The 115,343-nt window shown below is 46.8% G+C and carries 110 protein-coding genes, 2 tRNA genes and 1 pseudogene (1 of these 113 running past the window's edge); 36 read left to right on the forward strand and 77 right to left on the reverse strand.

Annotated features, from left to right (window positions below; translation table 11 throughout):
* The 5 genes from LU290_RS09100 to LU290_RS09120 form a co-directional block, all read right to left on the reverse strand.
* A protein-coding gene (locus LU290_RS09100; protein ID WP_277808271.1) for an electron transfer flavoprotein subunit beta/FixA family protein crosses the window boundary here: on the reverse strand, positions 1-609 show its 5' portion. The gene continues 141 nt to the left of window position 1, outside the view; 609 of the gene's 750 nt are visible here — the first part of the coding sequence; it begins with the start codon at positions 607-609; its stop codon lies off the left edge, out of view.
* A 144-nt stretch (positions 610-753) separates the two neighbouring features.
* Positions 754-948: a hypothetical protein gene (locus LU290_RS09105; RefSeq protein ID WP_277808272.1), complete on the reverse strand. Its 195-nt coding sequence runs from the start codon at positions 946-948 to the stop codon at positions 754-756.
* A gap of 74 nt (positions 949-1,022) precedes the next feature.
* On the reverse strand, positions 1,023-1,235 hold the full coding sequence (locus LU290_RS09110; RefSeq protein WP_277808273.1) for a cold-shock protein: 213 nt from the start codon (positions 1,233-1,235) through the stop codon (positions 1,023-1,025).
* A 291-nt stretch (positions 1,236-1,526) separates the two neighbouring features.
* Positions 1,527-1,958 (reverse strand): hypothetical protein, encoded by a 432-nt coding sequence (locus tag LU290_RS09115; protein WP_277808274.1) that lies wholly within the window; start codon positions 1,956-1,958, stop codon positions 1,527-1,529.
* A 110-nt stretch (positions 1,959-2,068) separates the two neighbouring features.
* Positions 2,069-3,112 carry an enoyl-CoA hydratase/isomerase family protein gene (locus tag LU290_RS09120; RefSeq protein ID WP_277808275.1) on the reverse strand — a complete coding sequence of 348 codons (1,044 nt, stop codon included), beginning with the start codon at positions 3,110-3,112 and terminating at the stop codon, positions 2,069-2,071.
* A 257-nt stretch (positions 3,113-3,369) separates the two neighbouring features.
* Here LU290_RS09120 and yaaA point away from each other — a divergent pair, with 257 nt between their 5' ends.
* Both yaaA and LU290_RS09130 read left to right on the forward strand, forming a co-directional pair.
* Positions 3,370-4,152 (forward strand): peroxide stress protein YaaA, encoded by a 783-nt coding sequence (yaaA, locus tag LU290_RS09125; protein WP_277808276.1) that lies wholly within the window; start codon positions 3,370-3,372, stop codon positions 4,150-4,152.
* A gap of 203 nt (positions 4,153-4,355) precedes the next feature.
* Positions 4,356-5,180: a putative RNA methyltransferase gene (locus tag LU290_RS09130; protein ID WP_277808277.1), complete on the forward strand. Its 825-nt coding sequence runs from the start codon at positions 4,356-4,358 to the stop codon at positions 5,178-5,180.
* 80 nt (positions 5,181-5,260) lie between these two features.
* Here the strand turns inward: LU290_RS09130 and LU290_RS09135 are convergent, their stop codons facing one another.
* From LU290_RS09135 to LU290_RS09150, 4 genes are all read right to left on the reverse strand, one after another.
* Complete coding sequence (locus LU290_RS09135) at positions 5,261-5,803, reverse strand: lipocalin family protein (protein ID WP_277808278.1); 543 nt, start codon at positions 5,801-5,803, stop codon at positions 5,261-5,263.
* Positions 5,804-5,839: 36 nt separating this feature from the next.
* Positions 5,840-8,467, reverse strand: coding sequence for a type I DNA topoisomerase (gene topA / locus LU290_RS09140; protein ID WP_277808279.1), 2,628 nt, complete (start codon positions 8,465-8,467; stop codon positions 5,840-5,842).
* 125 nt (positions 8,468-8,592) lie between these two features.
* Positions 8,593-9,126, reverse strand: coding sequence for a hypothetical protein (locus LU290_RS09145; RefSeq protein ID WP_277808280.1), 534 nt, complete (start codon positions 9,124-9,126; stop codon positions 8,593-8,595).
* A gap of 24 nt (positions 9,127-9,150) precedes the next feature.
* Positions 9,151-12,018, reverse strand: a complete 2,868-nt coding sequence (locus LU290_RS09150; protein ID WP_277808281.1) for a DNA translocase FtsK — start codon at positions 12,016-12,018, stop codon at positions 9,151-9,153.
* A 237-nt stretch (positions 12,019-12,255) separates the two neighbouring features.
* Here LU290_RS09150 and trxB point away from each other — a divergent pair, with 237 nt between their 5' ends.
* From trxB to aat, 7 genes and pseudogenes are all read left to right on the forward strand, one after another.
* Positions 12,256-13,194, forward strand: coding sequence for a thioredoxin-disulfide reductase (trxB, locus tag LU290_RS09155; protein WP_277808282.1), 939 nt, complete (start codon positions 12,256-12,258; stop codon positions 13,192-13,194).
* Positions 13,195-13,294: 100 nt separating this feature from the next.
* Positions 13,295-13,711: a helix-turn-helix domain-containing protein gene (locus LU290_RS09160; RefSeq protein ID WP_277808283.1), complete on the forward strand. Its 417-nt coding sequence runs from the start codon at positions 13,295-13,297 to the stop codon at positions 13,709-13,711.
* 231 nt (positions 13,712-13,942) lie between these two features.
* Positions 13,943-14,047, forward strand: a pseudogene (locus LU290_RS10655) (IS3 family transposase); the annotation flags it as partial.
* Positions 14,044-14,190, forward strand: coding sequence for a hypothetical protein (locus LU290_RS09165; protein WP_277808284.1), 147 nt, complete (start codon positions 14,044-14,046; stop codon positions 14,188-14,190). The pseudogene LU290_RS10655 and the gene LU290_RS09165, both read left to right, overlap by 4 nt.
* Before the next feature lie 15 nt (positions 14,191-14,205).
* Positions 14,206-14,655, forward strand: coding sequence for an IS3 family transposase (locus tag LU290_RS09170; RefSeq protein WP_277809599.1), 450 nt, complete (start codon positions 14,206-14,208; stop codon positions 14,653-14,655).
* Between the two features lie 75 nt (positions 14,656-14,730).
* Positions 14,731-15,012, forward strand: a complete 282-nt coding sequence (locus LU290_RS09175) for a nucleotidyltransferase family protein (protein WP_277808285.1) — start codon at positions 14,731-14,733, stop codon at positions 15,010-15,012.
* A 149-nt stretch (positions 15,013-15,161) separates the two neighbouring features.
* Positions 15,162-15,899, forward strand: a complete 738-nt coding sequence (aat, locus tag LU290_RS09180) for a leucyl/phenylalanyl-tRNA--protein transferase (RefSeq protein ID WP_277808286.1) — start codon at positions 15,162-15,164, stop codon at positions 15,897-15,899.
* A gap of 134 nt (positions 15,900-16,033) precedes the next feature.
* Here the strand turns inward: aat and LU290_RS09185 are convergent, their stop codons facing one another.
* Positions 16,034-17,260 carry a BaiN/RdsA family NAD(P)/FAD-dependent oxidoreductase gene (locus LU290_RS09185; protein WP_277809600.1) on the reverse strand — a complete coding sequence of 409 codons (1,227 nt, stop codon included), beginning with the start codon at positions 17,258-17,260 and terminating at the stop codon, positions 16,034-16,036.
* A 7-nt stretch (positions 17,261-17,267) separates the two neighbouring features.
* On the reverse strand, positions 17,268-17,429 hold the full coding sequence (locus LU290_RS09190) for an oxidoreductase-like domain-containing protein (protein WP_277808287.1): 162 nt from the start codon (positions 17,427-17,429) through the stop codon (positions 17,268-17,270).
* Positions 17,430-17,698: 269 nt separating this feature from the next.
* Between LU290_RS09190 and LU290_RS09195 the strand changes: the two genes are divergently transcribed.
* The 5 genes from LU290_RS09195 to LU290_RS09215 all read left to right on the forward strand — a co-directional run bounded on the left by LU290_RS09195 (position 17,699) and on the right by LU290_RS09215 (position 21,985).
* Complete coding sequence (locus LU290_RS09195) at positions 17,699-18,523, forward strand: M48 family metallopeptidase (protein WP_277808288.1); 825 nt, start codon at positions 17,699-17,701, stop codon at positions 18,521-18,523.
* A gap of 29 nt (positions 18,524-18,552) precedes the next feature.
* Complete coding sequence (locus tag LU290_RS09200; RefSeq protein ID WP_277808289.1) at positions 18,553-18,879, forward strand: BolA family protein; 327 nt, start codon at positions 18,553-18,555, stop codon at positions 18,877-18,879.
* A gap of 218 nt (positions 18,880-19,097) precedes the next feature.
* The gene (locus LU290_RS09205) at positions 19,098-19,496 is read left to right on the forward strand and encodes a hypothetical protein (protein ID WP_277808290.1); all 399 of its coding nucleotides are present in this window, start codon (positions 19,098-19,100) and stop codon (positions 19,494-19,496) included.
* A 90-nt stretch (positions 19,497-19,586) separates the two neighbouring features.
* Positions 19,587-21,296: a SulP family inorganic anion transporter gene (locus LU290_RS09210; RefSeq protein WP_277808291.1), complete on the forward strand. Its 1,710-nt coding sequence runs from the start codon at positions 19,587-19,589 to the stop codon at positions 21,294-21,296.
* Between the two features lie 359 nt (positions 21,297-21,655).
* Complete coding sequence (locus LU290_RS09215) at positions 21,656-21,985, forward strand: protein tyrosine phosphatase family protein (protein WP_277808292.1); 330 nt, start codon at positions 21,656-21,658, stop codon at positions 21,983-21,985.
* Between the two features lie 242 nt (positions 21,986-22,227).
* Here the strand turns inward: LU290_RS09215 and LU290_RS09220 are convergent, their stop codons facing one another.
* The 3 genes from LU290_RS09220 to LU290_RS09230 all read right to left on the reverse strand — a co-directional run bounded on the left by LU290_RS09220 (position 22,228) and on the right by LU290_RS09230 (position 24,168).
* The gene (locus LU290_RS09220) at positions 22,228-22,923 is read right to left on the reverse strand and encodes an NYN domain-containing protein (RefSeq protein ID WP_277808293.1); all 696 of its coding nucleotides are present in this window, start codon (positions 22,921-22,923) and stop codon (positions 22,228-22,230) included.
* A gap of 191 nt (positions 22,924-23,114) precedes the next feature.
* Positions 23,115-23,399, reverse strand: a complete 285-nt coding sequence (locus tag LU290_RS09225) for a hypothetical protein (RefSeq protein ID WP_277808294.1) — start codon at positions 23,397-23,399, stop codon at positions 23,115-23,117.
* A gap of 19 nt (positions 23,400-23,418) precedes the next feature.
* Entirely contained in the window at positions 23,419-24,168 is a 750-nt protein-coding gene (locus tag LU290_RS09230; RefSeq protein WP_277808295.1) for an RluA family pseudouridine synthase, read from the reverse strand.
* A 322-nt stretch (positions 24,169-24,490) separates the two neighbouring features.
* Here LU290_RS09230 and trxA point away from each other — a divergent pair, with 322 nt between their 5' ends.
* The 3 genes from trxA to LU290_RS09245 all read left to right on the forward strand — a co-directional run bounded on the left by trxA (position 24,491) and on the right by LU290_RS09245 (position 27,090).
* A complete protein-coding gene (gene trxA / locus LU290_RS09235) occupies positions 24,491-24,811 on the forward strand; it encodes a thioredoxin (RefSeq protein ID WP_277808296.1) in 321 nt (106 codons plus the stop codon).
* A 202-nt stretch (positions 24,812-25,013) separates the two neighbouring features.
* Positions 25,014-26,282, forward strand: a complete 1,269-nt coding sequence (gene rho / locus LU290_RS09240; protein ID WP_277808297.1) for a transcription termination factor Rho — start codon at positions 25,014-25,016, stop codon at positions 26,280-26,282.
* A gap of 391 nt (positions 26,283-26,673) precedes the next feature.
* Entirely contained in the window at positions 26,674-27,090 is a 417-nt protein-coding gene (locus tag LU290_RS09245; RefSeq protein ID WP_277808298.1) for a hypothetical protein, read from the forward strand.
* A gap of 191 nt (positions 27,091-27,281) precedes the next feature.
* Here LU290_RS09245 and LU290_RS09250 read toward each other — a convergent pair whose 3' ends face one another.
* The 7 genes from LU290_RS09250 to LU290_RS09280 form a co-directional block, all read right to left on the reverse strand.
* Positions 27,282-27,572 (reverse strand): hypothetical protein, encoded by a 291-nt coding sequence (locus LU290_RS09250; RefSeq protein ID WP_277808299.1) that lies wholly within the window; start codon positions 27,570-27,572, stop codon positions 27,282-27,284.
* Between the two features lie 93 nt (positions 27,573-27,665).
* Positions 27,666-30,446 (reverse strand): preprotein translocase subunit SecA, encoded by a 2,781-nt coding sequence (gene secA / locus LU290_RS09255; RefSeq protein ID WP_277808300.1) that lies wholly within the window; start codon positions 30,444-30,446, stop codon positions 27,666-27,668.
* 139 nt (positions 30,447-30,585) lie between these two features.
* A complete protein-coding gene (locus LU290_RS09260) occupies positions 30,586-30,984 on the reverse strand; it encodes a hypothetical protein (RefSeq protein ID WP_277808301.1) in 399 nt (132 codons plus the stop codon).
* Between the two features lie 85 nt (positions 30,985-31,069).
* On the reverse strand, positions 31,070-32,359 hold the full coding sequence (hemL, locus tag LU290_RS09265; RefSeq protein ID WP_277808302.1) for a glutamate-1-semialdehyde 2,1-aminomutase: 1,290 nt from the start codon (positions 32,357-32,359) through the stop codon (positions 31,070-31,072).
* A gap of 10 nt (positions 32,360-32,369) precedes the next feature.
* Positions 32,370-32,810 (reverse strand): PIN domain-containing protein, encoded by a 441-nt coding sequence (locus tag LU290_RS09270; RefSeq protein WP_277808303.1) that lies wholly within the window; start codon positions 32,808-32,810, stop codon positions 32,370-32,372.
* Positions 32,807-33,052 (reverse strand): hypothetical protein, encoded by a 246-nt coding sequence (locus LU290_RS09275; RefSeq protein ID WP_277808304.1) that lies wholly within the window; start codon positions 33,050-33,052, stop codon positions 32,807-32,809. The genes LU290_RS09270 and LU290_RS09275 overlap by 4 nt, the downstream gene beginning before the upstream one ends.
* 28 nt (positions 33,053-33,080) lie before the next feature.
* Positions 33,081-33,419: a zinc ribbon domain-containing protein YjdM gene (locus LU290_RS09280; RefSeq protein ID WP_277808305.1), complete on the reverse strand. Its 339-nt coding sequence runs from the start codon at positions 33,417-33,419 to the stop codon at positions 33,081-33,083.
* A gap of 166 nt (positions 33,420-33,585) precedes the next feature.
* Here LU290_RS09280 and ygfZ point away from each other — a divergent pair, with 166 nt between their 5' ends.
* Both ygfZ and LU290_RS09290 read left to right on the forward strand, forming a co-directional pair.
* Complete coding sequence (gene ygfZ, locus LU290_RS09285; protein WP_277808306.1) at positions 33,586-34,299, forward strand: CAF17-like 4Fe-4S cluster assembly/insertion protein YgfZ; 714 nt, start codon at positions 33,586-33,588, stop codon at positions 34,297-34,299.
* Positions 34,283-35,620 (forward strand): D-amino acid dehydrogenase, encoded by a 1,338-nt coding sequence (locus tag LU290_RS09290; protein WP_277808307.1) that lies wholly within the window; start codon positions 34,283-34,285, stop codon positions 35,618-35,620. The genes ygfZ and LU290_RS09290 overlap by 17 nt, the downstream gene beginning before the upstream one ends.
* A 142-nt stretch (positions 35,621-35,762) precedes the next feature.
* On the opposite strand, the gene dtd is transcribed toward LU290_RS09290, so the two are convergent.
* Positions 35,763-36,215 (reverse strand): D-aminoacyl-tRNA deacylase, encoded by a 453-nt coding sequence (dtd, locus tag LU290_RS09295; RefSeq protein ID WP_277808308.1) that lies wholly within the window; start codon positions 36,213-36,215, stop codon positions 35,763-35,765.
* 101 nt (positions 36,216-36,316) lie between these two features.
* Entirely contained in the window at positions 36,317-36,664 is a 348-nt protein-coding gene (locus LU290_RS09300; RefSeq protein ID WP_277808309.1) for a hypothetical protein, read from the reverse strand.
* A gap of 88 nt (positions 36,665-36,752) precedes the next feature.
* Between LU290_RS09300 and asd the strand changes: the two genes are divergently transcribed.
* Positions 36,753-37,586: an archaetidylserine decarboxylase gene (gene asd / locus LU290_RS09305; protein ID WP_277808310.1), complete on the forward strand. Its 834-nt coding sequence runs from the start codon at positions 36,753-36,755 to the stop codon at positions 37,584-37,586.
* A 96-nt stretch (positions 37,587-37,682) separates the two neighbouring features.
* Here asd and uvrA read toward each other — a convergent pair whose 3' ends face one another.
* The 8 genes from uvrA to LU290_RS09345 form a co-directional block, all read right to left on the reverse strand.
* Complete coding sequence (uvrA, locus tag LU290_RS09310; protein WP_277808311.1) at positions 37,683-40,547, reverse strand: excinuclease ABC subunit UvrA; 2,865 nt, start codon at positions 40,545-40,547, stop codon at positions 37,683-37,685.
* An 80-nt stretch (positions 40,548-40,627) separates the two neighbouring features.
* Positions 40,628-42,712, reverse strand: a complete 2,085-nt coding sequence (locus tag LU290_RS09315) for a peptidase domain-containing ABC transporter (RefSeq protein ID WP_277808312.1) — start codon at positions 42,710-42,712, stop codon at positions 40,628-40,630.
* Between the two features lie 62 nt (positions 42,713-42,774).
* The gene (locus tag LU290_RS09320) at positions 42,775-43,449 is read right to left on the reverse strand and encodes an HlyD family secretion protein (protein WP_370688530.1); all 675 of its coding nucleotides are present in this window, start codon (positions 43,447-43,449) and stop codon (positions 42,775-42,777) included.
* Between the two features lie 87 nt (positions 43,450-43,536).
* Positions 43,537-44,037, reverse strand: a complete 501-nt coding sequence (locus tag LU290_RS09325) for an HlyD family secretion protein (protein ID WP_277808313.1) — start codon at positions 44,035-44,037, stop codon at positions 43,537-43,539.
* Between the two features lie 10 nt (positions 44,038-44,047).
* Positions 44,048-44,404: a hypothetical protein gene (locus LU290_RS09330; protein ID WP_277808314.1), complete on the reverse strand. Its 357-nt coding sequence runs from the start codon at positions 44,402-44,404 to the stop codon at positions 44,048-44,050.
* A gap of 291 nt (positions 44,405-44,695) precedes the next feature.
* A complete protein-coding gene (locus LU290_RS09335; RefSeq protein WP_277808315.1) occupies positions 44,696-45,841 on the reverse strand; it encodes a cupin domain-containing protein in 1,146 nt (381 codons plus the stop codon).
* 260 nt (positions 45,842-46,101) lie between these two features.
* Entirely contained in the window at positions 46,102-47,250 is a 1,149-nt protein-coding gene (locus LU290_RS09340) for a JmjC domain-containing protein (RefSeq protein WP_277808316.1), read from the reverse strand.
* 309 nt (positions 47,251-47,559) lie between these two features.
* On the reverse strand, positions 47,560-47,931 hold the full coding sequence (locus LU290_RS09345) for a class IIb bacteriocin, lactobin A/cerein 7B family (protein ID WP_277808317.1): 372 nt from the start codon (positions 47,929-47,931) through the stop codon (positions 47,560-47,562).
* 209 nt (positions 47,932-48,140) lie between these two features.
* On the opposite strand from LU290_RS09345, the gene nadD reads away from it, so the two are divergent.
* Positions 48,141-48,788, forward strand: coding sequence for a nicotinate (nicotinamide) nucleotide adenylyltransferase (gene nadD / locus LU290_RS09350; protein ID WP_277808318.1), 648 nt, complete (start codon positions 48,141-48,143; stop codon positions 48,786-48,788).
* A gap of 34 nt (positions 48,789-48,822) precedes the next feature.
* Complete coding sequence (gene rsfS, locus LU290_RS09355; protein WP_277808319.1) at positions 48,823-49,206, forward strand: ribosome silencing factor; 384 nt, start codon at positions 48,823-48,825, stop codon at positions 49,204-49,206.
* A gap of 117 nt (positions 49,207-49,323) precedes the next feature.
* Here the strand turns inward: rsfS and LU290_RS09360 are convergent, their stop codons facing one another.
* Complete coding sequence (locus LU290_RS09360) at positions 49,324-49,983, reverse strand: NUDIX hydrolase (protein ID WP_277808320.1); 660 nt, start codon at positions 49,981-49,983, stop codon at positions 49,324-49,326.
* A gap of 239 nt (positions 49,984-50,222) precedes the next feature.
* Here LU290_RS09360 and LU290_RS09365 point away from each other — a divergent pair, with 239 nt between their 5' ends.
* A complete protein-coding gene (locus LU290_RS09365) occupies positions 50,223-50,789 on the forward strand; it encodes an NUDIX hydrolase (protein WP_277809602.1) in 567 nt (188 codons plus the stop codon).
* Positions 50,790-50,903: 114 nt separating this feature from the next.
* Here the strand turns inward: LU290_RS09365 and LU290_RS09370 are convergent, their stop codons facing one another.
* The 6 genes from LU290_RS09370 to LU290_RS09395 all read right to left on the reverse strand — a co-directional run bounded on the left by LU290_RS09370 (position 50,904) and on the right by LU290_RS09395 (position 60,030).
* Positions 50,904-53,054 (reverse strand): M3 family metallopeptidase, encoded by a 2,151-nt coding sequence (locus LU290_RS09370; RefSeq protein ID WP_277808321.1) that lies wholly within the window; start codon positions 53,052-53,054, stop codon positions 50,904-50,906.
* A gap of 259 nt (positions 53,055-53,313) precedes the next feature.
* A complete protein-coding gene (gene tuf / locus LU290_RS09375; protein ID WP_277808322.1) occupies positions 53,314-54,504 on the reverse strand; it encodes an elongation factor Tu in 1,191 nt (396 codons plus the stop codon).
* Between the two features lie 108 nt (positions 54,505-54,612).
* Complete coding sequence (fusA, locus tag LU290_RS09380) at positions 54,613-56,742, reverse strand: elongation factor G (protein WP_277808323.1); 2,130 nt, start codon at positions 56,740-56,742, stop codon at positions 54,613-54,615.
* A 169-nt stretch (positions 56,743-56,911) separates the two neighbouring features.
* On the reverse strand, positions 56,912-57,385 hold the full coding sequence (gene rpsG / locus LU290_RS09385; protein ID WP_036364066.1) for a 30S ribosomal protein S7: 474 nt from the start codon (positions 57,383-57,385) through the stop codon (positions 56,912-56,914).
* Between the two features lie 113 nt (positions 57,386-57,498).
* Positions 57,499-57,873: a 30S ribosomal protein S12 gene (gene rpsL / locus LU290_RS09390; RefSeq protein WP_029102685.1), complete on the reverse strand. Its 375-nt coding sequence runs from the start codon at positions 57,871-57,873 to the stop codon at positions 57,499-57,501.
* Positions 57,874-58,104: 231 nt separating this feature from the next.
* Complete coding sequence (locus LU290_RS09395) at positions 58,105-60,030, reverse strand: EcsC family protein (protein ID WP_277808324.1); 1,926 nt, start codon at positions 60,028-60,030, stop codon at positions 58,105-58,107.
* A 321-nt stretch (positions 60,031-60,351) separates the two neighbouring features.
* Here LU290_RS09395 and LU290_RS09400 point away from each other — a divergent pair, with 321 nt between their 5' ends.
* The 3 genes from LU290_RS09400 to LU290_RS09410 all read left to right on the forward strand — a co-directional run bounded on the left by LU290_RS09400 (position 60,352) and on the right by LU290_RS09410 (position 63,781).
* Positions 60,352-61,584: a beta-ketoacyl-ACP synthase II gene (locus LU290_RS09400; protein WP_277808325.1), complete on the forward strand. Its 1,233-nt coding sequence runs from the start codon at positions 60,352-60,354 to the stop codon at positions 61,582-61,584.
* A 292-nt stretch (positions 61,585-61,876) separates the two neighbouring features.
* The gene (locus LU290_RS09405) at positions 61,877-62,344 is read left to right on the forward strand and encodes a hypothetical protein (protein ID WP_277808326.1); all 468 of its coding nucleotides are present in this window, start codon (positions 61,877-61,879) and stop codon (positions 62,342-62,344) included.
* A gap of 81 nt (positions 62,345-62,425) precedes the next feature.
* Entirely contained in the window at positions 62,426-63,781 is a 1,356-nt protein-coding gene (locus LU290_RS09410) for an anthranilate synthase component I family protein (RefSeq protein ID WP_277808327.1), read from the forward strand.
* Between the two features lie 15 nt (positions 63,782-63,796).
* On the opposite strand, the gene LU290_RS09415 is transcribed toward LU290_RS09410, so the two are convergent.
* The gene (locus tag LU290_RS09415) at positions 63,797-65,593 is read right to left on the reverse strand and encodes an aminopeptidase P family protein (RefSeq protein WP_277808328.1); all 1,797 of its coding nucleotides are present in this window, start codon (positions 65,591-65,593) and stop codon (positions 63,797-63,799) included.
* Between the two features lie 225 nt (positions 65,594-65,818).
* On the opposite strand from LU290_RS09415, the gene LU290_RS09420 reads away from it, so the two are divergent.
* Positions 65,819-66,988, forward strand: coding sequence for a sugar transporter (locus LU290_RS09420; protein ID WP_277808329.1), 1,170 nt, complete (start codon positions 65,819-65,821; stop codon positions 66,986-66,988).
* Positions 66,989-67,025: 37 nt separating this feature from the next.
* Here LU290_RS09420 and LU290_RS09425 read toward each other — a convergent pair whose 3' ends face one another.
* The 9 genes from LU290_RS09425 to LU290_RS09465 all read right to left on the reverse strand — a co-directional run bounded on the left by LU290_RS09425 (position 67,026) and on the right by LU290_RS09465 (position 76,662).
* A complete protein-coding gene (locus LU290_RS09425) occupies positions 67,026-67,331 on the reverse strand; it encodes a hypothetical protein (protein WP_277808330.1) in 306 nt (101 codons plus the stop codon).
* Positions 67,332-67,359: 28 nt separating this feature from the next.
* A complete protein-coding gene (locus LU290_RS09430; protein WP_277808331.1) occupies positions 67,360-67,776 on the reverse strand; it encodes a hypothetical protein in 417 nt (138 codons plus the stop codon).
* 157 nt (positions 67,777-67,933) lie between these two features.
* A complete protein-coding gene (lnt, locus tag LU290_RS09435) occupies positions 67,934-69,544 on the reverse strand; it encodes an apolipoprotein N-acyltransferase (protein ID WP_277808332.1) in 1,611 nt (536 codons plus the stop codon).
* Positions 69,545-69,597: 53 nt separating this feature from the next.
* The gene (locus tag LU290_RS09440) at positions 69,598-70,167 is read right to left on the reverse strand and encodes a YggT family protein (protein WP_277808333.1); all 570 of its coding nucleotides are present in this window, start codon (positions 70,165-70,167) and stop codon (positions 69,598-69,600) included.
* A gap of 56 nt (positions 70,168-70,223) precedes the next feature.
* The gene (gene proC, locus LU290_RS09445) at positions 70,224-71,063 is read right to left on the reverse strand and encodes a pyrroline-5-carboxylate reductase (RefSeq protein WP_277808334.1); all 840 of its coding nucleotides are present in this window, start codon (positions 71,061-71,063) and stop codon (positions 70,224-70,226) included.
* 261 nt (positions 71,064-71,324) lie between these two features.
* Positions 71,325-72,743, reverse strand: a complete 1,419-nt coding sequence (tilS, locus tag LU290_RS09450) for a tRNA lysidine(34) synthetase TilS (RefSeq protein ID WP_277808335.1) — start codon at positions 72,741-72,743, stop codon at positions 71,325-71,327.
* A 264-nt stretch (positions 72,744-73,007) separates the two neighbouring features.
* Positions 73,008-73,805, reverse strand: a complete 798-nt coding sequence (locus LU290_RS09455; protein WP_277808336.1) for an acetyl-CoA carboxylase carboxyltransferase subunit alpha — start codon at positions 73,803-73,805, stop codon at positions 73,008-73,010.
* Between the two features lie 99 nt (positions 73,806-73,904).
* A complete protein-coding gene (ppx, locus tag LU290_RS09460; RefSeq protein ID WP_277808337.1) occupies positions 73,905-75,458 on the reverse strand; it encodes an exopolyphosphatase in 1,554 nt (517 codons plus the stop codon).
* 148 nt (positions 75,459-75,606) lie between these two features.
* Complete coding sequence (locus tag LU290_RS09465; RefSeq protein WP_277808338.1) at positions 75,607-76,662, reverse strand: RluA family pseudouridine synthase; 1,056 nt, start codon at positions 76,660-76,662, stop codon at positions 75,607-75,609.
* A 674-nt stretch (positions 76,663-77,336) separates the two neighbouring features.
* Here LU290_RS09465 and LU290_RS09470 point away from each other — a divergent pair.
* Positions 77,337-81,017, forward strand: a complete 3,681-nt coding sequence (locus LU290_RS09470; protein ID WP_277808339.1) for an Rne/Rng family ribonuclease — start codon at positions 77,337-77,339, stop codon at positions 81,015-81,017.
* A gap of 368 nt (positions 81,018-81,385) precedes the next feature.
* Here LU290_RS09470 and LU290_RS09475 read toward each other — a convergent pair whose 3' ends face one another.
* The 10 genes from LU290_RS09475 to LU290_RS09520 all read right to left on the reverse strand — a co-directional run bounded on the left by LU290_RS09475 (position 81,386) and on the right by LU290_RS09520 (position 90,141).
* A complete protein-coding gene (locus LU290_RS09475; protein ID WP_277808340.1) occupies positions 81,386-82,912 on the reverse strand; it encodes a fumarate hydratase in 1,527 nt (508 codons plus the stop codon).
* Between the two features lie 131 nt (positions 82,913-83,043).
* Positions 83,044-84,144: a histidinol-phosphate transaminase gene (gene hisC, locus LU290_RS09480; RefSeq protein WP_277808341.1), complete on the reverse strand. Its 1,101-nt coding sequence runs from the start codon at positions 84,142-84,144 to the stop codon at positions 83,044-83,046.
* Positions 84,145-84,180: 36 nt separating this feature from the next.
* Entirely contained in the window at positions 84,181-85,500 is a 1,320-nt protein-coding gene (gene hisD / locus LU290_RS09485) for a histidinol dehydrogenase (protein WP_277808342.1), read from the reverse strand.
* Positions 85,501-85,534: 34 nt separating this feature from the next.
* Positions 85,535-85,882, reverse strand: coding sequence for a gamma-glutamylcyclotransferase family protein (locus tag LU290_RS09490; RefSeq protein WP_277808343.1), 348 nt, complete (start codon positions 85,880-85,882; stop codon positions 85,535-85,537).
* An 11-nt stretch (positions 85,883-85,893) separates the two neighbouring features.
* Positions 85,894-86,523, reverse strand: a complete 630-nt coding sequence (hisG, locus tag LU290_RS09495) for an ATP phosphoribosyltransferase (RefSeq protein ID WP_277808344.1) — start codon at positions 86,521-86,523, stop codon at positions 85,894-85,896.
* A gap of 170 nt (positions 86,524-86,693) precedes the next feature.
* On the reverse strand, positions 86,694-87,956 hold the full coding sequence (gene murA / locus LU290_RS09500; RefSeq protein ID WP_277808345.1) for a UDP-N-acetylglucosamine 1-carboxyvinyltransferase: 1,263 nt from the start codon (positions 87,954-87,956) through the stop codon (positions 86,694-86,696).
* A 13-nt stretch (positions 87,957-87,969) separates the two neighbouring features.
* On the reverse strand, positions 87,970-88,215 hold the full coding sequence (locus LU290_RS09505) for a BolA family protein (protein WP_277808346.1): 246 nt from the start codon (positions 88,213-88,215) through the stop codon (positions 87,970-87,972).
* 144 nt (positions 88,216-88,359) lie between these two features.
* Positions 88,360-89,160, reverse strand: coding sequence for a BON domain-containing protein (locus tag LU290_RS09510; protein WP_277808347.1), 801 nt, complete (start codon positions 89,158-89,160; stop codon positions 88,360-88,362).
* 76 nt (positions 89,161-89,236) lie between these two features.
* On the reverse strand, positions 89,237-89,662 hold the full coding sequence (locus LU290_RS09515; RefSeq protein WP_277808348.1) for a YraN family protein: 426 nt from the start codon (positions 89,660-89,662) through the stop codon (positions 89,237-89,239).
* Positions 89,662-90,141, reverse strand: coding sequence for an RDD family protein (locus LU290_RS09520; protein ID WP_277808349.1), 480 nt, complete (start codon positions 90,139-90,141; stop codon positions 89,662-89,664). The genes LU290_RS09515 and LU290_RS09520 overlap by 1 nt, the downstream gene beginning before the upstream one ends.
* 137 nt (positions 90,142-90,278) lie before the next feature.
* On the opposite strand from LU290_RS09520, the gene rlmH reads away from it, so the two are divergent.
* Positions 90,279-90,761, forward strand: coding sequence for a 23S rRNA (pseudouridine(1915)-N(3))-methyltransferase RlmH (gene rlmH / locus LU290_RS09525; protein WP_277808350.1), 483 nt, complete (start codon positions 90,279-90,281; stop codon positions 90,759-90,761).
* Here rlmH and LU290_RS09530 read toward each other — a convergent pair whose 3' ends face one another.
* From LU290_RS09530 to LU290_RS09540, 3 genes are all read right to left on the reverse strand, one after another.
* Positions 90,762-91,994: a multidrug effflux MFS transporter gene (locus LU290_RS09530; RefSeq protein WP_277808351.1), complete on the reverse strand. Its 1,233-nt coding sequence runs from the start codon at positions 91,992-91,994 to the stop codon at positions 90,762-90,764. It abuts the gene before it with no gap.
* Positions 91,995-92,178: 184 nt separating this feature from the next.
* Positions 92,179-93,276, reverse strand: a complete 1,098-nt coding sequence (mraY, locus tag LU290_RS09535) for a phospho-N-acetylmuramoyl-pentapeptide-transferase (RefSeq protein WP_277808352.1) — start codon at positions 93,274-93,276, stop codon at positions 92,179-92,181.
* A gap of 76 nt (positions 93,277-93,352) precedes the next feature.
* Positions 93,353-94,825 (reverse strand): UDP-N-acetylmuramoyl-tripeptide--D-alanyl-D-alanine ligase, encoded by a 1,473-nt coding sequence (locus LU290_RS09540; RefSeq protein ID WP_277808353.1) that lies wholly within the window; start codon positions 94,823-94,825, stop codon positions 93,353-93,355.
* Positions 94,826-94,947: 122 nt separating this feature from the next.
* Here LU290_RS09540 and LU290_RS09545 point away from each other — a divergent pair, with 122 nt between their 5' ends.
* Genes LU290_RS09545 through LU290_RS10695 form a run of 3 tightly spaced genes read left to right on the forward strand, consistent with a single transcriptional unit; the run spans position 94,948 to position 95,560 of the window.
* The gene (locus tag LU290_RS09545) at positions 94,948-95,196 is read left to right on the forward strand and encodes a hypothetical protein (RefSeq protein WP_277808354.1); all 249 of its coding nucleotides are present in this window, start codon (positions 94,948-94,950) and stop codon (positions 95,194-95,196) included.
* Complete coding sequence (locus LU290_RS09550) at positions 95,193-95,366, forward strand: PIN domain-containing protein (protein ID WP_277808355.1); 174 nt, start codon at positions 95,193-95,195, stop codon at positions 95,364-95,366. Before LU290_RS09545 ends, LU290_RS09550 begins: the two co-directional genes overlap by 4 nt.
* 38 nt (positions 95,367-95,404) lie before the next feature.
* Positions 95,405-95,560 (forward strand): PIN domain-containing protein, encoded by a 156-nt coding sequence (locus LU290_RS10695; RefSeq protein WP_370688565.1) that lies wholly within the window; start codon positions 95,405-95,407, stop codon positions 95,558-95,560.
* Between the two features lie 48 nt (positions 95,561-95,608).
* On the opposite strand, the gene LU290_RS09555 is transcribed toward LU290_RS10695, so the two are convergent.
* The 5 genes from LU290_RS09555 to rsmH form a co-directional block, all read right to left on the reverse strand.
* Complete coding sequence (locus LU290_RS09555; RefSeq protein WP_277808356.1) at positions 95,609-95,920, reverse strand: hypothetical protein; 312 nt, start codon at positions 95,918-95,920, stop codon at positions 95,609-95,611.
* 13 nt (positions 95,921-95,933) lie between these two features.
* Positions 95,934-97,412, reverse strand: a complete 1,479-nt coding sequence (locus tag LU290_RS09560) for a UDP-N-acetylmuramoyl-L-alanyl-D-glutamate--2,6-diaminopimelate ligase (RefSeq protein ID WP_277809603.1) — start codon at positions 97,410-97,412, stop codon at positions 95,934-95,936.
* 75 nt (positions 97,413-97,487) lie between these two features.
* Positions 97,488-99,524, reverse strand: coding sequence for a peptidoglycan D,D-transpeptidase FtsI family protein (locus LU290_RS09565; RefSeq protein WP_277808357.1), 2,037 nt, complete (start codon positions 99,522-99,524; stop codon positions 97,488-97,490).
* Positions 99,521-99,895: a cell division protein FtsL gene (gene ftsL / locus LU290_RS09570; RefSeq protein WP_277808358.1), complete on the reverse strand. Its 375-nt coding sequence runs from the start codon at positions 99,893-99,895 to the stop codon at positions 99,521-99,523. Before ftsL ends, LU290_RS09565 begins: the two co-directional genes overlap by 4 nt.
* Before the next feature lie 97 nt (positions 99,896-99,992).
* A complete protein-coding gene (gene rsmH / locus LU290_RS09575; RefSeq protein WP_277808359.1) occupies positions 99,993-100,991 on the reverse strand; it encodes a 16S rRNA (cytosine(1402)-N(4))-methyltransferase RsmH in 999 nt (332 codons plus the stop codon).
* Positions 100,992-101,299: 308 nt separating this feature from the next.
* Between rsmH and gltX the strand changes: the two genes are divergently transcribed.
* From gltX to LU290_RS09595, 4 genes are all read left to right on the forward strand, one after another.
* Complete coding sequence (gene gltX / locus LU290_RS09580; protein ID WP_277808360.1) at positions 101,300-102,802, forward strand: glutamate--tRNA ligase; 1,503 nt, start codon at positions 101,300-101,302, stop codon at positions 102,800-102,802.
* 81 nt (positions 102,803-102,883) lie between these two features.
* Positions 102,884-103,345: a hypothetical protein gene (locus LU290_RS09585; RefSeq protein WP_277808361.1), complete on the forward strand. Its 462-nt coding sequence runs from the start codon at positions 102,884-102,886 to the stop codon at positions 103,343-103,345.
* A 189-nt stretch (positions 103,346-103,534) separates the two neighbouring features.
* Positions 103,535-103,610: transfer RNA gene (locus tag LU290_RS09590), tRNA-Ala, on the forward strand.
* A 78-nt stretch (positions 103,611-103,688) separates the two neighbouring features.
* A tRNA-Glu gene (locus LU290_RS09595) sits at positions 103,689-103,764 on the forward strand.
* Between the two features lie 136 nt (positions 103,765-103,900).
* Here LU290_RS09595 and pcaD read toward each other — a convergent pair.
* The 11 genes from pcaD to benA all read right to left on the reverse strand — a co-directional run bounded on the left by pcaD (position 103,901) and on the right by benA (position 115,290).
* Complete coding sequence (pcaD, locus tag LU290_RS09600; RefSeq protein ID WP_277808362.1) at positions 103,901-104,677, reverse strand: 3-oxoadipate enol-lactonase; 777 nt, start codon at positions 104,675-104,677, stop codon at positions 103,901-103,903.
* Positions 104,678-104,687: 10 nt separating this feature from the next.
* Positions 104,688-105,890 (reverse strand): 3-oxoadipyl-CoA thiolase, encoded by a 1,203-nt coding sequence (gene pcaF, locus LU290_RS09605; protein ID WP_277808363.1) that lies wholly within the window; start codon positions 105,888-105,890, stop codon positions 104,688-104,690.
* A gap of 148 nt (positions 105,891-106,038) precedes the next feature.
* Positions 106,039-106,689: a 3-oxoacid CoA-transferase subunit B gene (locus tag LU290_RS09610; protein WP_277808364.1), complete on the reverse strand. Its 651-nt coding sequence runs from the start codon at positions 106,687-106,689 to the stop codon at positions 106,039-106,041.
* A gap of 32 nt (positions 106,690-106,721) precedes the next feature.
* A complete protein-coding gene (locus tag LU290_RS09615; protein WP_277808365.1) occupies positions 106,722-107,411 on the reverse strand; it encodes a 3-oxoacid CoA-transferase subunit A in 690 nt (229 codons plus the stop codon).
* A gap of 9 nt (positions 107,412-107,420) precedes the next feature.
* Positions 107,421-108,626: a benzoate/H(+) symporter BenE family transporter gene (locus LU290_RS09620; protein ID WP_277808366.1), complete on the reverse strand. Its 1,206-nt coding sequence runs from the start codon at positions 108,624-108,626 to the stop codon at positions 107,421-107,423.
* Positions 108,627-108,687: 61 nt separating this feature from the next.
* Positions 108,688-109,488: a 1,6-dihydroxycyclohexa-2,4-diene-1-carboxylate dehydrogenase gene (locus LU290_RS09625; protein ID WP_277808367.1), complete on the reverse strand. Its 801-nt coding sequence runs from the start codon at positions 109,486-109,488 to the stop codon at positions 108,688-108,690.
* A 79-nt stretch (positions 109,489-109,567) separates the two neighbouring features.
* Positions 109,568-110,962, reverse strand: a complete 1,395-nt coding sequence (locus tag LU290_RS09630; RefSeq protein WP_277808368.1) for an MFS transporter — start codon at positions 110,960-110,962, stop codon at positions 109,568-109,570.
* 19 nt (positions 110,963-110,981) lie between these two features.
* Positions 110,982-112,178: a M20 aminoacylase family protein gene (locus LU290_RS09635; protein WP_277808369.1), complete on the reverse strand. Its 1,197-nt coding sequence runs from the start codon at positions 112,176-112,178 to the stop codon at positions 110,982-110,984.
* A gap of 116 nt (positions 112,179-112,294) precedes the next feature.
* Positions 112,295-113,308 carry a benzoate 1,2-dioxygenase electron transfer component BenC gene (gene benC, locus LU290_RS09640; RefSeq protein ID WP_277808370.1) on the reverse strand — a complete coding sequence of 338 codons (1,014 nt, stop codon included), beginning with the start codon at positions 113,306-113,308 and terminating at the stop codon, positions 112,295-112,297.
* A 102-nt stretch (positions 113,309-113,410) separates the two neighbouring features.
* On the reverse strand, positions 113,411-113,911 hold the full coding sequence (gene benB / locus LU290_RS09645; RefSeq protein ID WP_277808371.1) for a benzoate 1,2-dioxygenase small subunit: 501 nt from the start codon (positions 113,909-113,911) through the stop codon (positions 113,411-113,413).
* Entirely contained in the window at positions 113,911-115,290 is a 1,380-nt protein-coding gene (gene benA / locus LU290_RS09650) for a benzoate 1,2-dioxygenase large subunit (protein ID WP_277808372.1), read from the reverse strand. The genes benB and benA overlap by 1 nt, the downstream gene beginning before the upstream one ends.
* Positions 115,291-115,343 lie beyond the last annotated feature (53 nt).

Below are 115,343 nucleotides of genomic sequence, written 5' to 3' on the forward strand. Positions count from 1 at the left end.
CGTCTTGACATCCAGTGGCTTTTTCTTGGCGGCCATGATGTTTGGCAGCTTTGGAAAGCGTGGCTCGTTCAGACGAAGGTCGGTGGTGATGACGGCAGGTAGTGATAGCTCAACAGTTTGCAAGCCGCCATCAATCTCACGAGTTACCTGAACTTTGTCGCCATTAACCACCACTTCAGAGGCAAAAGTGCCTTGCGATGCATTCATCAACGCAGACAACATTTGACCTGTTTGGTTGTTGTCGTCATCGATGGCTTGTTTGCCAAGCAGAATAAGACTTGCGCCCTCAGCTTCTGCCACGCCTTTTAGGATTTTGGCGACTTGTAGCGGATATGGCTTCTCATCAGTCTCAACCAACACACCACGGTCTGCGCCCAAAGCAAGTGCCGAGCGGATTTGCTCTTGGGCTTGGGTTGTGCCAACAGACACAGCGATGATCTCGGTGGCGACGCCTTTTTCTTTTAGGCGCACCGCTTCTTCAATGGCGATTTCACAAAATGGATTGACACTCATTTTGGCGTTCGCCAACTCAACGCCAGACTCGTCAGCCTTGACACGCACCTTGACATTGTGATCGACAACACGCTTGACAGCAACTAATACTTTCATAATGACTCCGTTTTTAGGTTGTTTTTAAAAAGCTTACTTGATGTGAATATATCATATTTATCTGCTTTATGCCAAGCTGATTGTCTAAAATTTAAGAATTTTGGTCAAATATTTATCGTGAATGAGCAGTCATTTTTTATGCTGTCAGACACTGATATTCATCACCGCCCAAATAATCAGCCAACAATAAAGTCCAAGTAAGGCATTCAAAATCACACAAGCACCCATACCCAAGATGCGCCCAAGCACTTTTGATTGAATTGCCTCATAAAAATAATAACAACTAAAAGGTAAGCCAATCATCAAACCAATCGCCATCAACACAACAAAACCGAGCATACTTAGTTTCTCCAATCAATAAAAAAGCACCCGATTGATTTGAGTGCTTTTTTATTGTCATTGAAAAATACTGATTAGATTTTTTCGATTTCTTCGGCTTGTGGACCTTTTTTGCCTTCGCCCAGAATGAACGCTACTTTTTGACCTTCGGCTAGGGTCTTAAAGCCAGAGCCTGTGATGGCACTGTAATGAGCGAACACATCTTGACCGCCATTGTCCTGAGCGATGAAACCAAAACCTTTGGCTTCGTTGAACCATTTTACGGTGCCTTGTACTTTATTTGACATAGCAAATTTTCCTGTATGATTGAAAATATGGCAAAATTACCAAACGAAATATTTATGTTGCCAAAACTGCAAAAAAGTCTCAATGTAAAAAGACGCTTAACTTTCAACCAATACAAAACACTGTTCAAATATTGCTCAAATACGCCCTAAAACCCACTCGTGTGCAAGTTTCAAAGTCGTTTTAACACTCGCCAAAGGCGCCCTGCAAAACCTACTACGGTACATAAATACCAAGCGCCAGTATAGCAGACTTCACAGGCAAAAGGTGAAATATTTTTGGAAAATCGGCATTTATTTGTAACCAAACGCCGAGCCGATGGACAAATGCGGCGAGCACAGCACAAAAACGCACAAAATCGCAAACACCAAAGCAAAAGCACGACCAAAATCCAAATATTTAGGCGGCATCACCAGATCCATCGGATCATCAATGTCGGTGAGTGAAATCAGCTTCGCCCCATAAATCCAGCTCGCCACAAAATACACGCCATAAGAGACGGCGACGCTCATCTGCAAGTTATCAAAATCCAAGAAAAACAATGCCAAGCCAGACACTACCAGCCACGATGAAGTCATCAGGCTGATGATCGCAAAGACGCCCGACTCAGGCAGCTTACCTTGATTGTTGCGTATCCAAGTGGTTTCAATCCACACCAAGACCGCCATCACCAAGCTGGCAAGCACATACATACGCTCCAAATTCAAATCAAAAACACCCAGCATATTTCACAACACTCACTCACAAAAATTTAACAATCACTTTAAACCATGTCTATCATCAGGGCGTATTGTACATGAATTTTTAGGGAAAGTTGGGGTTTATTGTGGCAAATTCACCCAAAAAACCCATCAATCCACCCATCAGGCATGTCCGCCAAAGTATATCGCCACTTAGGATTTTTGTCTTTATCAATCAATAAAGCTCGCACGCCTTCTTTAAAGTCGCCTTGTAGCACGCACTGGGTCGCCACTATTTTTTCAATCTCAAACATCGCACGCACAGATTTTGGCTTGATGTGATGATAAATCCGCCAAGTAATCGCTTTGGTCGTATCCGAGCCTTTGATATAGCTATCAATGGCACTACTGATGAACGCACTGTCGCCTTGATAATTTTTCAGTGCCGAATCCACTTCTTTGAGCGAGCCTTGATTCATGAGCTGATTGATGGTGTGAAAGTCTGCGATGATTTGGCTGGGCCTAACAGGATTTTGATGAAATGCGGATAAAATTTGCGATAATTTGCCATGATGATCGCCCCCTTGCCAGTCAGCACGGACGCACGCATCCAGCACTTTTTCAAAATCATCATGTGCCAAAAACGCATCGCCCAGCCCCAAATACAAAGCATCCACCCCATCAAAGCGACCGCCTGTCAGCCCCAAAAACAGCCCCACCTTACCCATCATGCGATTTAAAAACCACGAACCGCCTGCATCAGGAAACAGCCCAATAGATACCTCAGGCATCGCCATCAGCGTCTCATTCGTGACGACCTTATGACTGCACGCCGACAAAAGTCCCAAACCGCCACCCATGACGACCCCATGCCCCCACGCCAACAAGGGCTTGGGATAATCGTACATCTCTGCCATCAGCCCATATTCTTGCTCAAAAAATGCACGAACATCATCCACCCCAGTCGCTTGGGTAAGCGACTTGATGTCGCCGCCAGCACAAAACGCTCGCTCGCCTGCCCCATGAATGACAACGGCGGCGACTTTCTCCTCATCTCGCCATGTCAGCAATCTCTCCCTCATCGCCCGCACCATGTCTAGATTTTGGGCATTTAGGGCTTTTGGGTTGTTCAATGTCATCACACCAATGACATGATCGTCCTTAGTCTTAATGGTATTAGTAATGATTAAATCTGTCATACCCCCTCCTTTAAAAACTCCATTAACATCATCCGCTCATTCCTAGCATCTGCGCAAAAGCCATGCCCATCAAAAGTGCCTTTGCTGACAAACACAAAATACTCACATCAAGCATAGCAAAATATCTGCATACAGGCAAGCAACAAAAATCAACAAGCAAAATCCAATCATTGGCAATTTTAACTTTGTATTTTGCCTAATTTTACCTATAATAAAGTCATCCAATAGAAAGTCATCAAGCCAATAAGGAACACGCCATGTATTTTTTATTATCTCCTGCCAAAAACCTAGACGAAAAAACGCCCGTACCGCTTGCCTTGGGCGAGCATTACAGCCAGCCTGCCCTCATCAATGAAGCCATTGACCTAATGGCAACCTTAAAAACCAAAGATGTGCTAGACCTGCAAGAACTCATGCACATCTCCGCCAAAATCGCTGAGCTGAATGTCGCACGCAATCAGGCTTGGAGTTATCCGTTTGATGGCACTGCCAAGCCTGCCGCTTATTTGTTTGATGGCGATGTCTATACTGGACTGGACGCTTATTCTTTAAACTCCGAACAAATGATGTATTTAAACAAGCATTTGGGCATTTTATCAGGGCTGTATGGCCTGTTAAAACCACTGGATTTAATGCTGCCTTATCGCCTTGAAATGGGGACAAAATTCAAAACACCCCATGCGGACAATTTGTACGAATACTGGGGCGATACCATCACCAATCTCATCAACGAACGCATCGCTCAAAGCGGCTCGGATGTCCTCATCAACCTAGCGTCTGGCGAATATTATGGTGCGGTCAAGCCCAATAAAATAGACGCCAGCATCATCACACCAAAATTCCTTGATCAAAAAAACGGACAATATAAAATCATCAGTTTTTATGCCAAAAAAGCTCGTGGCCTGATGGTCAATTTCGCTGCCAAAAACGCCATCACAGACGCAGCGACATTGAAGGATTTTGACACCGATGGCTATTATTATGACGAATCATCAAGTAGCGACACAGAGTGGGTATTCAAGCGAGATGAGATGCGATGATTGCCTATAAAACATGGCGCATACAGCTTACTGACTGCCCTTAAAATCATTCAAACGCAAGCCAAATCAACATAAGGCGGTAGGGGCGAATTGCCATTCGCCCTTGCAAATTAAGTTTAAGTTTGGTTAGTGGGTGGCTTGACATGGTAAAAATGCTTTTTTTGCGATAAAATAAGCATTCTGACAATCACCATACCAAGCATATGCTCACCTGCCCCATCTGCCACACTGCCCTAAATCTACAAGGCAAAACCTATACTTGCCAAAACCGCCACAGCTATGATGTCGCCAAAGACGGCTATGTCAATCTGCACATCGTCCAGCACAAAAACAGCCACACCGCAGGCGATACGCCAGAGTCAGTGCAGGCTCGCAGGCGATTTTTAGCCAGCGGGTTTTATCAGCCACTGCGTGATAAAATATCTAGCATTATCAATGAGTTATCGCCAAATACTGTCCTAGACATCGGCTGCGGTGAAGGCTATTATACCAGTAGCCTTGCCCAAAATGACCGCCAAGTCATTGGGCTGGACATCGCAAAAGCCGCCATCATCGCCGCTGCCAAAGCCCACAAAACGAGCCCAAACGGCAACATCTCATGGGTGGTCGGCACAGGGGCGGTACTGCCTGTGGCGGACGGTAGTGTGGATATTTGCACAAGTTTTTTTAGCCCCTTGCCAAAGGCTCAAATGCTAAAAGTTCTGCGGACAGATGGACTATTGCTCGTGGCGACACCAGCGGCAAACCATCTCTACACGATGAGAGAGCGGCTGTTTGACACGGTCAATTTACACAACCCTGCCAAGTTTGTCGCAGAATTATCGCCAGAATTTACGCTGATGGATGAGTGGCAAATTGACGCACCGATGGTATTAGACCGCCAAAATTTGTCCGATTTGATTGACATGACACCTTATACTTATAAGGCAAAACTTGAACGCAAAACTGCCCTAAAAGCGTGCGAGCGGTTTGAAACGGCGGCAAGTTTTTGTGTGTATCTGTTTAAAAAATCATCGCAATCATCGTAAATTGCACGCACCATAATCCACCAACACGCCAAACTTAAAATCATGCAGTTTGGCAGTTGGTAGGCAATTATGATTTACAGTCATTGAGCGGTTTTTTGGAAGGATGCTAAGTCGTAGCCGGACTGCTTGGCGATGCGTAAATACCGCTCATAAGTAGCGTCGTCAAGGGATTTGTCACGAGACAAAATCCAAAGATACTTGCGGTTGGGTGTGCCAACCAACGCAGATTGATAGCGGTCATTCTCGCCATCAAGTGCCAGCACCCAGTAGTCCGCCTGACCAAAGGGAAGTTTTTTAAGAATGGATGGCAAAAACGACACTTTAAGCTTAGCATTAGTATCATCAATGGCATAAGCCTCGCCCTTGGCGGTGCTTAGCTTGCCTGAGCGGGTCAGGCATTCGTTATGCACGCTGATTTTGCCGTTGTTTTTTAAGGCGTAAGTCGCCTTGACATCAGAGACGCACTTGTTTTGAAAGGGCATGGGCAGCCTGCCAATCTCATACCATTCACCCAGATAAGCATCCAGCACCACCTCAGGTACGGTGGCAGGCTTAGCATGTGCTGATACTACGCTCAGCATGGCGCAAAGAATGGCTGATACTGCAAGAAATTTTTTCATCATATTAACCTCAAATCCAGATTCATACCAAGAACAATCTTATTCAGACACCCACGCACCATTTCGCCACACAAGTGCAAATTTGGTTGCTTTGCCGTCTTTTTCAGAGCCGATATATTGCTCGTTATTTTTACGAGACCAACGCAAAATGGTTGGATTACCATTATCATCAACATCGGGAGCGGCGAACAGATATTGAAATTTTTCGTCCAGCTGTTCTTGGATGCTGCGTAATTCAGCAAGTTTTGGCGGACGAGTTTCACGCACTTTGGGGAATTTGCTTGCCGCTAGGAACAAGCCTGCCGCCCCTTCACGCAGCACATAATGATCGTCAAACTTCGCCGAACGCAACTGCGGCATACTGATTGCTGTCATTCGTGGCGGTGCTGCTTGTCCGTTTTTGAGCACCTTGCGGGTGTTATCGCAGCTACGGCAAGCAAAATACGCCCCAAATCGCCCTGTTTTTAGCGCCATTTGTCCATCGCATTTGTCGCAGTCAATGGTCGGTGCGTCATTGTCCACGCCGCCTACCACTTCAAAAACGCCCTTTTCAAGCGTATAACCATCGCAGTCAGGGTTGTTGCCACAGATGTGGAGTTTTAGACCACCATCAACGATGTAGCTGTCCATCGCTGCGTTACATTTTGGACAGCGTTTTTTCTCCATCAGGGCATTGACTTCGGCAGATTCATCATCAGCATCAAAGACGAATGCCGCTGCTGGCATTAAGTTTTTAGTGCCTTTGCAGCGTTCTTTTGGTGGCAGATTATAGCCTGTACAGCCCAAAAACACGCCCGTTGAGCCTGTGCGGATTTGCATTGGGCGGCTGCATTGCTCGCAGTGAATGTCTGGCACATTGGTCGGGTCGTTTGGACGCATACCGTCTTTGCCTTTGGCGGTGTCCAATTTGCCCTTAAAATCGCCATAAAAACTGTCCAGCACACCCTTCCAGTCTTGATGACCGTCAGCGACTTCATCCAGTTTGCCTTCAAGCCCTGCGGTAAATGCATAATCCATCAAATCAGGAAAGCTCTCCACCAAGCGTTCGGTTACGATGTCGCCCATTTTTTCGGCATATAGGCGTTTGTTTTCTAGGCGGACATAGCCACGCTCTTGAATGGTTGAGATGATGGACGCATAAGTTGATGGTCGTCCGATGCCACGACTTTCTAGCTCTTTGACCAAACTTGCCTCCGAATAGCGGGCAGGCGGTTTGGTAAAATGCTGGCTTGGCTCAATGTTAATCAGCGGTAACTGGTCGCCCACTTTAACGCTTGGCAGTAGCACATCATCACTTTTGGCTGGTGGCTGAACTTTGGTGTAACCATCAAAAATCAGCGTACGCCCTTTGGCTTTTAGCTCCACACCGCCAGCATCAACCAGCAAACTCACTGACTGATAGCGAGCTGGCGTCATCTGGCACGCCACAAACTGTCGCCAAATCAGCTCATACAGACGCTGGGCATCTCGCTCCATGGCGGTGAGCTGACCTGATTTGACAGCGACATTAGAAGGACGAATCGCCTCGTGGGCTTCTTGAGCGTTTTGTTTATTGCCGTAGAAATTGGGCTTTTCTGGCAAGTACTTTTCGCCAAAATTCTGCCCAATGTAGCCACGCACCGCCATCAAGGCATCTTGGCTTAAAAAGGTAGAATCCGTACGCATATAAGTGATATGTCCTGCCTCGTATAGGCGTTGGGCTAAAATCATCGTTTTTTTGACGCTAAATCCCAAGCGAGTGCTTGCCGCCTGCTGCAAGGTTGATGTGATGAACGGTGCAGACGCACGAGACTGAGTCGGCTTTTCGTCAATGCTTGAAACGACAAAGGGGCTATTTTGTAGGATGCTGACAATGCCATTTGCCTCATCAGCATTGCCAAGTTTTAAGGTTTTGCCTTGATATTTGGTCGCCTCTAAGCGCAAGGTCTCGTTCAAGGCGGTGTTGTTGGTGTGGATTTCCCAATATTCCACTGGCACAAAAGCACGAATCTCTCGCTCTCGCTCCACCACCAAACGAGTGGCAACCGACTGCACACGCCCTGCCGACAAGCCACGAGCCACTTTCGCCCACAATAATGGCGACACCATAAAGCCCACCACACGATCCAAGAATCGACGAGCTTGCTGAGCATTGACACGATCTAGATTGACTTTGGCAGGCTGCTCAAAGGCGTTTTGCACGGCGGTTTTGGTAATTTCGTTGAACACCACACGGCTGTATTTGGCATCGTCCCCACCGATGACTTCTTGCAAGTGCCACGCAATCGCCTCCCCCTCTCTATCCAAGTCCGTTGCCAGATAGATTTTATCAGCGTCTTTGGCGAGTGCTTTTAGCTCTTTGATGACTTTGGTTTTGTTGGGCAAAATCTCATATACCGCCGCCCAATCATGCTCAGGATCGACGCCCATACGACGCACCAAGGCTCGCTGGGCTTTTTCTTCACGAGACAATCCTGTTTCATCGCCTTTGACTTTGGTCTTATCCGTGCCAGAAACGGGCAAATCACGAATATGCCCCACGCTTGAACGCACGATAAAATCATTACCCAGATATTTATTAATGGTTTTTGCCTTGGCTGGCGACTCCACAATGACCAAAGATTTGCCTTTGGCAGATGGTGTGGTCGTTGATGTTTTGGTTTTTTTGGTGGTTGTCTTTACAGCCATAAAGCTACCTTTTTCTTTATCATCATTATCAATTTTTAAAAAATAAATCAGGCACGAAAAATCGTCCATTTTTATAAAATAGCACACATTGAGCCATCATGACAAGATGGCAATGCGTTTTAAGATCATTTGCGTGCGTTGATGTCATCGCCGATCGCCATCAACGCCTGCTGCAAGGCGGACAAATCTGCTTTGGCGAGCGTCTGGTCTAATTTTTGCACACCTCTATCGCCCTGATAGCGAACATCCAGCCAGTATAGCACCACGCTGTTGGCTTTGTATTGTAAGCCTATGGCATGAGCTTTAATGGGCGTAGGCAAGCAGTCTAGCACCGATAAATCCACAGCAGCATCAACCGCTCGCCACACATTTTCTTGATAAATCAGCCGCCCCATCGGCAGTCGCCAGTCGTCATTGACCACGCCATACACCGCCACAAGGTCGGTTTTGGTGGCGTGATGATTGTGCCTTTGGGCTTTGGCAGGTAGCCAATCTGGGCGTGCGACAAGTTTTGGATTAAAGCCAAATTGACGAGCCAGCAGACGAAAATCTGCCGAACGCACTTCGTAAGCCTTAGGTTTTAGGGCAAAGACATTGCCAAGCAAAAACCCTGCCACGCCCAGCACAACAATGATCGGTAGATAAGTTTGAATGTCCATGCAATCCCTATTACATCAAAACCGTTACATCAGAATTTGGCGTTTGCCGTTATTGTCTGGAGCAGAGACGATGCCTCGTTCTTCCATCATATCCACAATGCGGGCGGCTCGGTTATAGCCAATGCTAAATTTACGCTGTAATGCCGAGATGGAGACTTTACGAGTATCTAGCGTGTGCGACACCGCCAAGTCAAAATACTCATCATCAGAGCCAGCCCCTGTATCGCCACTGCCCTCGCCCTCAAAAGTATAACTTTCGGTCAAATCAATATAATCAGGGCTACCACGCTCACGCCAAGCGTCGGTTACACGATTGACCTCATCGTCCTTGACATACGCCCCATGCACACGCTCGGTCTCAATCGCCCCTGGTGCTAAAAACATCATGTCGCCATGACCCAGCATGTTCTCCGCCCCAGACTCTTCAATGATGATACGGCTGTCGGTGGCTGAATTGACACGCAAAGCCACACGCACAGGAATGTTAGACTTAATCAAGCCTGTAACAACTGTCGCCACGGGTCGCTGAGTCGCCAGTATCAAGTGAATGCCTGCTGCACGAGATTTTTGGGCAAGGCGGACAATCGGCTCTTCGGCAGTCTTACCAAGTTGCATGATCATGTCGGCAAATTCGTCCGCCACGACGACGATTTTTGAAAGTGGCTTTTGGCGTGGCACCATGTCGCTGACATGATCGGACGCACTCCATAGCAAATCTGCGATCGGCTCGCCTGCCTCTTCGGCCTCTTTGACTTTTTGGTTGAAGGCGGCGATATTACGCACACGCAGTTTGCTCATCAGTAGATAGCGGCGTTCCATTTCAGCCACGCACCAGTTGAGTGCGGCGGTCGCCTCCGTCATGTCGGTGATGACTGGCGTTAATAGATGCGGAATGTCGCCATAGTTGGCAAGCTCTAGCTGTTTTGGGTCAATTAAGACCAGTCTTAATTCTTCTGGCGTGTATTTAAGTAGCATGGACACCAAAAATGAATTGACCAGCACCGACTTACCAGAGCCTGTCGTACCAGCCACAAGCATGTGCGGGGCTTTGGCAAGGTCGGCAATGACAGGCTTACCGCTGATGTTCGCACCGATGGCGATACTGATGCCTGCATTTGGGTCTTGATAATCTGGCGTATCCAGCAGTTCAAGTAGGCTGACAATTTGCCGTTTTTTATTTGGCACTTCAATGCCAATATAAGGCTTGCCTGCAATCACAGGAATCACACGCAGTGAAGTCATGCTCAGCGAGCGAGCCAAATCCTGAGCCACCTTAATCACACGGCTCGCCTTAATCCCTGCCGCCAAATCCACTTCAAAGCGAGTCACCACAGGACCAACCAATGCCGAGATGACGCTTGCTTTGATGTTAAATTCTTGTAATTTAATCTCCAAAAGCTCGGACAACTGCTCAAGCTCTTGGGGTGTATAAGTAACGACTTTTTCAGGCTTGGGATCCAAAATATCCAATGTCGGCACAGGGCTTAGGCTCATGCGATATTCAAGCGTACTCATGGCGTGCGATTTTGGTCGCGCCGTGCCACTTGCCATGTGATTGGGCAGATGATCCACGCTTGTCGCCTGAGTTGGTAGAGCCTTGGCGTGTGCTGGCGACAGCTTGGGCGAAACTGGCGTTTGAGCTGACTGATAAGCCTGCTCGTCCTGTTCATCTTTTTGCTCATCCGCTTGGTCATGCCATGCTGATACGGCAGGCTTGGTGTCAGACTGCACAACCATATCATCAAGCCGTGCCTGATTGTTATCCACATCAGCCACTGGACGCTCACTACTCATCAACGCTTGCTCTTGTTGCCAAGCGTTCAAGTCCACGCCAGCAAAGGCAGTCGTCTGGGCGTGAGTATCATCAGAGTAAGCGTCATCGGAGTAGGTATCATCAATGCCATCATACCGCACATCCTCGGCTCTCTTGCCTGCCGTTTCATCAGACCATGCCACACCAGCATCACCGACATCGTGCGCCATGTCGTCAGATGGTGTATTTTGCACTGCCCAAGCCGCACCTGCTAAGCCATCGACTTCGTGACTGTCTGTTTTGGCATTATCCAATGCTTGATCGGCAGACCACTCATCTGCCTGCTCTTGTGCCTGCCAAGATTCTTGGTGATGCTCATCAGCTTGTGCGTCGGCGTGTTTTTTGGCAAGCAAATCTTCACGCAAGCCTGAATTGACCAAAAAACTCTCCAGCGTGCCTTCATGATTGTGCGCTTGATAGACAGGCGTTTTTGGCGTGTTTTGGCTGATGATGAGCGCCTCTTCTTCAAGCTCATGATCTGCCTGCTCATCCTCACTTTCTGCCTCATCTGGCGTGTTTTGCTGACGCTTTCGCCACAATGCCGACCAATGAATGTCAAAGGTCAAAGTCGCCACAATCGTGCCGATGACCACCAAAAACCCCACCGACATCGCCACGCCCAAAACGCCCGCCAATGAAGTCATCAGCTCATGCCCCAGCATGCCACCAAATACCGCCGACTCACCCGACCACCATGCGCCAACCTGCGCAAAAATCGCACTCAAACACAGCAACAAAAACCCATAAGCCAACAGCCTAAGCACCCAAAATACTGGCGTTCGCACCCACCACAGGCGCACCAGCTCATGACTTAGCATCACCACAAAAAACCACGCCCCAAGCCCAAAAAATGCTCGCAAAATGTCCGCCGTCCAAGCACCGAGCTGACCGCCGACATTGGTGATGTTCTGATGGCTGCCGACATGCGACCACGCAGGATCGGCAGGATTATAAGAAAATAATGCAATGAACAAAAAAACCAATAACGCCACGCCAATGACGCTAAAAAACAGGCGTTTGACGATGGGCAGCTGACCGAGCATTTGATTGACAGAATCGTTTTGTAAAAGTTTATTCATGAGCGTGATGGGCTGTATTTTAGATTGAACCCTACATTATATAGGATAACGGCTTGATGTCGCAAAGGTTTTCATTAAAGATTTGCAAAAAAAAGATTTGCAAAATTTTGATGAACTAGGGCGGTTTCGGTATGGTTAATTTTATCAAAGATGGAATTTGGCGGAAATTGGCTTGCAATTTTTGGCGCATTTGCCCTATACTAGCCCCATTTACTGTCTTATTTTTTGGAAATCTGCATGACTCATCACAAGCTCATCATTTTAGGTTCAGGACCAGCAGGCTATTCGGCAGCCGTCTATGCCGCTCGTGCCAATCTAGACCCTGTCATCATCACAGGTCTGCAAGTGGGTGGACAGCTGACCACCACCACCGAGATTGACAACTGGCCAGGTGGTCGCCATGGCTTGACAGGTACGGCATTGGTTGAAGAGATGAAAGAACACGCCGAACGCTTTGGCACACAGTTCATCTATGACCACATTGCCAGTGTGGATTTAAATCAGCGTCCATTTGTCCTAAATGGCGACAAAGACAGCTATACCTGCGATGCACTCATCATCGCCACAGGGGCGACCGCTCAATACTTGGGGCTAGAAAGCGAAAGTAAATTCATGGGACAAGGCGTGTCAGCGTGTGCCACTTGTGATGGATTTTTCTATAAAAATCAAAAAGTTGCGGTCATCGGTGGTGGCAATACCGCCGTAGAAGAAGCATTGTATCTGTCCAACATCGCAAGCCATGTAACGCTTGTTCATCGCCGTGATGCCTTGCGTGCTGAAAAAATCATGCAAGACCAGCTGTTTGAAAAGGTCAAAAATGGCAACATTTCTATTGAATGGAATTCAACCGTCAAAGAAGTGGTCGGCGACGAGATGGGCGTCACTGGCGTTGTCATTGAAAATACAGACGGCACGAGCAAACAGCTTGATGTGATGGGTATGTTTGTTGCCATCGGACACACGCCAAATACCGCCATGTTCCAAGGTCAGCTTGCCATGAAAGACGGCTACATCACGGTCAATAGCGGTCTTGATGGCAATGCCACTGCAACGAGTGTCGCTGGCGTGTTTGCTGCAGGCGATGTCGCCGACCACATCTATCGCCAAGCCATCACATCAGCTGGCACAGGCTGTATGGCGGCATTGGACGCTGAGAAGTATTTGGATGGTTTGTAATCCTTAAAACTGACAAAGTAACCATATCGGTCATCAAATCCGCAAAAACCCATTCAATTTGAACCCCACCCCAAAAGTTAGACACCTTTGGGGTGTTTTTATGACCAAATACACAGATGACCTTGAGCTTTCAGTCATTCATCATTACCTTAATGGATATGGCTATGAGCAAACCGCCAAAGTCTTTGGTATGGATGACAAACAAGTAGAGCTTTGGGTGAAGCTCTATCAAGCCCATGGCATTGATGGTATTCGTACAAGAACAAGCAAAACTGTTTATTCATCAGAATTTAAGCACCATGCCGTATTACAGATATTGGCAGGTAAATCCATCAGACAACTTGCCATAGAGCTTAACATTTCAAACCCTGCTTTATTATCAAGCTGGTTAAAAGCATATCAAAATCATGGTACATGGGACTTAACTCCAAACCCAAAGGCAAAAACCCCATGCATAAAACCAATCAAGCACGCTTTAGTTCTAAACCTGATGATAAAAAGATCCAAGCTGAACTGATTGCTGAATTACAGTACTTACGCATGGAGAATGATGTCTTAAAAAAGTTAAAATCCTTGGAGCGTCAGCAAGCAAAAAACAACGCCTTGCAAACAAAATAACCGTGATTGACGAACTAAGGCACATGCATCCATTAAAACACTTGTTGGTTTATCTTAGTGTTGCCAAAGCAACCTTTTATTATCATCTTAAGCGGTTAAAACAAGCAGACAAACATCAAGCCATCAAGGCAGATATGGTTATCGTAGAATCACCCTTGCCTTAAAGCAATTAGGCTTTGTCATTAACCATAAAAAAGCACAACGCTTGATGCAGCAAATGGGACTAAAAGAGTGATTCGTCGCAAACGCAGATTTAGTACTGACAAGGGCAAAATAGGCAATATTGCTCACAATGTGCTTAAGCGTGATTTTAAAACAGACAAGCCCAATCAAAAATGGGCAACAGACATTCCTGAGTTTAAGATGGTAGATACATAAGGCAATACAAAAAAACTGTACTTATCACCCATCATAGACTTGTTTAATGCAGAGATTGTCAGTTATTGCCTAAAAGACAGACCGGTTTATCCACTGGTTGATGAAATGTTAAAAGATGCTTTGACCAAGCTTAAAGCAGATGAAGCACCAATATTGCATTCAGATCAAGGCTGGCATTATCAAATGCAAAGCTATCAACAAACCTTAAAAGATAATAACATCATTCAAAGCATGTCAAGAAAAGGAAATTGCTTGGACAATGCAGTGATAGAAAGCTTTTTTGGGACATTAAAAGGAGAGATATTCTTTCATGATAAACATCAAAAAAGATTTACTTCCATTGACAAGCTTAAACAAGTGATTGATGAATACATACACTACTACAATCATGATAGAATAAAGAGCAAATTAAAAGGACTAAGTCCTGTACAATACAGACACTTAGTCCTTGGTTCAACCGCTTGACCCAAACTTAAACCCAACCCAACCTTTTAATCTTAACTTTGTCTAAGAATTGGGGGTCGGTTCATTGGCACGCTCATGAGACCATCACAAATCATTCAATCCAAACGCAATGAAATTTACGCCATCGCCAAGCAGTTTTCCATTGATGAATTAAAAGTTTTTGGCTCGGTGGCAAATGGCACGGATACACCAACAAGCGATTTGGATTTGCTCATCACACCCCATGACAAGACCACCTTATTTGATTTATGTGGTTTAAAAATGGAGCTTGAAGAATTGTTGGGCATCTCCATTGACATTGTAACGCCTAGAAATCTGCCTTTTCAAGACGCACTACAAACAGCCAAACCACTATAAGTGGTCGTAGGTTGGGCTGAGTGAAAAAAACCCAATAAATTCAATAATTTACCAAGAAATGTTGGGTTACGCTCAGCTCTCCAACCGACATCGGCAAGCATATAAATCGGTCAGATGTATTGTAAAAAATAGCTTTAATACCACACCACATGAACCCACTTAACCTAACCGACCTGCACGCCATCGCCGACCGCTCTGCTTTTGATTTTGGCTCGGTCATTGAACTTGCCGATGAAGACGGATTTATCGGCGCTGGGGCGGATTTATCCACCGCCACCTTGCTCAACGCCTATCGCACAGGCGTGTTTCCTTGGTTTAGTGCTGGCGATCCGATTTGTTGGTGGTGTCCGCCCATTCGCTGTGTCATCAATCCAAACGACTTTCGCCCTGCCAAATCACTGATTCGCACCGCCAAAAAATCAAACTGGCAAATCAGCACCAATTTGGCATTTGATGAAGTCATGCGAGCGTGTGCCGAACCTAGAGCCTATACCGATGAGACTTGGATTGTTGATGAGATGATTGACGCTTATACACGCCTGCATGAGCTTGGCGTGGCGTTTAGCGTAGAAGTGTGGGCAGACACACCCAAAGACAGCGAGCTGCTGGGCGGACTGTATGGCTTACAGCTCGGCTCGCTGGTATGTGGCGAGAGCATGTTTCACAGACGCACGGACGCCTCAAAAATCGCTTTTTGGGCGATGACAGCATTGGCAAAACACGCAGGCGTTCAGCTGATAGATTGTCAATTAGAAAATCCGCACCTGATGAGCCTTGGGGCAAGCCTACTTCCAAAAGACGATTTTCTTGCCCAAATTCACACCCTAAATCGCACCGACACACCGCACATTCACGGACGAATGGCAGTGCAAGACTTGGCTTTGTGATGGTTTTTGATACCAGCCCATTGATACCGCCGAGTCAAAAACTCCACCAAAATCATCAGGGCGAAAGATTTTTCGCCCCTACTTGATGAAAATTTTGCATCATTTTTTAGATTTTAATCCCTTTTGCCACCCCATCACCAATCCATGCCCACCGCTTCACTGCACGCATAGGCACTTGCCCACGCCCACATGAAGTTAAAACCGCCCAAATGCCCTGCCACATCCAGCACTTCTCCAATAAAATACAGACCAGAACAGCATTTGCTCTCCATCGTCTTACCTTTGATTTCATCGGTATTGACACCGCCACGAGTCACTTCCGCCACCCGATAGCCTTCCGTGCCAGACGGCTTGATTTGCCATGCGTTAATGAGTCGTCCGATGTCTTTAAGCTGTTTATCCTTGATGTTGGCAAGCTCCAATTCCGCCACAGCTTGCCAAAACAACTCTTGCAATGCCATCAGTAGTTTCTTTGGAAAATATGGCGACAGCACCGTACGAATCAGCTGTTTGGGGTGTGATTTTTTGGCAGTCACGAGCAATGTCGCCACATCATGCGTGGGCAATAAATTCACGCCAATCGTCTCGCCCAACTGCCAATAATTAGACAACTGCAACATCGCAGGCCCTGATAGCCCACGATGCGTAAATAACATTGGCAAGGCAAAGCTCGCCTTATCATTAAAAGCAATCACATCAAGGCTAACCCCTGCCAACTGCCGTGCCAACTCGCCCACCTTATCAGTAAAAGTAAAAGGCACTAAGGACGCTTCGGTCGGCACGATGGTATGCCCAAATTGTGTGGCGACTTGGTAGCCAAAGCCACTCGCCCCCAAAGTCGGAATGGAAAGCCCGCCTGTGGCAATAATCAAATGACGGCACCCCAAGCGATACGGCTTGGCATTTTTTGGACAAACGGACAACACAAAACGATCTGCCTGCTCGTCTTTGACCACGCCATCAATGCTGGTATTTAGCCGAATCTCCACGCCTGCGTCCGCACATTCGTCCAGTAGCATGTTTAAAATGTCTTTCGACGATTCATCACAAAACAGCTCGCCATGCGACTTTTCATGGTAAGCAATGCCGTGCTTTTGCACCAGTTTAATAAAATCTTCGCTACCGTAACGACTTAGGGCAGACTTGACAAAATGGCGATTTTGACCGACAAATTCGTTCGGTGTGATGTGCAAATTGACAAAATTACAACGACCACCGCCTGACATTAGGATTTTTTTGCCCGCTTTATTGGCATGGTCCAGCACTAATACCTGCTTGCCGTACAAAGCGGTATGAAATGCACAAAACAGCCCAGACGCCCCAGCACCAATGATGATGGCATCAAACTCTTGCGATGACAATGACACATCACTCATCGGCTTTCTCAATCAAATGCTGATATTTGGCGTCATAGTCGGCTTTTTGCATGCGGTAGATTTCAAACACGCACAGCTCATCACAGCCGTTATCACAGCATTCGTAGTCTTCTGGTGGCTCTGGCGGCGGGGGAATTTGGGTAATGTCGGTCATGATGGTCTTATGATTTGGGATAAATTGGATATGGTTGTCGGTTGGGGTAATTAAAAAACATAACAAATTCAATGGCTTACAAAATACTTAGGCTGGGCTTAGCTCGCCAAGCCCACACAAGCTGTATGACTTTATCAATTCGGTGGGTGTAAATCAGCACGAACGGACAGTTTTGTGCATTTTTTGTAGCAATGACTTGTATTTATTTTGGCATTTATTATAATTGAATTGGTCAAAAATTACACGCTTTTGCTGAGCAATAGGACAATATGATGAACGCACTCAAAAAATCACTGATGGTCGCCGCTTTGAGCGCAAGCACCGTCGTCGCCGTGACGGGCTGTTCTAGCACTACCGATGCAGGTGCGGTGGGCGCTGACCGCAAACAGCTCATGCTTGTTTCTAGCGATCAAGTGATGCAGCTGTCCAGTCAGGCATATCAGCAGACCATCGCCCAAGCTCGGGCGCAAGGCAAACTTGACACCAACAGAGCCCAAGTCGCTCGCCTAAAATCCATCGCCAACAACCTGATTCCGCACACGGCTGTCTATCGCCCTGATGCGACAAGTTGGAACTGGCAAGTACACGCCATCACCGCCAACGACATCAATGCCTATGTCATGCCTGGTGGCAAAATCGTCTTTTATAGTGGCATCATCGAACGCCTAAAACTCACCGATGCCGAGATTGCCGCCATCATGGGGCACGAGATGGCACACGCCCTGCGTGAGCACAGCCGTGAAAAAATGAGCCGCAGCGTGGCAACTTCTGGCGTGCTTTCCATCGCCACCGCCGCACTAGGCTTATCATCAGGTCAGCAGGAATTGGCAGGCATCGCCAGTCAATTAGGTCTAAACCTACCACACTCACGCACCCAAGAAGCCGAAGCGGACAGAATCGGGCTTGAACTCATGGCTCGCGCTGGCTACGACCCAAATGCCGCCATCACGCTTTGGCAAAAAATGCAAGCAGCAGGCGGTGGCAGCGCCCCTCAGTTTTTAAGCACTCACCCAAGCAGCAGTAGCCGCATCGCCGCCATGCAAGCGCTTATCCCAACAGTCATGCCGCTGTACCAAGCCTCAAATAAGCGCTAAGCTGGGTTTGAAAAGTTTTAGGAAATGCGATGAACACACCCACCGCCGACGCCATCATGACAGCCATGCAAAGCTTGGATCCTACGCATTTGTCGTTGGACAATGAAAGCCATAAACACGCAGGTTATTTTGAAGGTAAAGAAAGCCATTTTAAACTGGTGGTCGTAAGCCAAGCTTTCACCACCAAAAGACTGGTGGCACGCCATCAGATGATCTACGCCTTGGCGCAGCCTTTGATGACGGCAAATGGCGGTACGGTTCATGCGCTCGCCATTCATGCCTACACGCCTGATGAGTGGGCGGCACAGTCACAAGCGCCAGACAGCCCAAACTGCGCCGGTCAAAACAAAGCCTAGCCTGATAGGAGCGACCGCCAAACATGATGGTCATCATGCGAGCAGTCGTCATGGCTCAGCCCTGATTCGACTCTGATTTGATTAGCCATTTTTATCGTTTCTTCTTATTATTTTTATCGTTTCTTCTTTATTATTGTTTTATTGATTTTATCATTATTGATGATTTTATAATGAACAATTTTACAATCATTTTTTTCCTCAACCACACAGAGATACTCATGAAAAAAATCCTTTCTCTTGGTGCAATTTTTGCTCTTACCCTGACAGGCTGTGCCACCACAGGCAACATCACCCCACAGTACATCAACCCAAACGACTACGCCACTTATGACTGCTCATTTTTGCAAAGTGAAGTGGCGCGCATCACCAAGCTTGCCGAAAAGACCCAAAACGAGCAGACACCTTTGTCAGCGACAGGCATTGGCATTGGCATCGCAGGTGGTCGTCATGGCATCTATCCAAATATCAGCTTTGGCGTGGGCTCTGGCAGCTCAGCCCGTGCCAACCGCACCAACAAGCTGGCTCGCCTCTACGGAGAGCATGATGCGATGATCATCGCCGCTCGCCAAAAAGGCTGTGCTTTCGCCCAAAATGTCAGCATCTATGGCGAAAAATAACACAAAAAATTTTGACAACTGCGTCAAAATCCCCCAAAATAAGCCGTCTTTTGATGGCTTATTTTTTTTATTTTTTGTATTGAGCTTACAATGTTCATTTTTCCAGCTTGGATAAACACCCTAAAACAGCAGCCCAAACTCATCACCAACGACCTAAGCGCAGGCTTGATGATGGCGGTATTGGTCATTCCTCAAAGCCTAGGCTATGCAGCACTGGCAGGTCTGCCGCCCATCATGGGGCTGTACGCCTCCATCGTGCCGACTTTGGTGTATGCCTACATCGGATCTAGCAGCGTGAGCGCCTTAGGTCCTGTGGCGGTGACCGCCATCATGACCGCCAGCGCCTTATCCGACTATGCCACAGGCAGCATTCAGTACATCTCACTGTCCATTACGCTTGCGCTCATGGTCGGGGTGATTTTGTGCTTATCCAGCGTACTAAGGCTTGGCTGGATCATGCAGTTTGTCAGTCGGGGGGTGTCCAGCGGCTTTGTCAGCGCAGCAGCTGTGATGATCATCATCTCTCAGCTCAAAAATCTCATCGGCGCACCCATCACTGGTGGCAGTCTCACCGACATCATCAAAAACCTCTCTCACGGCGGCTTTTATATCCACACAAGCACCGCCATGCTCGGGCTTGGCGCTTTTGCCATCTTACTTGCAAATCGCTACATCAAGTCTTTGTGGTCGTGGCTGCCCAAGTCGAGTGCCGATTTTGCCAAGCGTCTGGTCGTCATCGTCATCACGGTCATCGCCATCATCTTGGCAAATCATCTTAATTGGCAAGCGCTTGGCATTCGTCTGCTCGAACCTTTGCCCACAGGGTTTCCAAGCCTAAGCCTGCACCTGCCCTCCATCAGCACGATCATCGCCATGCTACCATCGGCACTGCTCATCGCACTCATCGCTTTTATTTCAAGCTCAGCCGTGGCGAGCAACTATGCACGCACCCATAAAGAGCCGTTTGACAACAACAAAGAGCTTTTAGGCTTAGGCTTTGCCAACATCGCCAGCAGCATGTCTGGCAGCTTTGCGGTCACAGGCGGTATCTCTCGCACCAGCCTAAACATCGGACTTGGCGCAAAGACCCCTTTTGCATCCGTGGTGTGTGCACTGGGCATTTTACTCATCTTGCTGTTTTTTGGTCAGTATTTGACAGGCCTGCCCTATGCGGTGCTATCCGCCATCATCGTCATCTCAGCGGTGCAGATGGTGGATACCGACACCCTAAAAAGCGCCATCAAACACGATACTGCCGATGCATGGTGCTGGGGCATCAGCTTTGCCGTGGCGATCGGCTTTGGGCTTAATGTCGGTCTGATCGCTGGCATCTTAGCAAGCTTTGCACTCATGGTGTACCGCTCACACCGTGTGAACATCGCCACCATCGGACAGATTGGCGACAGTGGTCACTTTCGTGACATCACCCGCCACAAGGCGACCACTTTTGACAGCCTACTCATGCTGCGTATCGATGAGAGCCTGTATTTTGGCAACGCCACGACCATCCACGACACCCTGCGTCGTCGCTACTATGAACACCCAAATGCTCGTGAAATCATTCTCATCATGACGGCCGTCAACCACCTTGATCTTACCGCCCAAGAAATGCTCATCGATTTCAACCAAGAAGTCAAATCCCAAGGCAAGCGTCTGCACCTGACCGAAGTCAAAGGACCCATCATGGACATCTTAAAAGACGGCGAACTGCTCAACCAGCTGACAGGCGAAGTGTTTTTAAGCACCAAGCAAGCGGTGGATAAGCTCAAATATCAAGGTGGCGACTGGTGTGGTCTGTGATGGGCATGGCGGATTGCTTGGCATAAATTATTCCTAATTTTGAAAATTTTTTAAAATTTTTCATATTTTGGAATATGCTTATGTAGATGTCGTGGGTTGGGTTGAGCAAAGCGAAACCAAACAAATTCAATAACTTACGCTAAAAATGGTGGGCATCGCCCATCCTACACGACTGTGATGGGTATGGTGAAATGCTTGGCAAAACTTATTCCTATTTGTGCAAATTTTTTAAATTTTTTCATATTTTGGAATATGCTTATGCAGCAATCAGCATTGAAGTGCCGATAAAATTTCGCTAAGATAATGGGACAAAATCAACTTGTCCCATTATTTTTTTACGATCAAAATTAGGAAAAATCATGAATACAAACGCCATCACACTCTACAAACAAATCTACCCACACCAATGCCAAACCCTATCAAATCTAGGCTTTAAAAGCCTGATTAACCTGCGTTTTGATGACGAATGCGACAACCAGCCCACCGCAGACGCCATCAACCAAAGCGCCAGCAAAACAGGACTTGAATATCGCCACCTGCCTGTTGATGGCGACAGTCTGCACCTAGATGTGGTAGAAAAATTCGCCAAACTGCTGCGTGAATTACCAAGCCCTGTGATGGTGTTTTGCGGTACAGGCAATCGTGCCAAACGCCTATATCAAAGTGCGGTGGTTAGCGGTTTGATTTGATGATAAAATATCAACCATGGATTAATCATGTTAAAAGACAGCAAGCCAACATCACAGCAAGGTGGTTTTGGTAGATGGAGAATTTAAGGTAGATTTTAAGGCGTGATGATATGGGTAAATTTTTTGGAGATTAGTATCTACTCTGGGTGCTGTTTTGGGTCGGTCAAGGTATAACGAATGCAAAATAAGCCACTATCAACATAGTGGCTTATTTTTTATCAACATTGGTTACAATGCAACTTTTAATATTTTTGCGCAGTGCCATTTTTCCTTTGATTAGCATGATAGGTTGTCCATAGACCATCAATATGCTCAAATAAATCATCAGAAATTGGCTGATGCATCGCGTCTAGGATAAAATCTACGCCTTCACGCCGAGCAAGTTTGGCGGCTGGTACAAAATCAGCATCGCCAGCGATAAGGACAATGCGACTGGCTTGCATCTTTAAGCTGACAGTGGCGATATCTACGCCAATTCGCATGTCTACACCTTTTTGTGTAACATTGAGAGAAAAGTCGTCGTCCTTGAGTGTCTGCCATTGTTTCTTGCCTTTTAAAAGTGCTTTTTGAACTTCTGGCTTTAATTTCCAATCGCTACCATAGTCCGCCAAGCGTCCGAGCCGCAGAGCGAATTTGCGTTTTTTAATCAGCTCTTTATGTAGCTCTTTGCGAAAAATCGCTTCATCTGATTTGGATAAATCTAAGGCTTTACCGCTGACGGGTCGATGCATTTTCTTTTCAAGGGGTGGGCAATCATAAAAGAAAACACGATATAAATCGTCTGTTTCTTTGCTTTGGTTACGTAGTTTTAGGTGTTCCAATGCCATGCCCATGGCAATATCCGCCATCTTTTTGGCGTTGTAGTGGTCAGCATCGGATAGATAATGGCGTAAGCGTTTAACAAAAAACGCACCGTCAATAAATACAGCAGTCGTCATCTTTTTTTTCCCAAAAAATAAAAAAGCCCAAAGGCTTGGCACTTTGAATATGTACATCAAAGGCGTACTGCTAAGGGCTAGATGTCTGTTATTATAGAGGCATCTATATTTTTTGTCAAGCTTGTAACACACAATCTACTATTGAGAATCAAAGTCTATTATCAAATAAAAATTGGTTACAATGCAACTTCTTAACCTGGACTCAGACCCAGGTCGTTATCGACATCTCTTGAACGCTCAATATCCGCCCAAGCTTTGTTTCTTTCTTGTAGGTTTTGCTCTGGAGTAGGTACATAAACTTTATCTAAACCTTCTCGATACAATCCTAGCTGGTAATTAACCGCCGCCAATTTGTCGTTGATGTGCTGTTTGATGTTTGATATACCATTTAACAAATCATTTACTCGCTCTGCGTCTGTCCCAAAAAAGTACCGAGACACCTCTCTAACAGCATCTGTGGTGTTATTAACGGGCATTTTTGCAGGCGAGCTGGCATCAAAACGGCACTTCACTTTCCCAATTCATCCACACGCCGTGCGTTGGGTGTTTTAGGCGCAGCTTATGGGCGTGCAAATTTAGCCGTGGAGCAAGCTGCAGTGCCACGCCTTCGGCATAAATCGGATCGCCAATCATCACATGACCGATATGCACCATATGCACTCGCAGCTGATGACTGCGCCCTGTAATGGGTTTTAGGGCGACACGAGTGACAGGGTGTGATTTGCCCGCATGATCGCACCTAAGCTCATGGTGTAGCACTTCATAATGCGTCAAGGCTCGCTTATTCCAATCCATATCCACGATGTGTCGTGGCTTGGTGGCAGGTTCATAACGCACAGGCACATCAATCACGCCTTTTTTGTCGTCAAGAGCGATCGTCCCTACCACCACCGCCTGATATTCTTTGGACGGAATGCGTTCAATGAACTGCTTAGAAATGTGCGTCTGAGCGTGTTCATTTTTGGCAAAAATAATCAAACCCGATGTGTCCATATCCAACCGATGAATGAGCTTGATGTTTGGATATACTTTTAATAGCCGAGATTGTAGGCTCACCTTAAGTGTGCGTCCATCAACGCTAAGCAGTCCTGCTGGCTTATCGCCCACCCAAATGTCATCGTCTTCATAGACGGTGATGGCTTTGATGAATTGCTCAAAAAATGCAGAATCTCTCGCCAATTCTTCGGCGTTCATTTGTGCAATTTTGTCTTCAGACAGGCGGTCGTGACGGCTGGTTTGATTCATAGGATTTTTAAAAGTGAAATGTTTGGTGTAATTAATCTGGATTATTGACAAATTTAATGGCATAAAATCTGTCTTTTTGACAAAATTTTGCTATTATAGCACATCTGACTTGGCATTTTTCACGCTCATTGCTTAGGATTTGTCGGCACGCCCCGAGCGGTGTCACTTGCCTGATGCATCAGCCGTGGCGAGAGTAAGCCAAGCTTCATTTACCTTGGCATTTTTGAGAATATTCCTTGTCAATCTCACCCAATCATCTTGAAAAATCATCCGCCAAGTCCCATAATTTAAAACACACAAACCAACCAAAAGGCAGAAAATTATGTCACTAATCAACACCACCGACGCAACCTTTGAACAAGATGTCCTACAATCTGATAAGCCTGTGCTTGTGGACTTTTGGGCAGCTTGGTGCGGTCCTTGCAAAGCCATCGCTCCAACCCTAGAAGAGCTGGCGGCAGACTATGAAGGTCGTGCCAACATCGTCAAAATAAATGTCGATGACAACCCTGAGACCGCTGCACGCTTTGGCATTCGTAGCATTCCGACGCTGTTTGTCTTTAAAAATGGCGAAAAAGTGGACACCATCGTCGGCAGCCGTCCGAAGTCAGAATTTGCCGAGCTTTTGGACAAGCACCTATAAGATTTGCTTGTTTACAAAAAAAGACTTGTTTTTTGCAAGTCTTTTTGTTTTTTGCTTGATTTTACACCCAAAAACTCGTATCATTACGCACCGTTGCATCCTTTGTTCAATTCGCAACACATCTTTTCCAAATTCTTTTCCACAATCTGTCTGCGCAAGTCGCCGATAGCTTTCTCATGACCAATCTTTGCAAGACCTATCCATGAATCTGACCGAACTCAAAAGAAAGTCCGTTGCCGAGCTACTTTATATCGCCGAGCAAATGGGGCTTGAAAACATGGCACGCAGCCGCAAGCAAGACATCATTTTCGCCATCTTAAAAACGCACGCACGCAATGGCGAACCCATTTATGGCGATGGCGTTTTAGAAATCCTGCCTGACGGCTTTGGTTTTTTGCGTTCATCGGAAGGTTCGTATTTGGCAGGTCCTGACGACATCTATGTCAGCCCAAGCCAAATCCGCCGTTTTAACCTACAAACTGGCGACTCCATCGCAGGGCAAATCCGCCCACCCAAAGAACAAGAGCGATATTTTGCCCTGTTAAAGGTCAGCGAAATCAACTTTGACACGCCAGACCGCTCACGCCATAAGCTGATTTTTGAAAACCTAACACCACTTTTCCCAACCCAGCAGCTTATCCTAGAACAAGGTAACGGCACGACCGAAGACTTGACGGGGCGTGTGATTGACCTTATCGCACCGATTGGTAAGGGTCAGCGCTCCATCATCGTCGCTCCTCCAAAAGCAGGTAAAACCGTCCTACTACAAAACATCGCCCAAGCCATCGCCAAAAACCACCCTGAATGCCATCTGATCGTTCTACTTATTGACGAACGCCCAGAAGAAGTGACCGAAATGCAGCGTACGGTGCGTGGCGAAGTGGTGGCATCCACCTTTGATGAACCGCCGCAGCGCCACATTCAAGTCGCCGAGATGGTCATCGAAAAAGCCAAACGCCTTGTGGAGCATAAACAAGATGTGGTGATTTTGCTAGACAGCATCACCCGCCTTGCCCGTGCGTACAACACTGTGATTCCATCAAGCGGTAAAGTTTTGACAGGCGGTGTCGATGCCAATGCACTTGAGCGTCCAAAACGCTTTTTTGGTGCGGCACGAAATGTCGAAGAAGGTGGCAGCCTGACCATCATCTCAACCGCCCTGATTGACACAGGCTCGAAGATGGACAGCGTGATTTTTGAAGAATTTAAAGGCACAGGCAACCAAGAAATCACCTTAGAGCGAGACCTTGCCGAGCGCCGTATTTTCCCTGCGATCAACATCAAAAAATCATCCACTCGCCGTGAAGAGCGCCTGCTCGATGAAGAGACTTTAAGAAGAGTGTGGGTACTTCGTAAACTGCTACAACCGATGGATGATTCACAAGCGACCGAATTTTTGCTTGACCGCCTAAAAGACTCAAAAACCAACGACGAGTTTTTTAGCAACATGACCAAAAAAGCGACCAACTAAGCCATTTGGAACCAAGTGCAAACTTGCAAATCATCGCCATGTGTGATAGCATGGGATGGTTTGCTGATAAAGATTTTGAGCATTAAGCCAAGCAAACCATGCATCAACGGGTATTAAATAAGTATTAAAATCGCTCTTTTGAGTGCGATTAGCAAGTCAAAAGCCGAATCAGCGTCATGCTGAATAAAAAGACAAAATTCTGAAATATTTTGTTACAATTTTTTATTAAAATTTGATAAATTTACCTTTTCATTTAGCAAATTTTAGGTATAATGCGCTTGCAGTAAAGTATGATAAGGATTTTGTCTAAAGGTAGGGCAACAAATGCACTTGCCTAGATTTTCTAATTCTGACATACGATTGCTAACCTACTATCCTATGGAGATTTACCATGAAAACTAAACTAGTTCTATCTGCTCTTATCGCTTCTGTAGCACTAACTGCTTGCTCAAAGCCAGAAGAAAAAGCTGCTGACGCTGCTGCAAACGCTAACGCTGCTGCTGTTGAAGCTAAACAAGAAGCTGCTACTGCTCCTGCTGACGCTGCTGCTCAAGAAGCTGCTGCTACTGCTGAAGCCGCTGCTGCTACTGCTGAAACTGCTGCTGCAAACGCACAAGCTACTACTGGCGCTACTGCTGAAGCCGCTGCTGATGCTGCACAAAACGCAGAAGCTGCTGCTGAAGAAGCTGCTGATGCTGCTAAAGACGCTGCTGCTGGTGCAAACACTGCAACTGCTACTGCGACCGCACCTGCTGCTGACGCTACCACTACTACCACTACTACTGTTGTTACTGAAGAGAAAAAATAATCTCTACTCAGACAATAGTACCTTTGGTACAAAAAAGAGCTCTTATTTGGGCTCTTTTTTTTGTTGGTGGTTTAGACTTTGCTTACAAAGCTTATAAATTGCAAAATCCAGCAGATTTAAATGACGCCTGACAGTGAGCAGGCTTGCTCTGTAGACATTTAAAAAGCGCCTTATCTTAAAGGCGCTTTTTATTATTGATTTGGCTGACCGTCATCATCGACAGACTCGATGATTTCCCCCTCGATGATCTCACCACCTGTCTGCTCAGCATTCGCAGGTGCAGCCTCACCTTCGATGGGCTCTAGCACCACAGGGTCTTGGGTGGTGGCAGCATCATTGATGGCGGTATTTGGGTCGGCAGGCTCTGCTGACATCGGCACAGTCTCAGGCTCAGTGATTGTAGGCTCAGCAGGCGCCTCTTTCTTTGAGCAGGCAGCTGTCATGACAGCAAATGCCATCAGTAGGTATAAAGGCTTTTTCATCATTTCATCCATTGGGATATGTTGTTATTACATAGTATAGCACAAAACACCAGAAAAAATAGACAGATTTTCATCTGTCTATTTTGATTGCATTTAGCTGATTTTGCCGTGGCACTGCTTGTATTTCAGCCCTGAGCCACAAGGGCATGGCGCATTGCGATTGATGTTCTGTGGAATCACCACCTCATCATCTGCCCTACGCTCAACTTGTCCAGCACTTGCGGCAGCACCCAAGGTCAGGCTGATGTTCTGACTTGGTACCGAACGACGCTCTGCTTGCGCCTCCATTTCTGCCAAATCATGATGTTCAAATTGCATGCGCATGGATTCCACTTGACGGCGACGCTCCTCTTCAAGCGCTGCAAGCTCCTCTGGCGTCGGCACATGCACTCGTGCCAAGTCCTGTACGATGTCGGACTTGACGGCGCCAAGCATGGACACAAACAGCTCAAACGACTCACGCTTATATTCCTGCTCAGGGTTTTTCTGTGCATAGCTGCGCAAATGGATGCCCTTTCTTAGCTGATCCATCTGGGTCAGATGCTCTTTCCAGTGGCGATCAAGGCTTTGTAGCATGAAATGACGCTCAAGCGATGCGGCACTTTCCTCACCCATCTGTGCCCGTCTGTCTTCATAGCGCGCGATGGCAGTATCAATGATCTTGGCACGCAAGCCCTCCTCGTCCAGACGGCGGTCGGCATCTAGCCAGTCGTTGATCGGCATATAAAAACGGAACGCCTCTTCAATCTCATCTTCAAGACCATCAATATTCCACTGATCATCTACCGATCCAGGCGGTACAAACTGACTGATCAGCACATTATACACCTCATGGTGCATTTGCTTGATTGATTCTTGCAAATCAGCCTGCCCCAAAAGATCATCACGCTGAGCATAGATGACCTTACGCTGGTCGTTCGCCACATCGTCATATTTGAGCAGGTTTTTGCGTGCGTCAAAATCTCGAGCCTCGACCTTGCCTTGGGCGTTTTCAATAGAGCGAGAGACCATCTTATGCTCAATCGCCTCATCTTCTTTAAGCCCCATCGCACGGAACATGTTCGTCACACGGTCGCCTGCAAAGATGCGCATCAGATCATCTTCCAAAGATAAGAAAAATCTCGATTGCCCTGGGTCGCCTTGTCGCCCTGCTCGCCCACGCAGCTGGTTGTCAATACGGCGAGACTCATGGCGCTCTGAGCCGATGATGTGCAAGCCACCCGCCTGCTTGACCGCCTCGTTACGAGCTTGCCACTCAGCTTGCAAGGCTGCCTTTTGTTCTTCTGTCAATTCATGCAGATTTTCCACTTGGGCTTGCCAATTACCTCCCAAAATGATGTCCGTACCACGACCTGCCATGTTGGTGGCGATGGTGACTGCCTTTGGGCGACCTGCCTGAGCGATGATCTCGGCTTCTCGTTCGTGCTGTTTGGCGTTTAGCACATTGTGGCTGATGCCTTCTTGGTCAAGCAAATACGACAGCTCCTCACTCGCCTCAATCGTCGCCGTACCGACAAGCACAGGCGCACCTTTGGCGGTGATTTGTTTGATTTCACGGATGATGCCTTGATATTTGCCCAATTTGGTCAAGAAAATCTGGTCATCCATGTCAATACGAGCGATCGGACGGTGCGTTGGAATGATGACCACTTCAAGCTCATAAGTGGATTTAAATTCTGCCGCCTCAGTGTCAGCCGTACCTGTCATGCCAGACAGCTTGTCATACAGACGGAAATAGTTTTGGAAAGTGGTGGTCGCCATCGTTTGGTTTTCAGCTTGGATTTCCACACCTTCTTTTGCCTCGACCGCTTGGTGCAGACCTTCCGACCAGCGGCGACCCGGCATGGTACGCCCTGTGTTTTCATCAACGATAACCACCTCGCCATCTTGAACGATGTAATGAATGTTTTTGACAAAAATATGATGCGCACGAATCGCCGCTTGCACATGGGCAAGTAGTGGCAGACGAGCTGGACTGTACAGGCTTTCGTTTTCGCCAAGCTGTCCCACCTCTACCAAAAATCCTTCAATTTTCTCGTAGCCTTTCTCGCTGATTTCAATGGCGCGGTTTTTCTCATCAATCCAAAAATCACCATCTTTATTGTCTTTATTCAGCTCTTCATCTTCTGAGCGAGTCAGGCGTGGCACGATGTTATTGATCAGCGCATACAGCTCGGCTGAGTCCTCAGCTTGCCCCGAGATGATGAGTGGCGTACGAGCCTCGTCAATCAAAATACTGTCAATCTCGTCAATGATGCAGTAGTTGAGCGGACGCTGTTTTTTCTCCGACAGGCTAAAGACCATGTTGTCTCGCAGATAGTCAAAGCCGTACTCGTTATTCGTGCCATAAGTGATGTCGGCACGATACGCCTCAAACTTCTCTTGTGGGGGCTGTTGGCTATAAATCACGCCCACCGTCAGCCCCAAAAAGCCAAACAACGGACGGTTGAGCTCAGCATCACGCCCTGCCAGATAGTCATTGACTGTAACGACATGCACACCCTTACCACTGATGGCATTCAGATAGATGGCAAGGGTCGCCATGAGCGTCTTACCCTCGCCTGTTTTCATCTCGGCAATCTTGCCCTCGTGTAGGGTCATACCGCCAATGAGCTGAACATCATAATGTCTCATGCCATTGACACGAATGGACGCCTCACGACACACCGCAAAGGCCTCAGGCAAAATACTGTCCAAGCTCTCGCCCTGCTCGTAGCGGTTTTTAAACTCAAAGGTTTTTTGACGCAGTTCTTCATCGGTCAGCGTCTGAATGGTCGGCTCGTAGGCGTTGATTTTCGCCACGACCTTACGCATACGCTTGAGTTCTCGTTCGTTTTTTGTGCCAATGACACTGCCGATAATTTTACTTAACATGGTTGTTCCCAAATTGCCGACTGGCAAAGATTTTTGATAATTTAGGTTAAATGGTTGTGAATTGGGAAAAATCAAGGGATTTTGTGGGGATTTTTACCAAAAAAGGTTTGCATTGTTCGTAACTGAATTCTTGATGATGTCATATAAAACCTAATTGCGTCTTCATTGGGGGATTTTTGTAAAAATTATTGGAAATCATTGAATTGTCTATGTATTTTTTACTGTCCGTCCAATAATATTCGCCGTGTAAAAGCATAAAAAATCCCAAATGCAAAACGCTTAATGCTGCAATCATCGTTGCTATTTTAAAATGGCGTTTTGTAATGTTTTTAACTCTTATCAACAGCAGTAAAGTTAAGGGGGCATAAATCAAAAACACCGCACCAATATTGATGAGCAAATTTTTAACAAACACATACTCTGCCAAACTTTCAACCACCAAAACCCACGGCTTGATAAGATAAAATATTGCAAAGTCACAATATACATCTATTTTTGAAACGGACAATACTGTTGTGATTGAAAATAATAACGACAAAAGTAGCTTTTTAAATAGCAACATCACTTAAAATTATGATTGAATTGGTGCACCATATACCCTGACACACCAATTCGGTTAATGATTATTTAAGTTCAGCAAACGCCTTATCTGCACAGTCAATCGTCTTATCCAAATCTTCATAAGTGTGAGCGGACGACATAAATGACGCCTCAAACGCAGATGGGGCAAGATATACGCCTTGTTTGAGCATGGCATGGAAAAACTGGTTGAAGCGTGCGGTGTCAGCATTTGCCACATCGCCAAAATTCCTCGGCAAAGTCTCGCTAAAGAACAAACCAAACATACCGCCCACAAAGCACGCACTAAAAGCAATGCCGTGTTTTTGGGCTTTTTCGGTCAAGCCATTCACCAAATATTCGGTTTTGTCAGTTAATTCTTTGTAAAAATCAGGCTTGGTTAATTCTTCGAACATCGCCTTACCCGCTCGCATGGCTAGGGGGTTGCCAGAGAGTGTCCCTGCTTGGTACACACCGCCCAAAGGAGCGATACATTCCATAATCTCACGCTTACCGCCAAATGCTCCCACGGGCAAGCCCGCCCCAATAATCTTACCAAAAGTCGTCAAATCAGGCGTAATGCCAAAATGCTCGCTCGCCCCTTTTAGCCCAACACGAAAGCCCGTCATCACTTCATCAAAAATCAGCACCGTGCCGTATCGGGTGCAAAGCTCTCGTAGCGTGGCGTGAAATTCCTGTGTCGGAATAATCATATTCATATTGCCTGCAATCGGCTCAACAATCACGCAGGCAAGCTCGCTCCCAAACTTTTCAAAAGCCGACTTCAACGCCCCCACATCATTATAAGGTAAAGTCAGCGTATGCTTAGCAAAATCAGCAGGCACGCCCTTACTTGTTGGCTCGCCAATGTCCAGCATGCCAGAGCCAGCCTTGACAAGCAGGCTGTCAGAATGACCGTGATAACAGCCTTCAAATTTGACGATTTTATCTCGCCCTGTGTAGCCACGAGCCAGACGAATGGCACTCATTGTCGCCTCTGTGCCACTTGACACCATACGAATGAGTTCAATGTGTGGGAGCAAATCGCAAATCAAATCCGCCATTGTCGTCTCAAAGGGTGTGGGCGCACCAAAAGACAAGCCGTCATCAGCCGCTAATTTTACGGCATCAATGACCTTATCGTGAGCGTGTCCCAAAATCATCGGTCCCCACGAGCCGACATAGTCAATGTAGGGGCGGTTTTCGGTATCATAAATGTACGCACCTTTGGCACGGCTCACGAACACAGGCGTACCGCCCACCCCTGCAAAGGCACGCACGGGCGAGTTTACACCCCCAGGGATATGGCGTTTGGCTTTTTCAAATAAGACTTGGTCGGCGGTTAGGGTTGTCATTTTTAAATCTCTATAATAAAGTAATTAAATTTTGGCTATCAAAGCCTTTGATAACAATAGGGCTAATTTTGGCATCCAATGACACAAAACTGGCATTATGTAATTTTGCCAATGCCAATAAATAAACATCGGTTAATTGTTTATTGCCTTGAATGTGTTGCCAATTTATCAAATCATTATTGCTTAAATCAATATCCGACAAGATAAATTGGTGATTGGTGTTATTAATCAATCCCGTCAAAACTTTTTGAATTTCTTGGATTTTAAATGGATTACTATAAGTGGGTGTGGATAAAATGCGAATACAGCCCATTTGTGTTGTGGCACAACTTAACCAAATATTATTAGGATTTTCAGCAAAATCCAAAAACCATTCTTTGACAATATGATGATTTTTATGTCCACTATCTAATAAAATAATTAGAAAGTTGACATCCAATAAGGCTTTCATACTCCTTCTTGCTCTCGTATTTGGTTAATTAATTCATTCGTTCCCATTGTGCCACGAGCAGGCAATACTTCAAAAGGCAATTTTCTCTCATTACCTTTTTTAATATCGCTTGTTTCTATTTTCTTTTTAAAAGACAGATGGCTTGCCAATAGCTCACTTACATAAAAACTGCGTTTTTTTTCTGGCACAAGACTAAAAAACTCTTGGGCAAGTTTGTCGTCAATTTCAATGGTTAATTGCATTACTCTCTCCCAATTTAAATGATTTAAATCACGCCTTTTTCACCACACTAGACTTCAACTTCATCGCCCCAAAGCCGTCAATCTTGCAATCAATATCATGGTCGTCTGGTGCGTCATAAATCAGGCGAATGGATTTGGCTTTTGTGCCGACTTTGATGGTCGTGCTTGAGCCTTTGACCTTCAAATCCTTAATCACGGTAACGCTGTCGCCATCTGACAGCACATTACCCACCGCATCTTTGATGACAGGCACATCGTCTGCCATCTCGTCTGCCGTCCATTCGTGGCTACACATGGGGCAAATGAGCAAATCGCCATCGGCATAAGTGTAGCTTTCATCGCATTTTGGGCAGTTTGGTAAGGTCATAATCATTCCTAAGTGCAGTCAAATCGTTAAAAATACAGCTAAAATTTTTTGCCTAGTATAACAGATTTTGGCGATTTTTTGTTGCTACAAAATGTTAATCTTGGCTTGAAAATGCTACAATGGCAACCATAAATTCATTGTTTTTCTTAATTTTGGGCATATCGCCATGACAGACATCACTTTTTATCAATTAAAACTGACAGGCAAAGACGCCGCCAAATTTTTACAAGGTCAATTAACCGTCAATGTGGATAAATTGTCCGACACCTTCACGCCTTGTGCCATCAGCGATTTGAAGGGGCGTGTGCAATTTGGCTTGTGGGTCGCTCGCACGGCTGATGATGCTTTTACACTCATCACTTCTGCCGATTGTATGAATGACTTGACCACTCACATCAAAAAATACGGAGCATTTTCAAAATTTGGCACCAGCGAACCTGGTGTCATTTATCCTGCCATCCAAGATGATTTGCCAACTTTTAGTGAGCAAGCAGACGAATCAGACTTTGCAAACTGGGCAAAATTAAGCATTGAATCTGGCAATTATTGGATAACAAAAGCCACGCAAGGACTGTTTCAGCCCCAAGAGCTACGCCTGCATCAGCGAGGGGGCGTGGATTATGACAAGGGGTGCTATTTGGGGCAAGAAATCATCGCTCGCCTATGGTTTAAGGCAAGCCCAAAAGCCTATCTGCACCGTGTTTTACTGGATAAGGCAGTGCAAGCTGGCGACAAATTGGACAAAATCCAAATCGTCAATGGCATCATGACTGCCGATGGGTTTGACGCTTTGGTCATCGGCTCGCCAGACCAAGTCACCCAAGCAGGGCAAATCCTACGCCTACCCCAAGCACTGACAGGCGATGTGGCTCGTGGCTAATCCCAAGCCAAAAAGCGTAACCGTCATGGGTGCTGGCGTAACGGGCGTTGCCAGTGCGTGGTATCTGTCACAAGCAGGTTTTGAAGTGACCGTCATTGACCGCCAAAGTCTGCCTGCGATGGAGACCAGCTTTGCCAATGGCGGGCAGATTTCGGTATGCCACGCAACCCCTTGGGCAAATCCTGCCACACCCAAAAAAGCCTTGGCGTGGCTTGCCAAGCCTGACGCACCCTTATTGTATCGGCTCAATGCCAATGCCGAACAATGGCGGTTTATTTGGCGGTTTTTAAGAGAATGCACCGCCAAGCGTGCCGATGACAATCTTAAACAAATGGTCAATCTGGGGCTGTATTCTCGAGCGACTTTTAAGGCTTTGATGGACGAGCTGCCGATGAATTTTGAGCAGCGTTTGCAAGGAATCATGCACTTTTATACCAGTCCTGATGAATATCAAGCCGCCGTCGCCCCCACCCAGCGTATGCAAACGCTTGGCTGTCATCGCACACTCATCACGCCTGCCACAGCACGCACGATAGAGCCTGCATTGTCGGTGCTGGGCGATGCTTTGGTTGGGGCGACGCATACAGATGCTGATTTTTCTGCCAATGCCCATTTATTCACCAACGAACTTGCCAAACACTGCCAAGAACATGGCGTTCGCTTTGTCTATGACACGCACATTGACCGCATTGGCTTTGATGGCACGCACATCACGCATTTAGAACTTAGCAAAAACAACCACTCATTCACACACACAAGCGAGCATTATGTCGTCTGTCTGGCAAGTTTTGGCAAAAGATTGCTTGATCCTTTGGGCGTGCATTTGCCCATTTTCCCTGCCAAAGGCTACTCGGCGACTTATGCCGTGCGTGATGGCAAACGAGTGCCACAAGTCAGCCTGATTGATGATGAATACAAGCTGGTCATGAGCCGATTTAGCAGTGAAAAGCGAGATGTCCTGCGAGTGGCAGGGACAGCAGAATTTAACGGCTATAACACACAACTTGACCAGACTCGCTGTCAGGCGATCACACACCGAGTGCAGACGCTGTTTGGCGATGCTTTGGATTATGACGAGCCAAACTACTGGACAGGACTTCGCCCCATGACGCCGTCCAATGTACCACTCATTGGGCGAGCGTATCTGGGCAAGATTTGGCACGGTCAGACCGCCACGCCCAACCGTAAATTTGACAATTTATGGCTCAATACAGGGCATGGCACGCTGGGACTGACCCATTCGTGTGGTTCGGCAAAGGCATTATCCTTGCTCATGGCAGGGCAGACACCGCCCATTGATTTTGCGTTTATTGGTGCTTAAATTGTGTTTATGGGCTTGTATTACACTCACCAAATTGATAAAGTCATGTAGTCGTGCAGGGTGGGCAAAGCCTGCCGTTTTTATTTCAACTTATTGAATTTGTTGGGTTTTCTCAAGCTCCAGCCCACCCTACGCCACTCTTTTATACTTCCAATAAAAAATTGATTGGACCGTCATTGACTGCCGTTACCGCCATACTCGCCCCAAATTCGCCTGTCGCCACATCATCATGCACCGATTTGGCATAATTCACCAATTTGTCAAACAAAATGCGTGCGTCAGATGGGGGCATGGCAGGGGCAAAGTCAGGGCGGCGACCCTTGTCGGTTTTTGCCATCAGGGTAAATTGCGACACCAATAGCAGTCCGCCATCAACATCAGACACCGATTTGTCCATTTTGCCAAGTTTGTCTGCATCGGTGGTGTTTTCAAAAATACGGTAAGTCAGAATTTTGTCAATCAACTTGCACGCCTTGTCAAAATCATCATCTTTACCAATGCCAATATAGGCAAGCACGCCTGACTGGATTTGCCCGATGATTTGACCGTCCACAGCGACATGGGCGGACTTGACTCGTTGGATTAGAGCTTTCATGGATTTCCTTTTGTGCTGGCAATGCCAATGCACACTTAGTTAGACCTTAGATTTGCAATACTTCATTTATTGATAAGTCAAATAACAAGACTCATCGCCATCTAGCCAGAGGATGAAGCAGTAAGCCACACTTCATCATCACCATAATAAAACTCATTATTGATAAAAATCTGACACGCCACGCCCGTGCCTTGTGCGTTATTGCCGAGCTTGACGGTGATCTTGGTGTCATTGACATAAAAATCATGAGCTGCGCCAAATATCGCCCGAGAGCTGAACGGATTTTTAAAGGTCAGCAGTTTTTTAAAGGAAAAAACCAACCCTTGATAAAAATACACTCGCTCGCCATTGATAAAAATCGCCTCTTTCGTTCCCCCAAAGACACTCCATGCATTATCCACCTTGATGTCAATGCCCTCATAACTGGTATGCCATGTTTTTTTGAACATTTTTTAGCCTTTCTTTTTAAATACACCGCCATTTTAACAAAAAATAGGGTACAATAAAGTTATCTTTTAGTAATCGCATGAGAGCGACATGAACCTATTCACCACCCTACAAAACATCGTCCCACAGCAAGCCCTATCCGAAGCGGCAGGCGCACTTGCCAAAAGCCAAAATCCTTATGTCAAAAAAGCCTTTGTGCATACTTTTGCCAAAGCCTATGGCATTGAGCTTTCGGAATATGAGCGTGGGAGCTTGGACGATTATGCAAGTTTTAACGACTTTTTTACTCGTGAATTAAAAAGTGGCGTGCGTCCGATTGATGAGACGGCGGGCGGCATTGCAAGCCCAGCAGACGGCAAAATCAGTCAAATCGGAGCCATCACGCACGGTCAGCTCATTCAAGCCAAAGGGCGAGATTATGAAGTTGGGCAACTGCTTGCCGACTATGAGCTGGGTAAGACATTCGCGGACGGCTCATTTGCCACCATCTACCTCGCCCCCACCAACTACCACCGTGTGCATATGCCCTTTGACGGTGTGCTTACCGCCACTCGCTATGTACCGGGAACGCTGTTTTCAGTCAATAACACCACCGCTGAGCATGTCCCAGATTTATTTGCTCGCAACGAACGCTTGGTGTGCGAATTTGATACCCAGTGGGGCAAAGCGTGCGTGGTCTTGGTTGGGGCGATGATTGTTGCTGGCATTGAGTGCGTGGCGACAGGGGCAATCAAACGCACGCCTTATATCCAAGAGCGAACGCATGATTTACCGCTTAAAAAAGGCGATGAATTGGGGCGATTTTATTTGGGTTCAACGGCGATTATTGTTTTGCCAAAATCCGCCAATGCCATTTGGGGCGATGAGTTTGTGCATGGTAAAGTGGTAAAAATGGGCGAAAAAATCGGTCAAGCGCAATCTTAAAAGTACAGCAAAGCCAAAAAACCCAGACCTAAACAAGGTCTGGGTTTTCATCAGTCGGCACATCTTGGACATGCCAAAAGCCAATATTTGCTTGGCTTATATTTTTAGCATCGGCTTTAAAAATCTGCCTGTATGCGACCTCTCATCCTTCGCCACCTCCTCTGGCGTGCCGACAGCGACGATCTCACCACCACCAGCACCCCCTTCATAGCCCAAATCAACGATGTGGTCGGCGGTTTTGATGACATCAAGATTATGCTCGATCACCACCACTGTATTACCCTTGTCTCGTAGGGCGTGCAAAATGTCTAACAGCTTTTTGATGTCCTCAAAATGCAGTCCTGTGGTCGGCTCATCTAGGATATACAGAGTCTGCCCTGTGTCTCTTTTGGCAAGCTCTTTGGCGAGTTTGACCCGTTGAGCCTCACCCCCTGATAAGGTCGTGGCGGATTGCCCAAGCGTGATATAACCCAAGCCTACTTGCATGAGAGCCTCTAATTTGCGATGAATGGCAGGAATCGCCTCAAAAAACGCCATCGATTCCTCCACCGTCATGCCCAGCACATCGGAGATGGATTTGCCTTTGTATTTGACTTCTAGGGTTTCACGATTATAGCGACTGCCATGACAGACATCGCACGGCACATACATGTCAGGCAAAAAGTGCATTTCCACCTTAATCATGCCATCGCCTTGACACGCCTCACAGCGACCACCCTTGACATTAAAGCTAAATCGCCCTGCCTTATAGCCCCTCGCCCTCGCCTCAGGTGTCTGAGTGAATAGATCTCGTATCAGCGTAAACACCCCCGTATAAGTGGCAGGATTGGAGCGTGGCGTACGACCGATGGGGCTTTGGTCGATGTCCACCATCTTATCAAGGTGTTCTAGCCCTGTGATCTTGTCGTACGCCTCTGGCACGAGCGTGGTGGCATTGTTAAGCTTGGTGGCGGCAAGCGGCATGAGCGTGCGATTGATCAGCGTCGATTTGCCAGAGCCTGACACGCCTGTGATACAGGTCATCACGCCAATCGGAATGGACAAATTGACATTTTTTAGGTTATTGCCTTTTGCCCCTTCTAAGTGGATATGCAAAGGCTCGCTGACCACTTTTTTGCCCTTTTTGACCTCGCCGACTTTGGCAGTATGACGAACAGTAGGAATCTCAATACGTTTTTTGCCTGACAAATACTGCCCTGTCAATGAGTGCTCGTTTTTGGCAATCTCGTCCGCCGTCCCCGCAGCGATCACTCGTCCGCCATGCACGCCTGCCCCCACGCCAATGTCGATGATGTGGTCTGCCATGCGGATGGCGTCCTCGTCATGCTCCACGACGATGACCGTGTTTCCCAAATCTCTTAGATGAGTCAAGGTGGAGAGTAGGCGGTCGTTGTCTCGTTGGTGCAAGCCAATGGACGGCTCATCCAGCACATACATCACGCCCATAAGACCAGCTCCGATTTGGCTTGCTAGGCGAATGCGCTGCGCCTCGCCCCCTGACAAAGTCTCTGCCGAGCGAGCCAAAGTCAAATATTCTAAGCCCACCTTTGTCAAAAAGCCCAAGCGTTCTCGGATTTCTTTAAAAATCTTATCCGCCACCTCGCCTTTTGCTCCGCCGATGTGCAAGTTTTCATAATACTGCCATGCCTCGCCGATGGGCAGATGGATGATGTCGCCCACGCCACGACCGTCCACTTTCACGCTGCGAGCGATTTCGTTCAGTCGCACGCCATCGCAGACATTACAGGTGGTGTCGGAGAGATATTGCGCCAGCTCGTCTCGCACGATGTTACTGGTGGTGGTGCGGTAACGACGCTCCAAATACGGCAAAATCCCTTCAAACGGCACGGTTTTATTCGTCTTTCGCCCTCGCTCATCGGTGAAGTTGAAAGTCAGCTTTTCTTTACCAGAGCCGTTTAAGATGATGCTTTGTTCTTTTTTTGGCAAATCCTGCCAAGGGCTGTCCATGTCGATGCCAAAATGCTGGCAGACAGTGGTCAAAAGCCCAAAATAATAAGCATGGCGCTTATCCCAGCCGTGAATCGCCCCTTGATTGATGGATTTGGCAGGCTCGGTGACGATTCGCTCAGCGGCAAAATACTGGCGCTTACCCAAGCCATCACAAGACGGGCACGCCCCAGCAGGGTTGTTAAAACTGAACAATCTCGGTTCAAGCTCGCTCACCGCACGGTCGCAGGCAGGACAAGAATGCTTGGCAGAGAGTATCGTCTCCGCCCCATCGTCCATGTCATGCAAAATGGCGATGTCACTGCCCAGCCTTAATGCCGTCTCCAAGCTCTCCGCCACACGATTGCCCAGATCATCACGCACTTTAAATCTGTCCACCACTACTTCAATGGTGTGTTTGTGCGTCTTGGCAAGCGTGGGCAACTCATCCATGTCATAGATCACGCCATCGATGCGCACCTTAGTAAATCCTTGCGCCTGCACACTCTCCAAAAGCGCCGTATGCTCACCCTTTCGCTCACGCACGATGGGGGCTAGGAGCATGAGTTTTGCACCCTCAGGCTTGGCAAGAATGTCGTCCACCATCTCACTCACCGTCTGGGCGACCATCGGCAAATCATGCTCAGGGCAGTAAGGCGTACCAACTCGGGCAAAGAGCAGACGCAAATAATCATACACTTCGGTAATCGTGCCGACCGTAGAGCGTGGGTTGTGGTTGGTGGATTTTTGTTCGATGGCGATGGCAGGCGACAGCCCTTCAATGCTGTCCACTTCTGGCTTGTCCATCTGGCTTAAAAACTGGCGAGCATAAGCCGACAGACTCTCCACATAGCGTCTTTGACCTTCGGCATAAAGCGTGTCAAAGGCGAGCGATGATTTGCCCGAGCCTGACAAGCCTGTGATGACCACAAGCTTATCTCGTGGAATGTCCACATCGATGTCTTTTAGGTTGTGCGTGCGTGCGCCTTTGATGCTGATAAATTCGTGTGCCATAGCTGCCTTGTTGTTCGTCTTTTGGTCTGAGTAATATGATAAAACATAATGGGGCAAATAGCACGCTTTTTAAAGTACCCTTAGGTTTTATTTAGGCAAATTACTCTATCAGCACTCGCTATCGTTTCTGGGCGGTGGGCAATCATCACACGAGTGATGTTCAAGGATTTTATCATCTCGTTAATTTCTCGTTCTTTTTCAATATTTAAATGGCTGGTGGCTTCGTCCAAAAATAAAATCTTGGGTTTTTTATACAACGCACGAGCAATCAATATCCGCTGTTTTTGCCCACCTGACAATACACTGCCCATATCGCCCACCAATGTTTGAAATCCCATAGGCATTGCCATGATTTCATCATAAATGCCCACCATTTTGGCACAAGTTTCCGCCCATTCTCTATCCAATTTATCATCAAAAAAGCTGATATTTTCTAATAAACTTCCTGCAAATAATACATCATCTTGACTGACACACGCCACACAGTTTAAGGCACTGACATCATTCATTGTTTTGATTAATTTCCCTGCAATTTTTATTTCGCCACTATTGGCGGTGAGTTCCCCTAATAACAAACTCATTAAGGTGCTTTTACCGCAACCAGTTGTTCCAACAATCGCAACCGATGAATTTTCTTTGATATAAAAACTTAAATTTTCAATAATATTCGGCTCATCATCACTGTATGTAAATGATAAATTTTTTACTTCGATGTCATATTTGTCTATATGAGGTGGCGACAATAAAAACTCTTGTTTTTCTTTTTCTGTTAAAACAATATCGCCAAGTCTTTCTGCGTGCAAAGAGAGCATTTTCACTTCTACAAATTTATCAATCAAACTACTCACTCGTCCACCAAATTGATTTTTATAAGCGATAAATGCCATTAAAATCCCCACCGTAAATGTACCATCAATCACATAACTTGCTCCAAAATAAATAATAATCAAATTTTCTAAACCAAAAACAATGCCATTAATAAAGCCAAACGCTAAGCCTAATTTTTGCGTTTTTAATCCTGCATTGATTTGATTGACAAATAAAGTTTGCCAAGTATTTTGGCGTAAAGTTTGTTTATCAAAACGTTTAATGGCACGAATGCCCCGCATCGTTTCCATAAAATGACTACTTTGCTTGGCACTATGAATAATTTGTTCTTCACTTGCTCGTCTAAGTGGCATATACCAAGCCCATCTTAAAGTGCCATAAATCGCCATTGCACCAATGGCAATCCACGCCAATGTTGGACTATAAAAAAACATTAAAACAAGCGTAAAAATTGTCATTAAGCCATCTAAAATAGCGGTTAAAAAGCTGGTGGTTAATGTGGATTGAATGCTATCAATAGAACCAAAACGAGAAATAATATCGCCCAAATGCCTTTTTTGAAAAAATGAACTTGGTAAATGAATTAAATGATTAAAAATATTGGCTTTCCATTGCACATTAAGTGTGGTTGCCAAATACATCACAATCCATGCTTGTAATAGGCTAATCAGTTGTGTTAAAAACATCAACAAGCCAAAACCAATCACAAGTGTGGTTAATAAGTTTAAATCTGCCGACACAATGGCGTGGTCAATCACCCATTGCATAAAAAATGGGCTGGTTAAAGCAAATATTTCTAATACAATGGCTAAAATCAAAATCTGATTTAACGATTTCCATAGTCCTTTAATTTCACCAAAGAGTTTAAAAATTTTGATTTGTGTTTTTTCTTCTTTTTTCTCAAAATCATTGTCTGTCCATATCTCTAAGGCAATGCCTGTAAAATGCTTGGAAACTTCTTTTAATTCTAATACTCTAAGACCGACTGCTGGGTCAATGATGGTAATTTTATTTAAGCCAACGGATTTTAATACCACAAAATGATTTAAATCCCAATGCAAAATACAAGGCGCACGCAGTTCTTTTAATTCATTTAATTCTAACTTTAAAGGACGAGTATTTATCTTAATCTGTTGGCAAATTTTAATTAGGGTGTGTAGCGTTGCACCCTTTTGTGAAATGGGATATTTTTGTCTTAAACTAAACAAATCCGTATGATAACCATAATAATGAGCAATCATCGCAATACACGCCAGTCCGCATTCAGAATTTTCGGTTTGCAATATTACAGGCAATTTATGCCCAAAACCCAAAGAAATATTTTCCAAGTAATTCATAACTATCCATCATTAAAAAAATAAAAAAGGTGCCATGCACCCAATGACAATAAAATGCTTGATTAGATTTTGCCAGTAATGCTGTATAAAGGCTCTAATACCCACTCATAGAGCTTCCTAGTTTCGTGCAATATATCTCCCTCTAATGTCATGCCTACTTGTAATGGCAGGTCATTGCCATAGGCTTTTATCGTTTGCTTTTCTAATTTTGCACGTACAATGTATAAAGGTTCATTAGTCATTTGTTCGCTTTGTGATACGGTGCCAATGCTTTGGATGTTTTGTCCTGCTAATGCAGTTTTTGCTACTGAGATGATTTGTGCATTGGCGTGTCCAAATTTTTGATAGGGATAGGCTTGATAGCGGAGCAGTACCTCATCACCAGTTTTGACAAAACCAATGGCACGACTTGGTACATACATTTCAGCGATGACATGACTATCATGGGGCAAAATGGTGGTGAGTGGTTTGCTACTTTCGATGTATTGACCTGTTTTGATGTGATTGGTGCTAATGACACCATCAATCGGAGCATAAATAGAGATAAACTCCCCTGCCTTGTTTTGGATTTTGCTTTGCCTATTATCCGTGAGGGACTGTTGTAATTGATTGAGATTGGCTCTATGATTTTGTTTGGTTCTATCTAAGCTGATGGTTTGTTCTTTGATTTGTTTTTCAAGTGATGACAGCTCTCGGCTGAGTGTCATGAGTTGTTCGTGTTGGGCGTTATATTCCATTTGGCGGTTATTGACTTCAAGGGCGGAGACGGCGTTGATGGCACTGATTTCTTGATGTCTTTTTAGGTTGTCGAGTGCAAGCTGAACTTAGGTTTTTTGCAATTCAATCTGAGCGATGAGTTTTTGCTTATCATCTTTTAGTCGCTCAATGGCGGTTAATATACTGTTGATTTCTTGGGCTTGGCTTTGTTCGGTATAAAAGATTTGATTTTGAATAAGCGTATTTTTGAGTGCCAACTCATCATCGATGGCTTTTTGGGTATTGCCCTCATCGCCATGATGGGCGGTGGAGATTTTATAAAGCAAATCACCCTTTTTGACTGCCTTGCCGTCATGAGCGTGATTTTCAATAACGACACCACTGGTAGGACTGTGGCTATATATCAGCCCCTGCTCTGGGATAAGCTGACCTTTGACGGTGCTACGTTTGGTGTATTCGCCCCAAATTAAAAAGGCGACCAGTACCAAACCAATTGACAAAGCACAGATGGTTAAAAAAGTAAAACTGACTGGACGAGTTAGAATAATCGTACCCGTCCAGTTCGTTTTTTGAGCATCTAGGACTTCTTGGCGGAATAAGTTGGACATAAAAACCTAATTAATGACCGTAGTTATTGCCTGATTTGTCTTGATTTTTATTATCTGGTTTAAGTACGGTATTGACACCATTAACACTTCTTTCGGCTAATCCACCTGCCGTCGCACCTGCAAAAGCGGCAGTAAATTTGCCACCAAATCTAACACCAAACATACCTGCAACGGTAGAACCAGTTGCTCCTGCTACTGTCATATCATTGCCAGCGGCTACATTGCTGGCAACGTATGTTGCACCACCAGTTGCACCGCCTTGAGCTACTGGATTTTTAGCAAGTGCTTTCGCTCCTTCTACCAATGGTCTAAGCCATCCACCAGCACCTGACACAAAAGACAATTCATGAATAGACAATTCACGCATAACATTCTCCAATGGTTAAGAAAAATTAAAAAAACATTCTATATATTTGTAGAAAAAATAGTGGAAATAAAGGAATTACCATTAGAAAAAAAGAAACTCCAACAATAACCCTGCATGTTTCCACATGTTTATCATCAAGTGGTTTTACGGTGTTTTCCTTTATAAGTAGTGTAACAATACAAATAAAAGAAATAATCGTTAAATATGTCTTTAACCAACCTTCAATAATCATAACTATATACTTTGCCTATGCAGTTTGTAAATACAATATTTGTTGAATAATAATTTTACCTATCTTAGGACATCCATAATATCAAAATTCGCCAAATCATAAGCAAGTTTTTGAATGTGTTCATGTTGTGCCTTATCAAAATGTGTTAATACTTCCGATAAAGCAATGGGTTGGTGATTAATGATGATGTTGATGAATTTTTTACTCAGCTCATCCACATTAATCTTGGTGCCATTTGAAATCAGATAGCCTTTATCCAATGTGCGTATGTCTACCACATTGAGGCTAAGTCTACTTTCTGGTGGCAACTTATCATTGTTGGGATTGCCAAACAACTCCATATTAAAGCGAGTATCTAGGCGATGATTACCCAAAAATTCCTGCATGAACCTATCATACATAACAGGGTCGGTCATCATGGCAGATAGTTGGGTACAGGCTTGGGCGATGTTGTTTTTGTCGGTTTCCCAATCAGATAAGTTATAACGCAATGGTAAGATGTTGGGCATTTGCTTGGTAAGCCATTCCATGTAGTCATAGCCTGTTGGGGCAAAAGTGCCGATTGCCAAATGAAAAGTTTCACAGCCCATCGGCACAGGGTTGTGCCACCACCCTCGAGGGATATACAGCACATCGCCAGCCTCCAAGACCACTTCCATGTCGGGTATAGTCGGTTCTGGCACATCGACATCTTTGGATTGCTGCATGTATAAGGGACTTTCAAAATTGGGTTGATATAACGCCCAATGTTTTTTACCCATGAGTTGCACCGCAAAGACATCACGAGTATCCCAATGACTTTTAAAGGAAGCGTCCGAACCAAAAGCAAGATAGCCACTAACCACCGTAGATGCATCGACAAACTGGGCGACTTGCTTTGCCAAATCATCAACAAAAGGCTCATTATTGATGCGATTATAAACAATCGTTGCACCGTTTTTCAGGTGGTGATAAATGGCGGGTTTGATAAAACGGTGGCGAGTACGCCCAGTGTCATCAAAGCTCTCCACATATTCAGAGATAGGTACAATCTCGCCTTTACGCAGACGAAAAAGCTCGTCCATTGGGTTGGCTCGTTGATACAATTCATTGATTTGTCGCCATGTGATGTCTAGGTTTTTGACAGCACCCTTAAACAACTTAGGCTTTTGGTATAGTACCTCTCGCCTAAACTCATCAGACGACATATTAAAATCCAGTTTCATATAGTTCCTGATATTGATTAAAAACAAGAGTAATGCTCGTTTATATGAATTATGATATAATATACTCAAATGCGAAAAAAAACAATACGATTCATCATAAAAAATATACCGTTTGTTGTTATTTTTTGGATTAAGCGCCTTAAATTTATCATGAAAACATTTGATAATAAAAGCAAAACTGACTGGGCGAGTCAGAATAATCGTACCCGTCCAGTTCGTTTTTTGAGCATCTAGGGCTTCTTGGCGGAATAGAGACATTGTTAATAACTAACCACTTCTACAATATCGTTCAGACATAATCCGTATAAGGCATTCATTAATTTTTCTTGCTCTATGTCTTTAAAGTTATCAAAAATATCTGATACAGAAACAACCGAATGATTGGCAATGTACAGAATGATTTCTTTAAATTCATTGTCCAATGTCAGTTTTGCACCATTGGCAATAATAAATTCATCATTCTCATTATAAGGTTGATTGGAATTTAATCTTAACATAGCAGTCATTGGCAATTCATTGATTTTACCATCGCCCAACAATTCTAATGCCAAATTACTTTCCACTCGCTTTTCGCCAATAAATTCTTGCATAAATTCATTATAGGTAGATTGATTTGTCATTAACTCTTGGATTTGATTGGCAATAATTGCTAAATTGGCATTATCATTTTGCCAATTTGACATTGGCTTTCTGATTTCGTGAAAATCAGGCAATTTCTTTAAAAGCCACTCCATATAATCCAAGCCAAAAGCAGGAAATGTTCCAATCGCCAAATGCACCGTTTCCTCTCCAAGTGGCGAAGGGTTATGCCACCAACCACAAGGCACATACAGCATATCACCTTCTTCTAGGATAATATCCATATAAGGCATATCTGGACAAGGGTGTGTCTCTTCAAAATATTTGCTTTGTTGCATATATAAGGGATTTGGAAATGTTGGCTCATAAATCACCCAACGCTTACGCCCTTTAATTTGAATTGCAAAGACATCACGAGTATCCCAATGTGCCTTATAAGAATCTTTATCTCCAAAAGCTACATACATACTGGTAACGGTTTGTCTGCCTGTCAACCTAGCAATTTGTCTAGCAAATTCATCAATAGCAGGTTCATTGACAATTTTATTTGCAATTAAAGTTGCTCCGTTTTTTAGTAAATTATAGATGACAGGCTTCATTAGGCGATAGCGAGTTATGCCCACTTCATCAAAAGTTTCAATATAACAACCCTTATCAACGATACCTTGATAAGCCACCTTGAAATCATCAGAATGAATGTTACTTCTTTCTATAATTTCGTTAATTTTTTCCCAAGACAAGCTATTCACATCAAAGCAATTTTTGAAAACGATGGGTTTTTTGTCTTGGTAGTTGTTTAGGAAATCTGATTTGTTGAAGTTTTTGTCCATAAGAGAAATCATTTAGAAAATAATAAAAACCAATGCCAACCATTCTCGTAAAGATAGAATGAGGCAACAATACAAGCAATGCAGATTAAACACATATATGCCCTGAAATTTTCGTTTTGAAATCCAAAGAATTTCTCTAAGGAGGTACAGGCAAAATAAAAAATAGAGCCAAAAATTAATGCGGAAATACAAATAAATACTGTTTGGTTCACTATACTTATCTCAAAGGTTGAAAAAGAAATGATTCCTATCTTGTACGGCTGATGTGTTTGTTGGGAAGTTTTTATGCCTATGATGTAGCGGGGACCATTACTGATAATTGGTGCCTGCTTTGTCTTTATTGGTTGTATTGCCACCCTTAATAATAGCTTGTGTCAGACCATCTACTGTACCAGATACTGCACCCGTACCCATTCCCGCCCTCACAGTATTGCTAGTTGTTTGCACAGCCCTAATACTACTTACAGCCATTTGCGTACCTTTGGCAACCATACCAAAACCAGAACCAGTCAAAGCACCTGCTGCTGTTGCACCTGCCAAGCCAGCCACACTCATATCATTGCCCGCTAGTGTATTTGAAACAACATAATGGGTTGCCCCAATGGCTGCACCTGCCACCGCCCCAACAGGACCAGCACCACCACTCACCATGCCAACTTCATTTAATGACAATTCACGCATGATACACTCCATTAAATCAATGCCAAAAGATGCTTTAAGTATCCATAAAATATAATAATACTAGTAATCATTATCAATTAAGTAGATAAGATATATCATAAATTTAATCTTTGCAAGCATTTATTTTAGGCATTATTTCAATTATTTTGAGATTTGCCACCCTGCCTAACTTCTGCTACACTAAGCCAAATCACTTTTCTTACCTAGCCATGACCATCCGTGCTTTTCTTGGCGGCTCATTTGACCCTATGCATTCATCACACTTGGCGATGGCGATGAGCGTTCATACCACACTTTACCAAGCCACCACCAACCCCATCAGCGTCTCTCTTATGCCTACCAAGGGCAATCCTTTTAAGGGCAAGCCTACGCCTGATGAACACCGACTTGCCATGCTACGCCTTGCCACCGCAGGCACACCCATTGGCATTGAGACCTGCGAGCTTGACCGCACACCGCCCATCTATACGATTGATACAGTGCGACTACTTCGGCAAACCCACCCCAACGACACGCTGATTTTTATCCTTGGACAAGACAGCTTGTACGGTCTGCCAACTTGGAAAGATGGCGATAAGATTTTGGATTTTGTCAATATCTGGGCATTTTGGCGGGGCGATTTTGATCAAGATGATGAATTTAGTCCGCAAGTTTTGGCAAATTTGACCTTTAATTTGGACAAGTTTTTAACCCATCAAGGCATGATTTATCAAGACCGCACACCCATCACTGCCATGTCGTCTAGCCAAATTCGCACGCTCATTGCCAATAAAGACCCAAAAGCAAGCGACCATCTACCGCCCAAAGTGGCAGATTACATACATAAAAACGCACTTTATGGCGAAACTGTGCTATAATGATGGGTTTATACAATTTGAATTTGAAACAGACATGAGCAATCAACACAACACTCAAAACCTAAGCCTAGACGAGCAAGTGCATCTTGCCACCGAAGCCCTAGACGACCTAAAAGCCACCAACATCACCGTGATGACGGTTGAGCATTTGACCGAAGTGGCCGAGCGTATCATCATCGCCAACGCCACTTCCAAACGCCATGTTAAGGCATTGGCGGATAAACTTGGTGCCAAAGCCAAAGAAGCGGGACTGATGCCACTGGGTCGTGAAGGCGACAAAGACAGCGACTGGACTTTGGTGGATTTGGGTGCGGTGGTCGTACACATCATGACGCCGCAGGCTCGTGAATTTTATGACCTAGAAGGTCTGTGGTCATCGCCAGAAGCCTTGCAAGCATTGGCGGTACAAAAGGCTTAATGATCAAAAATCGCCAAACGGTTGATGGTGAGCTTGATGATAAATTCATCACAATCTGCACTGTACATGATCATCAAAAAAAAAGACAACACCCCCTTCTATCATGACAGCCACCAATCATGACAGCCGATAATACCACGCATACCGCACCCCAAAGCCAATCTCGACCAGATTGGCAATGATTCGCCCAGTCAGCCCCCACACCGTCTCGTCCGCCACCGTCCAAGCGGGTGTGGCAAAGGGTGGCTGATTGTCATAAGTCAGCACAATCTCACTGGGCGGCGTGTGAATAAAATACGACAACTCTCCCCAAAACACACGCTCAATCTCATCTGCCGACCCCACCAACGCCTGCGCTACATCAGGCGCTACCACCGCCACCACAGGACGAACGAGCGAGCCTGATTTGGCGGTTTGGCAGGGCAGATAACCAATAATGTGAGCGTCTGCACCGTCAAGTCCCACTTCCTCGCACGCCTCACGCAAGGCGGTGTGGGCGGTGTCGGTGTCCGTCTCGTCTCTTTTTCCACCGACAAAGCTCACTTCACCTGCGTGGGCGGTGAGCCTCTGGCTGCGTTTGGTGAGTAGTAGGCGTGGCGTGGTCTCATTGGTGATGAGCACCAACACGCTTGCGGTGATTTGCACCTCTGCCTTGCCCTGCCGATAAGGATGGGCATAGCGGTCTGTGCCGTCATAATGCGTCAAGGCGTGCGACAATGTAGCCAGCATTTCACTGGCAAAATGACTGGGCGGATTAGTGCGTTTATGGTCGTACATGGGTAGCTTTTTTCCGAAGATGGGTTGCAAAATGAAATTTAAAATCACCAAAAATTTGTATTTGGCGTGGGGGCGAATCACATTCGCCCAATAATCATCACGCAGGACAAATGTGATTTACCGCCACAGATTTATCATGAATCTGCATCGGTTTTTAAGTTTTGCTGGCATATTTTACAAGTTATGGCGATAAATTTGTGCTAAAATGGGAATTATTTTTGACAAATTACCAATCAGCCATGTATTGCCTAAAATGCGGTAGCCCCGCTCACCACGCCATACCAGAAGGCGACACTCGCCCCCGTCTCGTTTGCCCTGCTTGCGGTCATATTCACTATGAAAATCCCAAGATGGTCTGCGGCGTGCTTGCCGTGCATGAAGGGCGCATTTTGCTGTGCAGGCGAGCCATTGAGCCTCGTTATGGGCTATGGACGCTCCCAGCAGGCTTTATGGAAAATGGCGAAACCATGGCAGAGGGCGCCAAGCGTGAGACCGTGGAGGAAGCGGACGGCGTGGCGGTGGATTTGAAGCTGTACGCCTTGTATGACTTGCCGCATTGGGGGCAGATTCATGCGATGTATCTTGCCAATTTAAAGGATGGAGCGTTTGGCGTGGGGGTGGAGAGCTTAGAATGCGCCCTGTTTTATCCTGATGAAATCGACATGGAAAATCTTGCCTTTGAGACCGTGCGTCAGACCATTGAGCGCTATCTGGCGGACAAAGACACCCTGATGAGCCAAGGAAAAGATGCCGATGATTTCGCTCACTATCCACTACACGAAGTGTGCATCCACCATCAGCCATAAACAGCGTGTCAATCTCTCACGATCCCCTCTATGACGCCAGCCATCCGACCGCATTCGCCAAAATCCATCCAAATCACTGGTGGGGGCAAATCACAGCTCGCCCCCACCATCATCTTAGACGATACCTCTGGATTGTAAAAGCGCTGTCACATCAGGTCGTCTGCCCATAAATCGCTCAAACAACGCCATCGGCTCATCAGAGCCACCCTGCGACAGCACCGCCTCGACGAAGTCTCGCCCTGTCTTGGCATTGAACACCCCCTCTTTTTCAAAGCGAGTAAAGCCATCGCTCGACAGCACCTCCGCCCACAGATAGCTATAATACCCCGCCGAGTAGCCACCAGCAAAGATATGGCTAAAACTGTGCGCCATCCGCACCCAGTCGGGCTCATTAAGTAGCGAGACATTCTGACGGATGTCCTCACGAATACGAGCGATCGCACCCTCATCGCCAGCCTGATACTCAGTGTGCAATCTAAAATCAAACAAAGCAAATTCAAGCTGTCTGACGATGGCGGTCGCTGATTGATAATTTTTGGCGGCAAGCATCTTATCGATCATTTGTTTTGGCAAAGGTTCGCCTGTTTGATGATGTCTAGAAATCAGCGTCAGCGCCTCAGGGTTCCAAGTCCAGTTTTCCAAAAGCTGACTGGGAAACTCCACCGCATCCCAAGCAACACCACTGATACCAGACACCGCCTGCACATCCACCGTAGTCAGCATGTGGTGCAAGCCATGCCCAAACTCATGAAACAAGGTCTCCACATCCCCATGCAGCAGCAAGGCAGGCTTGCCGTCACTGGCGGGTGCAAAATTACACACAAGCATCGACACAGGCAGCTGCACCGTCCCAGCCGCCGTCTTATAACGCCCCATGACGCCGCTATGCCATGCGCCACTTCGCTTATTTTCACGGGCAAATAAGTCCAAATAAAACGAAGCGATGTGCCGATCACCAGAAAACACCTCAAAAAAACGCACCTCAGGATGAATCACAGGCACACCCTGCTTTTCACGCACCGACACCCCAAACAGACGCTTGGTAATCTCAAACATGCCAGACAGCACCTGATCCACTGGAAAATAAGCTCGCAGCGCCTCTTTGTCGATGGCGTATTTGTCTTGTTTTAGCTTTTCGGACAAATAAGAAAAATCCCAAGGCATGAGCTCGTCAGAGGCGTCAAGCAGCCCTTTTTCTATGGCGTAGGCTTTGAGCTCGGCGATTTCTTGGCGAGATTTATCATGCGTTTTGGCTAATAAATCATTCAAAAAATCAAGCACTTGCGTTGGGCTTGTCGCCATTTTGGTCGCCAAAGAATACTCAGCGTGAGAGCCAAAGCCGAGCAGCTGCGCCCGAGACAGCCTAAGCGCCACTGTCTCATTCATGATGGCAGTGTTATCCCATTTGCCAGCATTTGGACCTTGATCAGAGGCTCGTGTGCGAAACGCCTCATACATCTGTTTTCTTAGGCTGCGATCGTCGGCATAGGTGATGATGGCGGCATAGCTGGGATAATCCAGTCCAAAGCGATGGCCTGATTTGCCTTTGGATTTGGCAGATTTTTTGGCATTATCCAAAGCGATGTCGCTAAGCCCCTTGAGCTTTTGCTCATCATCAATAACAATCTCAAAGCCCATTTCAGCATCCAGCACATGATTACTAAACTTGGTGGCAAGATTGGAGAGTCTGGCTGAAATCTCGGCATAACGCTCGGCATCCGCCCCTTCCAAAGTCACCCCTGAGAGCCTAAAATCAAGCAGCGCATCGTCGATTGCCTTTTTTTGCGCACGGATGTAGCTGGTGTACTCGGCGCCTTGTTTGAGTCTATTAAAAGCCTCATAAAGCGGGCGGTACATCCCAGCCCAAGTGCCAAACGCCACCAAAGATTTCTGTGCGTCATCGTACACCACTCTTAGCTCATCTGAATTTTTAAGCGAATGCAGCTGACTGACCGCCGACCATGCACGGTCGATTTTATTCTGCGCATCTTCCAGAGGTGCATAAAAATTCTGCCAAGTGATTTGTTCTTGTCCGCTGAGCGCCTTGATGACATCCGTGTTATGCTCGATAAGATGCGTGATGGCAGGCTTGATGTGGTGTGGCTTGATCGCCAAAAAATCTGGCAATCCCTCAAAGTTTAGCAGCGGGTTATCTTTGAGCGTTTCATCCAGTATTAGTGGCACTGGATTAGCAACGCCAAACTTTGGCAGACCCATCGCCACCAAACCACCCAGTCCCATTTGTAAAAAACGACGACGCTCCATAAAAATCTCCTTAATCAAACCAAGCAATAATCAAATAGCAATCAAATCAGACAATCTGCCCAACAGCATTCTGCCACCAACAAACTCCACCTAGCTTAGTTAAAACCCACCAAAAAGTCAAGAAGCCCACCCTTTAAAAGCACTTCTGCAAACCCCAATGCCCCAACCCCTTATTTTTTTCAACTCAACCAAACAAAAACCCCACAAGCTTTCACTTGCAGGGTTTTGTTTGGCAGTTTGCCTTGTTTTGGGCTAGGGATTAGCCTTTAACATTAGCAACAACACCAGCACCTACGGTACGGCCACCTTCACGGATAGCGAAGCGTAGACCTTTGTCCATAGCGATTGGGTGGATAAGCTCTACGCTCATCTCAACGTTGTCGCCTGGCATAACCATTTCAGTACCTTCTTGTAGAGTGATGGCACCAGTTACGTCAGTGGTACGGAAGTAGAACTGTGGACGATAGCCGTTTAGGAATGGCGTGTGACGACCACCTTCTTCTTTTGACAGTACATATACTTCTGCGTCAAATTGAGTGTGTGGCGTGATTGAACCTGGCTTAGCAAGTACTTGACCACGCTGAACTTCTTCACGCTTAGTACCACGAAGTAGAACACCACAGTTCTCGCCAGCACGACCTTCGTCTAGTAGCTTACGGAACATTTCAACACCAGTACAGGTAGTTTTAGCGGTGTCTTTGATACCAACGATTTCAACTTCGTCACCAACTTTGATGATACCTGATTCAACACGACCAGTTACAACAGTACCACGACCAGAGATTGAGAATACGTCTTCGATTGGCATTAGGAATGGACGATCGATGTCACGCTCTGGCTCTGGGATGTAGCTGTCTAGGGTGTCTAGTAGTTCTAGGATGGCAGGCTCACCGTATTGACCTGCATCACCGTTTAGACCTAGAAGGGCTGAACCTTTGATGATTGGGGTGTCGTCGCCTGGGAAGTCGTAGTCAGATAGAAGTTCACGAACTTCCATTTCAACAAGCTCTAGTAGCTCTTCGTCGTCAACAAGGTCGCACTTGTTCATGAATACCATGATGTAAGGTACGCCTACTTGGCGAGATAGAAGGATGTGCTCACGAGTTTGTGGCATTGGGCCGTCAGTTGCAGCAACAACTAGGATAGCGCCGTCCATCTGTGCAGCACCAGTGATCATGTTTTTAACATAGTCAGCGTGACCTGGGCAGTCAACGTGTGCATAGTGACGGTTAGCAGTGTCATACTCGATGTGAGAAGTGTTAATGGTAATACCACGCGCTTTTTCTTCAGGAGCTGAGTCAATAGCAGCGTAGTCTTTTGCTTCACCGCCGTGGTGCTTAGCAGCAACGGTAGCGATCGCAGCAGTTAGAGTGGTTTTACCGTGGTCAACGTGACCGATGGTACCCACGTTTACGTGTGGTTTATTACGTTCGAACTTGGCTTTGGCCATGATATTATTCCTTATAAAGGGTCAAAATACAGATTTTGACATAACATTAAATTGCCGTCTTGACCGCCCTATGGACAGTCAAGACTTGTTCATCAGATGAATAAAAGATTACTCGTCTTCGTCATCTTTAGCAGTGAATTTCTTGATGATCTCGTCTGCAACATTCTTCGGCGTCTCTTGGTATTTAGCAAATTCCATAGAGTAAGTTGCACGACCTTGAGACATAGAACGCATTTGGGTAGCGTAGCCGAACATCTCTGCAAGTGGTACTTCTGCACGGATCGCTTTGGTACCGCCAGGCAGATCGTCCATACCTTGAACCATACCACGACGACGGTTTAGGTCGCCCATGATGTCGCCCATATAGTCTTCTGGCGTCTCTACTTCTACTTTCATGATAGGCTCAAGTAGCGCAGGGCTGGCTTGCATAAAGCCTTTTTTGAACGCCATAGAACCTGCCATCTTGAACGACAATTCGTCAGAGTCCACATCGTGGTAAGAACCATCGTACAGAGTCGCTTTCACATTCACAACTGGGTAGCCAGCCAGAACGCCGTTTTTCATACGCTCTTGGATACCTTTATCGACCGCAGCGTGGTATTCTTTAGGAACAACACCGCCCACGATTTCTTCAGCAAATTCGTATTCTACTTCGCCAGTAGGATCTAGCGGCTCTAGGCGTAGCCATACATGACCGAACTTACCACGACCACCAGTTTGACGAACAAACTTACCTTCAACTTCAACAGTTTGACGGATGGTTTCACGGTAGGCTACCTGCGGCGCACCGATGTTCGCTTCAACGCCAAACTCACGCTTCATACGATCAACGATGATGTCAAGGTGCAATTCGCCCATACCAGAGATGATGGTTTGACCTGATTCTTCGTCAGTACGCACACGGAATGATGGGTCTTCTTTTGCCAGACGACCTAGTGCGATAGACATCTTCTCTTGGTCAGCTTTGGTCTTAGGCTCAACCGCTAGAGAAATAACTGGGTCTGGGAATTCCATACGCTCAAGGGTAATAACATTGTCGTTATCACACAGCGTGTCACCAGTAGTTACATCTTTTAGACCAACGAATGCTACGATGTCACCTGCGCGAACTTCGTCCACTTCATTTTGGCTGTTTGCGTGCATCTCAACGATACGACCGATACGCTCACGCTTCATCTTAACAGGGTTATAAACGCTGTCGCCTTGTTTTGCAACACCTGAGTAAACACGAACGAATGTCAAGTTACCCACATATTTGTCGTTCATGATTTTGAACGCTAGGGCTGCAAATGGCTCGTCATCCGAAGACTCGCGGCTACCTTCAGTTTCGTCTTTGTCATCTAGGATACCCTTGATGGCTTCAACGTCAGTTGGTGCTGGCAAGAACTCGATGACCGCATCAAGCATACGCTGAACACCTTTGTTTTTGAAGGCAGTACCACAAAGCATTGGCTGGATTTCGCAAGCCAAAGTACGGGCACGCAGACCAGCGACGATGTCTTCACGGCTCAAATCACCTTCTTCTAGGTATTTGTCCATCAATTCTTCTGAGCTTTCGGCAGCTGCTTCAACCATGTTGTTGCGCCATTCTTCAGCAACATCAACCAGGTCAGCAGGAATATCGCCATACTCAAACTTCATGCCTTGAGATTCTACATCCCAGATGATGGCTTTCATTTCTAGTAGGTCGATGACACCTTCAAAGGTATCTTCCGCACCGATTGGCACAACCACTGGTACAGGGTTGCCGCCCAGACGAGTTTTAACTTGCTCAACCACACGGAAGAAGTTTGCACCAGTACGGTCCATTTTGTTTACGAACGCAAGGCGTGGTACACGGTATTTGTTCGCTTGACGCCATACGGTTTCAGATTGAGGCTGTACACCACCAACCGCACAATAAACCATGCACGCACCGTCAAGAACACGCATAGAACGCTCAACTTCGATGGTGAAGTCAACGTGGCCGGGGGTGTCAATTAGGTTGATGCGGTGCTCTGGGAATTGATCAGACATACCTGACCAAAAGCAAGTGGTTGCAGCAGAAGTAATGGTAATACCACGCTCTTGCTCTTGCTCCATCCAGTCCATAGTCGCTGCACCTTCGTGCACTTCACCGATCTTGTGGCTTTTACCTGTATAGAACAAAATACGCTCTGACGTGGTGGTTTTACCTGCGTCAATGTGAGCTGAGATACCGATGTTACGATATCTGTTTAAGGGAGTCTTACGAGCCATAATTTTTCCTAGAAAAATTCTGATTAAATTGGGTGTCTGATGGGTGGATTTTAGTCATTTTATGTGACAATATCATGACCATTAGACTGAATTTTGGTACGGCTTGAATGACAACTTCCATCCAAGCCGACGCATCTTTTTTAAGCAAGATTCAAAAAATCTGCCTAAATTAGAAGCGGAAGTGTGAGAACGCTTTGTTAGCGTCTGCCATGCGGTGAACATCATCACGCTTCTTGATGGCAGCACCCTTGCCTTCTGCAGCATCATTTAGCTCGCCAGCTAGGCGTAGAGCCATTGATTTTTCAGAACGCTTAGCGGCAGCGTCAGCCAACCAACGCATTGCTAGGGCTGTACGACGGGAGGGGCGTACTTCCATAGGTACTTGGTAAGTTGCACCACCAACACGGCGAGCTTTCACTTCTACCGTTGGGCGAACACTTTCTAACACTTCTTCAAAGAAAGCCACAGGATCTTCAACATTACGCTTGGCTGCAACTGTTTCTAGCGCACCATAAACGATTTTTTCTGCGACTGATTTTTTACCATCGACCATCACATGGTTGATGAATTTAGCGATGGTTTGGCTGCCGAATTTTGGATCTGGTAGGATTTCACGGGCAGCGACGACACGACGTCTTGGCATAATAGTTCCTTATATCTTCAGGATAATCTGGTATAAAAGCTAGCTTAACCAGCCTTACTGCGCATTTGGGTTTGACACACCAAACCCTAAACTACGCAAATGATGTCTTAGGCTTATGCCTTAGGACGCTTAGCACCGTACTTAGAACGGCCTTGTTTACGATCTTTCACGCCTGCACAGTCAAGTGCACCACGAACAGTGTGATAACGAACACCTGGTAAGTCTTTAACACGACCACCACGGATCAATACAACGCTGTGCTCTTGAAGGTTGTGACCTTCACCGCCGATGTAGCTAGACACTTCATAGCCTGAAGTTAGGCGTACACGGCACACTTTACGCATGGCTGAGTTAGGTTTTTTTGGAGTCGTAGTATATACACGAGTACATACGCCACGACGCTGTGGGCATGCTTGTAGTGCAGGTACTTTCGACTTCTCGGTAATGGTCTTACGACCTTTACGGATAAGTTGGTTTGTGGTTGCCATTGGCAATTTCTCCCGTTAGTAACAATATGGCTAGCTGTATTTTTTACAAATAGCCGACTTATCCCCACTTGGGGGCAATATATTATATGTGCAAATACAAAAAAATACAAGGGCAAAATGATATTTTCAATTTGCCCTTGCGTTTTGGTTCATGGTTTGTGATGACAAGCAGTGATTATTTGCTCATGACACCCTAAACCACAACCGAGTCACGCATCAATCACGCATCAATCACGCGTGATCGTTTTGGTCGTCTTGCAAGACATCCGCCGCCTCAGTGACATCATCTTCGCCCTGCTGCACCAACAGCTGCGGGCGCTCTGGACGGAAAGTCGCCATCGCAGTGCCCAGCACCTCTTCGATCAGCTCTCTGTTGTAGTAGGCGCTTGTACCGACCGACGCCACTGGCAAAATGCGTTTAAACCAGCTGACATTCAATTTGTCAATGTCAATAAAGTGCGACAAATCGTCTAGCTGCTTGGCAAAAGTGTCACCCGTGCGGTATTTTAGACCAACTTTTTGTAATTCTTGTTTCAGACCTGAATCCTGAGCATTGATAAAGAAAGCATTGCCCAGTGCCAGTGCTGTTAAGATCACTTGCTTTTCTTGCAGCTTGCTCAGATTGGCGCCAGACAGCACACCATAGGCAAGCTTGATGCCGTCAGCACCTGTCAAAGGCTTATCATAAATGAGTGCCAGCTGGTACACAGACTTTAATGACACCATCAGTAGCCAAGCTGTATCCGCCACCACGCCTTTGATACCAAACAGACCTGACAGACCACCCATCACCGCCAAAGCACGGTTTTGGTTTGCCACATCACGGGCAAAGTCGTCACGCTCAGCGTCTGTCAGATTTGCCAATTTGCCAAAGCGACTGTCTTTTTGTAGGTCTTTTTTCGCCCAGTTATTCGCCCAGTGTGCCGCCTTGTCAAAAATCGCCTTTGAAATGCCCTCAGCATTGGCAGACGGTGCGACCTTACCCACCAACGACTGTGCCGTGGCAAGCTTACCGCCAAACAGCTGCGAACCGATGGTCGCCGCTTGCGTTCTGAACGCATCTTCGCCAAAGTCTTGGTTGTTTAGATCGACCGAGACAAAGTTTGTGCGCTTGGACGCACCCACACCCGCAAAATAAGCACCAATCTTCGCCAAAATACCCGATTCAGGCTTGTCGGCATTTTCTGCTTGAATGCGCTCCACATCGCCTGCCACTGCATCTACCTTGTCTTTGGCAAATTCCACAGCGTCATCAGCCTTGCTCTTGATGTCGCCGCCCAGCTGCTCGGCTTTTTCTTTGAATTCAGCGCCTTTTTGCTCTGCATCTGCCTTGATGGCATCTACTTTTTCTTGAGCATCGGCTTTAAAATCATCAAATTTATTTTTTAGGTCATCTGCAACGCTTTGTGCCGCCACAGTCGCCTCGCTCACCGCCTCTTCTGCCTGCTGTTTTAGCTCGCTTGCCTTGTCTTTGGCAGCATCGATGGCACCGCTGACTTTGTCTTTTAGCTCCGCCGCTTTGTCCTCAATGTCTGACTGCACGCTTTGCGCCTTAGTCTTGGCAGTCTCCAAAGCCTCATCAGTCTTCGCCTTGGCATCATCAATCGCTGCCTCGCCTTGGGCTTTTAGATCATCAAACTTATCCTCAGCATCAGCTTTTAAAGTCTGTGCTTTATCCAGTGCTTGCGTCTTGACCGCATCCGCCTTCTCCAAAGCCTGATCTTTTAGTGCATAAGCCTTATCTTCGACTTCCTCTTTAAGAGATGTCGCTGCCTCTTTGACTTCGCTCACCTGCTCTTTGGCGGCATCCAGCTTGTCTTGTGCCTGCTCTTTTACTTCCAAAGCCTTGTCTTCAACTTTATCTTTGATGTTGGCTTTATCGGCTGATTTGTCTTTTTTATCATCTTTGTCTTGATGAGCTTTTTCCGACTTATCTTTGCTTTCTTTGCCGCTTTCTTTACTTGGCTCATCTTCTGACTTGGCATCTTCTTGATCCACCGCGTCCTTGATAGAGCCTTTTACCACCAGCACATCTTGCACTGACTTATTGGCGATGTCCACATGACCGACAACTTCCACGCCATCCGTATTTTCTAAGGTCTCGGCAAGCTGATCAAGATTTTTGTTATTTACTTCATTGTTTGTTGCGTTTGACATTTATTATCTCCTTTTCAATTTCAATAACTATCAAAAACAAGCTAAGAGTATCACAAAATTCAGCGATTCGCTAAATAAATAAGTTAGGTGAATTGTTACCGTATCAAGCAATTATTACAGAGCGTTTAATTAGTGAAAACCAAAACCGCCAAATCCATAAAAACACACAGCAATAAGCCAAAGCCAAGCCTATGTTTTGCCAAAAAATCATCAATCTTTGAGAAAACTTTCCCATCTTTCAAATAATTTGTTACAATAGTCAAAATACAAGTGTAAACTTTTTCTCAGCAAATTTGACTGGATAACTTAATAGGAAACATCATGAAACGAGTCGTCATCACAGGCATGGGCATTGTCTCAAACATTGGCAATGATTTGGCAAGCGTTACCGAAAATTTAAAGGCGGGCAAATCGGGCATTATTTTTAATCAAAGCTATGCCGACAATGGCTTTAAATCGCAAGTTTCTGGCTCAATTGACAAAGACGCATTGGACACCGCCCAAATTGACCGCAAATTAAAACGCTTTATGTCGGACGCAAGCCTATATGCCTATGTCTCAGCATTGTCTGCCATTGAGAGTGCAGGTCTCACCCTTGATGATGTGGCGGACAATGTGCGTGTGGCGGTGGTCGCAGGCTCGGGTGGGGCAAGCACGGCAGATGTCGTAAGTTCGGTGGATAACATGAAAGAAAAAGGACTTCGGGGCGTGGGGGCGGTTGCCGTGCCTAAGATTATGAGCAGTACGGTGTCAGCAACTTTGGCAACGGGGCTAAAAATCAAGGGCATTAGCTATTCGCTGTCGTCTGCCTGTGCCACATCGAGCCACTGTGTCGGTCATGCCATGGAGCTGATTCAGCTTGGCAAGGCGGACGTGGTACTGGCAGGCGGTGGCGAGAGCGAGCATTGGACGCAGTCGTGTATGTTTGATGCGATGGGGGCGATGAGTACCCAGTACAACGACACGCCAACCACCGCCAGCCGTCCTTATGACACGACCCGTGATGGCTTTGTCATTGCAGGTGGTGGCGGTATGGTGGTCGTTGAGAGCTTAGAACACGCTACCGCTCGTGGGGCGAACATTTTGGCGGAGATTGTCGGCTATGGGGCAACCTCCGATGGGGCGGAGATGGTTGCCCCAAGTGGCGAAGGGGCGACCCGTTGTATGCAAATCGCCCTAACGCAGGCAGGGCTTGACACGGTGGACTATGTTAATTCGCACGGCACCAGTACGCCACTTGGCGACATTACTGAGCTAAATGCCATCGCAGAGGTGTTTGGCGGTGCGGAAAAAACACCGCCGATTAGCTCCACCAAATCAATGACAGGACATAGCCTAGGGGCGGTGGGCGTACAAGAGCTGATTTATTGTGTGCTAATGATGAATAATGACTTTATTGCCCCAAGCATTAACATCACTGAGCTTGATGACGGAGCAAAACCTTTTGACATCGTGCGTGAGACTCGCCACACCAAGATTAACTCAGCAATGAGTAACAGCTTTGGTTTTGGCGGAACGAACTCGGCGTTGGTGGTTAGGAAGTTTGAAGGTTAAATAAACTTAAAAAAGCCCGTTGTGATGACGGGCTTTTTTGTGTTAATATGATTCGGACAATAACATATACCAACCGAATTTAAAAACTGGCACAAAATTCACCATTGAATGGTAGGGGCGAATGATATTCGCCCTTTTGTTTAAAACCTTGATTGATTGGGCAAATGTGATTTGCCCCTACAAAACCGTATCAAATTTATTGTTTGGTTGGTATATTATGCTCATTTAAAACATAAAAACAATAATTTAAACTTGTAGGATTTTAGAATTTCATTAAAAAAATAGGTGTTATATGCCAAATAAACATATTTACAAAAGTATTTTTGGAGTTTTATTGCTTGTCCTTTTGGGGTGTCAGCCGCAAAACGCACCCAAACCCACCGAGCAGATAAACATTGACACAGCTCAGCCAAGCAAAGTAGCCCCGTCAGAACCATCGGTCTTTGTCGTATATTCAACCAATCGGCAAGCAGTAGGCAATGCAGCTTTTTATACAGGCACGCTCAATGCCAAAAATGGCTGTTTGTACATCAATGACCTGTTGATTGTGATAACAGGTCTGTATATTGATTGGCAAAATGAGCCGTTTTGGATTGGCAATCATCGGGGTGAAAAGTTTACACTTGGCGATGAAGTCAGCGTTGGCGGTTCACAAAGCAAAAACTATGATGAATATTTGACTAATGGCGTAATTAACACCCCAAATTGCAAAGCTGAAAAAGTTTGGCATGCTGTCAATATTGACAAGCCATTTTTATGATGATTAACCCTATTATTAAAATAGGGTTTTATTTTTGACAAACTTGCTTTACAATTTGCCTTTTTCTTTATCATTTTAACAATGCTCACCCATCATTTTACCACCACCCATAGCCCAAGCACCCTTACCGCCCTAATTGCCACACACCGCCCTGATTGGCAGGTGTGTTTTTTGAACAACAATCACCGTCCCGTGATTGGCATTTGCCCAAAAACCGCTTGGCACATTGAATTTGACAGCACATTCACCGCCCACCGCTATGACCGCCACACAGGGCAAAGCTTTGCCTATGCCACCACTTACAGCGATTGGCAAAAGGAACTCATCGCCTATGGCAAAAACTTGGATTGCCCCAGCCAAAAAGACGAATACACCCACGGCTTAATGGGCTTTATTGGCTATGACATATCGGCTCACGAATTAAATCCTACCATCGGTATTAAAAAAAATCAGCCCTGTGCTTATTTGGGGCATTATGATGTTTATTTAAAAAAGAGCGATGCTGGATTTGAGCTTTTTGGCATTGATGTGGGTGAATTATTTTTTAATGAGATTAAAAATGATTTGGCGGATTTATTAAAAGAAACATTAACCCAACCCCAACTCGCTCAATTTAATCCCACTTGGCAAAAACAAGATTACACCCAAGCCTTTAACCAAACCCAAGAATACATCAAAGCAGGCGATACTTATCAAATTAACCTTACCCAAAAATGGCAAGCGGATTTGGCTAATTTATCCAGCCATTTACCCAATTTACAACATCATATGAATGCTCCTTTTGCAGGTTATTTACAATTAACCAATTTTGAATTATTGTCGGTATCGCCTGAATTATTTTTTGAATTTTATGGGGAAAATGGCGACATTCATCTTGTTACCAAACCCATCAAAGGCACACGCCCACGCCACGCCAATCCTACCATTGACGATGATTTAAAAAATGAACTTAAAAACAGCGAAAAGGATATTAGCGAAAATTTGATGATTGTGGATTTACTGCGTAATGACTTGGGCAAATATGCCAAAGTCAGCACGGTAAAAACACCCAAACGCTTTGCCATTGAAAGTTTTAAAAATGTGCATCACATGGTCAGCACCATCACCGCCCAATTAAATAACAACCATTCTTTAACTGTTTTATTTGGTTCGCTTCCTGCTGGCTCAATCACGGGCACACCCAAAAAACGAGCCTGCGAAATCATTCACGAGCTAGAAATTGCGCCACGGGGGGCGTATTGTGGCACGATGGGCTATATGAATTTTGATGGCACAGGCATTTGGAATGTGCTCATTCGCACCGCCCAAAAGTCGGACAAGACCGAGCTTTGGGCAGGCGGTGGCGTTACCATCAAATCAAACTTGGACAGCGAATACCAAGAATGCACCGATAAAGTGGGGGCGATTTTGGCGGTGTTTGAATCGGCAAGCATTTAAAAGCAAATACCACGCTCAAATCGCCTGCGTACGCTCGATCAGCCACGCTTTAGCATCGCCATCTACTCGGTCAATCAGCTCATCATGCACTTTTTTGTGATAACTATTAAGCCAGTCTTTTTCTTCTTTGGTCAATAGATTTGGCAGTATTAAGCGAGTGTCAAACGGACAAAGCGTCAAATCCTCAAAACGGGCAAATTCGCCAAACTCTGTGTGATGAGCAGGCACGGTTGCGACCAAATTTTCCAGACGAATGCCCCATTTGCCTTCACGATACAGCCCTGGTTCGTTACTGGTAATCATGCCGTATTGCATGGTGCGTTCGGGCAAAGTGGGTGCATTACGAGAAATCACTTGCGGCCCTTCATGCACATTTAAAAAATACCCCACGCCATGTCCTGTACCATGACCATAATCCAAACCCTGTTGCCAAAGCTCATTGCGTGCCAGCACATCCAGCTGAGCGGACGGTATGCCCATAGGATAGACCGCCCTTGCCAAGGCAATGTGTGCTTTTAATACATAAGTAACATCTTTTTTGGCGTCATCGCACACCACGCCAACACTTGCCATGCGAGTGATGTCGGTCGTGCCGTTATAATACTGAGCCCCCGAGTCAATCAACAGCAGTCCATCGCCTTGTAAGGTCGCACAAGTATCGGCTTCGGCTCGGTAATGTACGATCGCCCCATTGCCACGAAAACCTGCAATCGTATCAAAACTGGCACAAACATGGTGTGGCTGCCGACTGCGTGCGTCATTAAGCAAAGTGTCAATATCCACTTCATTGAGCGTCTCGCCTGCATGGATACGCCGTTCAAAATCACTAAAAAACTCGCACAACGCCGCCCCATCTTGACGCATCGCTTCACGCACATGACCCAGCTCACGGTCGGTTTTGACTGCTTTTAGTACCGTACTTGGGCTCATCGCACGCTGGATATGGACGCTCTTTGGCACACTGGCGATGGTGTTTATGGCGACTTTGGCAGGATCAATGAGTAGCGAGCCTGACACCGTAGCAAGGGTGGACACCACAGAGTCATAATCTGCCACTTGAATGCCTGCCTCTTGCAAGGCGGCTTTTGCCTGAGCGTCTAATTTATCACCATCAACAAACAAAGTCGCCCCATCTGCACAAATCAATAAATGCGACAAAAACACAGGATTAAACGACACATCCATGCCACGCAAATTGGTCAGCCATGCAATGTCGTCCAAACTTGAAATCAGATGAAAATCCGCCCCCAGTGTTTGCATTTTTTGGCGAACTTGGCTCAGCTTATCCAAAGCAGACACATCAACAAATGCCGATGGATGCGGATAAATCGGCTCACAAGGCAAACCACATCTGTCTTGCCACACTTCTGCAAGCACATCCAACTTGGTCATTAGGCGGATATTCTTGGCACAAAAAATCTCATTTAAACGGTCAAATTCTGCCACCGACAGCACCGCCCCATCAATGGCGACCACCGCCCCATCAGGCAAATAATCCGCCAAAAACTGCCCAAAGGTTGGGTGATTTTGCTCCATTTTTTGTAGCTCAATTCCCGTACCATCAAGCTGTATCGGTGCTTGTACCCAATAACGAGAATCCGTCCACAGCCCTGCGGTGTCGTGCGTCAAAACCAGCGTCCCCACCGAACCTGTAAAGCCAGACACCCAAGCACGACCCTGCCAATATTCAGGCAAATACTCAGACATGTGCGGATCAGCAGAAGGGATAATCAGAGCATCGATGCCGTGCGACTGCATGACTTGACGAATGCGTGCGATACGCTCTTGACGAGCCTTTATAGAATTTGACATGACAATTACCTTTTTATATTTTTGACATCTAAAATGATAAAAATACTCACTGTTAAAATTGACTGTTAAAATTTTTAATAGCAATTTTTATCATCACAATCACCATTGTATCACAGCTTTTCCTATAAGCTCAATTTTGCGATAACTTAGCAAATCATGGTACAATCACGCTTTTTTACCTGCGTATCTTAATGACGCACTCACACGCCTTTTAACACCCAAAAAATGACAATCACACAAATCCAACGACTGCGAACCTATCGAGTGGCACTGCTTGCCTTTGCTGCATTTATTTTTAACACCACCGAATTCATGCCAATCGCCCTACTCTCTGACATTGGCGCAAGCTTTGGCAGGTCGGTCGATGATGTCGGCATCATGATGACGGTCTATGCGTGGCTCGTGGCGCTGATGTCGCTGCCGCTCATGCTACTGACTGCCAACATGGAGCGAAAACGCCTACTGATGGGGATTTTCGCCCTATTCATCATCAGCCACGCCCTATCAGCAGTGGCGAATAGCTTTGGCGTTTTGCTTGTGGCTCGGGCAGGCGTGGCGTTTTCTCATGCCATTTTTTGGTCAATCACCGCAAGCCTTGTGGTTAGGCTTGCCGACAAACACAAAAAAGCCCAAGCCCTAGGACTGCTCGCCACAGGCTCAGCCCTTGCTGTGGTATTGGGCTTGCCCATTGGGCGACTGGTGGGGCAATGGCTCGGCTGGCGGACGAGCTTTGCTTTGATTGGTGTGCTTGCTTTGGTGTGTCTTGTGATTTTACACCGAATTTTACCCAAGCTGCCCAGTCGCAATGTCGGTAGCATTCAAAGCCTGCCTGACATCGTCAAAAACACGCCACTGCTGTTCGTCTATGGCATCATCTTGCTCATCGTGACGGCACATTTTACGGCGTACAGCTACATTGAGCCTTTTATGCTCAATATCGTGCAATTATCCGCCAGTGCAACGACTTGGATTTTGCTCATGTTTGGTGCGGCAGGGATTTTGACCAGCTGGCTGTTTGGGCGGTATTATGAGCGCTTGGGGCAGAGATTTTTATGGGTGGCGCTGGTCTTGGTGGCAGCAGGATTATTTTTCATGCATATCTTGGCGGATGTTTCTGCGCTTTGGATTATGAATGCTTTTTTGTGGGGCATGGGGGCGACTGCCATCGGTCCGACTTTGCAGATGCAGGTGCTGCGCCTTGCGCCCAAATACACCGATGTGGCGATGAGCCTGTTTTCTGGGATTTTTAACATCGGCATTGGTGGCGGTGCTTTGGTAGGCAGCGTCGTCATCGGCACGCTTGGGCTGTCTTATGTAGGCTATGTCGGCATGGCGGTCGCATTGCTTGCGATGCTTACGCTCATCATTAGCAGTAAAATCCGTTCGCTATCTTAGCTTCGCCAAACCCCATTTTATAAAAGTAAAAATTTACTCACGGACATGGCATGGCAACTGATAAATATTGGGCCAATAAAAATAGTCGCAGACAAACTGTAAAATGACCATAAAATTTGATTTTAGGCAGTGGAGACGAACAATTTTTCGCCCAATAGTACCAATGGGGCAAATCATCCGCCCCTACAAGTCGTAAAAAATCAGCTTGGGTGATTTTAAATGGATGGTTTACATCATTTATCATCGCATTAACATCGCACCAATAAAAAAGCCCTGCTTTACCAACAGGGCTTTTGACGGGCAGGCTGCACCAGCCCATTTTTAAAGATTTTTTGATTGTCAATGTCAAAAACACCGACAATCAGCAAGCATCACTTATTCTCAGTGGTGGTCGCCTCTACCGCTGCTTGTGCCTCTGCTTTTTGCTCGGCGGTCTCTGCCACAGGTGCAGCATTGGTGGTCTCAGCAGGTGCGCTCTCGGCAGCTGGCTTGTCCTCGGTGGCGGTCGCTTGCGTTGGGGCTTGCGTATTGTCGCCTGTTTGTTCAAGCTTTTGCTGTGCTTCTGCTACGGCAGCGTCACTGGCTTGCATGTTTGCTGCTGGCGCTTCTTCGGCAGCAGGCGCAACCTCAGCCGCTGCCTCTACTGGTGCTGTCGGCTGATGCTCGCCTGCTGGACGCAGCCATGCCGAAACAGCGATGCCAGCGATCATCACAAGTAAAAGAGCGATACCAACCAGCGCTGCAAGGGTTTCTTTGGTTGGGTTGTTATTTGATGCGTCATGTGCCATAAATCACCTGTCGTCACGATGGGTTAATGTCAATTAAAATAAATTTACTCTATTATATACCAAATTTTACTTTTTTGTACAATTCCTTTGACACATTAAGGGATTATTATGCAAATTATTGAACAAAAAAGCACTTCTGACAAAGCTTTGCGTCATTTTAATCACGCACGCCTTTGCCAGTGTAGTGCATTTGGGTGCGGCTACTGGTGTTTTGTTGGCGTTTTGCCACAAAGCTTAGCACAAACAGCAGCAAAGCCAGCGCCAGCATCGGATAGCTGCCAAATCGTACAAATGGCGTCACACCCGTCATCATCGGCACCTCACCACGCAAGACTGTACGCTCAAACTGCGGCGCCATGCTGACAATCCCGCCCTTGTGGTCGATGATGGCGGTGATGCCAGTGTTGGTGGCACGGATGAAATAACGCCCTGTTTCAAGGCTACGCATCTGCACCATCTGCAAATGCTGCCAAGGACCTGCCGTCGTGCCAAACCACGCATCATTTGAAATGGTGAGTAGCACCTGAGCGTTTTTGGCATTGTGGCGAGTGGTGTCCGGATAAGCCACCTCATAGCAGATCGCCGCTCCCATGTTTCGCCCTTTCACCATCAATGGCGGCTGCGTGCCATCGCCTGCGCTGATGCTCATCGCGCCCTGCATGTTGGCAAGGTCAGGAAGTAAATTAAACACCCCTTCAAAAGGGATGTACTCGCCAAAAGGTACAAGATTTTGTTTTTTATAAAGACTGGTGCCATTTTGTTCGATGGCGGCGACGCTGTTATAGATGGGCGGATAAAGATCTTTGGTCTCATCATAGCGCTCAAAATCACGATACATAAGCCCTGTGATCCACGCTGAGTCTTGAGTCATGGCGGTATTGGCGATGCCATTGATGAAAGGTGCTGCCTCATCATGAAACATCGGTATCGCTGCCTCTGGCCAGATGACGACATCCCGCCCCCACTCGCCTCGTGACAGCGCCTCGTAGATTTCTAGGGTTTGCACTCGATACTCGGTCAGCCATTTGAGATCTTGTGGGATATTGCCTTGCACCAAAGAGACAGACAGCTCATCGTCCTTATCCACCACCACCCAGTCAATCTGAGCCAAGGCAAAGCTTGCAAGTAGCGCCAGAGCAGACAACAGCAAAAATCCCAATTTTTGACGAAACAGCTCCACCACAGACGCCGCAAACAGCACCGCCACAAAGCCGACGCCAAGCACGCCAAGCACAGGGGCAACACCGCTCGCCCACGCCTGCCCAGTGAAAGCATAGCCCATAAACAGCCAAGGAAAGCCAGATAAAACCCATGTTTTTAGCCACTCTTGCGCCACCCAAAGCGAGGTAAAAGCCAGCGGCTGACGACCAACAAATTTCACAAACACCCAAGCAAACAGCGCATGAAACAGCCCCATGACCAGCGCCATCAGCACAATCATCACCACCGCCAATGCAGGCGAAATCGAGCCGTACTCATGAATCGAATGATACAGCCAAGACGCACCGACAGCCCAAGCGCCAAATCCATAAGCCAGCCCAAGCCAAAACGCCCGACGAGGCACAGTCTCACGCACCAAAAGTGCATACAGTGCCATCACAGAAAATATCGCCACAGGCCACAGATAATATGGTGCTAAGGCAAGACTAAACACGCCCCCTGCGATGAGCGCTGCCACGAACGACAGCCACATTGGCAGCACCAGCGCTTTTGCTTGACGGCTTGGTCTGGCGGGGATTTTTGGGTGATAAATGGGTTTTTGGGTCATGGTGCGACTCTTTTTTGTGTTATTTTATAAATTGGTAAAATCTATGACAGCCTTTACATGCCCGCCCAGATGTTCGCTCCGATGATGGTGATGAATTCTTGCATGAGTAGCAGCGCAAAAATCGCCGCAATCGGTGATAAATCCAGCATACCCAGATTTGGTATGATACGGCGAAATGGCGCAATGATTGGCTCAGACAGCTGCATGATGAGATGCACCGCAGGGTGCGAGACATTCATCAGCATCACCACCCAGCTTGCCACCACCGAGCCGATGATGATGTAGCGCAGCATCGCCAAAAACTTAATGATCGCTTGTAGCGTGCCTGCAAAAAACAGCTTGACCGCACTGATCGACTCACCGAGCAAAAAAGCGTTGGCAGAAATATTGATCCAATACAAAATCAGCATCAGCACCACCGCAGCCGTGCTGATGTGCCGCTCCGTGCCGACATTTGGCAAAATACCAGAAAAAACATCCACCACACGAGTCATGCGTCTGGTGGCTTGCATATAAGGGCTTTTGGCATCGACTTGCGCAAATTCAAACATGAATCGCACAAATAAGACCATGAGCGCAAAGTTGATCGCAGCATTGATAAGAATAAAAACAGGTGAATTCATAAAACGATACTAATTTGACTTAAATGATTGATATTAAAAATAAAATTTTCGCCGAATCAAGACGCATCTTGCCCAAGCAGCTCGCCAAGCTCTCGGCTGCGATGAGCGCAGGCTTTCATGCCGTCTTGCAAAATCTGCCCCATGCCCTGCTCGGCAAATACTGACAACGCCGCCGCAGTCGTGCCACCTTTGGAAGTTACCTGCGTTCGTAGCACGGCAGGATCGGCAGTTTTGGCAAGCTCGCCTGCACCAATAAGGCTTTGGATTGCCAAGGATTTCGCCTGCTCTGGGGGCAGCCCCATCGCCACCGCCTGCTCAATCATATTTTCTAGCACATAGAAAAAATACGCAGGGGCAGAGCCTGCCACCGCTGTTACGGCGTGCATTTGCTCTTCATCATCCAGCCACGCCACCAAGCCTGACGCACGCATGATGTCGCTTGCCACCGCCTTATCATCATCGCTGACTTGGCTAGCAAACAACCCTGTCGCCCCAAGCCCAATGCTTGACGGCAAATTTGGCATACTGCGGACAATTTTATCATAGCCCCCGAGCATTTTGGTTAATGTCGCCACCGACAATCCTGCCGCCACCGACAGCACCAGCTGACCAGACAAATAAGACCTTATCTCTTGACAAACTTCACTCATCACCTGTGGCTTGACCGCCAGCACCACCACATCGGCATCACGGATAATCAAATAAGCGTCATCTGGTGCGACCGCCTGCACGCCTTTGGCAATAAAACTGGCACGCTTAGACTCGTTGTCATCCGACACCAAAACATCAAAGGCAAGTCCTTGCTCTTTTTTGACTTTTAATAGACCGTCAATGATGGCATTTGCCATGTTGCCACCACCGATAAAAGCGATTTTTTTGTGGGTTAAGCTATTCATGAATACTCCTGCCTGTCTTTTTAATTGAAAGAATGATTGGGAAATATACCTACCGAACTAATAAAGCAATACAACTTTTGTAGGTTAGGGGGCTGAGCGTAACCCAACATATTATTGCAACTCATTGAATTTGTTGGGTTTTCGTAAGCAGAGCCCAACCTACGACATCATATCATTTTGTGGTCATTTTGCCATTCAGTAGATATGACTAAAAAATCATGCGATGGCTAAAAATCTAAGCACACCAAGCCAACAAAGCCGTCATTTTACACCATCTACGCCCAGCACGCAAAACTTCGCACCCATCGCACTGCCTTTTTTGTCCAGCCGATCCAATCGCCACGCACGCCCCACCGTCAAAATCAGCACAGGCACGCCATCAACCACAACCTGCCACAGATGATCTCTTAGCCATACAGGTACGCCAAGGCTTTGCACCAGTTTTTTGCCGTGCAGATGCTTGGTCATACCGCCCATGGCAAATGGCACTCGCATCTGACGAGTGATTGGCATGATGTGTATTTGCCTGCCCAAAAACTCTGGCAAAACCTGCCAAATGATCGCAACATTTTGGGTGCGTCTTAATCGCACCACGCCATCATTAGACGGTGTCATCATGTGGTCTATTGGCATATCTGCGATACCTGCCGCATTATCCACTGTATTATCCGCCATTAAGCACGCCCAAGCGTCCATACGATAGCGATACACTCGCCCACCATAGCGACAAATCACATAGCCGTGCACGCCCTGCCAAAATAGCCGAGTCTGATGGTCTGCATCTGTGCGATGAATGAGCGTCAGCACTTCTTGGACAAGTCTTTGATTGGGCGGTAGTGGTTCATCTAGCGACAGCCACGCATGAATGAGCGATGACTGCACCACAGACGGCAAAGACTGCACGCTTGCCACCGACAACACCTGACAAAACGGTGCTTGCGACCACTCATCTTGGCAATATGCCAATTTTTCATCAATCAGCAATGATACAATTTGACCAGCTTCGTAAAGTAGCTGACTGCTACGAGCGATGTTTTGCACCGCTTGTGGATTGATTTGCCCAAACACTGGCAATACATGATTGCGAAGTTTGCCACGCACATGAGCATTGCTGGTATTGGTAACATCATCCACATAAGGCAGGGCGTGCTGGCTGGCAAATTGGCTGATCTGCGTACGAGCCATACCAAGCATGGGACGAAACAGCTGTATGTCTTTATCCAAAATCCGCCGCCACTGCCATGATTTCATCGCCGACAGCCCTGCCACGCCTGCCCCATTGATCAGACGCATGAGCAAGGTCTCGGCTTGGTCGTCTGCATGATGAGCCAGTAGTAGCACATCGCCTGACTGCATGACGCTTGCCAATGCCGTGTAGCGTGCGTCTCTGGCGATGGTTTCGCTGTTTTTAGCCAATTTGACGGGTAAAATGTGACAGCCAAAGCCGTGCGTTTTTGCCCAAGTTGCCACCAAATCCGCCCACTCATCATTGACCGCCTGCCAACCATGATGAACATGGAGTAAAATCGGCAACACTGGCAAATCGCCCTGCTCGTACAGGCACTTACACGCCCACGCCAACGCCAGCGAATCTCGTCCGCCACTGCACGCCAAAAACAGCCGACTCTCAGACAGCTTGTTGTGATGGGCTTGAAAAACCGTTGATAATTGAGTAAGCATGAGCGATATAAATCAAAACAATACACCCACCGAATCAAAAAGCAACCATAAAAAGTCATGTGATGTCGTAGGTTGGGTTGAGTAAAACGAAACCCAACAAATTTATTGGTTTACGCCCAAAATGATGGGTAAAACCCACCCTACATAACTTTATCGGTTTGGTTGGTATATCAATTCAGTGAGTATCTATAAATAAATAAAAAAGCCAGAATGTTTATTCTAGCTTTTTTGGACGGTTTTTAATAGTAAAATTTCACACAAGTCTTACAGCGACACGGTAGAATTAAACGCCATCAGTCTTTGATAACGCTGCTCTAACAGCTCATCAATAGAAAGCTGTGTCAATTCAGCCAGCTGACGAGTCAATAGCTCTTTTAAGGCACTCATCACCGCCTCAGGTGCTTCATGAGCCCCCACGCCTTCGGCAATGACTTCATCAATCAAGCCAAGCTGATGCAAATTATTGGCGTTTAGCTTTAAGGCTTCGGACGCATCAGGGGCTTTTTCAGCAGTTTTCCAAAGAATAGATGCGCAGCCCTCAGGCGAGATGACCGAATAAATGCTGTTTTCTAGCATATTAACCTTGTCCGCCACACCAATCGCCAACGCCCCACCTGAGCCACCTTCGCCGATGACGGTGGCGATGACGGGCGTTTTTAGGCTACTAAATACCGCAATGGATTTGGCGATGGCTTCCGCCTGCCCACGCTCTTCAGCCCCCACCCCTGGATATGCCCCTTGCGTGTCAATGAAGGTAAATACAGGCAAGCCAAAGCGTTCTGCAAGCTGCACCAGACGAATGATTTTGCGGTAGCCTTCTGGATTTGCCATGCCAAAATTGTGGGCGATACGCTCACGAGTAGAACGCCCACGATGCTGACCGACCACCAGCACAGGCTCGCCATTAAAGCGCGCCAAGCCACCGATGATCGCTCTGTCATCAGCGAACGCTCTATCGCCATGCAATTCATCAAATTCTGTAAATAATGCCGACACATAATCCAAAAACAGCGGACGCTTGGCGTGGCGAGCAAGCTGAACACTTTCCCAAACTGTACTCATCTGATTATCCCAATGAACAAATGTAAACTTAATCTAGTTTAGCATATTTTTTAGATTTTCAACAATGATTTTTTCAAGTGATGGTTGAATCCACCAAAATCACACCACTTCAAGCGTGATGCCCCACTTGGCAAACTGAGCCACATCCGCCCCAAGCTGTGAATAAATCAGCTCTTCGTGCAAACCCTCGCCCACCACGACTTGCCAGAGATCTTTTGTGATGATGTTTAGTGAAATGGGGGCGGCTTTGGTGGTGCGGCTTTGATTTGCCTGCACCGCCAGACGCAGCAATAGGCACAAATACACCAGCTTACGACCGCCCAAGTTTTCCACCACATCTTTTGCGTCTGTTTTGAGTTTTCGTCTGTGATGCAGGGCAATCTGCGCCATCATCGCCTGACCTACTTGCGAAAAGCCAGCAATATCAGAAAATTCTAGCAAATACGCACTGTGCTTTTGATAATTACTATGCCCAATCGCCAAGCCAATTTCGTGCAAATTTGCCGCTCGGCGGAGCAAATCACGATCTTCATCATCAAAGCCGAGCTTATCTTTCACCGCATCGAACAATCTGGCACAAGTATTCATCACTCGGGCTGCCTGCTTGATATTGACCGAATAACGCTCCGCCATCGCCGCAATGCTACGGTCTCTGACATCTTCATCGCCAGAACGCCCAAGCATGTCATACATCACGCCTTCACGCAGCGCCCCGTCAGAGTAGCCCAGCTCGCTCACGCCCAGCGTCTGCATGATGGCGTACAATTCTGCCACTCCCGCTGGAAACACCGACTGACGATGAGCTTTTACACCCTCAAAATCAATCTTATCAATGCGCCCAAGTTTAATCAAATGGCGCTTTAATCTCTCCATGCCCTCGATGGTGATGCGCTCATCTGCCAAGCCAAGCTCTCGAAGCACCAAAAGCGCCGCCTTTGCCGTACCGCTCGATGCGATGGCGTTGTCCCAGCCGACTTTTTTGTAGCGTTTTTCAATGGAGAGTAGCTCGGTTTTGGTGGCTTTCATGGCACTGTCAAACGCCGATTCGGTGATTTTGCCATCAGCGAAAAACTTCTTGGTAAAAGACACACAGCCCATCTGCAAACTTTCCATCTCAATCGGCTCAAAGCCCTGCCCGATGATAAATTCGGTAGAGCCGCCGCCGATGTCAATGACCAGTCGCTTGTCGGTACTGGCGTTTGAGTGCGACACGCCCAGATAGATGAGACGAGCCTCTTCACGCCCTGCGATGATTTCAATGGGCTTGGGCAGTAGCTGATTGGCACGCTTGATGAACTCTTGGGCATTGACCGCCTTACGAAGGGCGTTGGTCGCTACCACACGCAGTAGGCTTGGATTGACCTCCGTCACATGCTGAGCAAAGCGGTGCAGACAGTCCAGCCCACGCTGCATTGCCTCCTCAGACAGTACATTATTTTCATCAAGACCTGCGGCAAGCTGCACCTTTTCAGAGATAGAGGCGACTTTACGAATCTCGCCATGATCAAGCCTAGCAATCGCCAAATGAAAGCTGTTCGAGCCCAAATCAATCGAGCCGATCAGCTCATCTCGCCCCACCAAAGCCCCTGCTTCGGTGATGGATTTGGCGATTTGTTCATGGCGGGCGGTGGTGTCTATCATGACAGGTTTCATAAGTTTTCCTAAGTTTGTCAAAGTGATTGTCATTCATCATGGCAATCGTGTCAGCCAATACAATCTGGCAATTTACTCGCATTCATCTTAATAATTTAAGACAATTTGTCGTGTCTGACAATGGTTTTTTAAGTAAAATCAAAGAAAATCACGATTTTTTGCATGCAATCAAAAATTCGCACTCTTTGGGAAATAGATTTGCCATGTCAGACGGCACATCGGCAGAAAATTGGTTTGGTGTTTTTTCATCATCACCCATCATTGTCAACTGCCATGCGTGTAGGCACAGTCTTGGCACAGCAGGGGCGGATGTCGTCAGGTATTTGTCATCGCCAAGCAAGGCATGACCAATGCTTGCCATATGCACACGAATCTGGTGTGTCCGCCCTGTCAAAGGCGAAGCACGCACCAGACTGACCGCCTCACCATTCATCTCAAAACGAGCCAGCACCTCAATGTGTGTTTGGCTGGGCTTTCCCTCCAAATGCACCTTGACACGGCGCTCGCCACTGGCTAGGGTGTATTTTAGTAGCGGTTTATCAATGGTCTGCTTATCCGCCTTGACATGACCTGCCACCAGACATAGATAGCTTTTTTTGATGGTTTTTTCACGAAATTGGTCTTGCAATGCCTTTAAAACACTGCGTTTTTTGGCGATAAGCAGCAGTCCTGAGGTGTCTTTGTCAATGCGATGAACAAGCTCCAAATACTTTTTGCCCGTCGCCACTCGCATCGCCTCAATCACGCCAAAACTCTCGCCAGAGCCGCCATGCACCGCCATACCGTGTGGCTTATTTAGCACAATCAAGCCTTCATTTTCAAAGACAATTCTACCCAGCAACCCCTGAGCCAAACGCTCTGACACCACAGGTTCATCTTTTACTGACAAACGCACAGGGGCGACACGCACCACATCACCAACATAGACACGGTCGTGCGGTTTGACTCGCTTTTTATTCACACGAATCTCATCATCACGAATCAGCTTGTACAGGTGCGAACGGGGCAGTCCTTTTAGACGCGCCAGCAGAAAATTATCAATCCTTTGATCGTCTTGGTTTGCCGTCACCGTCAAAAAATTCACCCGACTAAAATCACTGATGATGTCATCGGCACTTTGCGCTTTGTGGGCAGATTTTGGTTTGGTGGCAGAATTTTGGCGAAAATTTTGCGATTTTTTGGGAGAATTTGACGGTTTTTTCATGATTTTGGCAATTTTTGATAAATTTTAATAAAAATGATGATTTTTTGATAGGAAAATTGGCGAAATTTTGGTATAGTTTAGCATGTTGCAGACAAAAAGGCGAAATTCTTGATTAAAAATGCCTTTTTTGACGACCTTTGAATCAATTTTTTATAAAATATCGGTCAAAGATGCCTGATTTTATAACTGCCAAGGCAGCGTATCGGTCTGACACACCGCATTGATTCACACAGCAACCCAACACATTTTTTTGGCATCATGCCGCAACATCCGTTTGAGATGTACGAAGATTATCGACCACAACGCACCAGCCCAGCCGCACTGCTGATCAGAAGGCGCGTTGAGTAAATTTTGAATCCGTTTTTATGCCATTTTCGTGGTTTATTTTGGCTCAAAAGCACAAGACAAACTCTGCTTTTGAATAAGACAACCCCAAAAAAACCACCCTAAGCCATCGGTGCAAGCGATGGGTTTGGTCGCTTGGCTTGCCTTGCGACGAGCGTGCATTTTGACATCATGCTGCCATTTGCAGCCAATTTAACCATCAAGATCAGAAAGACACACTTGATCTTTATAATCTTTTGACCCTAAGGCGTGTCATCAGACCGCCCAGACCGCTCAAACGATGTTGCTTAACTGCTTGAATCATTCAAGCGCCCAAATTAAGGAACATCATGAAACGCATTTTAATCAACGCCACGCACAACGAAGAAATTCGTGTCGCACTGTGCAAAGACAATCATCTGTATGATTTTGACCTAGAAAATCGTACTCGTGAGCAAAAAAAAGCCAACATCTACAAAGGTCACATCACCCGAGTTGAGCCGTCATTGGAAGCAGCATTTGTAGAATATGGCTCTGCTCGCCAAGGCTTTCTACCCCTGCGAGAAATCGCCCCAGAATACCTACACGGCAACGCCCGTGAAGACAGCATTCGCCAGCTTTTAAAAGAAGGCGATGAAGTCATCGTCCAAGTAGAAAAAGAAGAACGGGGCAACAAAGGCGCCGCCCTTTCTACCTACATCTCGCTGGCAGGTCGCTATCTGGTACTGATGCCAAACAACGCTAAGGCAGGCGGTATCAGCCGTCAAATCTCAGGCAAAGTCCGTGAAGAGATGAAACAAATCATCGCAAGCCTATCCATCCCAAAAGGCATGAGCGTCATCGTGCGCACCGCAGGGCTTGGCAAGGGCTTTGACGACCTACAAAACGACCTAAATCATCTGCTAGACATCTGGACATCCATCCAAGACCAAAACAAAAAACGCCCAAGCCCATGCCTGGTTCATCAAGAAGCAGGTGTGGTGACTCGTGCGGTGCGTGATTATCTGCGTGATGACATCAGCGAGGTCTGGATTGACTCAGAACACGCCTACAACGAAGCGGCAAACTTCATCGCTGCCGTCATGCCAACTCAGCTTGATAAACTGCGTAAATACACCGAATACGAGCCAATGTTCGCTCGCTTTGGCATTGAACGCCAAATTGAGACCGCCTATCAGCGTGAAGTGCGTCTGCCATCAGGTGGCTCTATCGTCATTGACCAGACCGAAGCGATGGTCGCCATTGACATCAACTCATCAAAATCCACCAAAGGCTCAGATGTCGCTGAGACCGCTTATCACACCAACCTAGAAGCCGCTGACGAAATCGCTCGCCAGCTACGCCTAAGAGACATGGGCGGTCTGATTGTCATTGACTTCATTGACATGAACGACCCACGCCACCAAAAAGATGTAGAAAAACGCTTGATTGACGCCACTCGCCACGACCGAGCCCGCGTGCAGTTTGCCGAGATTTCTAAATTCGGCTTGATGGAGATGAGCCGTCAGCGTCTGCGTCCAAGTCTTGAAGAATCCACAGGCTACATCTGCCCACGCTGTCATGGCAACGGCATGATTCGTGATTTGCGTTCGCTTGCCCTGTCTATCATGCGCCAAATTGAACAAATCGCCCTAAAAGAACGCATGGGCGAGATTCAAGCAGAAGTACCGACCGAAATCGCGGCGTTCCTTTTGAACGAAAAACGAGAAAGTCTGGTTTATTTAGAGCAAGACTCTGGCACTCGCATTACCATCTTGCCGCACGCTCATTTAGAATCTCCGAATTTTAGCTTGCATTTCAACCCAGATGGCTTTGCGCCGTCCAGCTACGAACGCATTGTCAATGCCGAAGAAGAGGAAATGGGCGATCGTGGCTATGATGTGAATTGGCACACCGAAAACGAGCAGCCTGAGAGCATCAACAAAGATGCGCCAAACCGCTGGCAAAAAGCCAATTCAGCCGAGCAAAAGCATGAAAAAGCGCAAGACAAGCCAGTGAATACCGCCAAAGCTGAGCCACAAGTTGCCGCTTGGCTGTCCAACCTATTTGCCCCAAAACCACAGGCAAAATTGGCAGGCGCTTTGGACAATTCAAGTGCCGCCGCCGCCATTGAATCCATTGTCAATGCAGGTGGCGTAAGTCTTGGTGCAAGTGGCGTGGCAAACTTGGTTCAAAACACCGAAACCAAAACCGACAACAAAAAAGCCAAAGAAGAACGCCCAGCCGCCAAGCCTGAGCGTGAATCTCGTGACGAACATCAAGAACGCCGTCACAAAAACAAAAAGGCGAAAAAAGAATCCGTTGAAGAAGTGAAAGAAAAAACGGACAAAAAAGCCAAAAAAGAAGAACCAACCCACCAAAAACGAGAAGCAGGCTCACAGCGAGCGCCTCGTGGTGAAGTCGTGCGTGGTGCGCCATTGACCAATGATCACGCCAAAGCCGACAAAAAGCCAGACGAGACGACGCACAAAAAAGCCGACAAAGAGCGTGCTCGTCCAAGCAATCCAAATGAAGTCGTCGTCAGCGTCACGCCAATCGCCAAAGAAGAAGTGACCAGCCAGACGGTGCACATTTCGCTAGACGGCAGCAAGACCGCCAAGCCTGACAATGCCGATACAAAAGTCGATGACCATGTCAATAATGTCGATGCCGATAGTATCAATATTGATGGTGCCGATGTTGATGGTGTCGATGTCAATGAAACCAACAAGACGGCAACGAAAGGCAAGTCAGACGACGCCAACGCCAGCAACAAACCTAGCAATGACAAAGCAGCTGATGCGTCAGACGCACAAAATGCCAAGCCTCAGAGCGAGACTGAAGAGCCATCGTTAGCCGCCCAAAGTGACGCTCCAAGTGCGCCTGCCATCTTGCATGAAGCCACTGACGACCAAAACGACATCACCGATGCGCCACAAGAGCAGACAGCAGCGCAGGCTGATGAGTCAGCAGACATCGCTAAGACCGATGAGGCGGCAAACGACGCCAGCGACATCAATGTGCCATTGTCTAGCCTACTAAGCCCAACGATTGCGCCAAGCGCTCAAATCATTGAGCTTGCCCGCCAAGAAAATCGAGCGGTGAACGACCCTCGTGTCGTCATGCAGGCGCAAAGCACGCAGCCTGTCATTCGTGGTACGGCTCGTGAGTTCATTGAGCTGATGCTGGGCGATACTCAGCGTGGTGATTTCATTCAGGACTTCATCAATGCCTGCGCCAAAAATCAAGCACCAAGTGCCAACTTGGATTTTGCCAACTACGGTCATGCGCCGCTTAGCGATGCCTATTTAAGAGTGTTTGACAGACACACCAGCGTCACGGCACGCATCAGCGCCCCACAGGGCAAGACGGCCGCCCCTGCTTTGCGCACCACTGAGCGTGCCATCAATGACCCTCGTGGTCCACGCTCTGATCTGCCGACCGATGAGCAAAACGCTCAGGCGGGCAAGGCGGAGTCGGTAGCAGAACAAGCTTTGGCAGCACAGACAGCCGATCACACTGCCGATGCCAGTGCCGCCACCGATGTTGCTACAAATGCTGACACCAAAGATGTCGCCGTGCCAACAGAGACTTTGACGACTCAAAACACAAAAGAGCCTCAAAGTACCAGTGCAGACAGCGACTCGAGCGAGACGCTCATTGAGCAGATCAAAGATGGTCTAGAATCCGCCATCGATGCCATCAGCGACACAGTTAATGAGCTGTTTGGCGATGACGATAGCGCAGATGTCATCGATACCGATGAGCCTGCCAAGAGCGAACATAAGACCGCCAAAGCAAGCAGCGACAAAAAGACCGCTAAGCGCACCAACAGCTACAAAGACATGATTGAAAATGTCGCAGGTCAGCTGTTGCCGCAGGTGGGCATCTTAAATCTGGCTCAGCCAAAACCTGCCAAGACACGCATCAAAAAAACCGCAGGAAAAAGCGATAACAAGCCAAAATCCGAAGTGCGTAAAGCAGGTGCAAAAGTGGTAAAAAACAAAACCGAAAAAGCAGACAAGGCTTTGGACGATTCAGCCACTGAATAACAACCCCACCAAAATAAAAGAGAGTCATCACGCTCTCTTTTATTTTTGCAAAATCTTATCAATGATACCAACTGAACCGATATAGTCATGTAGGGTGGGCTGTACCCACCTTTTTGGCTGTAAATCTTTGAAATTGTGCTACTTTTTAAGTTCAGTTGATACAACCTACCGAATGGTAAAATTACCACAAGATTATGTGATGTCGTAGGTTGGGATAGAGATTGTGAAAACCTAATAAATTCAATAACTTATGCTTAAATAGTGAGCTAAACCCACCCTATACGACTATCAAGGCCATACTTTATCAATTCATTAAACATAAAAAAGAGCGAACCTAAATTCGCTCTTTTTATTAGCCATACACCCAATCATTCTTGAGTCACTGGAATCTTACCGATTTTGGCTTGCCAGATTTTTGGTGCGGTGGCGTGCACCGATACACCATTGCTATCAACCGCCACTGTTACAGGCATATCCTTGACTTCAAATTCATAAATCGCCTCCATACCAAGCTCTGGGAAGGCAACGACTTTGGCCTGCTTGATGGCTTTTGACACCAGATACGCCGAACCGCCCACCGCCATCAGATATACCGCTTTGTTGTCAGCGATGGCCTCGCAAGCGATTTTGCCTCGTTCGGATTTACCAATCATACCAAGTAAGCCAGTTTGCTCAAGCATTTGGCGAGTAAATTTGTCCATACGAGTGGCGGTCGTAGGTCCTGCTGGCCCTACCACTTCGTCACGCACAGGATCGACAGGACCGACATAATAGATGAGCTTGTTGGTGAAATCCACAGGCAAAGTTTCGCCCTTGTCCAGCATATCCACCATGCGTTTGTGGGCGGCGTCTCGTCCTGTATAGATTTTGCCGTTTAGCAGTAGCACATCGCCAGTTTGCCAAGTGGCGACCTCTTCTTTGGTTAAGTTATTGACATCAACTCGTTTGCCGTTGTCAGGGCTGTAAGTGATGTCAGGATACACCGACAAATCAGGCGAAGTCAGCTCGGCAGGCCCTGAACCGTCCAGCTCAAAATGCACATGGCGAGTGGCGGCACAGTTTGGAATGATTGCCACAGGCTTAGACGCGGCGTGCGTTGGGTAGTCTAGGATTTTGACATCAAGCACCGTAGTCAAACCGCCCAAACCTTGAGCCCCAATGCCTAACGCATTGACCTTTTCAAAGATTTCTAGGCGTAGGCTTTCGGTGGTAGAAAGCTCGGCACCGCTTTCGGCTTTTTCTTTTAGTTTATGAATATCAATGTGGCTCATCAAAGATTCTTTGGCAAGCAAAGTCGCTTTCTCTGGCGTGCCACCAATACCGATGCCTAGAATGCCTGGCGGACACCAGCCTGCACCCATTTCTGGGACGGTTTTTAGCACCCAATCGACAATGCTGTCTGATGGGTTTAGCATGGCAAGTTTAGATTTATTTTCACTACCACCGCCCTTAGCAGCACAAGTAACATCCACCGTATCGCCTGCCACGATTTCCATGTGAATCACCGCAGGGGTGTTGTCTTTGGTATTGGTGCGTTTGCCAGCAGGGTCGGCAAGCACAGACGCACGCAGGGTGTTGTCAGGGTGGTTGTAGGCACGGCGAACGCCTTCATTGACCATGTCGGCAACGCTCATCGTGCTGTCCCACTGCACATTCATACCCACTTTCAAAAACACGGTGGCAATGCCCGTGTCTTGACAAATCGGGCGTTTGCCCTCCGCACACATACGACTATTCACCAAAATCTGCGTCATCGCATCTTTGGCGGCAGGGTTTTCCTCACGAGCCAGAGCCTCTTTGAGCGCCTTGATGTAGTCGGTCGGGTGGTAGTAGCTGATGTATTGAAAAGCATCGGCGATACTTTGAATAAAATCTTCTTGCTTAATAATGGTCATATTTTTTCCTTGTAGCTGGCTAATAAGCTGGCTAAAAACGATATTTTGCAAAACGCTTTGCTTGATGTTGTCCCACAAAAAGCCCAATCATTGTAGCATAAATGACTGGGCTTTAAAACATTTTCACGCCATCAAGCGGTCGCAAAAATCTTTTGTAGAGCCTCAATCAGGCGAGCGTTTTGTTCGGCAGTACCGACCGTAATACGTAGATAATCTTTGATGCGTGGTTTGTCCCAATGACGCACGATTACGCCTGCCTCTCGCAATTTTTCAAAAACCTCTTTGGTGTCAAGCGTCTGATGATTGGGCTTGGCAAACACAAAATTCGCCGCCGATGGCAACACCGTAAAGCCCAGCCCCACCAAAGACGCTGTCAAATTTTGGCGAAGGGTAATGACCGCTTGGCGTTTTTCCTCAAAATACACCTCATCAAGCACGCTGGCTGCCGCCCCTGCCTGTGCCAAGCGATCAATAGGATAGCTGTTAAAGCTGTTTTTATAAGTGGATAACGCCGCAATCAGATTGGCATTGGCAAACGCCGCCCCCACCCTAAGACCTGCCAGCGAGCGAGATTTTGAAAAGGTTTGCGTGACCACAAGATTATCAAATTCATCAATCAGCCCAATCGCTGACGCACTTTTGACATCATCGGCATAATCAATGTACGCCTCATCAATGACGATGACCGAATTTGGGTGTTCGCTGGCAAGTTTGCGAATGCTCTCGATCCCCAAAAGCACGCCAGTTGGGGCGTTCGGATTTGGCAAAATCACACCACCGCACGGAATGCGATAATCATCAGGGTCAATGCTAAAATCCTCTTTTAAAGGAATGATGTGAGTCGCCACATCAAAGGTCTGGGCATACACAGGATAAAAACTGTAACTGACATCAGGCATCAAAAGTGGTCGCTCTTTAACAAAAAAGCACGCAAAAATAAACGCCAACACCTCGTCCGAGCCATTACCCACAAACACCTGCTCACAGCTTAGACCATGATAATCAGCCAGCACCTGACGCAGTTCGTCCGACTCAGGATCAGGGTATAATCTTAATGCCTGTGCGTCTTGTGCCAGTACCGCTTGCATGGCGGCGACGGCTTTTGGACTGGGCGGAAAGGGGTTTTCGTTGGTGTTTAATTTGCACAAATTGGCGACTTTTGGCTGTTCGCCTGCCACATAAGGGGTCAGTTTGCGAATCTTACCGCCCCACAGTCTGGTGTCAATGCTCATTTTTTATCCTTTTTTATTCAAAGACCGTATCGCCAATCAATCCAAACACACCACGCCATGACGGTAGCGAGCCGATAACGCATGGGCGTCCAAATTCTCTTCCACCGCCAAAATGTCTGCGGTCTTGGCAAGCGGTTTTGAGCCGTCAGTCGTGCAATAAATCAGCGAAGTTTTTTTGGTAAAATCATACACCCCCAAAGGCGAGCTAAAGCGTGCTGTACCTGAAGTCGGCAACACATGATTACTGCCTGCACAATAATCGCCGATCGCCTCTGGCGTATGTCTACCCAAGAAAATCGCCCCAGCATGTCTGATTTGTCGCTCCACCTCAGTTGGGTTGTCCAGCGACAACTCCAAATGCTCAGGGGCGACTTGGTTAATCACCGCCACGCCTTCGGCTCGGTCTTTGACCAAAATCAATGCCCCACGATTGGCAAGGGCGGTGCGAGCGATGTCGGCTTTTGGCAGATTTGCCAATGCCTTATCCAAGGCGTTTTTGACAGCGTCCAGCTGTTTTGGGCAAGTGGTGACAAAAATCGCCTGGGCGACCGTGTCATGCTCCGCTTGCGATAATAAATCCATCGCCAGCCAGTCGGCATTATCCGCCTCTTCGCCTTCGGCATAGACCAGCACTTCTGATGGCCCTGCAATCATGTCAATGCCCACTTGTCCAAACACGGCTCGCTTGGCACAGGCGACATATTTGTTGCCCGGACCTGTGATTTTATCCACTTTGGCGATACTTTGCGTGCCATAAGCCAACGCCGCCACCGCCTGAGCCCCACCGATGGTAATGACACGATCCACGCCTGCCAGATATGCTGCCGCCAGCACCAAAGGATTTAGTTCGCCTTTTGGAGCAGGTACGACCATCGTAATGTCGCCCACGCCTGCCACCTTAGCAGGAATGGCGTTCATCAGCACGCTAGACGGATAACTTGCCAATCCCCCTGGCACATAAATGCCCACACGGTCAAGTGGCGTTACTTTTTGTCCCAAAGTATTGCCCAGCCCATCAACAAAGCTAAATCCTGTCTCTTTTTGGTGCTGATGAAATTCAAAAATACGCTTGGCGGACAGCTCCAATGCCGTTTTGACTTCATCGGTCAAATGCTCAAACGCAGATTTTAACTCATCAGCACTCACAAACAGCTCGTCCATGCTGTTTGCAGGGTGCTCGTCAAACTGCTTGGTCAAGGCAAACACCGCCTCATCGCCCTCTGTGCGAACCTGTGCAATGATACGCTCCACTGTCTCAACCAACTCAGTGTCGGTTACAGTTTCAAAGGCAAGCAGATCGGCTAATTTTTCCTGAAAATCATCATCAGTGCTATTTAAAATGGCTAAATTTGGCATATCACACCTTATCAATTATCATAAAACGAACACATCAATCATCATCTATGGGCAAACTGGCATTTAACACATACACAAAGGCAGTCAGCACATCACCATTATCCAGTGTGGCAACTATCGGCACACGCTGATATTCCGCCCCTTCAAACGCATCAAGCCTATCCCAATGCTCACTCAATTCGTCTGACGAAAACACAAATCCTGACACTTCATCGCCCTCATCATCAGGAATGATGGCAGGATAACCCTGCGTCAAGCCCCAACCTTTTGCGTGCAAAAATCCTCTTGCAGTAGCAGTCTGCCATATGCCAGTAATGGGGGTCATGATGTGATGATTTGAGCGGTTTGGCGCAAGCGTGCCATAAACAAATAAGTGTTCCATTCTCAGCTCCTTCAAACCGCCTTTTCCAAAATCTGTAAAATCGGCTCAAGCTGTGCCAGCTTTCGCTTATAACTGACAGGATTGGCAATCAGGCGTGATGACACTTGGCAAATCTCATCAAGCGGTTCAAGTCCGTTGGCTCGCAAAGTATTGCCCGTATCCACCACATCCACAATCAAATCGCCAAGCCCCACAAGCGGTGCAAGCTCCATTGAGCCATACAGCTTAATAATATCCACCTGCTCGCCACGAGACGCAAAATAATCTTTGGCGACTTTGGCGTATTTGGTGGCGATACGAAGCCTACGATTGGGCAAGCTCGCCCCTTTGACCCCTGCGGTCATCAGACGGCACTTGGCAATATTCAAATCAATCAGCTCATACACATCAGCGTCATATTCCATCAAGACATCTTTGCCAGAAATGCCAATATCCGCCGCCCCATGCTCCACATAAGTCGGCACATCCGACGCACGCAAGAGCAAAAAGCGTACGGCAGGATTTGTGCTTTGAAAAATCAATTTGCGAGACTTATTCATGTCCTCCAAAGGACGAATGCCTGCCTTGTCAAATAAAGGCAAAGTCTCATCTAAAATCCGCCCCTTGGATAAGGCAATGGTCAATCCATTAAAATCACTCATCACTATTACCGCCTTTTAAATCCATCAACCAAGCACTCCATGCCACAAGCCCAAATTTAATCATTTGGCAAGTTGGGCTTAGCAAAGCAAAAACCCAACATTTGAGCATGGCGCATTGATTTGCTTGGCATACAAAAACAAACGCACCGCCAAAAAACGGTGCGTTCGCATCAGCCCTTGATGCGTTCAATATTCACGCCCAAAGCACGCAGTTTATTTTCCACATCGTCATAACCACGATCAATGTGGTAAATGCGATCGATGATGCTCTCGCCATCGGCACACGCCGCCGCCATCACCAGCGACATAGACGCACGCAAATCGGTCGCCATCACAGGGGCTGGCGTGAAAGTATCCACCCCAACGACCACTGCCGTATGCCCATCAACTTTGATGTTCGCACCCAGACGCTGTAATTCTGGCACATGCATAAAGCGATTTTCAAAGATGTTTTCAATAATGGTGCTGGTGCCTTCTGCCAGACAGCACACCGCCATCAGCTGTGCCTGCATATCAGTTGGGAAACCAGGGTGAACCTGCGTGCGAATATCTACCGCCTTTGGACGACCTTTCATCACCGCACGAATCCAGTCATCGCCTGTGGTGATGACAGCCCCCATCGCCTCAAATTTCTTTAATACAGGGTGCAAAAATTCTGCCGAAGTATTCTTGGTCAGAACATCGCCCTCGCTCATCAGCGCCCCTGCCAAATACGAGCCTGTCTCGATGCGGTCAGCGATGACGCTGTACTCACATCCGTGCAAGCTCTCCACACCCTCGATGATCATCGTCGTCGTGCCGATACCGCTGATCTTCGCACCCATCGCCACCAGCATATTGGCAAGATCCACCACCTCAGGTTCGGTCGCACAGTTTTCTAGGCGAGTCGTGCCACGAGCCAAAGTCGCCGCCATGATGACATTTTCGGTGCCGCCCACCGTTACCATGTCAAAGCTAAAATCACAGCCAATCAAACGACCGCCTGCTGGGGCTTTTGCCTTGACATAGCCGTTTTCTACCGTGATCGATGCACCCAGCGCCTCAAAGGCTTTTAGGTGCTGATCCACAGGGCGTGAGCCGATAGAACAGCCTCCCGGCAAAGACACTTCCGCCTCGCCAAAACGAGCCAGTAGCGGACCTAGCACCAAAATAGACGCACGCATGGTACGCACCAATTCATAAGGGGCATAATAATCGGTCACCGTGCGAGCGTCCGCCACGACCGTATTGCCTTCTTTTTTGATCTTGACGCCAGTGCCTGCGATCAATTTCACCAAAGTCTCAGTGTCTTTTAGGGTGGGGACATTATGCAGTACAGATTCGCCATTGGGCAGCAGCATTGCTGCCAGCAGTGGTAGGGCAGCGTTTTTTGAGCCAGAAATGCTGACCTCGCCTGCGATGCGGCTTTTGCCCGTGATTTTAAATTTATCCATAGAATTTCTCTTATCAATTAGCTTTGCGGGCGTCGTATTCGGCAGGGGTCAGCGCATGGATCGTCAGGGCGTGTACCGCACCGCTTTGGATGTGCGGATTGACGATGGCATAGACCGCCTGTTGGCGTGCTACGAGTCGCTTACCCTCAAAGCTGTCATCCACGATCAGCACTTCAAATTTATTGCCCTGATTTGCCGCTTGAATCTCGGCATTTGGGAAGTGTGGACGCAGTAGTTCGATCAAATCATCAGCATTCATGGTTGTTTCCAAATAGTTCGCACAAGCATCACTTGTGCCTTTTGACAAAGTTTATAAAAACAAGTTATTCAGTCGTTTATTATAGCAAATATTATAGCAAAACTTAGGCGAATACAGCCAACATTTCGCATTTTTCTTTAAAAATCAAGGCGTGCCTGTGCCTTGATACAGCTCCACATAGCCGCTCGTGCCTGTGCCTGCTGGCGTATAGACAGGCTCAACATTGGTCGGGGCATTTGTGTTGGCATTGGGAATGTATATCTCTTGCAAAGCATAAGGCTGCGGCTCGGTATCGACCACGCCACCATAAATCACGCCATCGCTAGAAGTGCTTGCATTTGGGTCGTTGGGCGCACTGGCTGCCGCTTCGTCGCTGACTAAGGTCGTCAAGGTGACCGCCGATGCCATGCCTGCGGTATTTTGAATGGCATCTAGCACATAGCCTTGCTGTGCTTGAGTCATGTAGCCCATGACATAGGCGGTGCGATCACGCACGACGATCTTGTATTGTGATGACTTGATGTCACGGTTGGCAATCAGGCGTGCGTTGATTTTTGATTTTAGGTAGCTTTCATGCACGGTATGGCTTTGGCTTTTTGGGGTGGCGGCGACGGTCAGATAGTTGTACACCGCCGTCACATCTTTCATGGATTTGAGCATCGCCTCAATGTCTGCCTTGACGGTCTCATTAGGCACTTCGCCCGTCACCAGCACCTCGCGGCGAAAGCTGTCAAGCGCAATGCGTACGGTGTTTTGATCGACGCCATTGATTTGCGACAGATTTCTGCGTGCGGTGAATTCGATGCTCTCATCGCTGATGCGCTCAGGCAGACTACGCCCCATCTCATGCGAACCAAAATTTTGGTTGGTATCGCCGCCAAGCGTTGCACACGCCGTCAGTGTCATCATTGCGCCAAGCAAAGACACGAATGCGATTTTTTTCATGATTTCCACCTTTATTTTTCAATTTACTGTTTGGTTATTCATTGCAAATTGCAAAATGAAACACCACCCCAAACGCTCATTCACCCAAAAACGCCGCTTGTATCCATTCGCCGTCATGATGGGCATAAGACTGCTTGGTAAATTCGTCAAAGACGATCACATCAAAGCGACAGTCAAAATCAGCAAACTGCTCATGCTGCTGCATAAAGTGCTGCGCCGCTTGGATAATCTTTTTTTGCTTGGTAGGCGTGATGCTCTCCGCCCCCAGCGCATACACCTGCCTGCCATGCCTTCTGGCTCGCACTTCGATAAAGACAAGCGTCTTAATCGTCCGACCCGCCCTGTCTGTTCGGTACTCTGTGGCGATGATGTCGATCTCACCCAGCCTTGCGGCATGATAATTGCGTGCGATGATTTCAAGCCCTTTTGCCCGTACCATCTGACAGGCATGAGTCTCATAGACATCGCCGATGCGCTTTGTGCTTATCTTATCGGCAGGCATCAGCGCTCACGCACGACGACCGTCTTGGCAAGCTTATCATGCCAGCCTTGTTTTTTCTTGTCAAATGCCGCCCAAATATAGCCCAAAGCAAACACAAGACCTGACAAAAAGTAGCCAAAATAACGCAAAATCGCCTGCCCAAGTGTCAAATGATTGCCCGTTTTGCCGTCCAGCACTTTGAGCCCAAAAAGCATCTTGCCTGGCGTTGCGCCTTTTTTTAGCCAAAAAACAACCACCAAGACAATCGGCAAAATCAGCGACATCAGCGCATCAAACACCCCCAAAAATACCCCACCCACAGGCGGCTCATTCACCCCAAAATACGCATCACCATACACCAAATATAATATCGGCAAACTGACAAGCAGCCATAGCACACCATCGATGAGCTGGGCAGCAAGACGCACCCAAAAGCCTGCATATTGATAGACTGTGGCATTGTGGGCGGGGTGATTGGGATCATAAGAATGAGTATTCATGATGGCAATGGTACAAATGATGAAAATTAGCGCCTAGCATAGCAAAGTTTTTGAATTTACGCCATTTTTTTGCGTGAATAAACGAGATTTTTTTGTGATTTTTCTTTAAAATAAGCAAAAATCACTGAGAATCCGCCATGAAATTACGAATTTTGAGCATTGGACACAAAATGCCTGCGTGGGTGCAGTCAGGCGTGGAAGAGTATTTTAAACGCATTCAGCCCATGATGAGTACCGAGATCGTCGAGCTGCCCCCTGCCAAACGCAGCAAAAACCCATCACCCGCCGAAATCGACAAATACAAACAGCAAGAAGGACAGACCATCTTGCACGCGCGCCACCCAAAAGAGCGGCTGTGGGTGCTGGAAGTCCGTGGCAAAATGCTCTCCACTGAGGCGCTTGCCGACAAGCTTAGTACAGCCATGCAAGATGGCGCCGACATCGCTCTGGTCATCGGTGGCGCTGATGGTGTGTCGGCTGAGGTGCTGGCGGCGGCTGACTTTAAGTGGTCGCTGTCAGACCTGACGCTGCCGCACCCTTTGGTGCGAGTGATCTTGATTGAGCAGCTGTATCGTGCCATGAGCATCAACAACAACCACCCCTATCACCGTGGCGGCTAATCAATCCATCTTAGACAGATCAAGCTTGGCATCCAGCTGATAGACCAAATAAGTGCCAATGGCGGTCAAGATGGTCGCCGTAATGCCAAGCTTGGTGACAGGATTGACATCAAACAAGCTTAGCAACAACCCCCCAAAAATCCCCACCGAAAATTGCAGCGCCCCTTGCATCGCTGCCGCCATGCCAGCTCGCTTTTTTTGAAACGCCAGTGCGATCGCCCCTGCATTTGGCTGCGTAAAGCCAAGCCCTGCAATGCAGCAAAAGATGGCAAGAAACACAAGTACAAAGCTTGCCTGCCCACCAAACATCAGCCCAAGCAAGAGCAAGCACACCGCCGATACCACCTGTATCAATGCGCCAAAACGCAGCAGTTTCACCAGACGAAATTTCTGCGTCAAAAACTGATTCACCTGAGTGAGTGCAATAAAGCCAAAAGCATTCGCCCCAAAAGCGATGGCAAACGCCCGCTCCGACAGACCATAATTTTCCATAAACAACACGCTAGAAATCGACAGATAAATGAAAAACGAGCCTTGTAGCAGCCCTGCCGCCACCGCAGGCACGACAAAGGTCTTGTCTTTTAATAAATCCACATAGCCGATGAAAGTCTCGCTCATGGGTCGTGTGTTGCGGTTTTCTGGTGCGAGCGTCTCTTTTAAAAACAGCTTGGTCAAGATGATCACCAATACGCCATAAGCCGCCAAAAACCAAAACAAAGTATGCCAATCCGCCACCTGCAAAATCGCCGCCCCAAGCGTCGGCGCTAAGATCGGCGCCACCCCCATGACCAGCATCATAAGACTAAACGCCCTTGCCGACTGCACTGGACTTAGCGTATCACGAATCGCCGCCCGAGTGACGACGCCTGTCACGCACGCCCCCAGCGCCTGCATCGTGCGAGCCACGAACAGCACCCATTCATTGGTGGTCATGGCACAGATCACCGACGCCACGATGAATATCGCCATGCCAATGTACATCGGCTTGACACGCCCCACACGATCAGAAAACGGACCATAAAACAGCTGCCCAAACACCAAGCCGATAAAATAAGCAGGCACCGAACGAGCCACACTGGTGGTGCTCACCCCAAATTCCTCCGCCATGCTCGGCAGCGCTGGCAGATACATGTCAATGGCGAGCGGACCGATGGCGATGATCACGCCCATGATGAGCACCCACAGCGTTGGGAAGGGCTTGTCTTGTGTGGCTTGGATTTGGTTAGGATTCATAAAGCTCTCAGATTTTTTGTGTATTTTTTTAATTGTTTAATTCATGGCAGATAAGCCTTGATGCATCTATTGTAACACAGCTTTGCACTATGAGCTTAAAACACAACAAAACCCAAGGAAAATCTTGGGTTTTGGCATTGAAATTTTCATCAAAATTGTCATGAAAATTATCATGAAAATTGGCTTAGCGCAGCTTTAAAGTCATCAGACCCAGCACCACCAAAATGATGCACACGATGTAAAATCTTGCGACGACTTTGGTCTCTTTTAGCCCCATTTCCTCAAAATGATGATGCAGTGGCGCCATCAAAAAGATGCGTTTTTTGCGAAGTTTATAGCTGCCGACTTGCAAAATGACCGACAGCGCTTCTGCCACAAAAATACCACCCATGATGACAAAGGCAAGCTCTTGGCGAGTCATCACCGCCATCGTGCCAAGCATACCGCCTAGGCTCAGCGCCCCAACATCGCCCATAAAGACATCGGCAGGGGCTGCGTTATACCACAAAAAGCCAAGCCCTGCGCCAATGATCGATGCGCAGACGATGATGACCTCGGCATTGTAGGCGATGTACGGCACATGCATGTAGGCGGCGTAGTTTGCCGAGCCTGAAATGTAGGCAAATACGCCTAAACCTGCCGCCACCAGTACCACAGGCAAAATCACTAAGCCGTCCAAGCCGTCCGTCAGATTGACCGCATTGGACGAGCCATTGATGGTAAAATAAGTCAAAATGATAAAGCCGATGCCAAACGGAATCGCCGACAGCGGAATCACCCAGTTTTTAAACAGCGGCACCAGCACATCTTGCATGGCGGCGGCGGTGGCTGCGTCTTGCTGCATGGCGATGTAGTACAGCGAGCCACCAGCGAACAGTGAGCCAACCGACAGCCAAAAATACTTTTTGCGAGCGATTAAGCCTTGCGGGTTTTTGTGCTTGATTTTTAGCCAGTCATCCGCCCAGCCGACCGCCCCAAAAATCACCATCACCACCAGCAAAATCCACACATAAGGATTGGACAAATCCGCCCAAGCCAAAGTCGCAATGCCGATCGCCACCAAAATCAGCACACCACCCATCGTTGGCGTGCCTTGTTTGACAAGGTGAGTTTTTGGGCCGTCATCACGCACCGCTTGCCCGTATTTTAAGGTACGCAGATAATTGATGACAGGTTTTCCTGCGCCAATCACAATCAAAAGCGCCGTGATCACCGCAAGCAGCGCCCGCAATGTCAAAGACGAAATGGCGATGTCGCTGTGCTGAAATAACCAATATAGCATGATTTAACCCTTGTGGCAGTTACTGCCTTTTTTAAACATTTCTACAAATCTATAAACCATTAAAATTTATAAGACCCTAAGCATTCATCAGCCCATCGATGAGCGATTCCATTTTCATGCCACGAGAGCCTTTAAATAAAACCGTCGCCGTGTCGTTTTGTAGGCGAGATTTTAAGGCATCAAGCAAGGTAGCTTTGTTGGCAAAATGCGTCGCCACAGGACGAATCTCATTTGCCCCACGCACCATCTGTGCCATGTGCTGCCCTAAGCCAAAAATTTCATCAATCTCAAGTGTCGCAAGGCTTTGCCCCAAGCGATGATGCTCATCATCTGCCGCCTCGCCCAGCTCAAAAATATCGCCAAGCACCAAAATCTTGGTCGCCATCTCTTGCTCTAGCACCTTAGCCGCCGCCAGCATGGAAGTTGGGTTGGCATTATAAGTATCATCGATGAGCGTATGCTCGCCAAAACTTAGGCGAGTCAGTCGTCCTTTGGGTGGGTTTGCCGTCGTCAATCCCTGAACAATCATTTCAAGTGGCACGCCCAAGGCATAAGCACACGCCGCCGCCGCACAAGCATTGATGACATTATGCTCGCCAATGAACGGCAGTTCTACAGGCAGGCTTTCAATCTCATCAATCTGCAAATTGGTGTTTAGCGTAAAAGTGCTGTGCGTCATCGCCACATCCACATCATCAGCGAACAAATCGCCCATCATCAGCACCGAAGTTACGCCCTGCTCAGCAAGCATTGCCACATCATCATCGGACAAATCCGCCTCAGACAAAGGCACGCTTTTTTCGCCAAAACTCAAAATATTGGGGGTAAATTGGCTCGCCGACTCACCCAAAAATTCAAAAAACTCATCGCCAAACGGCACCACCGCCACGCCTGATTCACTCAATGACGAATAAATCTCCGCCTTAGCACGAGCAATGTTCGCTCGCCCACCAAACTCGCCCAGATGAGCCGTGCCGATATTTAGCACACAAGCAACATTTGGACGCACCAAAGCACTGGTATAAGCAATCTCGCCCACATGATTCGCTCCAAGCTCCATCACGGCAAAGCGATGTTCATCGGTCAGCTCAAGAAGCATCATCGGCACACCCAAATCGTTGTTCAGATTACCACGAGTAATCAGCGTGGGGGCGATTTGCCCAAAAATACTGCCAAGCATTTCTTTGGTGGTGGTTTTGCCTGCTGAGCCTGTCAGGGCAACGACCGTCAAATCAGGATGGACATCACGGCGGTATTTGCCCAAAAGTCCAAGAGCCTTTTTGCTGTCGCCTACGATAAGTTGGGGCAAGTCGCTTTCTACTTTTTCATTAACAATCGCCAACACCGCCCCTTTGTCTTTTGCGGTATTCACAAATTCGTGTCCGTCAAAATTATCGCCTTTGATTGCCAAAAAAATATCGCCTGCCGAAATCATGCGAGTATCAGTCGTAATCTTGGTACTTTGGGCGGTAAACTTACCGTGCCAAGTCGGATTTAGCTCAGCTAAGGCTTGGTTTAAATTGTCAAATTGCCAGATATAGGGGTTCATTTTTGTGCCTTTCGTCATAATTTAGTCATAAAATAGGGTTATTATAGCAAAGTCCCACCAACATTTCATCGCCTGCCATACCCAAGCTTGACAACGCCCCAAATCGCTTTATAATAAAATTTTTGGGAGAAAAAAAGCTTGTAGAAACCACTTCTTTGCCGATTTATATCCAAGAACAAATCATCGCTCATCAGCAGAGCGAACTTTTAGCCAGTAAAGCCAAGCCCTTGACCCAAAAAGGTTTGATTGGTGGCGAGCAAGTTTTTGGCATTTGGGCAAACCAAAACATTGACGGTGTCGCCTATCAAAACCAGCTCCGCTCTGAATGGGAGCGAGATTGGGAAAAAGACAGTGTGGAGATGACCCAATGATTTTGGTCGATAGCAATGTCATCATTTATTATTTTAATGGCGTCCAAAAAGCCGAAGCATTTTTGACGGATAATATCGGCAATATGACAATTTCTACTTTGACCGTTTCAGAAGTTTTGTCAAAGCCCAATTCATCAGAGCAAGAAATTGAAAATATCGACTTATTTTAAAAAATAATTTTCAATGGATTGATATCAGCCGTGAAATTATCTATAAATCTGCCGAAATTCGCCGTCAAAAGAGAACCAAAACGCCTGATGCCATTATCGGAGCAACAGCATTACTTCATCATTTAACACTCGCCACCAGAAATGTGGGGGATTTTGAGCATTTGCCGATGACGGCAATTAATCCGATTAATTGAATTGATTATCCATCAAAGCCCAATCACCAATAAAGATATTTTTAAAAATTACCGATACACAATCATATAATAAAAACAAAATACTCCAACACCAATAAAAACACCCCCAAATAACCAATGAAATAATCTAGCAATCTTAATGGCTTTTTGGGTTGGCGGTTGCTGTTGATAATATTGTTTTATGCGTTTTATAATAACAGTTCTAATTTCATTACTAGCAATAACAACAATAAAAATGACAAAACTATGAATTATCTCAAAGGCAACCAATAACAAAAGCAAACAATAAACAATCATCATCAGGCAATTAAAAATATTGTCATAATGGTTATCTAAAATTACTTCTTGATTATCACTCATCACCTAATTCCTATCACTTCCCCCACTTGCCAATCATCTCCCCCACCACCACTCTATCATCAAAATCATAACGCACGCCCTGTATCTCTTGATAGGTCTCATGTCCTTTACCTGCGATGACGACAATGTCCTGCTCGCCTGCCAATTTTACCGCAAGCTCAATCGCAAGTTTCCTATCAGGTTCAATCTCAATTTTATAATGACTCTCGCAATCCAAACCTTCTTGCATGTCCTTTAAAATCGCAAGCGGATTTTCACTTCTGGGATTGTCGGCGGTCAAAATCACTTTATCGGCAAATTTTAGGGCAGATTTGGTCATCAAAGGTCGCTTACCCCTATCACGGTCGCCCCCACAGCCAAACACGGCAATGAGCGAGCCTGCGCAATGATTTTTTAGGCTTTTTAGCACTTGTTCTAAGGCATCAGGCGTGTGGGCATAATCCACGATGAACGAGCCAGTTTTGGAGGGTACTCGCTCCATTCGTCCGCTTGCACCTTTTAAGTGATTGATATTATTAGAAATTTTTTCAAGAGAAATGCCCATTGCAAGGCTTGCCCCAATGCTTGCCAAAAGATTTGCCACATTAAACAAGCCGAGCAGTGGACTTTTTACCGTCATTTGCCCTTGTGGGGTGGCGATACTCATCTCAACGCCGTCAAGGCTTGGGGCGATGTCGCTTGCAAAAATATCCGCCTGTGCATTGCTGGTGCTGTAAGTCCAAACGGTCAAACCAGACGCTTTGGCTTGGTTTAGAAAAACTTCACTGTATTCATCATCAAGGTTAATAATGGCATGGGTTAGATTTGGGAATAACGCCTTATCAAAGAGCTTGGCTTTGGCATTGGCATAGTCCGCCATATCGCTGTGATAGTCCAAATGGTCTCGGGACAAATTAGAATAAATCGCAACTTTGACTGGCACACCCTGCAAGCGGTGCTGGTGCAAGCCGTGCGAGCTTGCCTCCAATGACACAAGCTCTGCCCCATCTTGTGCCATTTTGTACAAAAATTCTTGCACCAAAAGCACATCGCCTGTGGTATTTGCCGACTGCACAAGCTGACCCAGTCGCCCATTGCCCGCCGTCCCCATGATGGCGGACGACACACCAGACAGCTCGGCAAGCTGAGCGACCAGCTGGCTGATGGTGGTCTTGCCATTCGTGCCTGTTACCGCCACCACCGTCGGTAAAGCTGCCGCATTTTCCAGCTGAAATCTGGCGGCAATCAGCTCGCCCAGACATTCACGAATGCTTGGCAAATAGACGATGGGATGATGAAAATCTGCGGTATCAAGCAAAGCAGGATCAATCTGTGACAGCGCAAATGCCGCCTTATCCGCCACCGCCTTTAAATAGCCATTGGCACGCTCAAAATCGCCCTTTTGCCCAAAGCTTTCAAGCAAAACAAACGCATCGCCTGCCTCAATCTTGCGACTGTCCAAACAAAACCGCACAAACGGCACATCCGCTACGGACATCAAGGCATCAGGCATGCTTTTGTTCAATTCATCAAATAATGCAGACAGCGTCACGGCTTTCATAAGACCACTCCTTTTTTGTATGGTAGACTATGGCGATTGGGGTGCAGGCATGTCCTTAGCATCGACCTGCAATGGCTTGTCAAATGGCACATTATAAAGGCGCAGCGCCTCTTTCATGACATTGTGAAACACAGGTGCTGCGACCACACCGCCATAGAATTGACGGCGTGGATCTTCCACCAAGATCGCCACGACAAAGCGTGGGTTTGATGCAGGGGCAATGCCTGCAAAGGTGGTGCGATACTGATCTGTATAATAGCCACCCTCAGGATTGGCTCGGCGGCTCGTACCTGTCTTGCCCGCCACACGGTAGCCATTGATGGCGGCGGCTCGTGCCGTACCTCCTTGCTCTGTCACCAGCTCCATCATCTTGACGATCGCATCGGCATGTCTTGCCTCGATGACTTTGGTCGGCTCGGCGCTCTTTTCGTCCTTGACCAGACGCAAAGGATTCATCTGACCGTGATTGCCAAGCGCAGCATAAGCCTGAGCCACCTGAGCGAGCGTCACGCTCTGACCATAGCCATAGCTGAGCGTGGCACGGCGTGTGGTGTCTTTTTCGCCGCTGGGGTTTTTGACACTGCCCGATGCCTCGGCAGGGAAATTCAGTGCGGTCTTCTGCCCAAAGCCAAAGCGGCGCTGAATGTCGGCGATGTCATTAACCCCAAGATTTAGCGCAATCTTAGCGGAGGCGACATTACTTGATTTTTGGATGAGTTTGGCAAGGGTGATTGAGCCGTAGTTGCCACTGTCTCGGATGGTATAGCCGCCAACATACATACTGCCTGGGGCGGTATTGATGAGCGAATTGACCGAATATTTGCCAGATTCTAAGGCGGCCGCCACCGTAAAAGGCTTCATGATGGAACCCGGCTCAAAGGTGTCAAGCACGGGGCGATTGCGCTCATTGGCACCAGTACGCTCAGCCAGATTGTTTGAATTAAAAGACGGCCATGAGCCAAGCGCAAGTACATCACCTGTCAAGACATCCACCACAATGCCTGAGCTTGAACGAGCCGACTGCAAACGCCCCACTTGTTCAAGCTCTTTATACAGCACATATTGCAAACGAGAATCGATGGTTAGCTGAATGTCCTGACCCTCAACCTTTGGCTTGATCTCTTTAAGCTCTTTGATGGCAGATTGACGAGCATCTTTGAGTACAAGCACCTGACCTCGCTCGCCTGCAAGCTGCTGCTCATATTTCGCCTCAATGCCTGCACGACCGACATAGCCGCCATTTTTTTCGTCATTAGATTGCGCCATATAGCCCAAAATCTGCGCATTTGGCTCCGCTTGCAAATAATATCTTTGGAAAAATTTCTCTTCGCTCACGCCGACAAAGTCAAGCTGCATGAGTGGCTCGACCAGCTCAGGCGATGCCTTGGACAATAAAATCATGCGTTTTGAACCTGCGCCCTTTGGCAAGGCGGCGGCGACAGCTTTTTCGTCGCTGACATCCAGCGTATTGTCAATCGCCACCGCTTTTTGTAGCTTGTCTAGCGGGAAATTTGCTGTGCTAGACAGCTTTACCAAATCCATGTCTTTGAGCTCTTGTATCGCCTTATCTCTTTGTCTTTGACTGGATGAAGTTTTGATGATTTTATCAAGACGATAATACTCCACGGCATAGTCATAAGGACTAAAAACCACGGTCGATAGCGGTGCATTTGCCGCCAGCGGTGCGCCCGTAGTGTCGGTAATCATGCCTCGATAAGCAGGGACATTGCGCTTAGAAGTGATGAGCGTCTCACCTTGCTCAATCAAAAAATCAGAATGAAACACCTGCAAATAAAACGCTCTGGCAAACAGCGTCAAAAAACACACCGCCATGATCGCCCAGACCACACGATAACGACCGACATCATGCATACCGCCAAGCATGGTCGCTTGATGGCGACGCTTACCAATGCCCAGCTTGTCGGTGAGCCATGCCGACACCTTGCGAGTTGTGCCCGCCTGATGATGCTTGGCAGGATTGGCTTTATTTTGGGTGGCTTTTTTGCGCAGTGGCGGCGTGACTTTTGCTGATGCGCCTTGTTTTTGTGTTGGTTTTTTCATCATTCGCCCGCCTGCTGACTTTGAGATGAAGTGGTGCTGGCACTTGGGGCGATGATGCGTCTGTTATCGCCCGCAGGGAAAAACATACCAAGCTCACTGACCGCACGACGAGCCACTTGCGGGGTGGCGCTGAAAGTCTGCTGCTCGATGAGCAAACGCTGCTCTTCGACTTGCATGGCGGTCAGCTCGTTTTTTAGCTGTTGTAGCTGTCGATACGCTTCATGATGCGTCTGCGTCTGCTTGGCGATGCCCACGCCCGTCCACATGATCGCCACAAACAGCACCGCCAAAATCACACGATACAGCCCCACCATGCTGATGGGCTGGTCGGTGTCGGTTTTTGACGAAATCAGATGGGCGTGTTTGTCGTTCATGATATTTTATCTTAGTTTGTGGCAAATTTTGCCAAGGTTTCAAGGTCTATTGTATTAAAAACGGCATTTAAAAGTTAAAATTTAAAAGTTTAAAATGTCATTCAAAAGCCACATCACTACGCTTTGCCCCACGCAAATAAGCACTTCTGGCTCGTGGATTGTGCTTAATCTCATCATCGCTTGGGGCAACACGGCTTGGCTTACCAAAATATTTGGCTCGTTTTGGGGCGATGAGCAGTTTTTCGTCTCCTTCCCAACGCCCTTTGCTGTGGTTATTTAAAAACTGCTTAATACGGCGATCTTCAAGCGAATGAAAGCTAATCACCGCAAGATGCCCACCTGCTTTTAATACCGCCAAGCTCTGCGTCAAAAAATCATCGACATCAAAAAGTTCATTGTTAATAAAAATCCGCATCGCCTGAAAACTCTGCGTCGCTGGGTGCTTGCCCTTTTGCCAAGCAGGGTGAGCTTGCTTGATGACTTCGGCAAGTTCTAGGGTGGAATTGTAATTTTCCATCGCCTTAATCGCACGGGCAATCTTACGACTGTGGCGCTCTTCGCCATATTCAAAAAGCACATCGGCAAGCGTATCTACATCCACCACCGAAAGCCACTCGCCCACCGTTTGCCCACGAGTCGTGTCCATACGCATATCCACCGCCCCATCACGCATAAAACTAAAGCCACGAGAGCCGTCATCCAGCTGGGGGCTAGACACGCCAAGATCGGCAAGCAAGCCATCCACCTGATCAATGCCAAGCGTCCTTAGGCTGTCTTGCAAAGTTGCAAAACTGTCGTGAATGATTCGCACTCGGTTGTCCGTCTGGGCAAGGGCTTGGGCGTTCGCAATCGCTTGTGGGTCTTTGTCAAACACCACCAAAATCGCATCGTCCGCCAGATATTCAAGCAATAGCCTGCTGTGTCCGCCACGCCCAAAAGTGGCATCAACGAACACGCCACAGACGCTGTTTTTTGGGACATCTTGCAAATTTTGCACGCCCAAAACCATCGCTACGGTTTCATCAAGTAGGACGGTCGTGTGGCGAAATTGTGCCAAATCAGCCGTATCCGTGCCAATTTTATCCAAATCACTCATCGCCATCACCCCAAAAAATTCAACGAAAAATCAAACCAAAATGCGTGCAAAAATCCTGCCCAAACAAGAAAATTACAAACCTTGTATTTTAGCAGTAATTTGGGCATTTGTGGCGGCTTTTTTGTGTCTGGATTGTTGCTAAATCCTTAGCTTTTGCATATTAAGCCGTATATTTTGCAAGCAAAACAACAACCCTACCCAAAACTTGCCAAATTTGATATGATAATGCAATATTTTTGAGCAAAAATTTTTACCCTTTAACGATTTTTATTGCCAATTTAACCAACAAAAACTCCAGTGAGAAATCTATGACTCGTCCTGTTCGCACTCGCATTGCCCCAAGTCCAACTGGCTTTCCCCATGTCGGCACGGCTTATATTGCCTTATTTAACCTAGCTTTTGCCAAATCAATGGGTGGCGAATTTATCCTGCGTATTGAAGACACTGACCAAGTTCGCTCCACCGCCCAATCTGAACAGATGATTTTAAACGCCCTGCGCTGGATTGGCATTGAATGGTCAGAAGGTCCTGATGTGGGTGGTCCGTTCGCCCCTTATCGCCAGTCTGAACGCTCGGAAATTTATAAAAAATACGCCCAAGAGCTTTTGGACAAAGGACACGCCTTTCGCTGTTTTTGCACGCCTGAGGAGCTTGATGCGATGCGAAAAGAGCAAGAAGCAAACGGTCTGCCCGTCCGCTATGATGGTCGCTATGCCAATCTAAGCCGTGAAGAGAGTGATAAATTGGCGGAAAGTGGTAAGCCATTTGTCATCAGAATGCGTGTGCCGACCGAAGGCACTTGCACCATTCACGATATGCTGCGTGGCGAGATCAGCATTCCATGGGAAACGGTGGATATGCAAGTTTTGCTAAAAACTGATGGCTTGCCGACTTATCATCTTGCCAATGTCGTGGATGATCATTTGATGCAAATCAGCCATGTGATTCGTGGCGAAGAGTGGATCAACTCCGCCCCAAAACACAAACTTTTGTACGAATATTTTGGCTGGGAAATGCCTGTGCTGTGCCACATGCCACTACTTCGTAACCCTGACAAATCCAAGCTGTCTAAACGCAAAAACCCAACTTCCATCACTTATTATCGTGATGCAGGCGTTTTGCCAGAAGCCTTGATGAATTATCTGGGTCGTATGGGCTATAGCCTACCAAACGAACAAGAAAAATTCAGCCTAGATGAGATGATTGCCACCTTTGACATCAAGCGTGTGTCGCTGGGCGGACCTGTGTTTGATGTGGAAAAACTCTACTGGCTAAACGGCGAATACCTACGCTCAATGGATGTAGAAAATCTAAAAAATGCCATTTTATCTTGGGCGAGCGATGATGACAAACTGACCGCCATCGCCAAGGCAATCCAGCCACGCATTAACCTGCTGTCTGATGCGGTGAATTGGGCGGGCTTTTATTTTCAAAATCTGCCAAATGTTACGGCAGAAGATTTCGCCCACAAAACGCTGGATAATGACAAGCTCTTAGAAATGCTGTATCTGGCGATTTGGCAGCTAGAAACCCTGCCAGAATGGAGCGAAGAGAACATCTACCAGACCCTAAAAGGGCTGTCGGCGCACCTTGAGATTAAGCTTAAGGACTTTATGCAACCGTTTTTTGTGGCGATTGCAGGCTCTACCAGTTCCACGCCTGTGATGAACTCAATGTATGTCATCGGTGCGGACATGACTTTGGCTCGCCTTCGCCACGCCACCGAAGTGCTGGGCGGACTTGGCAAGAAAAAACTCAAAAAATTAGAAGAAGTGAATAAATCTTTGCCAAATTTTTTGAGTGCTGAGTAAGGCTTTTGTATAAATGGGGAGTTATTTTATTCCCCATTTTTCATAATAATTTAAAAAATCATTGTTCGAATGGAGTAATTTATGACAAGCAATCGTTTTATCATTGCCAGTTTAATATTTGGTATCCTAACAGGCTGTGCATCCGCCCCAAAATACGAATTGCCTGCCAATGCCCCTGTCGCCACCGTCAAGGCAAACTTAAAGCCAGTCGGCAGTCGTAATTCATCTACCGATGTTGAATTTAAGATTGACAACATTTTTTATCCAATGTTTTATACATCATCACTAAAACCCAAAGAATTCTCCCCTGTTACAATCCAAGCCAACAAACCCATAACTATTTTATATCAAAATCGTTTTGTGAATGAAGTATGCAGAATTCGCATTAACGCAATTCTAGAGCCTAACAAAACTTATACTGTCATAGATAGTATGAGTTTTGGTAAAGGGCTGTTTAATACAGGTATCTTTGCCAGCAAATATTGCCATTTTGGTATTATGGACGATCAAACTGGAAAATTGATTGGCGAATATCAAAAATAACGCAGCTTTAAATGTAATGGGGATTTTTATAATCCCCATTTTTTATGATATATGATTGGCATTGTACCGTCCTGAAAATTATAAATTTTTATCAATAAAATCAATTATTTACAAAATTTTTAAAAATTTTGTAAATATGCGCTTGACATCCTGTCATTCTCCCTATATAATACGCCCACCTTAACACAAGGGGCTATAGCTCAGTTGGTAGAGCACTTGCATGGCATGCAAGGGGTCAGCGGTTCGACTCCGCTTAGCTCCACCAAATTTTGTTAAGGCTGAATGTAAGCACCTAGGCATTTATCTTACATTCATGAGTTTTAAGTTTAAAACTTTTACTTGCGCTCCATTCGTCTAGAGGCCTAGGACACCGCCCTTTCACGGCGGTAACAGGGGTTCGAATCCCCTATGGAGTGCCAATATTCCAAAAAGCCAGTCATAACGACTGGCTTTTTTATTGAATTAATTGGCTGATATCAAGTAAGCCTGATATCAGTCAATTCCTAAATCGCTTTGTCAAGTAGCCACTACTACCAATTAACAAAGCCAGACAAATTACTTTAACCAAGTCAAAATCAACTCGCAGAACCGATTGCTTTGCTCCACATTAGCAATGTGCGAGGCGTTAATGGTGGCAAGGCTGGCATTTGGGGCATTTGCCACGATAAATTCGCCATCGGTAACGGTGGTCACAGGGTCATTTTCGCCTGCGATGACCAGCATGGAAACTTGGGCGTTTTTTAGCTCATCACGCAAATCCGCCACCGCCAAGGCTTCACAGCAGTTGGCATAGCCGTCTTTATCACCCTTAGCCAAGTCATCGCTTAATTTTTTGACCGCATCAGGATGTTTAGCGATAAATTCATCAGTAAACCAACGGCTCGGAGCAGTATTGGCAATCGCTTGCAAACCATTTTCTCGCACGCTATTTGCCCTATCTTGCCAAGCTTCTTTATTGCCGATTTTGGCAGCGGTGTTAGAGACGATGATTTTGTTAAATTTGTGCGGAGCGTGAATAGCAAGCCAAATGCCTGTTAAGCCACCCATAGAAATCCCACAAAAATTCGCCTTTTCAACCCCCAAAAAATCCAGCAGAGCCACCACATCGCCACCTAACTCATCAATGGTGTAGGCGTGATTTGGGGTGGAGCTTTGACCATGTCCACGGGTGTCATAGCAGATGATAAAAAAATCATCTTTTAAAGCGTCAATCTGGGCTTGCCACATCGTATAATTTGTTCCCAAAGAATTGGAGAAAATCAGTGCAGGCTTGGACTTTTCGCCAAAAGTTTGGTAATTTAAGCTGACATCTTTATTTTGAAAAATTGGCATAATACCCCCTTTAAACTCTCTCAATAATCAAGGCAATGCCTTGCCCCACCCCAATACACATACTACATAGGGCGTATTTTCCGTCTGTTTTTTCAAGCTGATTGAGAGCGGTTGTTACCAATCTTGCCCCAGACGCACCGAGCGGATGTCCAATGGCAATCGCACCGCCATTAGGGTTAACACGCGCGTCATCATCGGCAAGTCCCAAATCACGGGTACAAGCAAGTGCCTGAGCCGAAAACGCTTCATTAAGCTCAATGACATCCATTTGTTCTAGGGTCAAGCCTGTTTGGGCAAGGAGTTTTTTAATCGCAGGAGCAGGGGCAAAGCCCATAATGCGTGGCTCAATGCCCACCGTGGTGCTGGCGATGATTTTGGCTCGTGGTGTAAGCCCAAACTTTGCCACCGCCTCATCAGAGGCAATCAGCACCGCACTTGCTCCGTCATTGATGCCTGAGGCATTGCCAGCCGTTACCGTACCGTCTGCTTTGACGACTGGTTTTAGCCTTGCCAACACTTCAAGGCTGGTTTCTCGTGGATGTTCGTCTTTATTTACAATAATCGGTTCGCCTTTTTTTGGCACAATCGTAACAGGGACGATTTCTTTGTCAAAAAAGCCATTGTCTTGGGCGATTTTGGTTAAAGTTTGGCTACGCAAGGCGAATTTGTCTTGGTCGGTGCGAGAGATGTTAAATTGCTCGGCGACATTTTCCGCCGTCTGCGGCATGGTGTCCACGCCGTGCAGTTCTTTTAATTTGGGGTTGATAAACCGCCAGCCCATCGTAGTATCCTCGATTTTTTGGGTGCGGTCATAGGCATTTTCAGCTTTACCCATCACAAAAGGAGCTCGACTCATGCTCTCGACACCACCTGCGATGATGAGGTTTGCCTCGCCTGATTTAATCGCACGGCTTGCCATCGCCACTGCATCCAATGACGAACCACACAAGCGGTTAATGGTGGTGGCTGGCACTTGTACAGGTAAGCCCGCCAAAAGTGCCGACATCCGTCCGACATTGCGGTTGTCCTCGCCTGCTTGGTTGGCACAGCCAAAAATCACATCGTCAATTTGAGCAAAATCCACCGCTGTGTTGCGTTCCATTAACGCCTTTAATACCACCGCTCCCAAATCGTCCGCTCGCACGCTTGCCAAAGCTCCGCCATAACGCCCAAAAGGGGTGCGAATAGCGTCAATGATGTATGCGTTTTTCATAAGTTATTCCTTAATATAATCAATTCATTTCAAAATTGCCTAAAAACTGTTCGCCCTGAGTTTATCGAAGGGTAACGGTTTTTCCTTCATGGCTCGACAAGCTCACTTTGAGCGAAAAACTTAGTTTTAAGCTGAATTTACGACTTGTTTAAACTGTGGCATCAATCAAGCTTGCCCCTGTCAGACTTTGCAATTCGTCAAAACTCAATCCGTCAATTTTTTCAATCACTTTTAAACCTTCTGGCGTAACATCAATCACGCACAAATCGGTATAAATTCTGTCCACGCAGTTTTTGCCTGTAACTGGATAAGTTAAGTTTTTGACGATTTTGGGTTCGCCTTTTTTGGTGGTGTGTTCGGTGGCAACAAAAACTTTTTTTGCCCCCACCGCCAAATCCATCGCCCCGCCCACCGCAGGAATGGCGTCAGGTTCGCCTGTGTGCCAGTTGGCAAGGTCGCCATCTGCATCCACCTGAAACGCCCCAAGTACACAAATATCAAGGTGTCCGCCACGCATCATCGTAAAGCTGTCGCCGTGATGAAAAAACGAACCGCCCGTAAGCATTGTCACAAATTCTTTGCCTGCATTGATAAGCTCTGGGTCTTCTTGCCCTTTGGGTGGAGCTTTACCAAAGGCTAAGAGTCCATTTTCAGAATGCAAAAAAATCTCTTTGTCTTTGGGTAAGTAGTTGGCGATTTTGGTCGGCAAACCAATCCCCAAATTGACATAAGCCCCTTCATCAATGTCTTTGGCGATACGCTCGGCGATTTGGTCTCGGCTTAGTTTTTGATAAGTCATTGCTATCCCCTTATTTACTCTTTTTATCTTGCTCATTCATCTTTCATGGCGTGCGTGACGGATTTAAGCTCCACCACATGTTGCACAAAAATGCCCGGTGTGACGATGTGTTCAGGGTCAAGCTCGCCCAGCGCCACCACTTCGCCCACCTGAGCGATGGTAACATCGGCCGCCATTGCCATAATCGGACCAAAGTTACGAGCGGATTTGTTGTACACCAGATTGCCCCAGCGGTCACCTTTGTGGGCTTTGATAAGGGCAAAATCGGCTTTGATTGGGTATTCAAGCACATAATCTTTGCCGTCAATGTGGCGAGTTTCTTTACCTTCGGCAAGTAGCGTACCAAAACCTGTCGGCGTGTAAATCGCCCCAAGTCCCATGCCCGATGCCTGAATACGACACGCCAAGTTGCCCTGTGGCACGACTTCAAGCTCGATTTTGCCCGCACGATACAGCTCGTCAAAGACATAAGAGTCGGCCTGGCGTGGGAATGAGCAGATGATTTTTTTCACCGCCCCTGTTTTGAGCAGGCGTGCCAAGCCATAATCGCCATTGCCTGCGTTGTTGCTGACAATGGTTAAATTTTTGACATTGCAATCGATGAGGGCGTCAATGAGTTCAGCAGGCTGACCTGCTGGCCCAAAACCGCCAATTAAAATCGTTGCACCATCTTTAATTTGGCTCATCACTTGGGTAAGTGATTGGCTGGATTTATCAATCATTGTTTACTCCTATTTTGTTTTTTTCATGAGTTTTTGGTGTTTTGGCTTATAAAAATAAAAACCAATCATGCCAAATACAATGCCCCAAAACACCGAACTTAGTCCAAACAAGCTCATGCCTGAGGCTGTTACCAAAAAGGTGATTAACGCAGGCTCTTTTTGTTCGCTGTGTTGCATGGCAATGCCAAGATTGGTCAATAATGCCCCAAGCAATGCCAAACCTGCCAGCATGGCGATTAAACTTTTGGGAAGCATGGCAAACAAGCCCACCAAAGAACCTGCAAACACCGCCCCCACCAGATAAAACACGCCATTAAACACACCGCCGATATAGCGTTTGTCAGGGTTTTCGTGGCAATCTTTACCCATGCACAAAGCCGATGTTACCGCCGCCAGCACAATGCTAATCCCCCCAAACACCGCCACAGCGAGCGACAATAGGCTTGCACTATTGATGATGGGCTGGCTGGATACTTGATAATTATTGAGCTTAATAAGCGCCATTCCGGGTAAAAATTGCCCTGTTAAATTTAAAATCACCAACGGCAATGCCAAATTAAACACTGCCTGCCACGAGAATTCTGGGGCGATAAATAGGGGCTTGGCAATACTAATCGCAAACGGTCCTTTGGTTTGGATTAAGCCTGAAAAAAATGCCACCAAAAGCCCTGTCAATAGCACCCACACAATGGCATAACGAGGGGCAAAGCGTTTGGCGATGAGATATACCACCAGCATACTACACGCCAGCACAGGCTCTGCCCCAAAGGCGTTAAATGCCCCCAGTCCAAAACCAAACAAAATCCCTGCCATCATACCACCTGCAATGCCCTGCGGAATGCAATGCAATACCTTATCAAAATAACCACTCATGCCAATCATGAGCGTTATCAGCCCTGCGATGAGATACGCCCCCACCGCCTCGCCCAGACTCAAACTGGGAAATAGACTGACCAAAAGTGCCGTTCCGGGGATTGACCAAGCAAGTAAAATCGGCACTTTGTAGCGTAAGGACAGCACGATACTGCCAATCGCCGAACCAATAGACACCGCCCAAATCCACGAGGTCATCATCTCGGTGCCAATGCCTGCACTTTCGGCAACCTGAAAAAAAATCACCAAAGGTCCTGCGTAAGAAATCGTTACCGCAAGCAAACCCGCCACCATTGCCGACAAAGAAAAATCTTGCTTAAAATCCCTAAATACGCTCATCATCTGCTCTCCTTGTCAGCACCTTTGGCAAAGTTATTTTTTGCCAAAAGTTATCCCTGCAAAATTATCCTTGGTCGCCACCGCCCACAGGCACCACCGTGCCTGTCATGTAGGACGACTCATCAGACGCCAAAAACAAAATCGCATTAACCTGCTCGTCGATCGTGCCATAACGCCCCAAAAAGGTGCGGTCAATGGTTTGTTCAACCACCTCTTGCATCCAAATTTTTTCGTTCTCGCTTTGGGGATTGGTGTTTCTTGGGATTTTGCGTGGTGGAGCGTCTGTACCGCCTGTTGCTACCGCATTGACACGAATGCCGTCTTTGGCGTGTTCAAATGCCAAACTTGCGGTCAAAGCATTGACCCCGCCTTTGGCAGCTGAATACGGCACACGGTGAATGCCGCGAGTGGCGATGGATGAGACATTGACGATCACACCCCTTTGTTGGGCAATCATCTGGGGCAACACCGCATGACAGCACCACAAGGTAGGAAACAGCGAGCGGTTGATTTCTTTGATGATTTCTTGTTCGGCAAATTCCTCAAAGGGCTTCATCCAAATCGCCCCACCGACATTGTTAATCAGCACATCAATGCGACCAAATTTTTCAAGGGTTTGCTTGGCGACTTCTTGGGCTCCTGCATGCTGTTCCAAATCGGCTTTGACGATGAGATGATTGCCCTTTTTGCCAGTTTTTTGTAATTTGGCAATCTCATCGGCGGTTTCTTGCACAAAATCCGAAAAATCCACCAGCACCACATTTGCCCCCTCTTTGGCGACTTGCAAAGCCACGCCACGCCCAATACCCTGAGCGGCGCCTGTCACAATCACCACCTTATCGTTAAAACGCTTGGTTCTCGACATGATTACTCCTGTTATACTTCATGTTGTCGTGCTTTGATTTAAAATAGAAGGGTCTTTTAAATCCCTACCAGTAGCGGCGTTAAGCCGATTGCGCAGTCTTTTTAGGAATCATTACAAGTACTGCCAATGTTGCTAGTACACCAAAAGCCACCATCGTCAAGAGGGCATATTGACCTGCTAAATGCACGCCAGCATCCTTAAAGGCGCTAAAAATAGTCGCTCCTGTGGCGATGCCAAAGGACGCACCCAAAGCACTTGCCATTTTAAACACACCTGCCGCCACGCCTGCTTTATCAAGAGGTACATTGACCATCGCACAGTCCGCTGCAGGGGTAGAATAACAACCCAAACCAAAGCCAAACACCGCAAAAGACACAATGACCCACCACATATACACTTCGTGCGACACAAAGGTCATGGACAGCCCCAATGCTCCAACCGCCGTGATTGCCGTGCCGAGCCACATTGGGGTTTTGTAGCCGAATTTTTGTAGCAGTTTTTCGCTCACACGAATCATAATCATGACCATGACGACATAGCCCAAAGATTTGACCCCTGCTTGAAATGCAGTCAAGCCATGTCCTTTTTGCAAATAGGTATTGATAATAATAATCGTGCCTGCCATGCAATTTAATAAGAAGTTGGACAAACACGCCCCGCTATAACCACGACTGTTGAACAGCGAAAAATCCAAAAATGCCTGATGTTTTTTCTTGATTTCGGTGCGAAAAAACACAATGCCCATAATGACCGCCCCAGCGAGCATGGTTAGCGTAAAACCATTCGTAAACCCAAGTCTAAACCCTTTGGTGATGAGCAAATTTAAACACAAAAGCCCAATCACACAGCTAAACAGCCCCACATAGTCATAACGAGTGGTAGAAGCCTCGTGCGATTTGCTCTCTGGCGTGCCCTTGATGAGAAGCATGCCGACCACCGAAATGGCGATTGACAGCAAGAAAATGCTTTTCCAGCCCATGCTCGTGGCGATTGCCCCACCGACAAAAGACGAAAGCCCTGAACCACCGAACGAGCCAATCGACCAAAAGCTAAACGCCCTTTGTCGTTTGGCTCCGTGATAATAATTTTTGATGATGGACAAAGTCGCTGGCATGATACAGGCGGACGACAGACCTTGCAGCACTCGCCCAAGCCCAAAGGTGAAAGGATTGGTGCTAAAATACAGCACCAAACAGGCGATGATGTTTAGAGTAAAGCCCACATAAGTCAAACGCACTCGCCCAAATTTATCCGCCAATCCGCCCATTAAAATGATAAAACAGCCAGAAAACAGCGAGCCTAAGCTAATCACCGCATTGAGTGAGGTATCTGACATGCCCAAATCTTTTTGAATGGACGGCACGACATTAAACATCGACTGATAAAACAGCCAAAAGGTCAAAACCCCTAGCACCATGCCGATGAGCAGTTTGTCGTTGCCACGAAACTCATTTTGTGTTTGTATTGTTGTCATAAAAAATCCTTTTTTTAAATCACTTCAAATAGTTTTCCACAAGACCACAAAAGTACGCTCCAGCCGTAGCGATAATCTCATCATTAAAATCGTATTCTGGGTGATGTACCATGCACGCCAAATCACCGCCCCCATTGCCGACAAAACAGTAATTGCCGTTGGGGTTAGCTTCTAGCATAAAGGCAAAATCCTCACTTCCCATGAGCGGAGCAATGCCTGTATGAACTTTGTCCTCGCCCACCAAATTTTGGGCGACTTTGATGGCAAATTCGGTCGCATCACTGCCATTGACGGTGGGCGGACAGCCGTTGATGTGCTCAACTTCGGCACTCGCCCCAAAACTTTTGGCTTGAAATTCCACCACTTCTGTAATGCGAGATAGCACCTTTTTGCGGACTTCGGCATTTAGGGTGCGAACGCTTAATTTTAACAGGGCAGAATCATTGACGACATTGGGGACATTGCCAGAGGTGAGTTGCCCTACCGTAATCACCGCTTGCTCAAGCGGACTGACATTGCGAGAGACAATACTTTGGAGGGCAATGGCGATATGACACGCCACCAAAGTCGCATCAATGCCGTATTCAGGCATCGCTCCATGACTGCCCACGCCTTTGACATGCACATGCAAAGTGTCGGAGGACGCCATGACCGCCCCAGTTTTAAAATAAAACTCGCCTGTCGCTAGGCGTGGCATGTTGTGCATGGCAAAAATCACATCGCAAGGAAATTTGTCAAACAAGCCATCTTCGAGCATGACACGACCGCCATAAAGCAGCTCTTCGGCAGGCTGAAAAATCAAATGCACTGTGCCGTTAAAGTTACGAGTTTTGGCAAGTTGTTTGGCACAAGCAAGCAAAATGGTGCTATGCCCGTCATGCCCACAGCCATGAAATTTGCCTGCGACTTGGCTGGCATAAGGTTTACCCGTCTTTTCCACAATGGGCAAAGCATCCATATCGGCACGCAGTCCGATGGCTTTATCGCTGTTGCCGTTTTTTAAGGTGGCGACAATGCCTGTTTTGGCAAGCCCACGATGAACGGTATAGCCCCATTCAGTCAGGTACTTGCCGATGAGATTACTGGTTTCAACCTCTTCAAAACCCAGCTCAGGATTTTGGTGAATGGTTTGGCGAATGCTCGCAAAAAACGCTTGCTCACTCGTCAAATCGCTCAAATGCTGCGGGTTTATGGCAATGGTATTGGACAGGGACATATTTGCTCCTTTTGATAGATGATGACAAATTTCAGTCATTAGGTACTGACCACTAGGGGTCAAAAAGATTTTAATGACTTTTATGAAATTTGCAAGCAATCCATTTTGCCGCCATCTTAATTGGCTGAGAACTTCTCAAACAAGAAGTTTTGCGCCGTGATGTTCTGAACCTCCAACCAATCACGCACCGAATCAACCATCGCCACAGGTCCACACAGATAAATATCCACATCGCCGCCATTTAGCCAGTCATCATCAATATGAGCAGTGACATAGCCTTTACGCTCATGGGTGGACATTTCATTGACCACAACTGTCCGATAATCAAACCAATCATGTTTCGCCTTAAAGTCATCTAGCGCATCAATGCCGACCAAATCCTCATCATTGGTCACGCCAAACACCATGCGAATAGGATGCTCTGAACCTTTTTCATCAAGCACTTTTAGCATGGATAAAAATGGTGCAATCCCTGTTCCACCTGCCAAAAACAGCGTTGGGCGAACCATCGGACGCAGATAAAAACTGCCAAAAGGTCCTGTAAAGCTCATTTTGTCGCCCACTTTGGCGGTATTTGCTAAAAACGAACTCATTTTGCCATTGGGGACATTTCGCACCACAAAGCTGGTTTTGCGCTCGGCAGGCTTTGAGCTGAACGAATAAGAACGAGTTTCATCCGTGCCTGGAATTTTCACATTGACATATTGCCCTGCCAAAAAGCTGATTTCTGGCTCATTATCATCCAGTTCAATTTCAAAACAAATGGTGCTATCAGAGACTTTTTGTAAATCGGTCAGCGTACCACTGAAAGTATGGATTTGGGTTTTGCACACCGCAGAACTTGCCAAAATCTGAATGACCGAATCTGAAGTTGGGTAGCATTGACACGCCAAAACATAGCCTTTTTCGGCATCTTCAGGGCTTAGGGCGTCCTCGATGTACATGTCTTCATCCATGTCATAAGTCCCAGACTCATAAAAAGCTCGGCAAGTGCCACACGCTCCGTCTCGGCAATCTAGCGGAATGTTCATTTTTTGGCGGTAGGCAGCGTCTGATAAAACTTCGCCGTCACCCACTTCAATAAACCGGGTAACACCATCTTCAAATTGTAAAGCGACTTTGTGACTCATAAAAATATCCTTATGTTTTTTATGCAATAAGTTGGCTGTTGGCTGACTGGTTAAATTAAGGCAAAATGGGATTGGTAATTTAACTCACCAATCCCATTTTTATCAAATATGATAAACATCAATGACTTGGTGAATGTAGTCATTTTTTAGAACGACATATTTGCTCAAAATTTTAAAGCTGTCGGCTGAAACATCGATTTCGTAGCGAGACATGCCAAAATGTTGGTAAATGGTTTTGTAACGAAAACTGAATGTATGCCAGTTAAAACGCACGGTGGCTTTGTTACCCTCAACCTTTTCAACTTCAATATTGTTGATGTTGTGGCTGGTGCGAGTGTCTGGAATGGTCGCTGACGAGCGCTCAGTTTTGATACGAAACACACGGTCTTCAAGTCCTTGACGATCTGGATAATAAATCAAGGAAATTTCCGTCATCGGGTCAGTAACCAGCGTGTCATCGTCATCCCATGCTGGCATCCAAAATGACGCCTCTGGTGCGTAGCATTCTAGCCAATCGTCCCATTGTTCATCGTCCAAAAAGCGGGCTTCTTGGTACAAAAATTGGCTGATTTTGTGTTGCAATTCGGCAGATACTAAGCTCATCAGACTTCTCCTTTTTCCAACTTTTGTTCGGTTTCGATGGCTTCTTTCATCACTTCCACCCAATGCTCGTGCTGGGCAAGATACAAGCCTTCATCTTCGGTTTTGACACCGCTTAATTTTGGTTTTAAGCCGATTTCTTGGGCAAATTCGTCCGCCCCATGCACCCAGTGGCTTGCCCCACGGCACATATCATTCCATTCAATATCGATACCTGCGTAACCGACTTGGCAAGAGCGAAACTCTTCTAGGTCGTCTGGCGTTGCCATACCTGATGCGTTAAAGAAATCTTCGTATTGGCGGATGCGGCGTTGGCGGTTTTCGGCACTTTCGCCTTTTGGTGCGATACAATAAATCGTAACTTCGGTTTTATTGACCGCCAATGGGCGTAAAATACGGATTTGCGAGCCGAATTGGTCCATTAAATACACATTGGGATACAAGCACAAATTACGAGAACGCTCAATCATCCATTTTGCCATCGCCTCGCCGTAGAGCTCTTTATAAGTGTCGTATTGCGCGTAGTTTGGACGGTCTTCTGGGTTTGCCCATTGTGTCCAAAGAAGCATATGCCCATGCTCAAAGCCATATGAGCCACCGCCTTGTTTGCCCCAACCGCCTGCACTCATGGCACGGATATTGTCCGCCCCTGCTTGTTTTTCTTTTCTTTGTTGGGTGGTTGCCGCATAGTTCCAATGCACCGCAGAAACATGGTAGCCGTCCGCACCATTTTCAGCGGTCAGTTTCCAGTTGCCTTCATAAGTATAAGTTGATGAACCACGCAATACTTCTAAGCCATCTTGAGCTTGACCGACAATCATGTCAATGATTTTGGTCGCTTCGCCAAGATATTCTTCAAGTGGCAGGACATCAGGATTTAAACTGCCAAACAAAAAGCCTTTGTAGCTTTCAAAACGAGCGACTTTTTTCAAATCGTGCGAACCGTCTTTATTAAAACTTTCAGGATAACCTGCGTCTTTAGGGTCTTTGACTTTTAAAAGTTTGCCAGAGTTGTTAAAGGTCCAACCGTGAAATGGGCAAGTATAAGATGACTTATTGCCCTTTTTATAACGGCAAAGCTGAGCCCCACGATGTGAACAGGCATTAATCATCGCATTTAATTCGCCATCTTTGTTGCGAGCAATGATGATTGGTTGGCGACCAATATAAGTCGTATAATAATCGTTGATTTCTGGAATTTGGCTTTCATGTGCCAAATACACCCAGTTGCCCTCAAAGATGTATTTCATTTCCAAATCAAATAAAGTTTGGTCGGTAAATACAGAGCGATGAACTTTATATTCGCCAGTTTCTGGATTTTCTACTAAAAGCTCGTCAATGCGGTCTAAATGACTGGTATTGACAACAGGAATCTTTGGCATAAATTAACTCCTTGTATCTGCCTATCTGGGTAAATACATTGAATGAATGTTGT

Origin of the sequence: Moraxella nasibovis (assembly GCF_029581575.1) — a bacterium.
GTDB classification, from domain to species: domain Bacteria; phylum Pseudomonadota; class Gammaproteobacteria; order Pseudomonadales; family Moraxellaceae; genus Moraxella; species Moraxella nasibovis.

Excerpts from the sequence above, each read along its gene's own strand:
- LU290_RS09105 (WP_277808272.1), bottom strand. The coding sequence starts at position 948 with ATGCTCGGTTTTGTTGTGTTGATGGCGATTGGTTTGATGATTGGCTTA.
- LU290_RS09110 (WP_277808273.1), bottom strand. The coding sequence starts at position 1,235 with ATGTCAAATAAAGTACAAGGCACCGTAAAATGGTTCAACGAAGCCAAA.
- LU290_RS09115 (WP_277808274.1), bottom strand. The coding sequence starts at position 1,958 with ATGCTGGGTGTTTTTGATTTGAATTTGGAGCGTATGTATGTGCTTGCC.
- LU290_RS09120 (WP_277808275.1), bottom strand. The coding sequence starts at position 3,112 with ATGACAGATTTAATCATTACTAATACCATTAAGACTAAGGACGATCAT.
- yaaA (WP_277808276.1), top strand. The coding sequence starts at position 3,370 with ATGTATTTTTTATTATCTCCTGCCAAAAACCTAGACGAAAAAACGCCC.
- LU290_RS09130 (WP_277808277.1), top strand. The coding sequence starts at position 4,356 with ATGCTCACCTGCCCCATCTGCCACACTGCCCTAAATCTACAAGGCAAA.
- LU290_RS09135 (WP_277808278.1), bottom strand. The coding sequence starts at position 5,803 with ATGATGAAAAAATTTCTTGCAGTATCAGCCATTCTTTGCGCCATGCTG.
- topA (WP_277808279.1), bottom strand. The coding sequence starts at position 8,467 with ATGGCTGTAAAGACAACCACCAAAAAAACCAAAACATCAACGACCACA.
- LU290_RS09145 (WP_277808280.1), bottom strand. The coding sequence starts at position 9,126 with ATGGACATTCAAACTTATCTACCGATCATTGTTGTGCTGGGCGTGGCA.
- LU290_RS09150 (WP_277808281.1), bottom strand. The coding sequence starts at position 12,018 with ATGAATAAACTTTTACAAAACGATTCTGTCAATCAAATGCTCGGTCAG.
- trxB (WP_277808282.1), top strand. The coding sequence starts at position 12,256 with ATGACTCATCACAAGCTCATCATTTTAGGTTCAGGACCAGCAGGCTAT.
- LU290_RS09160 (WP_277808283.1), top strand. The coding sequence starts at position 13,295 with ATGACCAAATACACAGATGACCTTGAGCTTTCAGTCATTCATCATTAC.
- LU290_RS09175 (WP_277808285.1), top strand. The coding sequence starts at position 14,731 with ATGAGACCATCACAAATCATTCAATCCAAACGCAATGAAATTTACGCC.
- aat (WP_277808286.1), top strand. The coding sequence starts at position 15,162 with ATGAACCCACTTAACCTAACCGACCTGCACGCCATCGCCGACCGCTCT.
- LU290_RS09190 (WP_277808287.1), bottom strand. The coding sequence starts at position 17,429 with ATGACCGACATTACCCAAATTCCCCCGCCGCCAGAGCCACCAGAAGAC.
- LU290_RS09195 (WP_277808288.1), top strand. The coding sequence starts at position 17,699 with ATGATGAACGCACTCAAAAAATCACTGATGGTCGCCGCTTTGAGCGCA.
- LU290_RS09200 (WP_277808289.1), top strand. The coding sequence starts at position 18,553 with ATGAACACACCCACCGCCGACGCCATCATGACAGCCATGCAAAGCTTG.
- LU290_RS09205 (WP_277808290.1), top strand. The coding sequence starts at position 19,098 with ATGAAAAAAATCCTTTCTCTTGGTGCAATTTTTGCTCTTACCCTGACA.
- LU290_RS09210 (WP_277808291.1), top strand. The coding sequence starts at position 19,587 with ATGTTCATTTTTCCAGCTTGGATAAACACCCTAAAACAGCAGCCCAAA.
- LU290_RS09215 (WP_277808292.1), top strand. The coding sequence starts at position 21,656 with ATGAATACAAACGCCATCACACTCTACAAACAAATCTACCCACACCAA.
- LU290_RS09220 (WP_277808293.1), bottom strand. The coding sequence starts at position 22,923 with ATGACGACTGCTGTATTTATTGACGGTGCGTTTTTTGTTAAACGCTTA.
- LU290_RS09225 (WP_277808294.1), bottom strand. The coding sequence starts at position 23,399 with ATGCCCGTTAATAACACCACAGATGCTGTTAGAGAGGTGTCTCGGTAC.
- LU290_RS09230 (WP_277808295.1), bottom strand. The coding sequence starts at position 24,168 with ATGAATCAAACCAGCCGTCACGACCGCCTGTCTGAAGACAAAATTGCA.
- trxA (WP_277808296.1), top strand. The coding sequence starts at position 24,491 with ATGTCACTAATCAACACCACCGACGCAACCTTTGAACAAGATGTCCTA.
- rho (WP_277808297.1), top strand. The coding sequence starts at position 25,014 with ATGAATCTGACCGAACTCAAAAGAAAGTCCGTTGCCGAGCTACTTTAT.
- LU290_RS09245 (WP_277808298.1), top strand. The coding sequence starts at position 26,674 with ATGAAAACTAAACTAGTTCTATCTGCTCTTATCGCTTCTGTAGCACTA.
- LU290_RS09250 (WP_277808299.1), bottom strand. The coding sequence starts at position 27,572 with ATGAAAAAGCCTTTATACCTACTGATGGCATTTGCTGTCATGACAGCT.
- secA (WP_277808300.1), bottom strand. The coding sequence starts at position 30,446 with ATGTTAAGTAAAATTATCGGCAGTGTCATTGGCACAAAAAACGAACGA.
- hemL (WP_277808302.1), bottom strand. The coding sequence starts at position 32,359 with ATGACAACCCTAACCGCCGACCAAGTCTTATTTGAAAAAGCCAAACGC.
- LU290_RS09270 (WP_277808303.1), bottom strand. The coding sequence starts at position 32,810 with ATGAAAGCCTTATTGGATGTCAACTTTCTAATTATTTTATTAGATAGT.
- LU290_RS09275 (WP_277808304.1), bottom strand. The coding sequence starts at position 33,052 with ATGCAATTAACCATTGAAATTGACGACAAACTTGCCCAAGAGTTTTTT.
- LU290_RS09280 (WP_277808305.1), bottom strand. The coding sequence starts at position 33,419 with ATGACCTTACCAAACTGCCCAAAATGCGATGAAAGCTACACTTATGCC.
- ygfZ (WP_277808306.1), top strand. The coding sequence starts at position 33,586 with ATGACAGACATCACTTTTTATCAATTAAAACTGACAGGCAAAGACGCC.
- LU290_RS09290 (WP_277808307.1), top strand. The coding sequence starts at position 34,283 with ATGTGGCTCGTGGCTAATCCCAAGCCAAAAAGCGTAACCGTCATGGGT.
- dtd (WP_277808308.1), bottom strand. The coding sequence starts at position 36,215 with ATGAAAGCTCTAATCCAACGAGTCAAGTCCGCCCATGTCGCTGTGGAC.
- LU290_RS09300 (WP_277808309.1), bottom strand. The coding sequence starts at position 36,664 with ATGTTCAAAAAAACATGGCATACCAGTTATGAGGGCATTGACATCAAG.
- asd (WP_277808310.1), top strand. The coding sequence starts at position 36,753 with ATGAACCTATTCACCACCCTACAAAACATCGTCCCACAGCAAGCCCTA.
- uvrA (WP_277808311.1), bottom strand. The coding sequence starts at position 40,547 with ATGGCACACGAATTTATCAGCATCAAAGGCGCACGCACGCACAACCTA.
- LU290_RS09315 (WP_277808312.1), bottom strand. The coding sequence starts at position 42,712 with ATGAATTACTTGGAAAATATTTCTTTGGGTTTTGGGCATAAATTGCCT.
- LU290_RS09320 (WP_370688530.1), bottom strand. The coding sequence starts at position 43,449 with ATGGAATATAACGCCCAACACGAACAACTCATGACACTCAGCCGAGAG.
- LU290_RS09325 (WP_277808313.1), bottom strand. The coding sequence starts at position 44,037 with ATGTCCAACTTATTCCGCCAAGAAGTCCTAGATGCTCAAAAAACGAAC.
- LU290_RS09330 (WP_277808314.1), bottom strand. The coding sequence starts at position 44,404 with ATGCGTGAATTGTCTATTCATGAATTGTCTTTTGTGTCAGGTGCTGGT.
- LU290_RS09335 (WP_277808315.1), bottom strand. The coding sequence starts at position 45,841 with ATGAAACTGGATTTTAATATGTCGTCTGATGAGTTTAGGCGAGAGGTA.
- LU290_RS09340 (WP_277808316.1), bottom strand. The coding sequence starts at position 47,250 with ATGGACAAAAACTTCAACAAATCAGATTTCCTAAACAACTACCAAGAC.
- LU290_RS09345 (WP_277808317.1), bottom strand. The coding sequence starts at position 47,931 with ATGCGTGAATTGTCATTAAATGAAGTTGGCATGGTGAGTGGTGGTGCT.
- nadD (WP_277808318.1), top strand. The coding sequence starts at position 48,141 with ATGACCATCCGTGCTTTTCTTGGCGGCTCATTTGACCCTATGCATTCA.
- rsfS (WP_277808319.1), top strand. The coding sequence starts at position 48,823 with ATGAGCAATCAACACAACACTCAAAACCTAAGCCTAGACGAGCAAGTG.
- LU290_RS09360 (WP_277808320.1), bottom strand. The coding sequence starts at position 49,983 with ATGTACGACCATAAACGCACTAATCCGCCCAGTCATTTTGCCAGTGAA.
- LU290_RS09365 (WP_277809602.1), top strand. The coding sequence starts at position 50,223 with ATGTATTGCCTAAAATGCGGTAGCCCCGCTCACCACGCCATACCAGAA.
- LU290_RS09370 (WP_277808321.1), bottom strand. The coding sequence starts at position 53,054 with ATGGAGCGTCGTCGTTTTTTACAAATGGGACTGGGTGGTTTGGTGGCG.
- tuf (WP_277808322.1), bottom strand. The coding sequence starts at position 54,504 with ATGGCCAAAGCCAAGTTCGAACGTAATAAACCACACGTAAACGTGGGT.
- fusA (WP_277808323.1), bottom strand. The coding sequence starts at position 56,742 with ATGGCTCGTAAGACTCCCTTAAACAGATATCGTAACATCGGTATCTCA.
- rpsG (WP_036364066.1), bottom strand. The coding sequence starts at position 57,385 with ATGCCAAGACGTCGTGTCGTCGCTGCCCGTGAAATCCTACCAGATCCA.
- rpsL (WP_029102685.1), bottom strand. The coding sequence starts at position 57,873 with ATGGCAACCACAAACCAACTTATCCGTAAAGGTCGTAAGACCATTACC.
- LU290_RS09395 (WP_277808324.1), bottom strand. The coding sequence starts at position 60,030 with ATGTCAAACGCAACAAACAATGAAGTAAATAACAAAAATCTTGATCAG.
- LU290_RS09400 (WP_277808325.1), top strand. The coding sequence starts at position 60,352 with ATGAAACGAGTCGTCATCACAGGCATGGGCATTGTCTCAAACATTGGC.
- LU290_RS09405 (WP_277808326.1), top strand. The coding sequence starts at position 61,877 with ATGCCAAATAAACATATTTACAAAAGTATTTTTGGAGTTTTATTGCTT.
- LU290_RS09410 (WP_277808327.1), top strand. The coding sequence starts at position 62,426 with ATGCTCACCCATCATTTTACCACCACCCATAGCCCAAGCACCCTTACC.
- LU290_RS09415 (WP_277808328.1), bottom strand. The coding sequence starts at position 65,593 with ATGTCAAATTCTATAAAGGCTCGTCAAGAGCGTATCGCACGCATTCGT.
- LU290_RS09420 (WP_277808329.1), top strand. The coding sequence starts at position 65,819 with ATGACAATCACACAAATCCAACGACTGCGAACCTATCGAGTGGCACTG.
- LU290_RS09430 (WP_277808331.1), bottom strand. The coding sequence starts at position 67,776 with ATGGCACATGACGCATCAAATAACAACCCAACCAAAGAAACCCTTGCA.
- lnt (WP_277808332.1), bottom strand. The coding sequence starts at position 69,544 with ATGACCCAAAAACCCATTTATCACCCAAAAATCCCCGCCAGACCAAGC.
- LU290_RS09440 (WP_277808333.1), bottom strand. The coding sequence starts at position 70,167 with ATGAATTCACCTGTTTTTATTCTTATCAATGCTGCGATCAACTTTGCG.
- proC (WP_277808334.1), bottom strand. The coding sequence starts at position 71,063 with ATGAATAGCTTAACCCACAAAAAAATCGCTTTTATCGGTGGTGGCAAC.
- tilS (WP_277808335.1), bottom strand. The coding sequence starts at position 72,743 with ATGCTTACTCAATTATCAACGGTTTTTCAAGCCCATCACAACAAGCTG.
- LU290_RS09455 (WP_277808336.1), bottom strand. The coding sequence starts at position 73,805 with ATGAGTACAGTTTGGGAAAGTGTTCAGCTTGCTCGCCACGCCAAGCGT.
- ppx (WP_277808337.1), bottom strand. The coding sequence starts at position 75,458 with ATGAAACCTGTCATGATAGACACCACCGCCCGCCATGAACAAATCGCC.
- LU290_RS09465 (WP_277808338.1), bottom strand. The coding sequence starts at position 76,662 with ATGAAAAAACCGTCAAATTCTCCCAAAAAATCGCAAAATTTTCGCCAA.
- LU290_RS09470 (WP_277808339.1), top strand. The coding sequence starts at position 77,337 with ATGAAACGCATTTTAATCAACGCCACGCACAACGAAGAAATTCGTGTC.
- LU290_RS09475 (WP_277808340.1), bottom strand. The coding sequence starts at position 82,912 with ATGACCATTATTAAGCAAGAAGATTTTATTCAAAGTATCGCCGATGCT.
- hisC (WP_277808341.1), bottom strand. The coding sequence starts at position 84,144 with ATGAGCATTGACACCAGACTGTGGGGCGGTAAGATTCGCAAACTGACC.
- hisD (WP_277808342.1), bottom strand. The coding sequence starts at position 85,500 with ATGCCAAATTTAGCCATTTTAAATAGCACTGATGATGATTTTCAGGAA.
- LU290_RS09490 (WP_277808343.1), bottom strand. The coding sequence starts at position 85,882 with ATGGAACACTTATTTGTTTATGGCACGCTTGCGCCAAACCGCTCAAAT.
- hisG (WP_277808344.1), bottom strand. The coding sequence starts at position 86,523 with ATGAGTGATTTTAATGGATTGACCATTGCCTTATCCAAGGGGCGGATT.
- murA (WP_277808345.1), bottom strand. The coding sequence starts at position 87,956 with ATGGATAAATTTAAAATCACGGGCAAAAGCCGCATCGCAGGCGAGGTC.
- LU290_RS09505 (WP_277808346.1), bottom strand. The coding sequence starts at position 88,215 with ATGAATGCTGATGATTTGATCGAACTACTGCGTCCACACTTCCCAAAT.
- LU290_RS09510 (WP_277808347.1), bottom strand. The coding sequence starts at position 89,160 with ATGAAAAAAATCGCATTCGTGTCTTTGCTTGGCGCAATGATGACACTG.
- LU290_RS09515 (WP_277808348.1), bottom strand. The coding sequence starts at position 89,662 with ATGCCTGCCGATAAGATAAGCACAAAGCGCATCGGCGATGTCTATGAG.
- LU290_RS09520 (WP_277808349.1), bottom strand. The coding sequence starts at position 90,141 with ATGAATACTCATTCTTATGATCCCAATCACCCCGCCCACAATGCCACA.
- rlmH (WP_277808350.1), top strand. The coding sequence starts at position 90,279 with ATGAAATTACGAATTTTGAGCATTGGACACAAAATGCCTGCGTGGGTG.
- LU290_RS09530 (WP_277808351.1), bottom strand. The coding sequence starts at position 91,994 with ATGAATCCTAACCAAATCCAAGCCACACAAGACAAGCCCTTCCCAACG.
- mraY (WP_277808352.1), bottom strand. The coding sequence starts at position 93,276 with ATGCTATATTGGTTATTTCAGCACAGCGACATCGCCATTTCGTCTTTG.
- LU290_RS09540 (WP_277808353.1), bottom strand. The coding sequence starts at position 94,825 with ATGAACCCCTATATCTGGCAATTTGACAATTTAAACCAAGCCTTAGCT.
- LU290_RS09550 (WP_277808355.1), top strand. The coding sequence starts at position 95,193 with ATGATTTTGGTCGATAGCAATGTCATCATTTATTATTTTAATGGCGTC.
- LU290_RS09555 (WP_277808356.1), bottom strand. The coding sequence starts at position 95,920 with ATGAGTGATAATCAAGAAGTAATTTTAGATAACCATTATGACAATATT.
- LU290_RS09560 (WP_277809603.1), bottom strand. The coding sequence starts at position 97,412 with ATGCCTGATGCCTTGATGTCCGTAGCGGATGTGCCGTTTGTGCGGTTT.
- LU290_RS09565 (WP_277808357.1), bottom strand. The coding sequence starts at position 99,524 with ATGATGAAAAAACCAACACAAAAACAAGGCGCATCAGCAAAAGTCACG.
- ftsL (WP_277808358.1), bottom strand. The coding sequence starts at position 99,895 with ATGAACGACAAACACGCCCATCTGATTTCGTCAAAAACCGACACCGAC.
- rsmH (WP_277808359.1), bottom strand. The coding sequence starts at position 100,991 with ATGAGTGATTTGGATAAAATTGGCACGGATACGGCTGATTTGGCACAA.
- gltX (WP_277808360.1), top strand. The coding sequence starts at position 101,300 with ATGACTCGTCCTGTTCGCACTCGCATTGCCCCAAGTCCAACTGGCTTT.
- LU290_RS09585 (WP_277808361.1), top strand. The coding sequence starts at position 102,884 with ATGACAAGCAATCGTTTTATCATTGCCAGTTTAATATTTGGTATCCTA.
- pcaD (WP_277808362.1), bottom strand. The coding sequence starts at position 104,677 with ATGCCAATTTTTCAAAATAAAGATGTCAGCTTAAATTACCAAACTTTT.
- pcaF (WP_277808363.1), bottom strand. The coding sequence starts at position 105,890 with ATGAAAAACGCATACATCATTGACGCTATTCGCACCCCTTTTGGGCGT.
- LU290_RS09610 (WP_277808364.1), bottom strand. The coding sequence starts at position 106,689 with ATGACTTATCAAAAACTAAGCCGAGACCAAATCGCCGAGCGTATCGCC.
- LU290_RS09615 (WP_277808365.1), bottom strand. The coding sequence starts at position 107,411 with ATGATTGATAAATCCAGCCAATCACTTACCCAAGTGATGAGCCAAATT.
- LU290_RS09620 (WP_277808366.1), bottom strand. The coding sequence starts at position 108,626 with ATGATGAGCGTATTTAGGGATTTTAAGCAAGATTTTTCTTTGTCGGCA.
- LU290_RS09625 (WP_277808367.1), bottom strand. The coding sequence starts at position 109,488 with ATGTCGAGAACCAAGCGTTTTAACGATAAGGTGGTGATTGTGACAGGC.
- LU290_RS09630 (WP_277808368.1), bottom strand. The coding sequence starts at position 110,962 with ATGACAACAATACAAACACAAAATGAGTTTCGTGGCAACGACAAACTG.
- LU290_RS09635 (WP_277808369.1), bottom strand. The coding sequence starts at position 112,178 with ATGTCCCTGTCCAATACCATTGCCATAAACCCGCAGCATTTGAGCGAT.
- benC (WP_277808370.1), bottom strand. The coding sequence starts at position 113,308 with ATGAGTCACAAAGTCGCTTTACAATTTGAAGATGGTGTTACCCGGTTT.
- benB (WP_277808371.1), bottom strand. The coding sequence starts at position 113,911 with ATGAGCTTAGTATCTGCCGAATTGCAACACAAAATCAGCCAATTTTTG.
- benA (WP_277808372.1), bottom strand. The coding sequence starts at position 115,290 with ATGCCAAAGATTCCTGTTGTCAATACCAGTCATTTAGACCGCATTGAC.